Raw genomic sequence first — 89,171 nt, 5'->3', positions numbered from 1 at the left:
AACTAATGTAATAAGTTTTGAAAGTAAAAATAAACTTATATTAAAGCGATGACTCCGGCATTGAAGAAAAACAACCAATAATAAATCGATACTTCATTGTGCTTAACCCAAATAGCGCGCCGACAACCCATTCAGAATTTAAAACCTTAAAGTTTGGAGTAATTATTATGAGCACCAACGATCTGTTATTGAGCCCGTTCACCCTGCCCAATGGTACTGAGTTGAAAAACCGTATTCTGATGGCTCCCATGACCACCTGCACAGGTTTTTATGACGGCACCGTTACCAGCGAACTGGTTGAATACTACCGGGCCCGCGCCGGCAGTATTGGCACTGTGATTGTCGAATGCTGTTTTATCGATGATAAGGGCCTGGCATTCCCCGGTGCTATTGGTATAGACAATGACAGCAAGATTGACGGCCTGGCAAAAATTGCCGCAGCGGTGAAATCTCAGGGCTCGAAAGCGCTTTTGCAGATCTATCATGGTGGACGCATGAGCGAGCCCAAACTGATTGGTGGTCAGCAACCGGTCGCGCCAAGTGCGCTGGCGGCACCGCGTGACGGCGCTGCCACGCCGGTGGCACTGACGGCAGATGAAGTAGACGAGATGATCACTAAATTCGGTGAAGGTGTGCGTCGTGCGATAGAAGCCGGTTTTGATGGTGTGGAAATTCACGGGGCGAACACTTACCTGATCCAGCAATTCTTCTCGCCGAACTCCAACCAGCGTGACGACAAATGGGGTGGCAGCCGCGAAAACCGCGCCCGCTTCCCGCTGGCGGTGCTGGATATCACTCATGCGATGGCGAAGAAATACGCCAGTTCTTCATTTATCATCGGCTACCGTTTCTCACCAGAAGAGCTGGAAGAACCAGGGATCCGTTTTGCTGACACCCTGTATCTGCTGGAACAGCTGGCCGCGCGTGGGCTGGATTACCTGCATTTCTCACTCGGTTACTCGCTACGTCCTTCTATTGTGGATACCACTGATGCGACGCCATTGATCGATAAATATATCGCGATGCGATCAGACCGGCTTGCACAAATTCCGGTGATGGGTGTCGGCGGGATCGTCAACAAATCCGACGCTGATCTGGCGCTGGCACATGGCTATGACATGATCGCTATCGGTAAAGCGTGCATTGCGTATCCGGACTGGACCGACCGTATTACCGCCGATCAGAAAATGGACTTGTTCATCGACAGCACACAACGCGAAGCACTCACCATTCCGGAACCGTTATGGCGTTTCTCTCTGGTAGACGCGATGATCCGCGACATGAGCATGTCCTCTAAGAAATTCAAAGCCGGTGTGTTCCGTGAAAAGGTACAGGATCCGGCTCATGAACTGGCGGTCAGTGTCAGTCTGGAAACTGATCGTATTGCTGATATCTTGCTGGAAGCAGGCACCGACCCGGATGTGGAATTTACCACCAGCTTTGAAATCATCCGTACCCGTATTCTCGATGCCAACAGCCCGCATGTGGATGCCGTCACGGGGGCGACCGAGCAGAGCGAAGCGGTGAAAAAAGCGGTTTCCAAAGCGATCGCTAAATCCTGCAAAGCACAGCTGCTGGAAGAGGGCGGCGATGTGTCGGGGCCGCAAACTTATGATGTCGTGGTAGTCGGCAGCGGCGGTGCCGGTCTGGCCGCAGCGATCCAGGCGTGTGACGAAGGCGCGAAAGTGCTGATCGTTGAGAAAATGTCGACCATTGGCGGCAACACCATCAAAGCCTCGGTGGGCATGAACGCCGCCGAAACCCGCTATCAGCGTCTGAAAGGCATCGAAGACAGCAAAGAGCTGTTCTATCAGGAAACCCTGAAAGGCGGCCAGTTCAAAAACAATACCGTGCTGCTGAAAGAGTTCATCGAACATGCACCGCTGGCGGTGGAATGGCTGGCCGATCACCACATTGAGCTGAGCGATATCACGATTACCGGTGGTATGAGCATCGACCGTACGCACCGTCCGGCGGACCGCAGTGCCGTGGGTGGCTTCCTGATCAGCGGGCTGGTGAAAAATCTGAATAAACGCAATATCGACGTGATGCTTGATACCTCTGTTACCGAAATACAGTACAGCAACGGCACGGTGCAAGGTGTTGAATTGCTCAATGATGACAACGAAGCGCTGACGATTCATGCCAAAAGCGTGATCGTCGCGACCGGTGGTTTTAGTGCTAACCGCGAAATGGTGGTGAAATATCGTCCTGAGCTGGACGGTTTCGTGACCACCAATCATAAAGGGGCGACCGGCAGCGGTATTGCCATCCTGCAAAATATTGGCGCAGGAACGGTTGATATGGGCGAAATTCAGATCCACCCGACAGTGGAACAAACCACTTCTTATCTGATTTCAGAAGCCATTCGTGGTGGCGGTGCGATTCTGGTCAGCCAGGCGGGCAAACGCTTCTTTAATGAGATGGAAACCCGCGACAAAGTCTCAGCCAATATTATCGCCTTGCCGGAAAAATACGCGTACGTGGTGTTTGATGAGCAAATTCGTATGAATAACAAAGCGGCAGATGAATACATCGCGAAGGGTTTTGTTATCAGCGCCGGGTCACCACGCCAGCTGGCGGCGAAACTGGAAATGAACTCCGATGCCTTCCTGGCAACGCTGGAAAGCTACAACGTCGCCGTAGATAAACAGGACGACGCAGAGTTTGGCCGTAAAACCGCGCTGCGCCACCCGATCAATCAGGGGCCGTTCTACGCTATCCGTATCGCACCGGGGGTCCATCACACTATGGGGGGCGTGACCATCAACACTGACACTTGCGTGCTTGATGCGCAACAACAGCCGATCGGTGGTGCATTTGCGGCGGGCGAAGTGGTCGGCGGTATACACGGTGGCAACCGTATCGGCGGTAATGCCGTTGCAGATATCATTATCTTCGGTATTCTTGCAGGGCAAAATGCCGCGAAATTCGCAATGCGGTAACCGATTATCACCCAGGGATTTTCAATGACGCCAGACGATCGTATCTATGCTTATTCCGCTGTTTTGATGGGTTCGCCCGTTCTTCTCAAGCTGTTTGAACATGACGAAACTCTGGCGTCTGGCGTTTTCCGGCTGATTAAACAGCAGGAAAACATCTTCACGGTGAACCGTCCGCACTCCGATATTATGGCGATTAACCATGCCGCAGGACGTGACCCTGTCACGGTCAGCGCGCCTGTTTTTGAATTAATCCGTCGCGCTAAAGCCATCAGTTGCCTGCCGGACAGCAGTTTCAATTTCACCATCGGCCCGCTGGTTAAACGCTGGAAAATCGGTTTCAGCGGTCACAGTATCCCGGCCGCGCATGATTTACAGACCCTGCTGTCGCTGACCGATCCTGAAGACGTGATCCTTGATGAACAGACCCGTTCGGTCTTCCTGCAAAAAACCGGCATGGAGATCGACCTCGGCGCAATTGCTAAAGGTTATATCGCGGATGTCGTGCGGGATTACCTGCGGGAACAACAGGTTGATAATGCCTTAATCAATCTGGGGGGGAATGTGCAAACCTTGGGTGACGGTACGGAAGGCGCCTGGGCGATTGGGCTGAAAAAACCTTTTTCCGATCCGGATGCCCTGATTGGCGTGATCAATGTCATCGGTAAATCGGTGGTGACATCCGGTGTTTATGAGCGTTATTTCGAACTGGACGGCCACTGTTATCACCATATTCTTGATCCCAAAACCGGGTATCCGCTGGATAACGAACTGCTCAGCGTCACCATTATTTCTGAGGACTCAATCGACGGGGATATCTGGACGACATTGCTGTACGGAATGGGGGTGGAGAAAAGCCTGGCTTCTCTGACAAAAATCCCACACATCGAGGCGATTTTTGTGACCCGTGACGGTCAGATTATTTTGCCATCGCAGCGGCAGTTTACCTTCACGCCGCTGGATGACAGTTACCGTATCATCGCTTACTGACCGCTGATTATTACTGACAGTACTGTTTCAGCAACGAATAATGATCGGCCTGCAGACGGTAGCGATATACCGGCCTGCCGGTGACGCCGTAATGAATGCTGGTGAACAAAATGTTCATCTGGGCAAGCCAGATCAGGTATTTACGGCAAGACACGCGCGAAATATTCACTGACGTTGCCAGTTCATCCGTAGAGAATTCCATCGTCGGATGGGCGTCAATCCACTGGCATAACGTCCGTAATGTTTGCAGCGTTAAGCCTTTCGGCAGCTTTTTGGTGTCCGCCGCTGCAGGATTGCTGCCATGGATGAGCCGGTCAACGTCTGACTGTTCGTAATACTGCTGATTATCCATCAGCGTTTTCTTTTGCTGCCAGCCGGTCAGTGCTTCCTCAAAACGGGAAAACTGGAACGGCTTAATCAGATAATCGACCACGCCATAATTAAGCGATTTTTTGATGGTTTCTGCATCCGCAGCGGAAGAAATGACAATCACATCGACAGGCCGGCGGGCGTTACGCAGTTCAGGCAGTAAATCCAGCCCGTTATCCTGCTGCATATAGACGTCGAGCAAAATCAGGTCGATAGGCAGTGCTGAATTAAGCACCAGATCTTTCGCCTGTTGCAGGGTCGACGCAGTGCCGCAGCATGTGAAACCGTCAATCTGGCCGACATAACACCGGTTCAGCTCTGCCACCATGGCATCATCATCAACTATCAGTACATTGATCAAGTACTTGTCCTCTTGCCATCCCAGGGAAGTTGTACAAAAAATTGGGTATAAACATCGGGTTCCGATTCTACAGTCACCGTTCCGCCAAGGCTTTCCACTTGCTGTTTAGCGAGAAAAAGCCCCATGCCCCGCTGTTCGCCTTTCGACGACACACCCTTTTCGAATATTGCGTCAATATTTTCCGGCTGAATGCCCGGCCCGTCATCGCTGACGATGCAGGCCAGCGAGCCATTCTGATAGTGCAGCAAGACGCTGACTTCACCATCAGACTGATCGCCAAGCGCATCCAGCGCATTTTCAATCAGATTGCCCAGCACGGTAATCAGTGCCGCCACCTGATCTTCGTTATTATTGTCCGGCAGTAAACTGTCATCGCTGAGCGTTAACAAATGCCGTGTGTCCGATGCGCGGTTAATCTTGCTGAGCAGGAAACCGGCAATCACCGGAGACTTGATTTTCAGCAGCAGCGAACCGATTTCCGCCTGATAATTATTGGCGGTTTTGAGAATGTAATCTTCAAGCTGAGCATAGCTTTTCATATGCAGTAATCCGAGGATCACATGCAGCTTGTTCATGAATTCATGCGAACGCTCACGCAACGAATCTGCATAGTTTACCATGCCGCTCAGACGCTGCATCAACTGGCTGACTTCTGTTTTATCCCTGAACGTACAGATCGCGCCAATAATCACGCCGTTGTTGCGTACCGGTACGGTATTGCTCAGCAGCAGACGTCCCTTGAAATTGATTTCTTCGTCACGGCGCGGCACGCCGGTATTGAGAACACCGCGCAGGTTGGCGATAAGGGGCAGGGAATCCGCATCCGGTTCCACGTCGATGGCGGTTTCGCGGAAAGTTTGCCGGGCCGTCTGGTTAATCAGCGTGACATGCGCCTGATCGTCGACGGCGATCACGCCTTCTTTGATCGACTGCAACATCGCCTGACGCTGTTCAAACAATGTCGAAATTTCATAAGGTTCAAGCCCGAACAAAATGCGTTTAAGCAATTTCACCAGACAGTAAGTACCCAGTGCACCCACTATCAGGCCAAAAAGTACTGTCCACAGAATACTCCAGCGGCTTTTATTGATTTGCTCCGTGACTTTGACCAGTGAAATTCCAATGGCGACCACGCCGATTTGCTTATGGTGATCATCATAAACCGGCGTGAATACGCGCAATGCTTTGTCCAGCGTACCTTTGTTAATTGAGACATTTTCGTTGCCGAGCAGCGCCGGATTGATGTCATCGCCGATAAAATGATGACTGATCACATCCGCATTCGGATGCGAGTAACGGATGCCGTCCATGTCAGTGACCACGATAAACAGCAGGTCATTGCGTTTTTGCACCGCACTGGCGATAGGCTGAATAATATTACTGTCAGGGGGCAGCAGCAGGGCGCGTTTTGTTTCGGGCAAATCAGCCATGGTTCTGGCGACGGCCAGAGCTTTATCTTTCACGCCATCACGGGTGGTGTCGCTCACCTGAACAAAATAAAGCATATGGACAACCAGCAACACGGACGCAATCACGGCGCTTATCATCAGGCTGACTGACGTGCTGAGTTTCATGGGGTGCTTGCGCACGGAATGGCGTTGCTGCGAGTCGCTCATGGGAGCCCCGGAGAGAGTAGAGCCAAATGCTCATTGTTGATTTTGATAGTCCGCGTTGTTCATCCGGCAATATGGCATTGAACACTGCATGAACCCACCCTGTTCACGCATAATGATATGTTTATTTGACTGATATTTCCGCTATTTATTACTTTCGAAAGTGAGATTAGCGCAGCGGGCATCTGAATAAAAAAGGCCTGAATCTCTTCAGGCCTCATGTTCATTATCCGGCTTTCTTCTTACTGGAAATAAATATCGCCGTTTTCGGCTTTGAGGATCTTCCCGTCGGTGTCGGTGATCAACGCATAACTTCCGCCGATGTAAGTCCAGTGGCTGCCCGCATCCGGAGCAGGCAGGTGACGTTCCTGCCAGCCGACGATTTCATACGGTTTGGTGCGGTAGAGTGCAGGGACCTGATCGCCGATAGAATACAATTTGGAATCATCGTAGAACGATTTGATCTCATGGGAGTTTGACGCTGCAAATGCCGGATTAGCCAGGGGTAACAACGATGAAACAACCAGGGCTGATAACATAACAATTTTAGAATGACGCATAGATTATCCCGTTAAAACCATCAACTTAATGCCAGCCTCGATGATCTGCCGCCAGTCCGTTTTATGAGCGGTAAAGCCGAAGCCTGTGCTTTTTCTGTAGGACAGGATAATAACGAGAAAGTGAGCGCAGGCTGGGGAATTTTTTTGTGTCGAAATGCAAATCAGGTTGAGTATTTACTAAACCCGCTGATTTTGTACTGAATTATTTTCATCTCTGTAAACTTTTGAGACACATTATCTCTGTCGCTTTCCTCTTGAAAATAAAAGTATTAGCGGCCTCTTGCTGATTTATCCTTCCCCGGTTCCGCCACTTCAGTTTAATGCCAGATATCCTTTAATAACCTTTTCCTGCAAAAGAAATCACTATGCGCAATGAACGGATTATTACCTGGTCGTTCATGACCGGGCTTGTGGTGGGTGTCATCGGGCTGGCGTATCTGCTGCTGGGCGTCTGGCTGGCGGCTATCGGCGGCTCACCCTGGTATGTGGTTTTTGGCACCGGCTATCTGATCAGCGGCATTTTTATCGCGCGCCGTCATGGCAGCGGGATCTGGCTCTATTTGCTGACATTTCTGGTTTGTTGCATCTGGTCGGTATGGGAAGTCGGCCTGGATGGCTGGCAACTGATGCCGCGTTTGTTTGTGATGGCATTGTTAGGCATCTGGTGCAGCCTGCCCTTGATCACCCGTCAGGTGATGGCAACGCGGGGCAATCACCACGCCGGTACACTGGCCGGGCTGGTGTACGTAGTGGCGATTGCGGGCATTTTTTATACTGGCTGGCAGGTGACCGGGTCACGTTTTGTGCATTATCAGCCCGTTCCCGCACAGACAGGGGCAGCACAGACCACCTCACCGGAAAGTAACGACTGGCGCTTTTATGGCCGGACAGAAGCCGGGCAGCGTTATTCACCGCTGACGCAAATTACCCCCGCTAATGTCAGCCAGCTTAAACCTGCCTGGGAGTTTCACACCGGTGATGTGATGAGGAAGGGTGAGGATAAAGCCGGACGCGAATTTAATTTCGAAGTGACCCCCATCAAAGTCGGGAATACGCTGTTTATCTGTACGCCGCACCGCGAAGTGATTGCACTCAACGCCACGACGGGCACTCAGCGATGGAAATTCGATCCTAAAACTGACACCTCAGCCAATGAGTACCTGGCGTGTCGTGGCGTGGCATACAGCCAGTCAGCCGATGATAAAATATGTCCGGAAAAAATCATCGCGACCACCAGTGCCGCGCGGATGGTAGCACTGAATGCGCAAACCGGTCAGCCGTGTTCCTCCTTTGGCGATAACGGTTTTGTCAGCCTGACTGACCATATGGGCGATGTGCCACCGGGCTTCCATTTCATTACTTCGCAGCCGATGGTGATGGACGGACACATTGTGCTGGGCGGCTGGATTTATGACAACCAGTCTACCGGTGAACCTTCCGGCGTCGTCCGGGCTTACGATGCAAATACCGGCCAGCTTGCATGGGCATGGGATATGGGCCGGGATCCGCAGAATGCACCGCTCAAACCGGGTGAGGTTTATACCCGTGGTACGCCCAACGGCTGGGGAACCTATACCGGCGATCCGAAACTGGGTCTGGTTTATATTCCGCTCGGCAATGCGACGCCGGATTATTACGGTGCCGGACGCCGTCCGTTTGACGAAAAATATTCGAGTTCTGTTGTCGCGCTGGATATTCAGACCGGTGAGGAACGCTGGCATTTCCAGACGGTGCATCACGATGTCTGGGACTTTGATGTACCGATCGGACCGACGCTGGTGGACTTGCCCTCGCCGGACGGGACGACGGTGCCGGCGCTGGTGCAGACCACCAAAATGGGACAGCTGTTCCTGCTCGACCGGCGTACCGGAAAACCGCTGGCGCAGGTAAACGAAAAACCGGTGCACACCTCTCCCTCTTTGCCGGGCGAACATCTTTCGCCAACGCAGCCGGATTCTGCCGGCATGCCCAATCTTTCTCCGCCAGATTTGAAAGAAACTGACGCGTGGGGCGCAACACCCATTGATCAGTTGTATTGCCGGATCCAGTTCAAAAGTGCGCGCTATCAGGGACAGTTCACCCCGCCAGCGGAGGGTAAATCCATTGCTTATCCGGCCTTCGATGGTGTCATGGACTGGTACGGTGCTTCGGTAGATCCGATCCGCCATGTGCTGATTGCCAACACCAGTTACATCCCGTTCACAATGGAAGTGAAAAAATCAGCCGATGCGATCAAGGAAGGGCTGATGCACAAATGGGCCGGATGGAACAGTAATCAGCCTTATCCCAAACCCAAAGAGTTCTCCGTTGGCCCGCAATATGGCACGCCGTGGGCGGCCATCGTCAAACCGTGGCTGGGCTTTCTGCAGGCACCGTGTAATGCGCCACCGTGGGGAAAACTGGTTGCGGTTGATCTGACCACCCGAAAAATTGCCTGGGAAAGACCGGCGGGAACCACCAGAGACATGAACATTTTCGGCACACATACTAATGTGCCATTGCCAACAGGCATTTTCATGATGGGCGGTAATGTTATTACTCAAAGCGGGCTGATTTTCACCGGAGCCACGGCAGACAACTATTTCCGCGCATTCGACGAAACGACGGGTAACGAACTCTGGCGTGCGCGACTTCCGGCGGGGGGGCAGGCGACGCCGATGACATATACCGGCGATGATGGACGACAGTTTGTGGTGATTGCCGCCGGCGGACACGGCGGGCTGGGGACGACGTCCGGTGATGCGCTGGTGGCGTATGCATTACCTGCAAGATAGTTTTGACTCCGGAATGCGGGATATTCAGAACAGTCTGATGATGCCCACAGGCTGCCCAGGATGGTCTATTTTTAAGGTTCCTTCATTTCTAAAATAAGGAGTGTTTATGAACAATAAAACAATCCCAACATCCCTCAATGAACCTCATGTTGATGCGTATCCGACCCCCCCGTTTGAGCATCAGAAACAACCCTTCCCCGGGCTGGCCAGCAAAATGAATCCTGTCCCCGATCACGGCGAAAAAACCTACAAAGGCAGTGCCCGGCTGGAGGGTCGTAAGGCGCTAATCACCGGCGGTGATTCCGGAATTGGCCGTGCGGTGGCGATCGCGTTCGCCCGCGAAGGTGCGCAGGTCGCCATCAATTACCTGCCCGACGAAGAGGCCGATGCCAAAGAGGTGGTCGATCTGCTGTGGGCAGAAGGGCGGAAAGTGGTCGCCATTCCGGGGGATATCCGCGATGAAAAATTCTGTCAGCAACTGGTGAAGGAAGCGCAAGAAAAGCTCGGCGGGCTGGATCTGCTCGTCAATAATGCCGGTCGTCAGCAGTTCTGTGATTCGATTAAGGATCTGACCACCGAGGCATTTGACGCCACGTTCAAAACTAACGTGTACGCCATGTTCTGGATAACTAAAGCGGCGCTGGAATTCATACCGCGCGGCGGTGCGATCATTAACACGACTTCGGTTCAGGCGTTTTCACCGAGTGATAATTTGCTCGATTACTCCTCCACCAAAGCCTCGATCATGGCTTTCACCAAAGCGCTGGCCAAACAGCTGGCGAATGACGGAATTCGGGTGAACGGTGTTGCGCCGGGGCCGTACTGGACGCCGTTACAAATTTCCGGCGGACAGCCTCAGGAAAAAATCGAATCCTTTGGTCAACAGGCACCGCTGAAACGTCCGGGGCAGCCTGCGGAAATCGCCCCGTTGTACGTGACGCTGGCCTCAAATGAAAACAGTTATGCCTCAGGGCAGGTCTGGTGTTCTGATGGCGGTACCGGCACGGTCTGATTACCGGTCGGAAACGCCAAAGCCCGTCATATGACGGGCTTTTTTCATTCAGGCAAACATCTGCCAGTGCTGCTGGTATTGCCCCGTCATACATCATTACGCTGCTAATGAATTCGTCATAACTCTTCATCTTTACTAATCTTTTACAGGTACGCCTGAGGGGGGCCGCGCTTTTAACGCGGTCAGCTATGGATAAGTTAAGGAGAAGAACATGCAAACGCAGCCGATTTCAGCGCGCCGGGGTGTCGCAACGGCGCTGTACGAATTGTTAAATCCCATTCCTCTTGGTTTCTTTGTCGCGGCCTGGATCTTCGACATCCTCTATATGAAGACTTTCATCACGATGTGGACTGACGCTGCCAGCTGGCTGATTGTGCTCGGGCTGATCATTGCCATTATTCCCCGGCTGATCAACGTGGTGCAGGTATGGGCAGGGCGCCAAACGCCTGCCGGTTCGCCGTTAAAAACCCATTTCTGGCTGAATCTGGTGGCCGTGGTGCTGGCTATTTTCAATGCCTTTATTCACAGCCGTGATGCTTATGCGGTTGTACCAATGGGAGTCACGCTTTCTTCGCTGGTGGTGGTGTTGCTGCTGGTGGGAAATGTCCAGCTCGCGTTACGTGCACGCACAGTATAAGGAGATAAGACCATGAAAAATCACCAACGCGCGTTACTCGCACTGACGCTCGTCGCATTACTGAGCAGTTGTGATGACAGTTCACAAATCGACCCGAAGAAACAAACCGGTGCGGATCCTGAACTGCCGAAAGCGCAAAACTTCCTGCTGCCACCCATGAAAGTGCCACAAGGCATACCGTGGAAAAACGGTGAAATGCCGAAAGTGGCGGACGGGCTAAAGATCGAAAAAATCGCGGAAGGGCTTAAGCACCCGCGTCAGGTGTATGTGTTGCCGAATAACGATGTGCTGGTTGCGGAATCTAATGGTCCGGCGAAAAAACTCATCTTCAGGCCGAAAGAGTTAATTATGGGGATGGTGCAGAAATCCTCCGGTAAAGGCGGCGAAGGCGGTAACCGTATTACGTTGCTGCGCTATACCGGCGGTAAATGGGAGAAACATCCGTTTATTGCCCGTGTAAATTCACCGTTCGGTATTCAGCTGACCGGTAATACGTTATGGGTCGCCAGCGCGGACAGCCTGATTAAATACCCTTATCAGCAAGGTGAAACGCAGATCACCGCACCGGGTGAGGTGGTGACAGCATTGCCAGGCGGGCCTATCAACCATCACTGGACTAAATCCCTGCTGGCGAGTCCGGACGGCAGCAAATTGTACGTCGGGGTCGGTTCCAACAGCAATATCACTGAAAACGGTATCGGTGCAGAAGACCGGCGCGCGGCCATTCTGGAAGTGGATGCCGCAACCGGTGCCAGCCGTATTTACGCCAGCGGATTGCGCAATCCGACCGGTCTGCAATGGGAGCCACAAAGCGACAAGCTGTGGGCAGTGGTTAATGAACGCGACGAAATCGGCTCCGACCTGGTGCCCGATTACATGACCTCTGTGCAAGAGCACGGTTTCTATGGCTGGCCTTACAGCTACTACGGACAACATGTGGATGAGCGCGTCAAACCACCGCGTCCGGATCTGGTCGAAAAAGCCATCAAACCGGATTATGCCATTAGTTCACATGTTGCCCCGCTCGGGTTGCTGTTCTATACCGGCGACAATATGCCGCAATATCGCGGTGGCGCGTTTGTGAGTGAACACGGCAGCTGGAACCGCAAACCGCTGAACGGTTATCAGGTGATGTGGGTAAAATTTGAAAATGGTAAACCCGTCGGGCTGCCACAGCCGGTGGTGACCGGATTCCTCACCGATGATCAGAAACATGTTCGCGGTTTACCGGTCGGACTGGCAATGGATAAACAGGGCGGAGTGCTGATCGCCGACGATGCAGGTAACAGCATCTGGCGTGTCAGCAAGGCGGAGTAAATGCGGAGTATTCCTATTTTTAAAAGGCAAGGGCTGCAGGCTCGCGAAGAAGATAAAGCTGGCTATGATTAATGCATCTGTACCTCGCTACAGATAACCACTGCTTTTTATTATTCCTGTCTGTGTGATTGCCCGCTGTTTGCCTGCGGGCTTTTTTTTGCCTGCAATGTTTTGATAGGGAATGAGTTCAGAATTAGCAATAAGATTATTCCAATTATGCTATATTTGAAGGATTCACTTTCCTTTTGTGCAGAGCGCATCACATGCCGGATATTAATATTGTTTGCGAGCAATGCGGATCAGATCGTTTCGTCGCCGCAGTGAATACGCCCCTGGCAGAAACCGTACATTCTCTGGTTTGCGCCGCATGTCAGCATCCCGTGCCTGTAGATGAGGTCGTTATTTTCAGGGAAGGCATGTATATCAGCGGTTCCTATGACACCTTTCCTACTGAACCCGGTAAATTGTATGATTACGATATCTGCCGGTTCAAACCGCTTAACCGGCAGATACTTCTCTAGAAACGCCGCACGGACAGCGACAGTAAGCGGGGGGGGCCGTGTTATTCATCTCCCGCTTCTTCATGCTGATTGTTTATGTCCCCCCGTCCTGCAATTTTCTTATTTTATTGGCTGACTTCAGAGACTGATTGAGATCCTGGATGCGTTTCATGGTTTTCATGGTTCGCGATGCGGTGGCCGAGGCAACGGATAAAATCAGCATTTCCAGACACACCAGTACCGTACCATGGAGTGGCATTCTGCCATTCTCACCCCCGCGCGGAATAGTGATGACAATGTCAGCCTGTTTCGCAAAAAAAGAATCACTGGCGTTGGTCAGTAAAATGAGGGGGATACTCAGACGCTTTGCTTCCTGTATTGACGTTCTGCCCTCGCGATGAGCACTCTTCTGCGCCATCATGATCAGGACATCACCCCGCTGCAGATTGATCAGTTGTTCCGCCAGCGCAATGCCTGAGCGGTTAAGTGACACTGCGGGAATGCCGATTCGGGTAAAGAGCCTGGCGCTGTAGTCCGCTAAAATACCGGAAGCGTTCAGACCAAACACCGCCACCTGACGTGCATTAATCAGCAAGGCGATAGCCTCAGAAATAGCCTGACGGTTAGCTGGCTGCGCCAGCTTGTCACAGGCACGCTTATGCCCGTCAAGAACGAAGTCGATGCCCGAATTGATATCACTGGCCAGCTCACTGACCGTGGTAATCATTTTCTCTTCTGAATTAACCGCTGTGCCAAACCAGGCTTCCAGCGTTTTCTTCATATCGCGTAAACCCGCAAAACCGAGCGCCTGAACGGCGCGGACTACAGTGGCATCTGAAACCTCTGTCGCGGTTGCAATATCCATTGCTGTTGCTTCCAGCACCGATTCACGATGGTTGTATATATAAGACGCAACGGCTTGTAAGCCGGGGGAAAGTGAGGAGATACGTGCACGGTAACGTTCACCGAAGACATCAATACGTTTTTTTACCGGAGTCGCCGCCATTTGTTTTTACCGATCCTTGTCGTTTTTACCCTTTACCCGGTTTTATCATATTCACAATGTAGTGTTTTTATGAATAAAAATATTCACATTCTTATGCCCCTGAGCAATGTTTTGTGGGCGATATTAAATAATTTATATTTAAATTTTTTATTAAACAATGAGTTATAAAGTGTAATTCTGTTGCTGATGACAGGGTGTGGCGTTTTTTGATGTAGCAAAATTCTGAAACATATCATTTACTACTACATCTCCGCATGTTGGAATGATTATCAATTGCATTACGGCGGTTTTCCTTTGCCGGATCAGAATAACAACATTAACCGGACAGGTCAGGAGCGTTAACCGGACACACTGTGTGTCTGTCGTTACTGGTATGTCCGGAATTTCTTTACGGAAAAAGACGTCATTTTTAACACCGGGTTCATTGAAATGAAGAATAACACGCTGTTTGATTTTAAAAGAAAAGACCACCCAGCCATTTTAGCTGCGATTTATGGTGTCGTGATGCTGACACCTGTTACAGGATATTCAGCGGGGGAAAGCGATACGTTAACGATCACCGGGCCGGGAGTTGACGATCAATCATATAGCGCCGGAACCAGTTCTGTTGCCAGTAAAACGCCCACCTCGCGTCTTAACGAGGCACAGTCAGTCAGTGTGGTAACCCGGCAACAACTGGACGACTATCAGGCCACAAACCTGGCTGATGCGATGCATTTTGTCAGTGGTGTCAGTGAGGGGAATACTCTCGCAGGTACGGAAGATGGATTTGTCCGCCGTGGATTTGGTTCCAACTCTGATGGCTCCGTTTATCGCGACGGCGTGCGCAGCAGCCAGGGTCTCAATTTTGATGCCACTACCGAACGTGTTGAAGTGTTAAAAGGTTCAGCATCATTGCTCTACGGGATCCAAAATCCCGGCGGTGTCATTAACCTTGTCAGTAAAAAGCCGCAGTATGACTGGCACACAAAAGTCAGCGGACGTTACGCCAGTGAAGGCGGCGGGGCAGGGACAGTCGATGTCACCGGTCCGCTTGGCAATGGTTTTGCCGTGCGCATGATTGCGGAAAAACAAGATCAGGATTACTGGCGTAATTTTGGCAGCGATAAGCACACGCTGATTTCGCCGTCACTGCAATGGTATGGCGAAAAGGCCAGTTTTCTGATCAGCTATTCAGATTACCGCTACGATATACCTTATGATCGCGGAACCGCTTTTATTAACGGTAAGCCTATCGATATCGGCTATAAAAACCGGCTGGATGATAAATCAAACCGTGCCTGGGGCCATAATAAAACGCTCAACGCTCACTATGACTGGCAGTTCAGCGATGACTGGAGTACTCGTCTGACGCTTGGCTGGAACCAGCGCCGCTACAATAATGACGAGGTCAGGGTGACGGCGGTGAACACCACCACCGGCGCCGTGACGCGCAGGGCGGATGCCAACCGCGGTTTTAACCATAAGACCAAATACGTTTCCTGGGATCTGCTGGGTACGCAGGACATTCTGGGCATGAATCATGATCTTGTGCTGGGTACAGACTATGAGATGAACCAGACGTATCGTGCACATCAATACCAGGGAAAAGCCAACAGCAGCTTTAACTATTTTGATCCGCAATATGACATTCTCTCCCCGGTCGCCAACAGCACCACTGAGAATACGGCTAATGGCAATAACCTGAACCGGATCCACAGCCGGTCGGTTTATGCAAAAGACAGCATTTCACTGACATCAGACTGGATTGCGGTCGTGGGTGGCCGCTATCAGCACTATGAGCAACGTGCTTCAAAAGGCTTTGATCCGGTTGTTCAGACACTGGATTCCGAAGGGAATAAGTTTTTGCCACAGGCCGGTCTGATTTATAAAGTCACGCCCGATGTGTCTTTATACAGCAGCGTCAGTAAATCCTTTACCCCCTCAACGGATGTCGATGATGATGGCAATGTCGGAAAGCCTGAACAGGGCACCACCTGGGAAGTGGGCAGTAAATGGCAGATTACGCCACGCATGTTTGCCAGCGTGGCGCTTTACCGCATCGATGAACGTGACATGTCACTGAGCATTAACGGCGAAACACGCGCCATTGATAAAGCGCGTTCCAGCGGAGCAGAGTTTGAACTGAATGGTGAAATCTTTCCTGACTGGGAAGTCAGTGCCAGTTACAGCTATGACCAGGCCAAAATTGTGGATGATGGTGAAAATTCAGCGAATAACGGCAACCGCTTACAAAATGCGCCGCGTCATTCGGGTGCGCTCTATCTGAGCCATAATCTGGTGATTAACGGCCTGCCGGGAGATTTCCGTATCGGTGGCGGTGCGCGTTATGTGGGGAGCCGGGCGGGAGACCCGGAAAACAGTTTCACGCTGCCTGATTATATTGTGGCTGACAGCTTTGTTGCATGGAATAACCGTCTGTTCGGGGAGAAGACACAGCTTAAACTCAACCTGAATAATCTGTTTAACAAACATTATTACACGTCCAGCGGCGGTAACCTGCGCGTACGTGAAGGTGAAACCCGTAATCTTATGGTGCAGGCAAGTGTTGAATTCTGATCGGCGGTTTTTGCCGCGCGCGCATCTGATGCGCAAATACAGTGTCATGACGATGGTTTTTATGCTGCTGGCACTGACGGGCGTCGGTGTGCAGGCACGCACCGTCATCGATATCGACGGTAACCCGGTGAACATTCCCGATAATCCGCAACGTATCGTGCTTGGCGAAAGCCGGATGCTTTATACGCTGGCCCTGCTGGAAACCGGTGACCCTGTGAAACGGGTTGTCGGCTGGCCACTCGATTTGAAGAAATATGACCGCCAGACCTGGAATATTTTTGCCCGGCGTTTTCCGCAGATGTTGGCGATTCCGTCGCTGGGGTTGGGCGGAACAAATGATATGAACCCTGAAAAGGTGCTGGCGCTCAAACCGGATCTGGTGATCCTGCCCAGTCTTGCGCGCTATGACGATGCAGATTTGCGTCTTAAAGAGATGCTCAACGCGGCGCATATTCCGGTAGTGAAAATCGATCTTCGTGTCCATCTGCTGAAAAATACTCAGCGCAGTGTGAATATTCTGGGCGAAGTGCTTAACCAGACTGCACGGGCTCAGGCGTTTAATCATTTTTATGATGCGCATATGCAGGTCATTCATGATCGGCTGGCCACTTATTCCGGCCATAAACCGACGGTGTTGCTTCAGTTACATCTTGGACGACGCAATGAATGCTGTGTGACTGCTGTGAAAGGTAGCCTGGGTGAACTGCTCAATTTTGCCGGAGGGGATAATATCGCCGGAAAAACAGTGCAAGGGGTCTTTGGCCGGCTGAATGAGGAAACGGTCATCATGGCGCAACCTGAGGTTTATTTCGCCACAGGGGCCGGTTCCGCTGAAGATCAGAATGATTTGAAACTGGGGCCTGGAATCACACCGGAAATAGCCCAGCAAAGTCTGCGGGAACTCACCGCCAGACAGAACGGATTGCGGGAACTTAAAGCGCTGCATAACGGCCACACCGGGATGATATGGCAAAATTTCTACCTCAGCCCGTGGCATGTTGCCGCCACCGAGTTTATGGCAAAAGCCCTTTATCCTGAACTGTTTGCGGATATCGAACCTGAACAGACGTTAAAACAACTCTTTCACGATTACCTGCCCATACCTTATAGCGGCACCTATTTTGCTCACGGTAGCCTGTGAAAGAGAATGCATTTCTCTCATGCGGATTTTTTCGTAAATTGACCTGCCATGTCCGTTTTTTTGCCGCTATAAAATCTGTAAAAGTGGACATTAGTCGACTTTTCCTCTAAAACTTCTGCGGTTAATGCCAGACAATACCGGTATTCAGCAATCAAATAATAACCGCTGAATGCTTAAGAGCGGCTGCAAGACAGCCGCCGGGCAAGAGTATTCACAACGATTACGACAGACTTTCTCTGGAGAATTTATGCATTCCTCTGTTAATAAAAACGAAAGCCGGACTTTCTTCGGCCATCCTTATCCGCTCGGCTCATTGTTCTTCACTGAAATGTGGGAGCGGTTCTCGTTTTATGGCATCCGTCCCTTACTTATCCTGTTTATGGCGGCGACGGTTTACGACGGCGGCATGGGGCTTGCACGCGAAAACGCCTCGGCTATCGTCGGTATATTTGCTGGCTGTATGTATCTGGCGGCACTGCCGGGGGGCTGGCTGGCAGATAACTGGCTCGGGCAGCAGAGGGCGGTCTGGTACGGATCGATTCTGATTGCGCTCGGCCATCTGTCGATCGCGCTTTCCGCTTTCATGGGCGACAGCCTGTTTTTCATCGGCCTGATGTTCATTGTTCTCGGCTCAGGCCTGTTCAAAACATGCATCTCGGTTATGGTGGGCACACTGTATAAAAAAGGTGATGCGCGTCGTGACGGCGGTTTCTCATTGTTTTACATGGGTATCAATATGGGGTCGTTTATCGCGCCGCTGATCTCCGGCTGGCTGATAAAAACGCATGGCTGGCACTGGGGCTTTGGTATCGGGGGAATCGGTATGCTGGTGGCGCTGATTATCTTCCGCCTGTATGCCGTGCCTTCCATGAAACGTTACGACAGCGAAGTAGGTCTGGATTCGACCTGGAACAGTCCGGTTGCTAAGAAAAACGGCGTGGGTGCCTGGCTGCTGGTACTGGCTGCGGCTGTGGCAGCCATCGTTGCGCTGATCTCGCAGGGGGTGATCGTCATTAACCCGGTTGCCGTCGCCAGCGTGCTGGTGTACGTAATAGCGGCGTCAGTTGCCCTCTATTTTATCTATCTGTTCCTGTTTGCCGGACTTAACCGCAAAGAGCGCGCCAGACTGCTGGTGTGTTTCATTTTGTTAGTTTCGGCAGCCTTCTTCTGGTCTGCGTTTGAACAGAAACCGACTTCATTTAACCTGTTCGCTAACGACTATACCAACCGGATGATCGGCGATTTCGAAATTCCTGCCGTCTGGTTCCAGTCTATTAATGCACTGTTCATTATCCTGCTGGCGCCGGTATTCAGCTGGGCATGGCCGTTGCTGGCGCGTAAAAATGTGCGCCCGAGTAGCATCACCAAGTTTATCATTGGTATTTTGTGTGCGGCAGCGGGCTTCGGGATCATGATGATGGCTGCCCAGAACGTCCTGGACAGCGGCGGAGCAGGCGTATCACCCTTATGGCTGGTGGGAAGCATTTTGATGCTGACGCTCGGCGAGCTGTGCCTGAGCCCGATTGGACTGGCGACGATGACGCTGCTGGCACCGGAAAGAATGCGCGGTCAGATGATGGGCCTGTGGTTTTGCGCCAGCGCGCTGGGGAATCTGGCGGCCGGTTTGATTGGCGGGCATGTAAAAGCCGATCAACTGGATATGCTGCCTGATCTCTTCGCACGTTGTTCCATTGCGTTGCTGATCTGCGCTGCGGTACTGTTCATCCTCATTATTCCGGTGCGAAGAATGCTGGAAAATACCGGATCGAAGACAGAGCAAAAAAACGTAACGCATGCCTGATCGCGGATGATGTGATTTTCGAATACTGATAAGAACCAATAAGGCCGGGATGATGACCGGCCTTATTTTTAGATTTTCAGGATGCATTGATTTACAATGGGCTTACGATTTCAGTGCGCATAATCATGATTATGTTAAATTGCGGTGCATTCAGCGCAATGATTGCTTTGACCGCCCCCTTTTTCAATAAGTCTTCATGATCTTTAATGGCAAAAATGTTTTCAATTGTCTGATTTGTGATGAAGTACATCCCTCATTGGCTTTGATGATTTACACTTACGCTATGCTTAAGATATAACTTTTCTTTTAAATACTGCGACGCAAGCCATTTTATACAACAGGGTTTTTAAATAATGGAAGATGCTTTTGCCGGGAATATAAAAAAACCAGTGCTGAAATTTTAGCCATCATCATCCTTTATCTTATCTTTACCCTGTCCCCTTATATACTGACAAGTTTCTTTGTCATCGGATTTGATGCTTCAATCATCGTTATGCTGAATCATGGGCATAGCTACCCTGGCGTCATTATTACCTCAGGGTAGCTTAAAATAATTTTAACTAGTTATTACCAGTGGCATTGCCCGTTGACGCTGTTAGCATTTGAGTCGCCACCAAAAGCGCCGCCACGGCCGCCATTATCAGAAAGGCATTTTCCGGCATTTTTAGCCACACCGACCGCCATTTTCCCCGGGTTTGGAAAGCCTTTGGCGAGTGCACCAAAAACACCATTAGCGCAGTCAACAGTTCCCGGGCCTCCGTATATATGCGTAGGTGCATTCTGAGCCATATGACTCCAGGATGATTGGTTGTGCTGGGTATTTCTGCTGCTGCCGCCCTCATAATTAGAGTTAGCGTTTCCGCCTGCAACTAAAGCTAATTCAGATTGAGAAAGTTCCTTTATCATTTTTTACCCTCGTAACGGTTATTTTTTTCTGCTATTGATTTGGTCTCCACCAGAAAAACAATTAGCAGGGATACTGACACTTGCAGAAGCAGTGAAACTTTAGAATTCCCACTATCCCTATATATGACTACTCCACCCGGGAAATGAAATAGAAGCCAACCAACAATATGAGGACAAATATTTTCTTCAGCCGCACATCAACTTCGCAGTGAAAGGTACAAAACAGTTATACGCTCAAAGGTAAGCTTTTTGTCAGTTTTATTGCTTTTAGTTACATTTGATTTCACTTTGTTAACTATTTATCCATTTATCTTCATTTTTTCTCCTTCTTTTTATGATTTAAAAAAACATTTCATTTCATTCAATCCTTTGTTTTTAAAAGTTTTTTCTCCTTTACTAAGCGAAATGTAGATAATGCAAACCAGCGGTATGCTAAAACAAACGCTTGCCGGAGCAGGACCAGAGCGTGGCATAATAAAGGTGACTACTCACCTCCCCGCACGCTAACGAAGGACAGACCGTGTTTCGCCAGGAAGCGATTGATAATCAGAAAATGAAATGGCGTGGCCGGGCGCTGCTCCTCCCTGGAATTCCGTTCTGGGTCACTGCGTTATTATGTCTTTTGTTTATTACAATCTTCCTCACCTTTGTCATCGCCGCAAATTACACCCGCAGAGTCAACGTGACCGGCGAGATCAGCACCTACCCGCGCGTGGCTAACGTCTATTCCGCCGTTCAGGGCGTGGTAGTCAAAGAATTTGTCACGGAAGGACAGATAATCAAGGCTGGGACTCCTATCTATCAGATAGATGTGAGTAAAAGTACCCGCAGCGGCGTGGTCAGCGATAACCAACGCCGGGACATCAATAATCAGCTTGAACGCATTTCACAAATCATCAGCCGGCTGGACAGCAGTAAACAAGACACTGTCGGGATGCTGGAGAAACAAAAGGCCCAATATATCGCCGCTTTCCAGCGCTCCAACGACATACTCCGGCGTGCTGAGGAAGGACTCCGTATTATGAAAGAGAATATGGAGAACTACCGGCAATATCAGACAAAGGGGCTTATCAATAAGGATCAACTCACCAATCAGGTGGCGCTCTATTACCAGCAACAAAACAATCTGTTGGGCCTCACCGGGCAGAACGAGCAAAACGCCCTGCAGATCACTGCTCTTGAAAGCCAAATCCACACTCAGGCCGCTGAGTTTGATAACCAAATTTATCAGATGGAACTCCAGCGCTACGAACTGCAAAAAGAACTGCTCAATATCGATGCAGGCGGGGCAATCATCGTCCGCGCACTGGTTGACGGTCGCGTAGACTCTCTTAGCGTCACGGTAGGACAGATGGTCAACGTCGGCGACAGTTTGCTGCAAGTCATCCCACCCAATATTGATCATTACTCCCTGATACTTTGGGTACCTAATGATGCTATTCCCTATATTTCCACAGGCGACCGGGTCAACATTCGTTATGAAGCTTTTCCGGCGCAAAAGTTTGGGCAGTTTGCCGGCACGGTGTCAGTGATTTCGAAAGCACCGGCTTCATCTCAGGAAATGCTGACCTATCAGGGGGCCCCGAAAGCTGCTTTGACCTCGGCAGTCCCTTACTACAAAGTGATCGTCAGACCCGAAAAACAGACCATCATGTACAGTGGTAAACGTCTGAACCTGGAAAATGGTATGAAGGCGGAGAGCACACTATTTTTGGAAAAAAGGAAGATATATCAGTGGATGTTGTCACCGTTCTACGACATGAAACACAGCGCGTCGGGGCCGGTCAATGAATAGACTCTCTGTCAAGAAACTGCTCGGCCAGCTTGATATACGATTGCGGCAACGCGTGCCGCTAGTCCATCAAACGGAATCTTCTGAGTGCGGCCTCGCTTGCCTGGCGATGCTTTGCGGCCACTATGGTATGAATATTGATCTGATCGCACTGCGCCAGCAGTTCAACCTCTCGGCGCGTGGTACTACGTTGTCCGGTTTAACCGGTATGGCCGAACAACTGGGCTTGTCGTCACGCCCTTTGTCACTGGATATGGAAGATCTCGGTGCGCTAAAATTGCCATGCATACTGCACTGGGAGTTTAACCATTTTGTCGTTCTGGTGAGCGTCAGGCGTAATCACGTGGTCATACATGACCCCGCCCGGGGCCGCAGAATCATCAACATGGCAGAGGTGTCGCACAGTTTTACCGGCGTAGCACTTGAAGCCTGGCCAGGCGCTGCATTCAAAGCACATACCGTGCGGAAACGGCTCAGTCTGAGTACGCTGATGGGCAGCGTATATGGCCTTAAAGGTACGCTAGGCAAGATTTTTTGCCTGTCACTGGTGATTGAAACCATCAACCTTGTGATGCCGGTTGGTACACAACTGGTGATGGATCATGCGATCCCTGCAGGCGATCGCGGACTGCTGACGTTAATCTGCGCGGGGCTGTTATTCTTTATTCTGTTGCGGGCCGCAGTCAGCATGGTACGCGCCTGGTCTGCACTGGTCATGACGACGCTCATCAATGTTCAGTGGCAATCCGGGTTGTTTAACCACTTATTGAAGTTACCTCTGGGCTATTTTGAACGTCGCAAACTGGGGGATATCCAGTCACGTTTCGGATCGCTGGATGCATTGCGCAGCACCTTCACCGCCAGTATTGTCGGCGCCATCATGGACATGATTATGGTGGCCGGCGTGCTCGTGATGATGATTTTGTACGGAGGTTGGTTAACGTGGGTCGTCATGGCCTTCACCGCCGTGTATGTACTTCTCCGTCTGCTGACCTACGGTTATTACCGGCAGCTTTCAGAGGAGTCTTTGGTCAGAAATGCCCGTGCCGGTTCCTATTTCATGGAGACGCTGTACGGCATCGCCACAGTAAAAATGCAGGGGATAGCAGAAAGACGCAGTGCCCACTGGCTCAACCTCGAAATCGATACCATCAATACCGGGATCCGCGTTACGAAGATGGACATGCTGTTTGGCGGCATCAACACCTTTGTCTCAGCCTGTGATCAGGTGGTGATCCTGTGGCTGGGTACCAGTCTGGTAATAGACAACCAGATGACTATCGGTATGTTCGTTGCATTCGGCGCTTTTCGCGGGCAGTTTTCCGACAGAATTGGCTCACTGACCAATTTCCTGCTGCAATTGCGTATGATGAGCTTGCACAATGAACGCATTGCCGATATTGCCCTGCATCCGCAGGAAAATCGTAAGCCGGACATCCCTTATGAGGCTCGTTTACAACCCGTTTCGCTGGCAACACATGCATTGAGTTACCGTTATGACAGTCAGTCTCCACCCATTTTTAACGGGTTAGACATCACTATCGCGCCCGGAGAAAGTGTGGCTATTGTTGGGCCGTCCGGCTCAGGAAAAACCACCTTGATGAAGGTATTGTGCGGGCTGTTTTATCCTGATAACGGCAGGGTCGAGGTGAACGGTATCGATATTCAGCAGTTGGGTATCAATAACTATCATAAAATGATCGCCTGCGTAATGCAAGATGACAAGCTATTTTCCGGCTCCATCCGGGAAAATATCTGCGGCTTTGCGGACGAAGTGGATGAAGCCTGGATGCAGGAATGTGTCCGCGCCAGCTACCTGGATACCGTCATTAAGCAAATGCCCATGGGCTATGAAACCCTGATCGGTGAATTAGGAGAGGGACTATCGGGGGGGCAAAAACAACGACTGTTCCTTGCCCGCGCGATTTACAAGAAGCCTGCCGTCTTGTTCTTAGATGAAGCGACCAGCGCGCTGGACAAGGAAAGCGAGGCGATGGTGAATCTCGCGATCAAAGCACTGGACATCACAAGGGTTATCATTGCGCACCGCGAGACAACGATAGCATCGGCAGACAGGGTGATTTATCTGGAATAAAGGTCTGTGTTTGCCGTGTGCAGTGAGTTGCCTGCCTGGGCTATCCGGACGGATCGGGGTCTGGATTCACCTCTCAGGATGTACTGCGAAGCGTGCGGTGATGGTCTTCCCGTATGTGTTCATCCGGCGTTTCGGCAGTATCCGCAAAGCCATTATGACTGTTAAAACCACCCCGATGAACCGGGGCTGATTTTATAAGGGTCATATCTTTTGCCATTGCACCGAAGGTGATGAAGATAAAAAGTACGGCAAAACTTAACCTTGGTTTCATGCATTTCTCCTCTTACTTCACAGTATGTCCTTATCCTAAAGTCCTCTGAGTAAAACTCCGTCAATACGCGTGAATTTTAATAACTTATCTGTAACACCATCCCAATGGCTGGGATATCAGTTGTCAAAGAATAATGAGTCGCTGGTCAGGTCCGGATGCCGAACCTGAACCGCCCTAAAACTAAAAACCGTGCCCCGTGAGTTCCCGTTTGTTAATTTTCACGGGCCGGGTCACGCTGTTATCCAGAATGATATGCCAGCAGCTACTGTTGGCCGAAGGCTGTAGCGTCATATGCCACCTTGCATCGCCACCCTCACCCGGACCTGCCTTCCGGTGAGGCCCGGCAATGACTTTCAGGGTTCCTCTGCAGTAGGCATTGTTCAACTGACTGTCCAGCCTGCAGGCTTTCTCTATCAGAACTGATGTATAGTTTTTGCTGAACCGTCCGTCTTTCTGCCAGTTGGTCGTCCAGTTGGCTAATGAAAAAGACATAGCTATCTCCAGTAGTGGCATTGCGATACGGAAGTATATCGAAATGCAGGTTATACAGGCCTGATGCAGTGACTCAGGTGTTGCAAAAATCGCAATGAATGATGTTAAAAAGTATTTTCTGCCTTCCATTAATGAAATCAGCAGTAGTAACAGTGAAAATTCTCTCGGATATTACCCTTCAAAATTCCAGTTTGATATTTTCTTACACGAGACATATATTTCAGAAATGATTAACATGTATATGTTTATCTCCTGAATTAATTATTTTATTAACCGACTGCAGTCTCATTATAAAACATATGCTAATTTTAACTCTGTATTTTCCGCAGTACAAAGCAAATAAAAAATATTTATGCTAACAGGTGATAATTAAATGCAAGCGGAACTTCCTTTTCTGTCACAATAAATTTCGGTATTTTCATTTAATACATCCTGTAAGGTTTAACCCCAGGAAAATAGTGAGTTAATATTGCAACAGTTAGCCCTGTCACTCAATCGTGCTGAGGCGCTCCCTGTATACTAACTCGTCTGTAACGATAAGGTGGTTTGCGGCGTTCCTTGTTATCACGCAGGCATCAGCGCTAAGTGATTGACTTTAACTTCAATAATAAGAAAATGTTTCCTTTCGCGCGGCTACCAGATACCACCGGAGTTTATTATCGCCTCTTCCCGTCATTTTCCGTTTATTACTGCCTTGAAACACCCGGCTGCCGTTGTGACGCTTGCATTGTTACTGGCCAGTTGTTCTTCAACACCACCAAAATCCCTGGTGACGCCACTTCCGCCAGTTGCCCGGCACCCTCTTCCCGACAAACCGGTATCGGGCCATGAACCCGTGCGTGGCGTCTGGCTGGCGACGGTTTCCCGCCTCGACTGGCCACCGGTTAATTCGGTGAATGCCGGCAGTGCATCATTGCGCATCAGCCAGCAGCAACAGGCGCTGATTACCAAGCTCGACAAGCTCAAAAGTCTGGGCATCAATACGGTGTTCTTTCAGGTGAAGCCTGACGGCACGGCGTTCTGGCCATCAAAAATTTTGCCATGGTCAGATATGCTGACGGGCAAAATTGGTCAGGATCCTGGATATGATCCGCTGCAATTTATGCTCGATGAAGCGCACAAACGCGGGATGAAAGTCCATGCCTGGTTTAATCCTTATCGCGTGTCTGTAAATACTAAACCTTCGACTGTGGTGGAACTGAATCAGACATTGTCACTGCACCCTGCCAGCGTATTCGTGTTGCACCGCGACTGGATCCGAACTGCCGGCGATCGTTTTGTGGTTGACCCGGGTATTCCTGATGCACGCGACTGGATAACCAGCATCGTGGCGGAAGTGGTCGTGCGTTATCCCGTTGATGGCGTTCAGTTTGATGACTATTTTTATTCAGAATCACCGGGTTCTGCCCTGGATGATAGCCTGACGTTCCGGAAATACGGTCAGGGTTATGCTTCAAAAGCAGACTGGCGGCGTCACAATACACAGATGCTGATTGAGCAGGTTTCGCGCACCATAAAACAGCTGAAACCGGCTGTGGAATTTGGCGTCAGTCCGGCAGGTGTCTGGCGCAACGTGTCGCATGATCCGGCGGGTTCACAAACTTCCGGCGCAGCGGCTTACGATGAGGCTTATGCGGATACCCGCTTGTGGGTGCAGCAGGGTTTGCTCGATTACATTGCGCCGCAACTGTACTGGCCGTTTTCCCGCAAGGCGGCGCGTTATGACGTGCTGGCAAACTGGTGGGCTAATGTGGTAAAGCCCACTCATACGCGTCTCTATATTGGTGTGGCGCTGTATAAAGTGGGCGAACCGTCAAAAAATGAACCGGACTGGATGGTAAGTGGTGGCGTACCGGAACTGAAAAAACAACTCGATATGAATGAATCCGTACCACAAATTAGCGGCACGATTTTATTCCGTGAAAGCTACCTCAACCAGCCGCAGACGCAGGATGCGGTGCGTTACCTGAAAAGCCGCTGGGGAAGCTGAAATAACGATGCCTGTTGTGTGGTTGCCTTATAAAGATATGCCGTGGAGCTAATAAATTGACCATGGCATCCATTTATCGTGCTTACGTAACCTCGGTTACCCGACAATGGTCCAGTTAGTCATGATTCTATGCCGCAAATTTAAGTAAATATTGCGAATATTTCCTGACCAGTTGGGGCCGCGAAAATCCGGGTTCAGGAAGGAGGCATTGTAGAAATGGTCGCGCCATTTTGCATTTAATTTCCCATGACCCGAACTGAGCGGCACCCCGGTGACCACCATCCTGTTCACTGTATCCGTGATAATAGTCGGATGAAAACCCATTTTTAAATAAAATCCCTGGCTGTCATCTACCGGTAATAATGAGGCGTTTTCGATATTCTGCTCCATCCCGTATCTTATGGCTGAAAATAAGAGAAGCTGACCCAGCCCGACAAATCTGTTGGGGTGGGATTTCGTAGGTTTGTTGGTATTTCCTTCAACATATATTGCCGAGATATATAAATAATCACGACTTCCCGGTTCACTTAGTACTACGCAGCGACCTGCTGCAACATCTTCATTTTTGTCTGTGAGTAGGGAAAAATTCATGGCGTTATTGTCATATTCCGGTGTCGTTTCCCGGGTTTCAACCAGTCTAAGGGTTAGGGGTGCCCTGCCAGCCGCATTTTTTTCTATGAAGCGCATAGTAATTTTAATTCCTCTCTATATATGATGAGTCAATTAAATTCGTGCTGCGTCAAACGGATATCAGTATAAACAAAGCGTACTGGAGGAATACTTAATAATATATGTACCTTTTAGCCACCCATGGCCAGATACAAATTATAAAAGCAAAGCCCCGCCTGAAAATACAGACGGGGCTTTGCTGTGTTGTGCATTAAATCTTCACTTCAGAACGTGTAATTTGCGCTGACCGAAAGATTGCGCGGTTCACCGTAAACGGCGTAATCGCTGAGCCATGAATAATATGTGCGGTCAAACAGGTTGTTGATGTTGGCCTGTACGGACAGCTGTTTTGTTACCTGATAACGCGTGAACAAATCCACCCGTGCCATACTGCCCTGTGATACGCGACGGGTTTCGCCGTCCGGTCCGGTTGCATTCTGGAAAGTGCGGTTTTGCCAGTTTACACCACCGCCGACAGTCAGATCCGGCATCGCCGGCACCTGGTAGCGGCTGAATAATTTCAGCTGGGTCTGCGGCATATTGCTGTTGAGACGGCTGCCGGTTTCGTCTTTCGCCACATAACGCGTCGCACCGAAGGTCATTTGCAGGTTGTCGGTCACCGCGCCGTTTAGCTCAAATTCAGCACCTTTGCTGACGGTGCCATTGACCGCAACATAAGCCTGTTCGCTCGAACCGTTAACGTATCTGCTGCCGTCTTCCTGCGCCACGTTATCCTGTTCGATACGGAATACTGCCATCGTGGCGGTCAGACGACCGTCTATCCACGCAGATTTAAGCCCGGTTTCGTAGTTTTTCCCGGTCGTTGGTGACAGGTAATGACCGTTAATATCGCGGTCAGTCTGTGGCTGGAAGATGGACGTGTAACTGGCATACGCCGACCAGGTATCGTTAATGTCATACACCAGCCCGCCATACGGAGTGATGTTGTTTTTGTTCATACTGCCGCTGCTGCCGTTGGTGCTCCACCGGGTATAGCGCGCGCCGACGATCAACGAAAGCGGATCCACCAGTGAGAAGCGCGTTGCGAAGTAACCCGCTTTCTGGCGGATCACATCGTCCGCATTCAGATACCAGTCTCCCCACTCCGGTTCACTGACACGCCCGTCCCAGCTGTTGCCGAAACTGCCAATGGTGTCGCTATCGAGGGAACCGTCTGCGCTGTAAGTCTGGTTATGCTGCCGGCTGTAGCTTATACCCGCCACCATCTGATGCTGCCGGCCAAACCATTCAAACGGCCCGGTGGCATAAGTGTCGATGGAGTCCACTTTGCGGGTGCCACGGTCTTTGCTGCCAAAACCACTGAGGCCGGTGCCTGTAGTGTGATCCGGGAAATTCATGAGATAGAGCAATTTATCGTTAAACGTTTGCTCGCCGTGTGTGCCATTAACGCGCAATGTCCAGCCGTTATCAAAGTCATGCTTCACGTTAGCAAATACTTTGCGCGACTGGATGGCGTAATTCGTCCAGTCTGCGGAAGTATTCGTGCTGCGGTCATAATGGGTGCGCGAACCGTCGGTATACCAGGTTGGCAGGCCGCCCCACGTCGGGTTAGCGGTATTATTTTCCTGATAATCGTAACCGAGCGACACGGTGGTGTTATCGGTCACATCTGCATCCACCACGCCGTAGAAGAATTTTTTGCGCTTGTGATAGCGATCCAGCCAGCTGTCCTGGTCCTGATAACCGGCGACCACGCGTCCGCGCACCGAGCCTTCCTGATTCAGCGGACCGGAAGCGTCCAGGACGTAACGCTGTTTGTTCCAGCTGCCGTAACCGGCGCTAATCTCACCGGTGAATTCTTTGCTGTCGGCGTGTTTACGCACCATGTTGACAGAAGCGGACGGATTACCCGTTCCGGTCATCAGGCCGGTTGCACCCCGCACCACTTCGATGCGGTCATAAATCGCGGTGTCTTCGGCTGCATCACCAAAATTCCAGGTATCGCTGACGGAGGTCGGAATGTCGTCGTAGGTGTAACTGTTGATGTAAAAACCGCGGGAAAAATAAGACACGCGTTCGCTGTCAATAACCTCCGTTGAGATGCCGGTGGTATTATTCAGCACGTCGCCGACCGACTGGAGGTTCTGATCCTGCATACGCTGTTGAGTGATAAAGCTCACTGATTGCGGAATATCTCGCGGCGTCAGGTTCATTTTGGTGCCTGCGGTGGTGGTTCGGACGGCGTAATCCTGTGCGTCGCTGCCGGTTGGCGTCGCCGTGCCTTCGATCACCATATCTTGCTGCTGACCAAATGTATCCGTACTGGCAGTGCTTTTTATCCCGCTGAGGTTTTCAGCCGCCAGTACCGGATTTACCAGAATAAATATCGCCAGTGCCAGTGATGAAACCGCAAAAGTTCTCCCTGCGTCTGCGGCACACTGGTGTGCATAAATCACCCTGCCATTCAAAGACATAACACATTCCCGTGGAAAATTTTATAAGTGTAAGACTGTTTCTATTATTGTTTTACACGAACAGCCTAAATGAGAATGTAAATAGTAATTATTAACGTTAACCATGTCGCGATGTGGATGAGTTTTAATAAGTAACAAAATGTTAATCAGGTTTTATCCGTGAACGAATCAGTGGTTGGAAATGCATGTCTCTGAGGTTTCTTATGCATTTCAGACTATTCTGTCCCGCATGCGGCCCTTCCGGGTTGTGGAGTCTTCTACCCTTAAGGTGTTCAACATAAGGAGACGCTATGAGACGAATCGCATTGTTACTCACCCTGTTGATCGCGGGTTCTGCTGTCGCCGAAGACACGACTTCGCAACATACTCCCGCGACCTATATCAATATCCTCTGTAGCTCCGCGCTTAATAAACCTGATGGTACTGCGGATTATTTCCGTGAGCAGATCAAAGATATTTCGACGCAATCTCAGTCTCCGTCGTCGATCAATAAGCCAGAGTTTAATGAGGATGAAGCGGATAAGGTGATTGAAACATGGACATCGCTCAGCAAAACCGATCGCGAAAAAATCAGAACACAACAGCAATGTCAGGACACCTTGCTTCAGCGATATCAGGCAGGATAAAGATGGGGAGAGGATAAAAGAATGCGGGATGTGTTCCCGCATTATGTTGACGTTCTCTATCAGGCTGCTTTGACCGCACGTACTTTTTTGGTCGCGGCAGGTTCAGCGACAGCCCGGTCTTCAGCGGTGGTATCGGCTGGTGCGACGGGCTGCTGCGCTGTCCCCTCTTCGGGCAGTTTGCTGGTGCGCAAAATATGCTGGACGGTATCTTTGTGTTCAGCAAGGTGAAGCGCAATATTTTCCGCGAGTGTTTCATCCAGGTCGAGATTGCTTTGTGACAGCCATTCAGTAAAAGCATCTGCCATGTCCAGCATTTTGTCGTATGCATCTGCTTCTTTCTTATTGGCAAAAGTCATTTTCTCTTCACCTTTTCTGACAACAACAAATTTTGTTTCAACAGCCATAATTCGCTCCTTATACTGTAATTATATCCAGTATACCAATAATCAGTGAAGGATACATCATCCGGCCTGTTTTTTATAGTGCTGAGCCTGGATCGCTCTGCCCGGGTGTCTGATCAGCGCAGCCTGACTGAAAGCTCGACATCATCACTGAATGGTACAGAAAGATAACCGTTCTCCGCCGAACGCACATGGGTAAGATAGTTCTGGTTGTAGCTCGCATTGTCGGCGATGATCATCGTGCCCGGATGAAAACGGCTTTCCAGCAAATGCAGAATATCGTCATAAAGTACTTTTGCGCCATCGAGAATCAGTAAATCGATGGTCTCTGGCAGATCAACGGCCAGTGTGTTCAGCGCGTCACCGACACGAATTTCGACTAAATCGCTCACGCCAGCCTGCACAAAATGTTCCCGTGCCTTTGCCACTTTTGTCGGCTCAAACTCGCTGGTGATGACCTTACCGCCGCCGTTATCGCGCAACGCCGCCGCCAGATACAACGTGGAAAGCCCGAACGACATGCCAAATTCCACCACCGATGTTGCCTTAGTACTTCGCGCCAGCATATACAGCAGTTTGCCTGTCTCGCGTGATACCGGCAGCCACATGTGTTTCAGCAGACTATATAAATTCAGATATTCTGTTTTGCTGTGCATCATGCGCGTAGTTTCTTCTTCCGGTATCTGCGTGAAATCGAAACGGGCTGCAGCGCTGGCTTCATTGAAAAGACGGTCGAGTAATGGCGCCATCGGTGCGCAGGTCAGAGTGTTTTCTGTGGTCATAGGATTATCCTGTTTAACATTGAGCAACGTGTCATAACTGACTAGAATGCGAGTGATTCATCGCGTTTAAAATTATGCGATGTTTTCGTTGCCTCCACTATTCGCATTCTTTTTTGAGGACTCAGCCCGTCATGACCCACCGCCGCATCCCGCAGGTTTCCTCACGTAAAGAGCCAAAACAATCCCGCTCAGCCGGGCTGGTGGCGACCATTCTTGAAGCCGCTGCTCAGGTTTTAGCGAAGGAAGGCGCCGCCCGTTTTACTACCGGTCGCGTCGCTGAAAGAGCCGGAATCAGCATCGGTTCGCTGTATCAGTACTTTCCCAATAAAGCGGCGATTTTGTTTCGTCTGCAAAGCGACGAGTGGCGGCGAACCCGTGATATGCTGCGCAGCATTCTTCAGGACGCAGAAAAGACCCCTGCCGTGCGCTTACGTATTCTGGTGCATGAATTTATCCGTTCCGAATGTGAGGAAGCGCAGATGCGTGGCGCGCTCAGTGACGCCGCACCGTTTTATCGTGACGCCCCGGAGGCGCTGGAAGCGCGGGCGGCGGGAGAGGAAGTGTTTCATCGGTTTATGCATGAGGTAATGCCGGATGTCGCCGAAGAAAAGCGCCAGCTGGCGGGGGATCTGCTTTCAACCACACTCAGTGCTTTTGGCCGGGACTTTTCTGCCACCCCGCGTACCGCCGCTGAAATCAAAATTTATGCTGATGCGCTGGCGGACATGTTTACAGCCTATGTGCAGGGGGCGGTTTAGTCAGGCGTGAATTTCTGAGGGATAAGCGGGGCTATGAACGAGATGCCATGACGGCACGTTTCTCAGAGGAATTACCGGGGATCCCAAAACGCTAATTTCGTTTCAGGCCGACGGATGGCATAGTAAATGTCTGATTTTTACAACAGGACCGTTCCATGATCGTCGTTACTCCGTCAGTCGATCCGTCACTTGCGCGAATCGCCCCTGGTTTTCGGGTATTAAGCGTGTCTGCGCAGGCCGCGCCGATAACTAACCCTGCCATTGCGGAAGCCGCTTTACAAAGCGCCTGCCGTTTTATCGTTGAGAATGATTTTCCCTGGGCGGATGAACATCTGAACGCCTGGGCCGAGGTTTTCAAAGCCTTTGGGGCGAAACCTAAACGTACTGCCTGCTCAGCCGATGCCCTCAGAAAACGCGTGCTGAAAGACGGCACGATGCCAGCCATCGATCCGGTGGTCGATCTTTACAATGCGGTGAGCATTCAGTATGCCATTCCGGTCGGTGGCGAAAATATTTCTGCTTATTCCGGCCATCCGAGGCTGACATTTGCCGATGGCAGCGAGCCTTTTGACACCATGAAAGCGGGCGAACCGGTGATTGAATTCCCCGATGCCGGAGAAGTTATCTGGCGTGATGATACGGGGGTGACCTGCCGGCGCTGGAACTGGCGTCAGGGTATCAGAACCCGGCTCGACAGCGAGGCGCAAAACATGTGGTTCATCCTCGAAAGCCTGCCCGCCATGCCTTTGCAGGCACTCCAGGACGCAGGTGATATGCTGATTAACGGACTGGAACAGCTGATGCCAGGTGTTAAAACTGACGTGAAGCTGATAACACTGGGTTGATGATGCAAATAAGGCTCCTTGCGGAGCCTTATTTATGATCCAGCAGCGAGGTGCCGTAAGAATTATCGATGGTACATACCCAGCGCCCGTCCGGTTCATGGCGGAAAACATAAGTGGCACGACGGGTAGTGGTCACTGTGCCGCCCTGTCCGTCGGGGAAGTGCAGCACCGTTTCCATGATCACCAGCGCATCCTGCGCCCCTTCAATCACCTGCATCTCACCCTGTTCCACCACCAGTTGATCCTGGAAATAATCCGAGATGGCGATAAAGGCTTTGCGGATATCGTTTTTGCCGCGGGCAATCATGCCCGGTTTAATCACCAGTGCCGCATCCACGGCGTAATGCGCCATCAGCGAGTCGAAATCTCTGTCTGATATGGCTTTGTCACAAGCTTCGATAACCTGGCGGATCGGGTGTGTACTCATCCGTTAATGTCCTTTCGCTGAGTTCTAGAATAATGAGATCCCTGACTGAAATAACAGGATGTCGACCAGGCAGCTGAAGTCTGTCTCTGACATATTAATAACAAATTTTTTGCCAATAAACATCCCTGCCTTCAGCATGCCCTGATACCGGCAGGCGTGCTGAAGGCCCCGCTACACCAGGCGTTTGTTTGAACGTTGGCTGATGGAACAGGGTCAGAGTGGTGATAAGAAAACCGGATCAGTCGTAATTCTCACCATACAGACCAATGAGCCGCCGCACGACACCATTGGTCCAGCCGAAGCCATCCTGCAGCGGATATTCCCCGCCGCCACCTTCACGAGGGATGCCCCCTGAGATGTGGTATTTCTCGATCAGTTTATGATGTTGCTGGTAATACTGATTCACCGTTTTCAGCCAGTTACGGGCAATTTCATCACCCAGCGCATCATTGCCGTATTGCTTGAAACCCTGAATTGCCATCCATTGCAGAGGGGCCCAGCCGTTGGGTTTATCCCATTGTTCACCGGTTTCATATTCCGTCGCCATGATGCCGCCGGGCGTGAATAAACGTTTACGTACAGCCTCTGAAAGCCGTTCAGCCTGGTAATGACTGGCAAGCCCCACATACAACGGCACGACGCTGGCAGCGGAGAACAACGCCATTTGCTGACGGTGCCAGTCGTAATCGCGAAAACAACCTTCGTTGTCATCCCACAGATAACGGTTTATGGCGTCACGCCGGTTTTCTGCTTTACGGCGGAATAAAATTTCGGTGACTTTATCTCCCTTCAAACCGGAAATATTGGCGATAGCGCTTTCGAGTTTATGCATAAACGCATTCAGATCTACCGGGATAAATTGCGTGGTACGGATACTGGCGAGACGGTGGCCGTCACGCAACCAGCGCGATGAATAATCCCAGCCAGATTCCGCCCCCGCACGCAAATCGCGGTAAACCTCGTTGGCTGGCCGGCCTGAATGTTTAGCGGTTTCGACGTCTTCACGCCACGATTCATCGCGCGGGGTGTCCCTGTCATCCCAGTAACGGTTAAGCAGTGTACCGTCCGGCAGGCAAACTGCATGGCGGTACGCCTGATTCGGCGCGAGAGAGTCCGCACCATCCATCCAGAATTCATATTCCATTTTCAGATGATCGAGATACCGCCGTGCGCCACGTACACCGTCTTCCTCGAACAGTTCAACCATCAGCGCGAACACCGGTGGCTGTGAACGGCTCAGATAATACGTGCGGTTACCGTTAGGAATATGGCCGTATATCTCAATAATCCAGGCGAAATTGTCCGCCATGGTGCGCAGGAGATCATTACGGCCACTTTCCGCCAGACCTAACATCGAAAAGTAAGAATCCCAGTAATAGGTCTCACTGAAACGTCCGCCGGGAACCACATAGGCCTGAGGCAAAGGCATCAGTGAAGACCATGGCACATGATCTTCCGGCTGGCGCGTCAGCACTGGCCAAAGTTTATCGATGTGTTCTTTCAGCGAATCGCCGGGATCGGAGACGTATTCATCATCGCGGTGTTCCGGCAGCCAGAAATGTGCGTCAACAAAGCGTTTCAGGTTAAAGCCAGGATGATTCTTTACCCGGCGATAACGCAGCAAAATGTCCAGCGGATCCATCTTCGGCGGGCAGTCCGGGAAGGTTTTGCTGTCCTCGAAAAGCCCTGAAGATTGCACGCTGGTAAACAATTCCAGATAACGGTCAGCAGGCGTTAAGGCATCGGAAGGCGGCAAGCCTTCGATCATCTCTGGTTCCGGTTCTGCATCCATCATCCGGTCAAGGATCAGTTCAATCGGCTCGAGCTCGGTCAGACGAGTCTCTTCGCTCTCAGCATTTTCGCTGTCAAACATTGCGTTTTGGTTCGTCTGGTAATTTGCATTTTGCATATGCTGCAAGCCTCTTGCTTATAAAATTCACACGACGGCGCTGTGTTTTTCACTATGCGGTGTGATGGCGTATAAATCGCGTAAATAGCTTTCGCCCCAGTTCGCAATGTCATTCTTACGCAGCACCGCCATCATGTCGTTATAGCGTTCAAGCCGTTCTTCCAGCGGCATGGTCAGTGCTTTATCCAGCGCCGCTGCCACATCATCCCGGTCATAAGGGTTGACGATCAGTGCCGATGTAAGTTCATTTGCTGCACCGGCAAATTGTGACAAAACAAGAACGCCGGGGTCTTTTGGATCCTGCGCGGCGACATACTCTTTTGCCACCAGATTCATGCCATCTCGCAGCGGCGTCACCAGCCCGACATCCGTCAGGCGGAACAATTTCATGAGCAGGCTGCGCTGGAAATGCTGGTTGAGGTAAAACAGCGGCGTCTGGTTGATACCACCATATTTACCGTTGATGCGCCCCACTTCGGTTTCCAGCTGATGACGCAGTTCCTGATAGGCTTGCACGTCACCGCGCGAGGTCGGGGCAATTTGCGAATAGCGCACTTTACCGCGATGCTGCGGGAATTTTTCCAGCAATGCCTCAAAGGCGAGAAAGCGCTCCGGCAACCCTTTGGTGTAATCGAGACGCTCACAGGAAATAATATTTTTCGATTCGCGTAGTTCGCGTTCCATCGCCGCCATTTTGGGTGGCAGCGGGCCCTCGGCCATTTCCTTTATGCTTTCCGGTGCAATGCTGATCGGATATACGCCGGTAGCAAAGGTTTTGCCAAACGCCCGGTGCTGATGTGTATCGCAATCTTCAATATCAGCCAGCGATTTGAGATTATCCAGAAACGCCATACGGTCACCTTCGGTCTGGAAGCCCAGCAAATCATACTCGCACATCATTTCGAGCAATTCATCGTGTGTTGGCACGGCATTAAAGATTTCCGGGGTCGGGAACGGAATGTGCAGGAAGAAACCAATACGGTTTTTTACGCCGAGTTTACGCAGCGCGGCAGCGAACGGCAGTAAATGATAATCATGGATCCACAAGATATCATCCGCTTTGATGAGCGGCTGCAATCTTTTCGCCAGCATATTATTGACCCGGCAGTAACCGTCCCACGCCTCGCGCTGGAAATCCACCAGATCGATACGATAGTGAAGCGCCGGCCAAAGTACGGCATTTGAAAACTGACAGTAATACAGATCGTAATCGTTTTGATTAAGCGGAACCGAAGCGTAAGTAATGCCGTTATCTTCCATCAGATGCAGGTCATCCTCTTCTTCGCCCGATATTTCACTTATCTCACCATTCCAGCCAAACCAGAGACCTGAAGTATTTTTCAGCGCATCCAGAATGCCCACGGCCAGCCCGCCAGCGGATTTTGAACCGTCAGGAATGGCAATTCGGTTAGAGACAACAACCAGGCGACTCATAATTCGAACTCCTTCTTAAATGTTAATGTGTGACGTTGTAACGCCTCAATCCACCGGTAAACGTCGTGAACGGTTTTGACACGATACTGCGCGAGACTTGAACCTTCGCCAACTTTCACCGTGATCCCCCGCATGGCGTTAACCACTTCGAACCCTTTTTCATCGGTCAGATCATCGCCTACGAATACCGGAATACGTCCGGAAAAGGGTGTCTGTTGCATGAACGTATAAATCGCAGCGCCCTTATCTTTTCCGCGAGGTTTAATCTCAAGAACGCATTTACCGGGCTGAAGTACCAGCTCAGGGAATTTTGCTACGACGGATTCCGCCAGGGCTAATACCTGCTGCTGATGCAGCATTGCCTGACGATAATGCAATGCAAAAGCCATGCCTTTGATTTCGAGTAACGTACCCGGCAGCGCGTTCATTCCCGCTTCAAGAGTTTGTTGCACCTCTTCTGCCACGTGGCGGGGTAAGGTGACGCGGTGCATCCTGCCGCTGCCGTCGCGCATTTCTGCGCCGTGAACACCCGCTGCGGGAAGTTCCAGAGGACTGACCAGCTGATCAAGCTGCTCCACCGGACGTCCCGACACCAGTGCCAGCGCACCTGAAGATGCCGCAAACAGCGTTTGCAGGTGGGCACGAACATCAGCGGGGATCGTGACGGCATCAGGCTCGTCACATATCTCGGCGAGGGTGCCATCGACGTCGAAAAAGTAGGCGTATTGACGACTGTCCAATATCGGAAGAAGCGGTGTTTCGGTGTGATTTTCCTGAATTTCTGTGGTCAAAATAGCTCTCCTGTTTGCAAGTTACGACACAGCGCGTCAATGCACTGAACACCTCTGAAGTAATTTTCCAATAGATAAATATAACTCTTCGTCAGGTAAACGCAGGAAAAATCAGATTAATCTACACCCTGCTGGCGGGTTTTAACGATAAAAGAGAACAGTTTGAATATTGATTGCTTTCTAAACGGTTGCGGTTAGTTTTTATCCTGTCTGCCCGCGGCCAGTTTGCCGGCGTTATATCCTCAGCAGTGCCGTCATTGCCGTAATTAAGGTGAGTTAATGGCTGCCCAAAGCTGTGCAAATATAGGTGTGAAGAGCGTGGATTTTAAATAGTTTAAACCTGCGGAACCGCCTGTACCTTGCGACTGACCTATAGTGCGTTCAACGAGTTTCGCATGACGATAGCGCCATTCTTGTAGCAGCGAATCCAGGTCTAACAGCTGGTTTAGTAACAGGGCTTCGCAAGAATACTGCTCTAAAATATCCCGGAAGATATCCTTCTCTTCTTTGTTTAACTCGCCTGAGCCGAGGAGTTGTGTACGTACAACTTCCCATAATGAGGCTGGCAGAAGAATTGCCGCTAATCTTTCTTGTATCACATCGTCATGTTCATATTGTTGAAGTTTTTTGCTGTTTGCCTTTCCTAAAAGCGCTTCAATTGCATCAAACTGATATGACTGGAAACCGCTTGCGCCGCCCAGATAACCGCGAAATTGCTGAAACTCATGGAACTTCAGCGTGTCGATGACAGCTATTTGATTTACCATCGTTCGGGTGATGGTATTTATGCGAATCATGCTGCTGATTGACTCAGGTATTTCTCCTTTTTTGATTAAATTAATGACATGATGAATTTCATTAATTAATTGCTTAAACCATAATTCATAGGTTTGATGCGTAATAATGAAAAGGTTCTCATTGCGCTGTTCGCTGTGAGGTGATTTTGGTTGTTGCAGAGATAATAACTCATGTAATTTAAGATAACTTGAATAGTCCATAATAAATTATATGAATACTTCCCGCTTGCGATAACTTCAAACGGTCTGATTCTTGCAGATAAGTCGCAGGTTTATGTCCGGATTTTCTGCCGTCTGATGACTGCGGATTGAATGCCATTCACCGTCCACACCTTATTACCCGCGAGTTTTAAGCCCAAACCATGATTTAGGATTTATGAGCCACGCGCTTACCTGTTTTGGTCATCCCGCCAGTCGTCAAAGCAATCTTTCAGCATTCACCCATTGATTAAGGGTTAATATTTATCAGTATCATGGGTTAATATAGTCTGATACAGACATGGTTTTATTGCTAATCATGAAAAGGGAAAGAGCAGAGGTTTGCTGGGCAGCGCATCCCCGGTTAAATCCGGTAACTGTAGAGAAATAAAATAATGCCCCGGAAATATACCTTCAGGTAATTGAATTAACTCTGTCACAGAAGCCTGCCTGCGTTCAGTAATAGGGTTGCAGGGGTCTGCCATTCCCCAGAAACAGCGGTGGTTATCCATCAGTCCTCCGTCGTGCAGTTTATCAATAGAAGGTATATCCACAAATAAATGTTGTACGCCAAGCTGAAGTACCCTCTCCATTGCCTGATGGCTAAAATAGGGAGCACCATTGCCGTCAGGCAGCCAGGATTTATCATCCGTTGTAATAACCAGCGCCTGAAGATAATCTGAACCTAGCGGGGTCAGCGCATGGTTAATTGCCTCTTCAGTAATAATCCAGTCATTATCTTCAGCGTGGGTGTTGTAGCGGTCTTTCATTTTTGATACCCGTTCTAACGAAACGTGAATCAAAGTGGCAGCCATAAAAAGAGGCATGCTGAGATCAGCTACGTTATGTATTTCAGGCAAAATATGACCGATGCATTCAGTATGGGTGCCGTGACAATGTGGAACGAAACTAATAAGCGAAGCGTTACAGGCACCGCCGGAAGTTACTCTGGCCTGACTATTCTCATATTTTAAGGGAGCTTCATAAGCCGGTGCAATGCCATAAAGATTGACAGCGTTATCTGCAAAACAGAGCTGCGCAGAGAGTTTAATCGACTCCTGATGGTGAATTATATGGGTACGTCCACGATAAACTATTTCAATTCGGGTCATCGGAAATATTCCTCCAAATCTTTCTCAATACATTATGTCAGGGATCTTTACACCGCAAAGTGCAGAGCCGGATCGTGGATAGTGATTTCAGAACGCAGTCCGGGAAAGTTTTCTATAGGTATGCACAAGTGTATCCAGCAAACGGGCAAACGTCGGGGCATCTGTTGAAGGTGCCATGATAGTCGCGCGCCACCAACGGCGGTTATCAACAAATGAAGATGCCAGATGAAAGATTCCTTGCTGCATCAGCTCGTTGCGCACAGCGATGTGTAACCGGTCACTGTCCGGACCTGGTGTATCGGCATATCGGAAGCAGACAAGATTGCTTTCCGGCTCACAAAGTCCCTCAAACTCTTTTCGTGCCAGGATCATTTGCCAGAACCTGCGTGCTGCCCGATGGCGGCTATGGACATACTCTGCCAGGCCCGCTTCTCCTCTGTGCGCCAGATTAAGAAAGACCTTAAGACCAAGTTCTGCCTTAGACCCTTCGATGGTGTAGTGCATCAGATCCGGACCGGGACGGTGTTCGTCGAAAAACAGGTAATCGGCATTGTGCTGGAATGCCTGGCTTAAGTCTGCACGGGCGCGAACAAGCACGGCAGCGGCAAGTGTTGAGGTCCGCAGCATTTTATGCGCATCCCAGGTGATTGAATCTGCCTGAGCGATACCCTGCAGGTGGTGGCGTAACTCGGGAACGAGTAAGGCAGATCCTCCATGAGCCGCGTCGACATGCAGCCAGATACCTTCGTGATGGCAGGCGCTGGCGATTTCTTCCAGGGGGTCGAATAAGCCGGTTGGTGCTGCGCAGGCATTGGCGACAACGGCCATCACTGTGCGGCCAGCACGATGATGCGCCTTGATGCTCTCGCTAACCTGCGCACCGGCAACGCGTCCAAAGCGATCACAAGGCAGTGCGTGTACTGCGCGACTGCCAAGGCCAAGAATGGCAGCCGCCCGTGAGACGGAGACATGGGCGTTTGCCGGCGCGAGAATAATCACATTTTGCGGCATTCCATGCTGCCATACATCGGGAAAAATATGATGACGGGCCACCAGAAGGGCTGTGAGGTTCGCCAGCGAACCGCCATGAACAAGGATCGCGCCGGAGTCTTCGGGGGACCAGCCCACTTTTCCGAGCATCCACTCGGTGACCACCAGTTCGGCCGCTACCCCGGCGGCGCCCATCTCGAATAAAGACATGGCATTGTTGCTTACGCCATGCACCAGGTCGGCAATGGCGGAACCGATATCGGGAACCGCGCATTGGTGAGACATATAACCGGGATGGTGGAGCCGCGTTCCCTGATCCAGATACGCCTTAATGAATGCGGCTAATGTGCTGTCCGTCATTCCGCCAGCTTTAATGGACGTGCGCATGTTCAAGTCATTAATCAGCTTCTGCGGTGGAGTTTGTTTTAATACGGTTACTTCACCCTGCTGGGAGTCCTGGACATAGTCGTCCAGCACTTTGGCCACTGCGAGTACGGCATCAGCGAACTCACCTGCCCGCCAGCCGTGGTATCCCTCCTTGTGCATCATGCTACGCCCTCTTTCAACGTCGTCCGCGGGTTGCGCATCGTAATGCATCCCGGATGCACACCGAGTCCCATTGAGGCGTCAATAACGGCGCCATGCATGATGACAGCGGCGTCTGTCGTCAGCCACCACAGAATATCGGCGATTTCATCGGGGCGTATGAGCCGCCCCTTCGGGAGTTGAGCAATAAGTTCATCCGCTGATGCAGACGATAGAGGATCCAGCGTGCTTTGACGGAACATCGGCGTGTCAACAGCCCCGGGACAAACACAAAATACCTCGACGGGATCATGAACAAGTTCCGCCGCCCATTGCCTTGTCAGGAAGGCGATTGCCGCTTTGGTCATGCCGTCTGTATCCCTAAACCCCGGAAAGGCTGCTATTCCACCATCAACGCTTGAGAGCATGAGGATTTTCCCGTAGCCGCGTTTCAACATCCCTGGGAGAAACTGCCTGGTGAGCCAAAGTGGCCCCAGACAGTTGACTTGCGTGAATAATGCGTCCTGCTGATGCCGTTCTTCTATGCCAGCAAGCTCTACGGTTTTGGTTCCTAAAGCCGCGTTGTTTACAAGGATGTCGATTTCTGCGGGAATAGCGTCAACAAGCTGCAAAAGGCTTTCCCAACTGCCCTGATCGTAAGGTAAAGCTTGGGGGGGAATAGAAACAAGGGAAGACAAGGCGTTAATAAGTTCAAGCGCCCGATCCTCACCCCGATGATAGGTAAACCACACCTGATCACCTCTGCTGGCGAAGGCCCGGACTGTTGCAGCACCAATACCGCTGGAACCACCCGTAATTAAAATATTCCGGCTTTTTCCCGGCGTTGACGTTTCCGCATTCATCAGTTCAACTCCTCACAGCATAAAGTATCCGTTCTAATCAATGAAGCCTGATATTATTGTTTTGTATCTCTATCACCTGAGAAACTATTATGATTTATCGGGTTCAGCGTTTTTAACGCGGCATCAGACTCTAAAATAACCTGACTATCCCTTTAATATCAATTGAGTAGTTATGTTACAGTTTAATAAACTGGGTGGTTAATTATATTTTCTGTAAAAGAGTTACCGGTGTTAGACGACCTGAAAAAGAATTATTAAAGTGCGGGTTAATTAAATCTATATATAAGCGTAGAGTAATCACGAAAATACGCAAGAATTATGCTTATTTATGCAGATGTTCTGTGCATCGCTATGATTTAATATATAAATATCAGATATTGACCCGGGGATTTAACAGTACAGGTTGTTCTAAGACGGCAGGTACTGCGCAGAAAAAGTCTCTTTGTATAGAATAATTTCCGTCTTCCAGGTAGCCCGGCAACATCCCTGTTATCGGCTGCCGTTATTGTCTGTCACCCGCTGCGCGGGCTGTCACACCGGTCAGCATCTGCGGACCGGTGATAGTCAATCATATGCAGAACGGCGGTGATCAGAAATTATATTGCACACCAATGCGGAAACGGGTCTGACGTTCATCCGTCGTTTTACGCACGGAAACATCACCAACCTGTACGTAAGGTGTCCATTGTTTATTTATATTATAAGCCACTTTCAAATCCTGCTCATAATCCCACTTATCATTATCATACAGGATCTGATCACTGTGTTTATAAATATAGTTATATTCAAACCGCCAGTCGGCAATTTTATAACCCAGCCAGATTTCACCGCGGTTTGTTTTGCGATCTTCGGTGTTTTCTTTGGTATAACGGGTATACTCGTAGCGGTAACGCGCATTGAAATAAACGCCGCTGTCAAATGTATATCCGGCGGTTAAGAAGGGTTTATAAATACTGCTGTCAGAACTGGATTCCAGCGTAAATCCGGGTTGAATAAACACGGCCGGCGTGACTTTGTACTGATAGCTGATGGTGCTTTCCGTGCCGTTATCAACCAGATTATTAAAGGGTTTATTTTCATTATCCCCGCCTGATTTCCATTTGGCTTCCAGCGAGAACCCGAACCCGTTGGCGAAGCGGTGCGAAACCATCGCCCTGTCTTTATGTTGTTTACTGTCATCGAGCCATTCATGACGAAGGTCAATAGTGACGGCCTGGCTGCTGGCACTGGCCAGCAGTAAGCCGCAGATCATCAGTCTGCTATTTTTCATTTTTATAAATCCCAGAGATATTGAGTAGTGTTATTTTAAGTTAAAGGTTCACTCTTAATGACGCTGCTTTATTTGTTTTTCAAAAAGTCAGCGTAATTAAATCCACCGTCAGAAAGACGGGTTATCGGATCCGGTAGCCGCAGGGAAATATAATCTCCCGGTATAATTTCCTGATGTTTTATATTCACCGTTTTATGATCAGTGTAAAAATAACTACTGTCATCCACATTGCCGGTGACGGCATCGTCATACTTCCCTGCCGTGGTTCGCAGCGAAATGTTGTCCCTGAAGGTGCCCTGCTTGTCAGCCGTGGTGTACGGTGATGGCCGGAACAGGAAATTGAAGCGTTTGTTATCGACAGCGCGGTTATGTCCGATAACCAGCGCGCCCGGATTGAAGTTGTCGGTAAAACCGTCCATACCGTTGCCAACTGCAACGTTGTGGCGCACCACATGGCCGACCGGTAACCCTTCGCCACCCAGTTTGAAACCATTGCTGCCATTGTTCACCGACAAGCTGTTCTCAATCGTCACACTGCCGTTCGGGCCGTCTTCGATTTTGTTGAACAGGTCGAAACCGTCGTCGATGTTGTCGTGGGAATAACAATTGATCAGACGGTTGCCCTCGCCCACGCGCATTTTGACGGCAAATCCGTCGGCGTTTTTGCGCCCCGGATCCTGATTTCCCCAGGATTCAGAATTGCTGATGAGATTGTGGCTGGCCCACAGAGCCCGCCCGATGCCGTCCGGCGATGCCACCCAGATGCCGGTATCATCGGCATGATGCGCCTTAATGCGGTCGAGATGGTTATAGCTTCCGGCAACATGAAAACTTTTTTGCGTGACGGTAATCCCCTGAATATTCCAGTAGCTGGCATTCAGTTTCAGGCCATTAAACACCACGTTGTCGCCTTGCGTACGCAGCGTTTTCCGGTGGGTGTCGGTGCCGCTGGCGGTGGCCGGGATCACGCTTGCCGGGTAGTCACCCTCACTCAGCCAGAGCGTGCCGCCCGGTGCTAAAAGATTTACCGCACTGTCAAAATCCAGCGGATGTTCAGCCGAACCGTCATTATCTGCCGTACCAGCCGGAGAAACATACAACTCGTCAGGATTGCTGACCAGCGCCATACGCACCGGGAATTCCTGTGTCACTTGTTTACCGTCCGCCGGTATGTAGGTGATCTTGAGCATCGTTACCGGTTGTTCAGCATGTAGCGGAACCGTCACCACTTCACCACCGCGCACCGCTTTTTGCGGCAACAACGGTTTGTCATTCTGTTCAATCTTAACCCGTCCGTCGCCGTTAGTGCGTAACTGGAACACACTGTCGCGGCGGGCAATGAGCGGCGATGACATCACCTCAATACGCGCATTCAGTGACGGCGTCACATATGGCGCAGAGGGCTGTATATGCGCCTCGCTGAGCGTGAGTCGGGCATGATCTACCGTAATTTTCGCATTCCGCGAGGCGAAGAAACCGACGTAATATCCGGCTTTGTCCAGTTGTGTCACGCTGTCTGCATGCTGCACGGATTTGCTGACCCACTGATCGCTGCCCTGTGGCGCATAAGCGACAATGAAACCGTTGTCCGTGCGGGTCAGTCGCAGCGAGAAACGGGCAGGTGTACTCAGCGGATGATAACTTTCTCGCACAATGCCGATGCCGGTATTTCCCCAGGGTTGCTGTACACCCTGCCGGGCAATCAGTGCCAGTACCGGCGGTTTATCGCCAGTGGCCATTATGCTGTTCATCACCATATTTGACGCGGCCGGCAGCTCTTCAATACCCGGTTTAGTCACCGGTTCACGCGGATTGCCCAGAATATCGCGTACCAGTAATCCTGCCCCTTCCTGTCCGGCCGGTTTTGCGCCATTTTCCGGTCCGAACTGATTGAGCGTGATTTCCGCTTCAAGCTGAAAATTCACGTCCGCCGGCAATCGGGTATAGAAATAGGTTAAACCATCGTGGCTGTTACCGACTTTGCCGCCACGGCTTTCAAGGCTGAAAGGCGTACTGAGCAGAGTGCCTGTCGCTGGCACAGGTTTACCGTCTGCCAGTAAAGTTTCATTCATGCCGATTTTCTCCGGCAGAACGTTGGTAGCGAAATTGACGTCAGTTGACTGGCCAAAAGTCGTGCTGTGCCAGACCAGTTTACCGCTGTCTGGCAGTGCGGCAGCCAGACTTTGTGCGCTTATCCCGAGGGCGAGCGCGGTAACAACAAATTTTGATGCCCACATAATCGTTCTTATCCTCAAAACGAAAGGGGTCGCTGGCCGGTGACCCGGCCAGTCGGGAAAGAAAAAAGTAGATTTAAATCAGGAGCTAAGGTTGTTGCGTGGTGCTCACCATCGGTTTGGGTTCAGTGAGTTCAACGGCGGGTGTATCGAAAATTTTGCGGCAAACCACACTGTTGCCCCAGCACTGTTCATACGGATAACCGATCAGTTCTTCCATCACTGCCCGCACTTCCGGTTGTACCTCGCTGATCTGCCCGCCCGCTTTAATACGTGCCACTTCGCCCAGCACCACAAGATGGGTTTTGCGGTTCAGTTTCATCTGATTACTGAACACGATAGCCATCAGCGCCAGCGCAATAACACCGATACAGAACACCAGCGCAATTGCCATCACCGCACTTTCAGGCTGGGTGTGAGATTTAGACTGGAACCCGTAGAAGCTCAGAATGGCGCCCATCACGAAAACAATCACTGAGCGCATCAGCTTGCCGGAGAAAGTCATTGCACCGGCGTAAATCCCCTCGCGGCGACGGCCGGTAAAGGCTTCATCTATATCCGCCAGGAAGGTGTAAACCGTCCACGGAATGTAATATACGCCGCCGGTACCGATACCGAAGATCACGGTGATTGTCAGCATGGCGGCTGTCGCGTACTGCTGCGGCAAATGCAGGAAGTGAAGCAGGCTGTAGCAAGTTACTGAGAAAATTACGATGCCCAGCGCCAGGATGTAAGGCTTGCTGAACCCGTGTTTCACACAGATACCAATAAATATTGCCGTAGAGAACAGTTGCAGCAGTGAGTTCAGGCTGCTCAGACCGGCAACCATCGCCGGGTCATACTGCAGCACGAAAATGATGAAGTAGGTGAAGACGGAAGCGAACAGCCATTCTGCCCCGAAACCACACAGATACATGCCCAGATGCTTGCGGAACACGCGCAGGTGGAATGTTGACTTCATGTCGCGCACCAGCGTCAGCATGGTTTTGCCAAGGGTCATTTTCTTCTCATCGACGGGAGTGGTCTCTTCTGTCGGGCGTTCCCAGGAGGAGAGATACAACATGCCGATGGCGATAAACAGGATCACCCCATACGTCAGGGCGGTGAAGAAGAAGGGCTGCGCGGAGTCCTTACCGTAAATCAGGATGAACTGACCAGGGATGAAGGCCGCAAGGAAGTTAGCGACTTTACCGAAAATAGCTTTATAGCCAGTCAGTTTTGAGCGGGCAGAGAAATCGGTGGTCATTTCTGTCGCGAGCGTTTCATACGGCACCATCACCGAGGTGTAGATCAGCTCGAACATGACGTAAGTGGACAGGTAATACCAGAATCCGAAACCTTCTACCCACAGCAGCGGATAGAACATCATCAGCGGCACGCCCAGTAAAATGAAGAAGCGGCGGCGGCCAAAGCGTTTACCAAGCCGCGTTTTGCCAAAGTTATCCGAGAGATAGCCCATCAGCGGGTTACTGATGGCATCAATGATGCTGGCGACGGAGAAGATCGCCGAAGCCTGTAACAGCGTCAGGCCGCAAAACGTGGTGTAGAAATACAGCAGCCAGATCCCGGCGATGGCCAGTGCGCCGCTGCCCAACAGATTTCCACCGCCGTACGCCAGCTGATGTTTAAATAAAATAGGTTTTTCTGTGTTCATACGTTATCCGCCCAGAGAGGTTTTTATAAAATGAACCGTTGTTTCGTTTTTATAGAGATGACGTTTTATATAGGCGGGATGAATGAATAGATGTGAATAACATCACATTTAAATCAGCAGGGGGCAGTTGGCGATAAGATTTTGCGATACGTGTAACATTCCTCGCCATCAAAAATACACAATTGGCGAGATACTTCGAAGTGCATTAGTTTTAAACAAAATAATTAACTGACTATTACTTTATGAAACTGACACTTAACCTCTGCGGTAATGTGACATCAGGGGTGAAATTTTCAGTGAAGGTGATGCATAAACGCTGGAAATACGGAGGAAAAGGCCGGTCCCTGGCCCCGGAGCTTGCTACAGCGGGTAATTTACCGTGAAGTCTGAGGTCAGGCTTTCAGTAACGACGCTGTGCTCTCATGTAATTCATCGAGCAAGGTATAACGCTTGCGGTACTCAGAACGTTTCTTACTGGCAATCTCTTCCATGGGCTTGCGCGGCAGTTCCAGCGGTACCTGATATAAAGCTGAAGATGCGGGCGTGGCGCTGATGGAATCCCAGAATTCGTTATAACTGGCGACGAACACATTTTTCTTGCGGTGACGGTAGCGCAGACTGCGGAACACATGGCCGGTGTCGCTGACCGCAAGAATACGCTGTACACCGGTTTCGGCGGCGACACGTTGCAGGCTTTCCAGAAGCAGTCGCTTCGGGAACAATCCGTAACAGGATTTGGTCGCCTGTTTAATCACTTCATGCGCCGTAGAACGATGCGCCCCCTGAAATCCGCCGATAATCAATGTCGCCCCTTCCGGGCGTTGCACAATGCTGAACGTCAGGGCCGCAAGCAGGATGTCCTCCATATAAAGGAACATATTGGCTTCGCCTTCGCGCTCAGATTTGCCGATGGAACCGAGTACCACACGGAAAGCTTCGCCGTCTTTGCCCGTGAACCGGGTGATGGTATTGCCACCCGCACTCAGAAAGGTCTTGCGCAGGCGGGTGTTTTCCAGGTTTTTGACGAATTCGTAGTGATCAACCAGTGCGTCAGCACGCCCGGCAGAATGTAAACCGAGATGCAGGTACGGTTTGTGAATTTTACTCGGGAGTTTGGTCTGCACAGAAAAGGCTTCCTGCCAGACTGCTTCCGCCGCCATTTTGTTCAGCACTTTCAGGGTATCGAGCGGATGCAGCAAGGTGCGCACGGCGTACTTGACCCGGAACATCCGGTCGCGCCACAGGTTGTCCGGTACGCACGCCCCGCTCAGAAGATCGATAAACAAACTGAGTCCGCTGGTTTTTTTTAAGGATGGTTCAACGGGAAACGTTTCGCTGTGGGATTCGGTTTCATTGAGAGGAATGTGTTCCATGATCTATTTCCGATGCCTGAAATAATCACGGTATCACCGGGTTTTTAAACACCTTTACAACGCGGTTTTAAAGAGAAGCGAGGTAGTAGCAATAAGTGCAGGTTGTTTAGCTGTCGTTTACATTATCCTGACATTATCCCTTCTGCCTCTTCATCCGAAGATCATCCCCCCTCTTTGCAGCACATTTTCCGCTCAGAAAGACTTTGCGGCTGAGTTAAGCGTTGAATAATCATTCATTTGAATGATGAGTTTTCGGTTTTGAGACCTCGCGCAGGCATTGTGAGCCCGTTTTTGTTTTACTCAGAGATGTGGGTAAATGTTACGAAAATGAATTCGTAATAAACATTCAGCGGTTCGTGTAAGGAAACTTTGATGAAAATTATTACTACTTTTTGCCTCGCCAGCTTTTTTTCTGTCAGCTCGTTTGCCCTGACCGGCAATGATGCAACCACCAAACCAGACCTTTACTACTTAAAAAATGATCAGGCGATTAACAGCCTGGCGCTGCTGCCGCCGCCACCTGCGGTGGGCAGTATCGCTTTCCTAAACGATCAGGCCATGTATGAACAGGGACGTCTGCTGCGCTCAACTGAACGTGGCAAACTGGCTGCCGAAGATGCCAACCTGAGTGCCGGTGGCGTCGCGAACGCTTTCTCGGGCGCATTCGGTTCGCCGATCACCGCTAAAGACACACCGGAATTGCACAAACTGCTGACCAATATGATTGAAGATGCAGGTGACCTTGCGACACGTTCTGCTAAAGAAAAGTACATGCGCATCCGCCCGTTTGCCTTCTATGGTGTGCCGACCTGTAATACCACTGAGCAGGATAAGCTGTCTAAAAACGGTTCGTATCCTTCCGGGCACACTTCTATTGGCTGGGCTACGGCGCTGGTACTCACAGAAATTAACCCGCAGCGCCAGGATCAAATCCTGCAACGTGGTTTCGATTTAGGACAAAGCCGTGTGATTTGTGGCTACCACTGGCAAAGTGATGTCGATGCGGCCCGTATCGTGGGCTCCGCTGTGGTCGCTACCTTGCATACGAATTCGGCTTTCCAGCAACAGTTGCAAAAAGCCAAAGAAGAGTTTGCGAAACAGCATCCGTAAATATTGCTGGCCTCCCCGGCCTGGTCTTCGTAAAAGTCGGGGAGTCTGTAATGCCACATTTCTCATTGATACTAAATTTCTGAAAATTGCTTTTTTGCAACGGTCACTAATTGTTAACTCCCCTTCGCAGGCATAACGTCACTCCTCATTTTAAAAAGGAGTTTCATTATGGCTAACTCCGCATATCTCTGGCTATACGATGCAAATGGCGCACTACTTTATGGCGGTTCTGAGGTTTTAAGCCGTGAAGGCGCGATCGAGATCCAAAGCTTCACGCATGGTCTTTCCGTACCCTTCGATGGCAATACCGGTCGGCTGACATCTACCCGTATTCATCAAACCATGGGACTTGTAAAAGAGTTCGATAAATCACTCCCTACCTATACCGTGCCGTCGCCACCAGCGAAAAGCTGCAAAAGGCGGTGATTAAATGGTATCGCATTAATGCGGCTGGTATGGAGGAAGAGTTTTTGAATATGACAATGGAAGGCGTGCGTATACTTAACATCAATCCTCATATGCACAATTTCAAACACGCTGACGGACAGGCCAGTATGCCCACGGAGTCCATTGGCCTTGGGTATCAGAAAATTACATGGTTGTACCTAGACGGACATATCAGTTTTACCGATCAGTGGAACTCCAGCATTTACGCATAAACGGGGACAGGGATGATTTCATGCAAAGTGGATTTTAATCGTCTTTATGAGGGCGGAAAAATTGCAAAACTTTATTGTGCTGGTGTGGGGATCTTCCCTGTATTTTCAGGCTTATTCCCGCATACAAACAGAATAGGTTGTGGAGGTAATGAAAATGGGCCAATTCCGACGGGTAAATACTGGATTGTTGACCGCCCCAGAGGGGGAGTGAGGTCGAGATTAAAGGAGTACGAAAAGCATATTCGCACAGGTAATGATTACTCATCTTGGTTTGCTCTGTATCGCCAAGATGGTTTGATTGATGATTCAACTTATATCGGCGAGACCTTGCGCAAAAGTTTCCGTTTGCATCCATTGCGTCCGGATGGTACCGGCGTATCAGATGGGTGTTTAACATTCATGTATCATGCGGATTTTGACACGCTCAGAAGCGCGTTGTTGAATTCGCACACTAGAGACATCCCAATCATACATCTTAAGGCATATGGAGAAATCGAAGTTACGGGGGATATGAATGCGCCATGCCTTATTCTGTAAGATAGCAGTGCGGCTGGCGCTTTTTATTTTTATAGATTACTACCTGCTGTCGCCCTTCCCCGGCTGGCTGATTGATTATGAATACATCAAATCGATAGCCATCGCGGATTATTTTGATCAACTGATGAAACCAGATTACGGAGCCCCCCCATGGCCTGGACTGCAGGATGATATTTTTGTCGTGTTGCTCTCCGTCACAGGATTAATCCCAACCTTGTTGATAATGGTTATGATTGAGACAATTGTGAAGGCAGGCATTAAGGTCATTAAACGTAAAAATATAAAGTAAACCCGGCTGATGCCGGGTTTTTCTGTTCAGGGAATTAAAGACCCCGATGCCTTATTATTCTCAACAAACTCAAACGCCAGACGCAGTTGTTCGGCGTTGGGGTTTCCCGGCAGCAGATGAATGGATTCTCCGGGCTGGAGGGTGCGTTCAATCAGACGGGAAAGCTGTTTCTCATCATGAATATCCACCTGCAATTGCGCCAGACTGACCGGCAGATCTAATACCTTGTACAGCGCGGTTAACTGCTGCACCACTTCCGGCTGGTTGAGTAGCGCGCTTTGTACCAGGATGCCGTAAGCGACTTTAGTGCCGTGCAGAAACGCGTCAGTTTGTGGCAACGCAGTCAGGCCGTTATGTACCGAATGTGCTGCTGCGATGCGCGTATAGCGGTCGCCCAGGCCGCCCACCAATCCGCCACCCGCAATGATGGCATCGAGCACATTGAGGAACGGTGGCGTCAGTTGGCTATCGTCTTGTGCCTGTAAGGCCGCTTCGCTTTCATTAAGCAACACGTCGCGGATAGTCAGCGCGGTATTCAGACCAAGCTGTACGGTTAACGGCAGTTTTTCCAGCTGCGGACTGAGCACCACCGCTTCATACCATTTCGCCAGCGTATCGCCTATCCCAGCCAGCAGATATTCTTTCGGCGCCCGCAAAATGATACGCGGCTCGACCAGCACCAGATGGTTGGCATCATTGAAAATTTCGTAACGCAGCGCCTGACCTTCATCGTTATACCACACTGACAACGGCGTCCATGCCGCACAGGTCGCTGCAATCGTCGGGATCGCCACCACCGGCAAGCCGAGCCGGCGCGCCACAACTTTGGCGGTATCCAGTACTGCGCCGCCGCCGATGCCGATCACCACCTGACGGTCATTGCCGCCGGTATCCGCAATACGCTGTACTTCGGTTTCGCTGCAATGCGCCTTGAACAACACGTGTTTCGCCTGTGAGGCGGTAAAGGCTTCCGGCAGGAAATCCTGAGCGGCGGTTAAGGCGCGCTCACCGTAAATCCACAGTGCCTTGTCCAGTTGTTCCGGCGAATAAAACTGCGCCAGCCGGTCTATGGCGCCGGGGAAAGAAAAGTAGTTGGCGGGGCCGGGCACCACGCGAATATCAGTATCACTCATGGGAAATCCTTAATTTAGAGGCTGTTAACATCCTACGCCCGGCCATCCGGATGGCTAATACTCTTTGGCATTAACTTATGCCTTTTCGTTCGTTGCCATTCATTCCCGGGTCATTAAAACTCGGGTAATCAATTCATTAACTCACTATAAAAGCCTGAATAAGGGCTGTCATGAATTGTCCTCCCGTTTAAATGATGATTAACCACACAGGGTAATAACCATGAAACTGTTCTCCGCGTCGTTACTGGCGTTAAGTCTGTTCTCCGTTTTTCCTTCTTTTGCGGCAGAAACCGCGCCGGTACCGAAAGCTATCGCCGATCACCAGGGGCCGGTGCGCATTGCCGTGATCCGCAATTTAGGGTCTGACGATAACACTACGCAGTTTTTGTCCGGTGTTATTCAGGAAGGCCGCAAGCTGGGCTTCCAGGTCAGTACTTTCCTCAGTAATGGTGACGATGCGAAATTTCAGGACTTCGTGAATCAGGCCATCAGTCAGAAATACGACGGCATTATTTTGTCACAGGGGCGCGACCCGTATTCCACCGATTTGCTGAAACGCATTACGGCCAGCGGCATCGCGGTATCCGTGTTTGATACCGCCGTGAACGGTAATATTCCCGGTGTGACCGTGACCCAACAGGATGACGCCTCGCTCACCGATCTTTCTGTCGGGCAACTGGTGAAAGATTTCAACGGCAAAGCCAATATCGTCAAACTGTGGGTGGCCGGTTTCCCGCCGATGGAACGTCGTCAGGATGCCTATAAAAAAGTATTAGCCGCCCATCCTGGCATTCATGAGCTGGAATCTGTCGGTGCTGTGTCGTCGGATGTTCAGGGCGATACCGCCAATAAAATCGGCGCGCTGCTGGCGAAATACCCGAAAGGGAAAATCGACGCGATCTGGGGAACCTGGGATGCCTTTAGTCAGGGCGCATATAAAGCCTTACAGGAGAATGGCCGCACTGAAATCAAACTCTACAGTATCGATATTTCCAATCAGGATATCGGCCTGATGCGCGCGGCCAACAGCCCGTGGAAACTGAGCGTGGCGGTGGATCCGAAACTGATCGGCGCGATAAACCTGCGTCTGGTTGCCAACAAGATTGCCGGTGAGAAAACCCCTGAGACGTATGAATTCAAAGCGGCGGCTATCCCGCAGGCATTGCTGACAAGCAACCCTGATGCTGTGAACGTGGCATCGCTGGCGAAAGTGATCCCCGGCTGGGGCAAATCTGATGATTTCATCGCGCCGTGGTTCGCCACTCTTGAAGCGCAGCACAAAAAATAAGGCCGGATGATGACAATGCAATCTCTCCCGACGCCGGAATACAGTCGTAATATGCGGCTGATCGGCCACAGCGATCAGGGTGGAAAACCCGATGGCGTCCAGGTAATGGTTCATCGCGGTTACGCCTATATCGGCCACATGGTCTCGCAGGGTTTCTCCATTGTGGATGTGCGGGACCCGAAAAAACCGCGCTCCGCCGGTTTTGTCCCTGCGCCGCCGGGCACCTGGAATGTGCATTTACAGGCACATGACGATTTGCTGCTGGTGATCAATGCCCGCGATTTGTTCGCGGATGTCCGCTTTGCCGATGAAAAGGTTTATTACACACGTTCCGTCAGCGAAACGGTTCAGGGTACGCAACAGCGTGGCTGGAGTGCCGGTGTGCGTATCTTTGATATTTCGGTGCCCGATCAGCCAAAAGAAATCAGCTTTCTCGGTCTGGATGGCATCGGTGTACACCGCATCTGGTATGTCGGCGGGCGCTGGGCGTACGTTTCAGCCCTGATTGATGGCTACAGTGATTACATCTTCCTGACTATCGATCTGGCTGACCCGCGTAATCCGCAGGTCGCCGGGCGCTGGTGGTTGCCGGGCATGCATACCGCAGGCGGTGAAACGCCGGACTGGCCGGAAGGTAAACGTTATGCGCTGCACCATGCCATTATCAGCGGAGATATAGCCTACGCCAGCTGGCGTGACGGTGGCCTGACGTTGCTGGATATCAAAGACCGCAGCGCGCCGCAGCTGATTTCGCATCGCAACTGGAGCCCGCCCTTTGGCGGCGGCACGCATACCGCGCTGCCGTTGCCGGACCGGGATTTGCTGGTCGTACTCGACGAAGCGGTGCTGGATAATCAGGAAGATGGCGAAAAGCTGATCTGGCTGTTTGACGTGCGCGAGCCGTCGAATCCGGTGAGTATTTCGACCTTCCCGCAGCCCGGAGAACGGGATTATGTCAGCAAAGGCGCGCATTTCGGACCGCATAATCTGCATGAAAACCGGCCGGGCAGCTTTATCAGTTCAACGCTGATTTTCGCGACCTACCAGAATGCGGGTGTACGTGCGTACGACATCAGCAATCCGTACCAGCCGAAAGAAACCGGTGCGCTGGTGCCTGCTGCGCCCGCCACCATGATGGATAAACGGCCTGGCAGGCCGCAGGTGATTCAGTCCTGCGACGTGTTTGTCGATGCGCAGGGGATTATCTACAGCACCGACTATAACGGCGGATTATCCATTATCGAATACCTCGGTTGATCCCCTGCCCGCGCCGGAACTTATCGGGTTTCAGGCGCGGGCGTTTTTGTTTTTCCCGTCACTGACTTTCCGGGGCTGAGGACCAGCCACACCGCCACGCAAATCAGAATGCCGCCCGCGAAAAAACCTTCCGATAGCTTTTCATTAAGCAGCAGATAACCCCACAGAATACCGAACGGTGGGATCAGAAAAGTCACCGTCATGCTGCGCAGCGGGCCGATATCGGCTATCAGACGGAAATACAAGATGTACGCCCATGCCGTGCAGATAAAACCGACCGCCAGCACACAGAGCCAGACCAGTGGCTGCGCCCAGCTGACCGGCGCTTCGGTTGCTGAGGTATAGAGGAAAAAAGGTAACAGGAACAGCGTCGCGCCGAGCTGACTACCGGTCGCCACCAGTTTGGGATCCAGCCCGCCACGTTCGGTGATCCAGCGGCGTGTCAGGAAACCGGCCACCGCATAACAGCCGGTCGCCACCAGGCAGGCGATGACGCCCGCCAGTAATTGCGGCACCGATTCCGCGCTGCCGGTGGTGGTCAGCAAGGTAATGCCGAACAGGCCAGTCAGCACGCCGAACGCTTTTTTGAGCGTCACGGTTTCATGAAAGAATAAACCGCCAAGCACGACACCCATCAGCGGCGTGGTGGCGTTGAGAATGGCGGAATACCCTGCGGGTAACCAACGTGCTGCCAGACAATACATCAGAAAAGGCAGACCGGAGTTGATCACTCCGAGCAGCAGCGAGCGGCCAAATTTATGCTGATAATTACGCGGCGTTCTCATGACCGCCAGGATCACTACCAGCCCGACAAACCCGAACAGTACCCGCAGAAACGCCGTATTGATGGCGCCGAACGCCGGGGCCGCCACCCGCATAAACAGAAAACTGCCACCCCAGATCGCCGCCAGCAGTAGCAGTCGGCAATAATCCCCACTTTTCATTCACATCCCCTATTGAATATTGTCTGATGTCTTGTTTTATTGATGCAGGCGAACAACTAAAACGTGTTAATCAGTGTAGTGAATGTTCAGCCCGAAAAACCCTCTTTTTCTTGCTTTGTTATTCAGGAAACTTGCCAGTGAATGCCGTTAAAAAACTAACGTCACCCCAGGGAATGAAATGATAGTGATATCTGGAGGGGGAAAAGCACACCTGAGGATAATTCCTGATGACGGATTTCTTACAAGCTGATTTTGACGTGCGTCTGGAATGGGGGGCGCAGGCGGTGGAGCATCTGGCGGCTAAGGCCGATTGTATTGTGATTATTGATGTGATGTCGTTTTCTACCTGCGTGAGTGTAGCGAATGAACGCGGTGGTGTGATATTCCCCTATCCATGGAAGGACGCCAGCGCGCAGCAATATGCTGCTGAGCGAAATGCACAGTGTGCGCAGTTTGACCGGCGTTTTCAGGGGCCGGGTTTTACCCTTTCGCCCTGCTCCCTTCAGGAGATGGCTACCGGAACGCGGCTGGTATTACCCTCGCCGAACGGATCGGCGCTGACGTTTAAAGCCAAAATACACAATGCGGCGATTTTCACCGCCTGCCTGCGCAATCTCAACGCGACTGCGCATGCCTGCGAAAAATATCAGCGCATTCTGGTGATCCCCGCCGGTGAAAAATGGCCGGACAACAGTCTTCGTCCGGCGCTTGAAGATCTGGTCGCTGCAGGGGGATTGATTTCACGTTTACAAAATCATCGGTGGTCAGCAGAAGCCCGCGCGGCAAAGGCGGTTTATCAAAACCTCACGCTGGAAGAACTTGCTGATTGCGGCTCCGCACGTGAACTCATACGACGAGATTTTTCTGCCGATGTCACGCTGTGTCTGCAGGAAGATGTCAGTGATTTCGCCTGTCAGTTACAGGGGGAGTTTTTTACTGCGGTCAGCTAAGCGTAAAAATCGCTCTTTTTGATCCTCCGTTGATCTATAACCCGGCTAAAGGTGTGTGATAGGTTTAATACTTATCATCTATCTTTTGCTGTGCCTTGCAGCGAGTGGTTTTTTTCCGGGACAGAACATAATGAGCCACAGTAAACCGGATGTGTCAGAGCATCCGCAGGAAGCGTCCGGCGTTAATTCCGGGATCTCCGTTATTGCTTTATTGGTTGCCGCCGCCTTTTTCATGGAGTTTATCGACGGTACGGTGATTGCCACGGCACTGCCGCAAATGGCGATTTCCTTCGGGGTGTCTGCTGTTGATCTCAACGCCGGGATGAGTGCCTATATGCTCACGCTGGCAGTGCTGATCCCCGCCAGCGGCTGGGCGGCGGAACGTTTTGGCGCCCGCAATGTTTTCACGTTTGCCCTCGCCGTCTTTACGCTGGCCTCGCTGTTTTGTGCCATGGCAAGCAGCGTCAGTGAATTCATCATTCTGCGTATTATTCAGGGGATCGGCGGTGCGCTGATGGTGCCTGTCGGGCGTCTTACGGTGCTGAAAACGACGCCGAAACCGCAGCTTATTAAAGCTATCGCTACCCTGACCTGGCCTGCGCTGGTGGCACCGATCCTCGGGCCGCCGCTTGGCGGATTTATCACTCATTACGCCTCATGGCACTGGATTTTCTATATCAATGTGCCGCTTGGGATTATCGCGATGATGCTGGCGTGGCGTCTGTTCCCGCAGGCGCCTTCCGCTGAGCCGAAGCATTTCGACAAGTCGGGGTTTGTGCTGACCGGGCTGGCGATGCTTTCGCTGGTGACTGGTCTGGAGCTGATCAGTCAGGACCACATTTTATGGACTGTTGCCATACTGTTGCTGGCGGCAGGTGTGGTGCTTTCGGTGCTGGCTATCCGGCATCTTTACCGCGCCCCCGCGCCGATGGTACACCTCGGGGCGATAGTCATTCCGACGTTTCGTATCTGTATGGGCGGCGGTTCGCTGTTTCGTGTGACCATCAGCGCCGTGCCTTTCCTGCTGCCGCTGATGTTGCAGGTCGGGTTTGGCATGGACCCCTTCCATGCTGGTTTGCTGGTGCTGGCGGTATTTGCCGGTAATCTGGCGATGAAACCGGCCACTACGCCGCTGATCCGTCGTTTTGGCTTCCGGCCGGTGCTGGTGATTAATGGCCTGCTGAGCGTTTTCTCCCTGTTGTTCTGTGCGTTCCTGACGCGGGGTACGCCGGACTGGCTGGTGATGTTATTGTTATTTCTCGGCGGCCTGAGCCGTTCGATGCAGTTTACCGGCATCAGCACGCTGGCGTTTTCCGATGTGCCTGCGAAACAAATGGCTGATGCCAACACCCTGTTCAGCACGGTGCTGCAACTGTCTGTCGGGCTTGGCATCACCGCCGGGGCGCTGGGCACACGTCTTGGTGAGCAACTGACCGGTCTGATGCACTGGGACGATATTCCGGGCATGAGTTTTAAAATTTCCTTTGTGGTTATTGCCGTGCTGACGCTGATTGGCTGGCTGGATATGCTGCGGCTTAAACCTGACGCGGGTTCATCCGTTTCAGGCAAAAAATGAACCGTTGCTCTATGATAACGTGTGTTAATTACCCCCTTTGGGAGAAACCGATGTTCACAGGATTAAGTGCTTTTCCTATTACACCGCTGACTGAAAAAGGTATTGATGAGAAATCCTTTGTCAGGCTGATGGAGCGCCTGGTTGCCGCCGGTGTGGATTCGATCGGTGCGCTCGGCTCGACGGGCAGTTATGCCTATCTGAAGCACAGTGAGCGCGACCGTGTTGCGCGGCTGGCGGTGGAACACGCCGGGGGTATTCCTGTGATGGTCAGTATCGGTTCAGTGCGCACTTCTGATGTGCTGCATCTGGCAGAAGATGCCCAGCGGGCCGGCGTCAGCGCGGTGCTACTGGCGCCGGTGTCGTATCAGAAACTCACCAGCGATGAAGTATTTACCTTGTATGAGACTGTCACCCGCCATCTTTCGGTGCCATTGTGTGTTTATGATAATCCGGGAACGACGAATTTCGATTTCACCGACGAGCTGTATGCGCGCATCGCACAATTACCGCATGTTGCCAGCATCAAAATTCCCGGACTTTCAGCCGATCCGCTCACCACGCGCCAACGCCTCGAACAACTGCGTCCGCTTGTTCCTTCTCATGTGACGCTTGGTGCCGCAGGCGATCTGGCGGCAGCTACTGTACTGACGCAAGGCGGTGATGTCTGGTATTCCGTGATTGCCGGATTGTTCCCGGAAATTCCGCTGGCGATCACCCGTGCGGCGCAAAAAGGCGATGCCCGGACGGCACAGGCATTGTCGGCACAGCTGGAACCACTCTGGGCATTATTCCGCCAGCACGGCAGCCTGCGCGTTGTCGCTGCCGCAGCGGAAATTCTGGGTATTGTTGCCGCACCCTGCCTGCCGTTACCGCTGCAGTCTCTGGCCGGTGATGACCGGCAACATCTGGCCACTGTTCTTGAACAGCTGGATTTGCGCGCCTGATCCGGATGGCGGGGGCCCCTCCCGCCGTCATTTCCTTTTCCCGTCCCCACGCCATAAACAGCCACGCTTTTTGTCGCTTATTCCCCCGTTTGATTTCGCTTAAATCGCTTATGGTGTCAGCATCATGAACCTTTTCTGCCCGTGCGCTGATGCAGGGCAAAACCCATAAAGGCTATTCAGGCGTGGCAAAATCATTTTTACGCAGTGGCAGTCTCAATGACATCCTTGCGCTGGGCGAAAACGGACAACCGGTTTACGCATCAGCTCTGCAATTACGCGAAACCTTACGTCTGCGTAAACAACCTGTCATTGCTGACTGTCTGGCGATCCCGCAGCTTAACGAGGCCGGTGACCGCCTCGACTGGTACTCCCCCCGTGAAGGCAAAGTTGTTTCCTGGGCCGCAGCCACCGATGCCGCGCGTGCGTCGGCGTTGCGCCAGCTGGAAAACTGTCTCGACAGCGTGTCACAAATCAGCAAAGCAGCAAAATCTTCCGAAAAATCAGCCACACAGTTTTTTGGCGCGTTACTGGAAAAAGCCTTTCGTTTTCCGGATCAAAACCATGTGTACCTGGTCGGCGGCCAGCCGGTGCTGACATTCTGGGGCTTCGTTAGCCTCGAGAGCACCAGTAACCCTGATGCTTTCGCCGCATTGCGTAATACGCTGAAAGCTGATGAACCTCTGCCGACGCTGTCGCTGGCAGCAGAAAAAATCAAAGCGCCGGAACCGGTGGTTGAAAAGCCTGAACCCGTTCGTGTGATCAAAACTATTGAAGCCCGTGCGGCTGAGCAGGAAAGTACAACGCCGGAGCCGGTCGCCGCGCCGCGCCGTAAAAAATCGCCACTTATCTGGGCACTGCCGGTCGCTGCGCTGGTTGTTGCCGCTTCTGCCGCAGGCTGGTTATATTCCCGCGCGCCTGCACCAAAAGTTGAAACCGTGAAGAACGAAGTGCCGGAACCGGCGGCTGCGGAACCGGCGGTGATCGCCCCGCCGCCGGTGACTGAGTCAGTGAAAGCGCCTGAAGTGAAAGCGCCGGCACCGTCGTCGCTTCCGGTTGCTCCGGCTGCGGTGGTGGTGCCTTCCCCTGCGCCGGTTGCGGAAGTGGAAAAAACGCCGGTTGCCGCTGACCCCGCAGCGCCTGTGCCGGTCAGCAAAAATGCTCTGGTGATGCCGCCCGACGCGGTAAAAATCGGCTCGACCAAGTTCCTCAACGGTAACTGGAATGTGGTGGTCGATATCAAAGATCCGGTTACCGGTAAGCCGCCGGTGCTGCGTTATCAGTTCAAACAGGGTCAGGGTACAGTGAAAATTACTTACGGTGCAGGCGTGACCTGCCGCGCGGCGGTGAATGCCGGGCTGATGCAATCAGGGAATCTGGTGATTAACAGCCGTTACAGAGCGAAATGCAGCGACGGCTCCCGTTATCAGATGCCGGAAATCAGTTGTACTCAGGGCGCGACTGGCGCTGCCGTGTGTCAGGGCCGTTATACCGGCGACACGGTTTACCCAATGACCATCAAGCGCGAAGGTAAATAACAGCATGCTGGCAACCATTACAGATTTTAAGCAAAAGATTACCCTGATCCGGGACAGCGGCATTCAGTTTCTCGACTTCGCGCTGAAGCCGGTATGGGATGACGGCCTGCCTGCTAAATTTGTGCGCAAGAGCGCCAACGGCCCGTTATTGCGCCTGGATTATAATCCGCAAAACGGTCGTCACTTTTTACCGGGGCTGGAGGGCGGCGCGCCGGAAGTGGTGCGTCCTGAGTTCAGTTTTCCACTGGAACAGTCGCTCAAATTGCTCGACCAGATCTGGCTGCCATTGCCGTTTCTGCGCTTCAATCCGCCGCGCACTTTTATGGCTGGCCCGGATAACTGGGCGCGGGTGCAAATCCGTGAGCTTGATACACCGGAAGCTGATGGCAGCACACACCGCGTGGTGATTGCCTTTGATACCCGCGTGGCGGAAGGCGATAGCGAACAAACTCAGCTGGCACCGACGCCGGATGATGTGAAAAATGGCATCAGTTTTGCGCTGGCGTGGCATAACGAAGAACTGCCTGATTTCCTCGATCAGACCTGGGTGGACGGCTGGTTACGGGAAGTATTCACCGAGCAGTCGGCTGTGCGTGAAGAGCGGGAAGCGCGCAATATTAAAGTCGCCCTGCGTGAATTCGAATATCAGGCGCATTACCTGAATCTGCTGGAAATGCTCGGCACTCAGCTCAGCATTCCTGAGCTCAAGATCAACGGCGCGACCTTGCAGGAACCGGCGATCAACGTCGATCTGATTCTGGATGTCGGTAATTCGCATACCTGCGGCATTCTGGTGGAAGACCATGTGGGTGAAACCGATGGCCTGAAGCAGACCAGCGAACTGCAACTGCGCGACCTCTCAGAACCGCATTTTCTCTATAACGAGCTGTTCGAAAGCCGGGTCGAATTTGCCCATGCGCGCTTTGGTAAACCGAACTTCTCCGTCGAAAGCGGCCGTGATGATGCTTTTATCTGGCCGTCAATTTTACGCGCCGGACGGGAAGCCAGTCGTCTGGCACTGCTGCGCGAAGGCACGGAAGGATCGACCGGGATTTCCAGTCCGCGCCGCTATTTATGGGATGAAGACAGCTATACGCCGGGCTGGCGTTTCAGTCAGGGTGGCCACGGTGCGGTGACCGAGCCGGTCGCGGCGGCCATGCCACTGACATTCCTGATCAATGACGACGGTCAGCCGCTGTCTGATTTGCCTGCAGAAGATCGCCTGCCGGTATTTTCCGCGCATTACAGCCGAAGCTCGGTGATGACGCTGATGTTGTCTGAACTGCTGGCGCAGGCGCTGATGCAAATCAATAGCCCGGCTCAGCGCACCCGTATGTTGCGTTCTTCCGCGCCGCGTCAGTTGCGCAATATTATTCTGACATTGCCCTCAGCGATGCCGAAACCGGAGCGTGAAATTTTCCGCCGCCGTATGCAGGAAGCCATCGGGTTGGTGTGGAAATCTATGGGCTGGCACCCGTCTGACGACGCGTTTAAAAGCCAGACTGACAAAGCCAAAAGCAGCATGCCGGTGCCGGACGTCCAGATGGAATGGGACGAAGCGACCTGCGGGCAAATGGTGTATCTCTACAACGAAACACAGGTGAATTTCGGTGGTCATACCGGCGAGTTTTTTGCCAGCATGGCGCGCCCTGACCGCGAACTGGCCGACGATGAGCCCGAGGGCAAAACGCTGCGTATTGCTTCGATTGATATCGGCGGCGGGACGACCGATCTGGCCATCACGCAATACTGGCTCGACGACGGGATGGGCAATAACGTCAAAATTACCCCGCGTCTGCTGTTTCGCGAAGGTTTTAAAGTGGCAGGTGACGATATTCTGCTGGATATCATTCAGCTCTATATATTACCTGCCTTACATGCGGCGCTGAAAAAAGCCGGTCTGGCCAGTCCTGATGGTCTGATGACGCGCCTGTTTGGCAGCGAGGGTCGCATGGATGGCCATGCCACCTTGCGTCAGCAAAGTACGCTGCAAATCTTTATTCCGCTGGCGCGGTCAGTGCTGGAAGTTTATGAACGCTTTGATCCGCTGGATACACATGCAGAAATTGATGCGCCCTTCGGTGAACTGCTGGAGCAGGCACCGACGCTGAAAATGCTGGATTATCTGCATACCGAAATCCAGCGTGTTCTGCCTGCCGGTTCGGCGGTGTTCGACATTTTACAGGTGCCACTGGTACTGAAACTGAGCAGACTGCACAGCGAGTTTTTATCTAACCGCATGAGCATTACGCAGAATCTGCGGTCGCTGTGCGAAGTGGTGTCGTTGCATGATTGCGACGTGTTGTTGCTGACCGGCCGCCCTTCACGCTTCCCTGGCATTCAGGCGCTGTTCCGCCATCTGCAACCGTTGCCGATCAACCGCATGCTGTCGCTTGACGGTTATCACACCAGTGGCTGGTATCCGTTTAACAAGCTCGGGCGTATCGACAACCCGAAATCCACCGCAGCCGTTGGCGCCATGCTGTGCCTGCTGGCGCTGGATTTGCGCCTGCCTGGCTTCTATTTCAAAGCCGGTGATTTCCAGCCGTATTCGACTGTACGCTATCTCGGTATGCTCGACGGCAACCAGGTGCTGACCGAAGATAACGTTTGTTACAGCGATATTGATCTGGATGCCCACGATTACAAGCTCGACAGCGCGGCCAGTTTCCGTATTCGCGGTGCCATTTGTCTGGGCTTCCGTCAGTTGGAAAATGACCGCTGGCCCGCCTCGCCGCTGTATACCCTGTCAGTCGCCGAGCCTGAACTGGCGCGGAAAGTAGCCGGAGACAGTGTGCTGCGGGTAAAACTGGCGGTAAAAAAAGGGGAAGACCACCCGACGCCGGAATTTTTTGATATTGCCAGCGCGGTGCTGGATAACGGCACCAAAGTGCCTGCCCATCACCTGCGCCTGCGGCTAAATACACTGGGCGAGAGCCATTATTGGATCGACAGTGGGAGCGTATTCGTCTCATGACAACAAGCACGACAGAAACATATGCCGGTCTGACCACCAACGTGTTGCAACGTCAGTTTGCGGCGGTCTCTGACACCATCGGCGAGGCACTGGATTGGGTCGATGCCACCCGCGCCCAGGCCCCGCGTCTGGATCTGGAAGCCGACCGGCTGAATTTGCAGCTGATACGCTGCCGCGAGAAAGCCCAACGTCTGGCGCTGGCCTGTGAGTTACCGCCGGCGCTGGGTTTTTACGGTCACTCTCAGGCCGGGAAATCGTATCTGATTTGTTCGCTGGCCGCCGGTAACTACGGGCGGCTGGAAACCCGTCTCGGAGGCGTCACGCTCGATTATCTGACGCAGATTAATCCCGGGAACCGCGTGGCACGTTTCGCCACCCGGTTTACCCGCCAGGCCGACGTCCGGGATCGCGCATTTCCGGTACGTGTGCTGCTGATTAATGAAGCCGATCTTGCCCGCATCGTGATCCGTGCTTTCCGGCCTGACAGCCATTATCACGTGGCGGACACGCAACAAATCACTGAACATCTTAGTAAACTGATGATGCATCGCCAGCCGGAGCCGGTAGACGGTTTTACCAGCGAACAGATGATGGGATTATGGGATTCTATGATTCGCCTTGATCCGCGCCGCTTCCGCCATCTGAATGCGCATTACTGGCCGGTGGCAGTCAAGCTCGCGCCTTATCTGAACATCGATGATCGTGCCCGTCTGTTCTCCCTGTTGTGGGGTAATCAACCGGCGCTGACGGCGGCCTACCGCCATTACGCCCACACGCTGCAACATCTGAGCGGTGCGGAAAGCCTGCTGGCGCCGCTGAGTATTCTGGTTGATGAGGCCATGCAACCGGCGGAAGGCATATTCAGCCAGTCGCCGGGTTGGGATATTCAGATCCCGGTTTGCCCGCAGTTCGGTGATGACAGCGCGCCTTCTGTGACGTTGTCACTGGGTGAACTGACCATGCTCGCCTCTGAAGTGCAAATTCCCCTGCTTTCACCTCCGCGCGAAGTGCTGTTCGAACAGATCGATTTACTGGATCTGCCCGGTCATGGCGCTCTGACGGATGAAAGCGGTGATGATGAAAATTCCGCCCTGTTCCGCGCAAAAATTTCTTACCTGCCGGAGCGCTATACCGATCGTCACGAAATGAACATGCTGATGGTCTGCACGGCTGCTGACGTACGTGATGATGTGGCAGCCGTGGGCCGCACACTGGAACACTGGGTTAAGGAAATGCACGGTGAAAACACGCAGGTGCGTGGCCGACGTAAACCGGGGCTGGTGTGGGTATTAACCCCCTTCGATCGCCGCGTGAGCGGATCAGCGCATTTCGACGAGGCCGTTCAGCGCCATGTGGGCAATCCGGGTGATGCCTGGGGCGCACTGCTGGCCATGGATGATCGTGGTCTGCAACGTATGGCCGACTATCTTGTGGCAGAAATTCGCCCGGAAATCCGGCTGAACCGCCTGAACGAAATGCGTGATGAGCTGCGCCGTGAACTGGCGGATAATCTGCTTGGACGCTGGTACCAGGCGGGTGATGCGGCTGATCCGGCGCAAAAACAACGTACAGTTCAGACCGTGATTAAGGCGCTGCAAACCCGCACGGGCGTTCACGGTGAGTTGCTGGAAAAACTGCTGCCCGGCCGCGATGAACTGCACCGTATTTATCATGAGCATGCCGGTCTGCCAACTGAAACGGGTGAGCAGGATGAGTCTGGCGCGGAAAGTTTTGGTATCGGTATTGATATCGATTTATTTGCCGAGCCGCAGGATGTGCAGATCTGGCAGGAAAAACCGGACGACGGCACGGCGTTTGCGCGCCTTGTACAGCGTTACTGGATTAACCATCTGCGTAGCTTACCGGAAAACGAACCGCTGATCGCCCTGCTTGGCGTGGCTAAACCGACCGTCGAGTTGCTGATGGAGGAGCTGATTACCGCCAGTTTCCGTCTGAACATGGGCGAGGCGCTGGTGCGTTCACTCGGCGGTGCGTTATCAGCGGGGGCACGGGAACATGAACATCATGCAGATCGTCAGGTTTCACGTGCCCTGACGGTATTGGGTGATTTTGTGGCCTGGCTGGGCTTTGAGAAACAAGCGGAAGCCGAACGCCCGGAAAGCCGTATCAATAAAGGCAATAAGATTTTTGCCAAGCCAAAGAAAAGTGTTGCCAGCTGGAAGTCATCCCGGCGTCTGACAAAACTTTCGGCCACGCCGACCAATACCACAGCATTTTACATCTACGACTGGCTGGTGGGCCTGCAGGAAAGCATCATGCGAAACGCCGGTTATGCCGCAGGCGGGGAGATCCCGGCGCAGCAGCGTAAAGGTCTGGAGCGATTGCTCAGAACCCTGGCAGCCAACTGCTGAGAGAAATAACCGGAACGGCAAAAATGCTGTTCCGGTTTTTTTTACGGGTATCGCATGGACTAAAACAGAGGCATAACCGCAGCGTGAGTCACACAAATTGGTCATAATCCGTCTATACATAGTGGGGTAAAGAAATATCATTCACCGCTTTGTGTCCCGCACAGAGCAGAAACGGAGTCCATTATGACTGATATCACTGCGTTGTTAGGCAAAGAAGCCGATTCACTTCTTCAGCATCAATGTTCCACCATCACTTCAGACCAGCTGTACCTGCCGGGTGCCGATTTTGTTGACCGTGTGATGATCGACAATAACCGTTCTCCGCGCGTACTGGCTGCGATGCAAAATTTGTATAACACCGGGCGGTTAGCCGGTACCGGTTATCTGTCGATTCTCCCGGTTGATCAGGGTGTAGAACACTCCGCCGGTGCCTCGTTTGCTGCGAATCCGCTGTATTTCGATCCTAAAAATATTGTTGAGTTGGCGATCGAAGCAGGATGTAACTGTGTGGCGTCGACTTACGGTGTGCTGGCCTCCGTTTCGCGCCGCTACGCGCATAAAATCCCGTTCCTGGTCAAACTCAATCACAATGAAACCCTGAGTTATCCAACGCAATATGACCAGACGCTGTATGCCAGTGTGGAACAGGCGTTTAATCTTGGTGCGCAGGCTGTGGGGGCGACCATTTATTTTGGCTCAGAAGCATCTCGTCGCCAGATAGAAGAAATTTCAGCAGCCTTTGAGCGCGCGCATGAACTGGGTATGGTGACAGTTTTATGGGCGTATCTGCGCAATCCCGCATTTGTGAAGGACGGCATGGATTATCACTCCAGCGCCGACTTAACCGGCCAGGCGAACCATCTCGCTGCGACCATTGGCGCAGATATCGTGAAACAGAAAATGGCGGAAAATAACGGCGGTTACAAAGCGGTTAAATTCGGCTATACCGATGAGCGGGTTTACTCCAAACTGACGACGGCTCACCCGATTGATCTGGTGCGTTATCAGTTAGCGAACTGCTATATGGGACGCGCCGGATTGATTAACTCCGGTGGTGCGGCAGGCGAAAATGATATTCAGGAATCTGTGCGCACGGCGGTTATCAATAAACGTGCTGGCGGGATGGGGTTGATTCTGGGGCGTAAAGCTTTTAAGAAATCAATGAAAGACGGTGTGAGTTTGATTAACGCCGTTCAGGATGTGTACTTAGACAAGAAAGTCACTATCGCCTGAGGCTTACAATAATAAATGGCCGGAAGATTGGGCTTCCGGCCATTTTTATGGCATCTGTTTATTTGTTCAGTTGCTCAACCAGCAGTACTGCAGCTTCTTCGGAAGAACCCGGATTCTGGCCGGTGATCAGCAGACCGTCCTGCACCACATAAGATCCCCAGTCAGCACCTTTCGAATACACACCTCCCAGAGATTTCAGCTCATCTTCCACCAGGAATGGCACCACGTCGGTCAGGCCAACCGCCGCTTCTTCGCTATTGGTGAAACCGGTGACTTTTTTGCCCTGTACCAGCGGATTACCCTGCGCATCTTTCACATGACGTAAGACACCCGGCGCATGACACACCAGCGCAACGAGTTTACCCGCTGCCTGGAATGACTGGATCAGCTCAATGGAGGTGGTATCTTCGGCCAGATCCCACAACGGGCCATGGCCGCCCGGATAAAAGACAGCGTCGAAATCAGCCTGAGAAATACTGTCCAGACGAACGGTAGAGGCCAGTTGAGCAGTTGCCTGCTCATCAGCTTCGAAGCGGCGGGTTTGCTCCGTGCGGAAATCTGGCTCGTTACTTTTTGGATCCAGCGGTGGCTGCCCCCCGGCCGGCGAAGCCAGCACGATTTCTGCGCCTGCATCTTGAAACGCATAATAAGGTGCCGCCAGCTCTTCCAGCCAGAAACCTGTTTTACGGCCGGTGTTGCCCAGTGTGTCGTGCGAAGTCAGAACCATCAGAATTTTCATGTTGTTTATCCCGGTTGTTAACGTTGTTTAACTGTCTTGATAGTAGACCAGTCGTCTTGTAATAACTTTCAAAAAAACACCTCAGCGCGAGGTGTCGTTTGTTACGTATCAGATTAATCCGTCTGACGAATAATCTGTTTTGCCTGCGTCAGGTGCTTTTGTCGTGTTCATGAGTTAACAATACATTTAATTAGACCGGTCGTCTAGTGATTATAGAATAAATTACCTCCTCCGACCTTCATCCGCGATAAATGTAAGTTTTCTGACAAGATTTATATCGCGCAACCTACAAACTCTCCTCAACTTTCTGTAAATTCGGCCGATATAAATTCTTTCGGTTGTTTTCGGTTTATGCTTCTGGAGTGATACGGATGTTGATAGGAATAGATTTAGGCACTTCAAACTGCGCTGTTGCCATCTGGCAAGACGGACATTCCGTTCTGATTCCTAATGTCTATGGAAAAAATCTGACGCCCTCGGTGATCGGCCTCGATGATAACGGTCACGTTCTGGTCGGTGCGCCTGCTCAGGCGCGTTTGTTTACCCACCCTGACCTCACCCTTTCCAGTTTTAAACGCTTCATGGGGACCGATCATCAGTTCCGGCTCGGTCACCAGCACTTTCGCGCGGAGGAACTCTCCGCTCTTTTATTGCGCAGCCTGAAAGCCGATGTTGAACAATATTGTGGCTGTGAGGTGAAGCGCGCCATTATTACCGTCCCTGCTTATTTTAATGATATTCAGCGCAAGGCGGTGAAAGCCGCCGGTGAAATGGCCGGCCTGCAGGTAGAACGTTTGCTCAATGAACCGACGGCAGCGTCGCTGGCCTACGGGCTGGTGAATCAGCAGGAACAGAAATTCCTGGTGTTCGATCTGGGGGGCGGCACGTTTGACGTTTCAATCATTGATATGTTTGAAGGCGTAATTGAAGTCCGCGCCAGCAGCGGCGATGTATTCCTCGGCGGTGATGACTTCACCCGCAGCCTTGCGAGCTGGATGCTGGCGCAGTATCCGCAACTGGACAAAGAGGATAATGCCCTTTTCGGTCAGCTGATTACGCTGGCGGAAAAAGCTAAGTGCCAGCTGACCACACAAGACAGTACGACGCTCCGGTACCAGTGGAAAGAAAGTTCACTGAGCTGGACGCTGACCAGTGAGACTCTGGCGCAATGCTGTCAGAGTACGCTGGAGCGGATGAAAAAACCGGTGATACAGGCGCTGCGCGATGCCAAATTCTCCGCCGATGAAGTGGATCATGTGGTGCTGGTAGGCGGCGCAACGCGAATGCCATTGGTACGTCAGGCGGTGGCTCGTCTGTTCGGCCGTTTTCCGCGCAGTGATTTGCAACCGGACGAAGCCGTGGCGCTGGGTGCCGGTATTCAGGCCGGACTGGCCTTGCAGGATCAGGCGCTCGATGACATCGTGCTGACCGATGTCATGCCGTTTACGCTGGGTATCGGGATCTCCCGCCCTAAAGGCGACGGCTATGAAGACGGTCATTTTCTGCCTCTGATCGAGCGCAACAGCTTTGTGCCGGTGAGTCGCGTGGAAACGATTGTCACCATTTCAGATCAGCAAAAGTACCTGAATTTGTCCATTTATCAGGGCGAAGCGCGGCGGGTAGCCGATAATATTCTGCTCGGTTCGCTGAACGTTGACGTGCCTCCGCGCCCGGCAGGTGAAATGACCGCCGATGTGCGTTTTACTTACACACTCGACGGTATTCTGGAAGTGGAATGTAAAATCACCAGCACCGGACAGGTGGAAAAACTGGTGATCGAGAAAGCGCCAGGCAGCCTGACGCCGGCACAAATTACCGAAAGCTTGCTCAAACTTGAAAACATTAAGCAGCATCCGCGCGAACAATTGGTAAACCGCCAACTGGTAGCAGAAGCCAACGCTTATTATGAACAAAGCCTTGGCGACCAGCGGCAGTTCATTGCCGACCAGTTGTATCGCTTTGAACATGTGCTCGACACGCAAGATGCGCGTCAGATTGCGGCAGCACGCAAGGAATTTGAGGCACTGCTGGTGCATCTGCGCAGCGGGTGGGAATAGTCCGATGGGGATCTGGTCAGTTCTCGGGATAGAACCTACGCAGGACATCGCTGCCATCAAACGGGCCTATGCGCATCAGCTAAAAAGCACGCGGCCTGATCAGGATCCGCAAGCGTATCAGCGCCTGCGGGAGGCGTTTGAATCAGCCAGGCGCGGCGAATATTTTTGGACTACAGGTGACAACGTCACTTACCCTTCTCATCCTGCGTCGCTTACTGACGATTCGTTAATCAATCAGACGCAGGTTCACCATCGGGTATCAGAAATCGTCAGCCTGCTGCTGGAAAATGAGCAGGCAGGCCTGGAAAAGCTGCAGGTCTGTCTGTCAGAAACTTTACTGCAAAACCTTCAGTTGCGTGAAATGTTCAGTCAGCAGCTGGCGTGGGATCTGGCGGAGCATGAAGGGCTGACCTTCTCATTGCTGGCGAACGTTGCCGCGCTGATGGAATGGGAAATTGACCATTATCAGCCCGTCGGCATTTCAGTTTATCAGCTGGATGCGCTGCATCAGCAAATTGAGAGTACTGCCGGGCGTCACTACTGGGATGCCCTGCGGACGCAACTTCAGGCTTCGGTTTTTGGCCGTAAGGTATTTGATTATCTCAGTGTCGAAGGCAAAAACCTGACATTCGGTATGAAATGCGTTCCCGGCTTTGTGGGCCGTCTCAGGGCACATTTGCACGAGATAGCCATGTATCATCCGGTGCTGCTGCCGCGGGTCAATTCCCGGCTGAGGAATGACCTTAAGCGTTGCCGTTTTGCTCTCAGCGGTGAAGCCACTTTTCTGACCGTCTTTTGGTGTGTGCTGGCGATTTACGGAGCCCGCCATTCTCCGCACTGGCTGCGCGATACACTGCTGAGCGCGCTTACCGTGCTGGGATGCATCTTCGGTTATAAAGGCATGGGGATATTATTACATCCGTATCCCCGCCTGCATGCCGTAGCGGAAACCCTGATGTCGGTGCTGGTCATTGCACTGTCGGGGCTGGTTTTCAGTGGATTTTATGCGACCTTCCTTTATCTTCAGGATGACCCCGGACGCGGGCCGGCGTTGTTCTTTATGTTGCTGATAACCGTGCTGTTCTGCACCTGGGCCATCTGCCCGAAATCCTGGCGCTGGTATAATCTGGTCTGTAACAGTGTAGTTTCTTTACTCACGTTGCCGTGGGAACAAGCCAGAAAGCCCGGCCGGGTCAGACGGGTTGTGGCGTGCGCACTGATGTTATTTGTATATTCATGGTTAATTACGTGGGCGGTGGAATGAGCGGACAGGGAATTTGGTCAGTTTTAGGCATTGAGCCGACTCAGGATCTGGGCGTGATTAAACGGGCTTATGCCCGAAAGCTGAAAAACACCCGTCCTGACAGTGATCCGCAAGGGTATCAGCGACTGCGCGAAGCCTTTGAAGCGGCAAAGCGTCAGGGTTATGATGACATTTTAAGTGACGTTGTCACTACTGCTAAGCCCCCTGTGAACCTTTCTGCCGCGCCCGTCTCGCCTTTGTCTGTCCGGTATGAGACGGTGAAAGCTCCCGTACAGGAATCTGACGACGTCTCTCTGTTACGCGGTCAGATTTTTGCAGAAATCCCCTCTGTTATTGACGCTATGATGGATGACGAAACGGTGGGGATAAAACGGCTGGCAGATTATTTGCAGAGTGATTCTCTGCAAAATCTCGAATTGCGGGAGATGTTTAGCCAGGAAATGGCCGCACAATTGAGTGAACGCGAAGGATTATATTCCGCATTACTGCTCAAAGTCTCTGCCATTATGGGGTGGGAAATAGACCATTACCAACCGGTGGGGATTTCCCCGCAACGGCTGCAGGCGCTTCAGGCACAGATAGAACATACCGGCGCGAACTACTACGCGTCTGTTATGGCGCGCGAATATCAGGGGTCCGCGCTGAATCGACTACGTTTGCGTTTGCTGACGGAGGAAGGTGCGGTTGTGCCCTGGTGGGCGAAACTGGTACCCGACTTTATGCTATCCCTGCACGATAAACTCAGGGAAATCAGGGCGTATTATCCTGCTTTGTTGCCGGGTATTAATTCAGTACTGCTGAAAACCCTGGCAGAGAACCGGCTGGCACTGCGTTGGGGAACGGTGTTCCTGACCGGTTTCTGGCTTTTGCTGATCATGCTGGCGACGCGTGAACATGCTGAACCGTGGCGCTCACGCATTTTACTCATAGCATTCATTGCATTATATATGCATGGTTACAGTTATCTGGAGCGGAAATTACGTTACCGCCCGCGCATGTTGTGCGCAACAGAATGCGTGTTGTCGATACTGGCAACCGGCATTATGGTAAAAATAATGCTGGGTTTCTTCACCATGTTTAAGCCTGAAACCGGAAATATGGTGATGGCTTTCACCAATTACGGGGTACTGAGCGCCAGTAGTTTTTGCGTCCTCTGGATGATGGCGCCAAAACAATGGAAATGGTACAGCGTGCCATTGAACGCGATGATTATTATGGTGATTTTCCCGTGGGAGTTGATGAAAAAAGCCTCGGGTGTGGCCGGCATCGTGGCCTTTGTGGTATTACTGGTGATGTATTCACTGTTGATTGCTTTCGGATTCCGTTGACGTTGCGGGCGGTTAATCCCGCCCGCACCTGTTTCACTCCGTCATAATCCAGACGCTGACGCTCCCTGCTGCGCAAAAGAATTGTGCGCTGCCTTTTTCGTCGGTTGTAATGACTTCCCCGCGGTTTTCCAGCATGTCCCGCCATTGCTTACCGGCAAAGTTGTCGCCCAGCTCAATCGTTTTCTCGCCGGCTTCTCCGTTAGACATCACTACCACGCATCCCGGTTGCTCTGCGGTGCCGCTGCGGGAAAAGGCAATGCAGTTCGGGTGATCGAAATAATCGGTTTGTGCACCCCATGCGTACCCCTGACGGGCTCTGATCAGCGCTTCCAGATGGGTGATCACTGGCAGATTTACGGTGTAATTATTTCCGTCCTCTCCTTCATCTTCGTAACTTGCACCGAATAAATCCGGATAAAAGACGATGGGCACGCCATGCTCGCGCAACAACGTTAACGCATAGGCCAGCGGTTTAAACCACGGCTCAACCGGTGCCTCAAGAGACTGCAACGGCTGTGTGTCGTGGTTGGCAACCAGCGTCACCGCATGCGCAGCATCAGCAGCGACCAGTGTGTTATCAAAAATGGTGGTCAGATCGTAATCCGCACCCTGTTTCGAGGCATGGTGGAAATTCAGCTGTAGCGGCGCATCGAACAGCATGGTTTTGCCTTCCACCTGACGGATGTAATTTTGCAGCGTCGGGACGTCGAATGACCAGTATTCTGCGACCAGGTACATCGGTTGTTCCGATTGTGCCTGAATATGGTCAATCCACTCTTTATAGAACCAGGCCGGAATATGTTTCACCGCATCAAGACGAAACCCTGTACAGTGCGTTTGTTCCATGATCCAGCGGCCCCAGTATTTGAGCTCTTCGCTGACTGCGTTATTGCGGAAATCGACATTGGCACCCATCAGGTAATCGTAATTACCGAATTCGTCATCGACCTGATCGTTCCAGCCGCCGCCGGTATAATCGTTAATGATTTTGAAAATGCCTTGCTCGTCCGGGTTTTCAATGTGGTCAACACCGCTGAAGCAGTGAAAATCCCAGATGAACTTTGAATACTGGCCGTTACGGGCGGCAAAAATGAAACGCGTCCAGGCCTCTGCTTCAATAACGTCATCGCTGATTTCTTCACGGTTATCCATGTTAACGCGGTTAACCTGAACGCGTTCTTTCTCATCCGCTCCCATTTTATGATTGAGCACCACGTCAAGAATGACGCCCAGCTTATGCTGTTTCAGCGCGCTGATGGCTGCGAGCAGCCCCTCTTTGTCGCCATATTTGGTCGCACGGGAACCTTTCTGCTCAAACTCACCCAGATCAAACAAATCATAAGTGTCATAGCCAACCGAATACCCACCCGATTCGCCTTTACAGGCAGGCGGAAGCCAGGCGGCGGTAATGCCAATCTCAGCCAGCCAGGCGGCTTTTTCGGCCACTTCCGGCCAGAGCTTCCCACCATCCGGGTAATACCAGTGAAAGAACTGAAACAACGTAGGATTCTGCATACAGACTTTCCATTCAGATGACCAGGAAGTGAAGTATGGAGCAGGAACGCAAAAAATGTGACTAAAGGCAAAAAAAAGCCGGTCAGCAAAGTGACCGGCGTTGAGACTGCCTGAGAACGGAATCAGTTGATATCCGGGTGCTGGGCAATCAGATTTTTTCTTTTTGCTTCAAGCTCAACAATCTGCGCATCAATATCTTCAATTTTCTGTTCGATATTGTCGTGATGTTCCTGGAGGATTTCACGCGCTTCTGCACGGTCTGAAGCCGCCGGTGTCGCGCCCTTGAGCGGACGGTTAGCGGTTTCTTTCATGAAAATGCCGGTCACCAGACCAATCATCGCCACAACCATCAGGTAATAGGCTGGCATATAGAGATTATTAGTGGCTTCCACCAGCCACGCGGCGATCGTCGGGGTAAGCCCCGCAATCAGTACCGAAACATTGAAAGCAATTGCCAGCGCGCTGTAACGGATATGCGTCGGGAACATTGCCGGTAACGTTGACGCCATCACACCGATAAAGCAGTTCAGCAACACCGCAAGGATCAGCAGACCTAAGAAAATCAGGCCTATCACATCACTGTTAATCAGAATGAAGCACGGAATAGCCAGTATAAACAGGCCGATACTGCCGATGATCACAAAAGGTTTACGGCCGAAGCGGTCACTCAGCATCCCCATGAACGGCTGTACGAACAACATGCCGACCATGATGGCAATGATGATCAGCACACCGTGGTCTTCAGAATAATGCAGGCTGTGGGACAAATAGCTCGGCATGTATGTCAGCAGCATGTAGTAGGTGACGTTTGTTGCTATCACCATGCCCACACAGATAATCAGCGGACGCCATTGTTTGGTCAGGATTTCACGGAACGAGACTCTTGGCGGTTCAGCAATATCTTTACGCGAATCGCTGTCGATTTTATCGACGTGTTGCTGGAAGGTCGGGGTTTCTTCCAGTGCATGACGCAGATAGATCCCGATCAGGCCCAGCGGAGCGGCAATGAAAAACGGAATACGCCAGCCCCATTCGAGGAAGTTCGTTTCACCCACGATACTGGAAATCAGCACCACCACACCTGCACCGAGAATAAAACCAGCGATGGAACCAAAATCCAGCCAGCTGCCGAGGAAGCCGCGTTTTCTGTCAGGAGAATATTCTGCAACGAAAATCGCTGCACCGGTATACTCGCCACCAACCGAGAATCCCTGTGCCAGTTTTGCCAGTAACAGCAAAATCGGTGCCCAGATACCGATGGAGTCATAACCGGGTATCAGCCCGATACAGAAGGTGCTGACGGACATGATTATGATGGTGACGGAAAGGACTTTCTGGCGCCCAAATTTGTCGCCAAGTGCGCCGAAAAACAGTCCGCCCAGAGGCCTGACGAGGAACGGTACGGAGAAGGTTGCCAGCGCGGCAATCATCTGAATACCCGGGTCTGCCCCCGGGAAAAACACCTGCCCTAATGCAAATGCCACAAAACCATACACACCGAAATCAAACCATTCCATCGCATTACCCAGGGCTGCGGCGGTAATAGCTTTTTTCAGTTTAGTGTCATCAATGATCGTAATGTCGTTGATATGCATGGGTTGAACACGTTTCTTTCGTAATCTCATCTTTCACATCCCTTTTCTAAAATACTCCACCGTGTAAGCGTGAGATATTTTGTTCGTACTCTTTAATCATCAAGAGTATCAATAATATTTGAGCAAGCTATATCATTATAGGATGGTTTTACGCTGTAGCAAAAGCCAACCGTTTTGTGATCACCATTGCACTTTTGTTTTCACCCGCCGTTGTTTTGACTCACAAAGTGGTAATGTGTTTTCAAATTAATGAAACTGCATTTTGATTAATGAAAGGGACGCCGGAACAACGGCTAATTTCATGCTACTTATGGGGTGAATCATGGCAAAAGGTTCTCAGATTCAATTTAGTTTCCACACCGTTCAGGATCCTCAGACCGGTGCCCGGGTGACGCGTTTAACACCGCCTGATGTGTTGTGTCATCGCAACTATTTCTATCAGAAATGCTTTACCCGCGAGGGTAATAAACTGTTGTTTGCCGGTGAGTTTGATGGCAACCGCAACTATTATCTGCTGGACTTGCAAACGCAGAAAGCGGCTCAGCTGACTGAAGGCAAAGGCGATAACACCTTTGGCGGTTTCCTCTCCCCGGATGATCAGTATCTTTACTACGTCAAAAACGAACGCAGTCTGCAGCGCGTAAAACTGGTTGATTTTAGTGAACATACGGTATATCAGGTGCCGGAAGAATGGGTTGGCTATGGCACCTGGGTGGCCAACAGCGAATGCACCCGTCTGGTGGGTATCGAAATCAGTCGTGAGGACTGGACGCCACTGTCAGACTGGAAAATCTTCCAGGATTTCTATCACAGTAATCCGCACTGCAGACTGTTATGTGTCGATTTACTCAACGGAAAATCCCGCGTGATCCACGAGAAAAATGAATGGCTCGGACACCCGATTTATCGCCCGTTTGATGACCACACCGTCGCTTTCTGTCACGAAGGCCCGCATGACCTGGTTGATGCACGTATGTGGCTGGTGAATGAAGACGGCAGTGATGTCCGCAAGGTAAAAGAACATGCACCGGGAGAAAGCTGTACGCACGAATTCTGGGTACCGGACGGCTCTGCACTTATTTATGTGTCTTATCTGAAAGGCCAACATGACCGCCATATCCGCCGTTTCGACCCGCAAACCGGCGAAGATATCTGTCTGATGACTATGCCAGCCTGCTCGCATCTGATGAGTAATGACAACGGTACACTGCTGGTCGGTGATGGCTCCGGTACGCCGGTTGATGTGAAAGACACCGCAAGTCATACGATTGAAAACGATCCGTGGTTGTATATTTTCGACACCCGGACCCGCCGGTATGCACCGCTGGCCGCGCATAACAGCTCCTGGCAGGTGCTGGACGGCGACCGTCAGGTGACGCATCCGCACCCTTCTTTCTCACCCGACGATCGTCATGTGCTTTTCACCACCGATTATGAAGGCTTACCGGCGCTGTATCTGGCGGAAATTCCGGATGCCCTGCTCAGTTCATTACGCAAGGATTAACCAATGTTTACCTTTAAAAAAGATATTCCTTTACAGGATCTGGGGGACGGTGTGAGCCGTCGTGTTCTGGCGCATGACGGCACCATGATGGCCGTTGAAGTATACTTTGAAGAAGGCGCCGTCGGCCCGATGCATAACCATGTTCACGAACAACTGACCTATGTGTTATCCGGCCGTTTCAAATTCACTATCGGTGAAGAAACCCGCGAAGTGAGTGCAGGCGATACGCTGTATAAAAAACCGTACATCATGCACGGCTGCGTGTGTCTGGAGAAAGGTGTGTTGCTCGACACGTTTACGCCGCAACGACAAGATTTTTTATAATTCTTTCAGACCATAAAAAACCGGTGCCATGAGCACCGGTTTTTTTGACACCACAAAACACGTAATCTTACGCGAGGATTTCACGCACGAAGGTTTCGATCTCTTTGTTCTGGCAGTTTTCGAAGAAACATTTCTGGAAACGTTCGCCTGTCACGGCGGTTTTCACCAGTTCCGGATCGATGGCACGCAGGGTATCCAGATAGTTTTCTTTTACCACTGCGGCTTTCACCTGATTCAGAATACCGGCGTTGCGTACCTGAGGTTCTTTGCGGTCAGCCGGATAGCCTTCGCCTTTCACGCCGGTAAAGGCCTTTTCGAAGATGAAGCGTACGTTCAGCTCTGCACCCCAGCCGAAGCCTTTAGCAAATGGCAGCGATAATGCGTTGCCGTTGTTGATTTGCGCAAACAGGAAGGCATCAGCCGGATCAATGCAATAACCGCAGTTAACGCCCGGATGAATATTCAGAGACATCAGTGCGCCCTGGCCGGTACCGCAGCCTGCAACCACAAAATCCACCGCTTTTGAATTAAGCAGGATACTGGCCATGATGCCCAGATGGATGTAAGTCAGATGGTGATCCTGTTCATCAGACATGCCCACGTTGAAGACCGGATACTCTTTTTCCGAAGCTACGGCGTTAAGTTCTTTCAGGATGATCGCGTTTTTAGCGGCCTGACTGTTTTCCATCATCAATGCAATTTTCATGAGATTTCCTCTTTGGGCAGCGGTTTGAGCCGCTGCTGTCGGTGAATGTTTATCAATAACTGGCGTGATTAACGGGCCAGCCAGCCCCCGTCAACCGCAATGGTGTAACCGTTGATATAATCTGAAGCCGGTGAAGACAGGAATACGACCGGCCCCATCAGATCAGACGGCAAACCCCAGCGGCCGGCAGGAATACGCCCCAGAATCTCTTCGCTGCGTGCTTCATCAGCGCGAAGTTGCTGGGTGTTGTTGGTCGCCATATAGCCCGGCGCAATCGCGTTCACATTGATATTGTGCTTCGCCCATTCGTTGGCCAGCAGGCGGGTCACTCCCATGACGGCGCTTTTTGATGCGGTATAAGAAGGTACGCGGATACCGCCCTGATAGGAAAGCATCGACGCGATATTAATGATTTTGCCGCCGGTACCCTGAGCGATGAATTGTTTCGCCACAGCCTGCGACATGAAGAAGACGGATTTGATGTTCAGATTCATCACATCATCCCAGTTCTTTTCGCTGAACTCGATGGCGTCTTCACGGCGGATGATTCCGGCGTTATTGACCAGAATATCCAGATGTCCCATTTCAGCGACAGCACGTTCCAGCAGCGCCGGAATAACTTTCGTGTCGCTCAGATCAGCGGTCAGGCTCAGGAAACGGCGGCCTGTCGCGCCGATGCGCTCGATGGTTTCTGCGGGTTCGACAATGTTGATCCCTACAATATCACAGCCGGCCTCAGCGAGGCCGATTGCCATACCCTGACCCAAACCGGTATCGCATCCGGTCACTACCGCGACTTTTCCCTGAAGCGAGAAATTATCCAGAATCATGATGGTTCCTTTATGCATAAACGGAAGCAAATCTGCTTTTCCGTAGGACGATGGGTTGTCGGGCTGTGCCCGGCGCCGAAATAATAAAGAGGAGTTTAGCGAGAAAATTCGTCCGACTCAAGAAATTGAAACATCATTTCAATTTATGTGAACTTTGGTGTCGTTTTTTGTTGGGTTGATCACGTCCTGATGAGTAGTGTCAGGTAAATGTCAAAAACAGGGCGCAGACAAGAAGAAAGGATGCAGGGCAAAGCCCCTGAATAAATAATCCGGAGGACAGAGAGGAATAAAATGGGTTTTTGTTCGGATGGACCATTCACTGCCCGGCGGGGATGCCGGGCCAGCGGTACGCGAGATCCATTTGCAAAACGTAATCTCTTCTATGAAAAGGCTTTTTTAAACAAAATTCTTACCCCAGAAATTTGGTCGTAAAAAAGGATCTCAAGAAGATCCTTTTAATTTTGCAGATCGTTAAACCCTACCAATCACCGTATGGATAGGTTTTCCCTTTGATAAAGTCCCGGATAAACGGGTCGTAGCCGTTACGTTCGGTGTAATTAAAATCAATCCTGCTGGGAACGTTCTTACATATCAACATATTATCTCCCGTCAATGTGAACTCTCTGGCCGGGTGTTGGGGGACAACATGATTACCGTTGTCCTCAAGCCAGATCCGCACCGTACCTCCGGGAGCCAGACCAATAATCATATTATCCCGGTAATAAACCTGTCCCGGTTTGTAATTATCAGGATAAGCCGTTGTCATTTGCCGCCACGTTCCCCGATCAAACCAGATCTCCGTCTCATACGATTTTTTATCAATCACCGAGTCCCAGCACACTGACATCCTTACCGGCAGCGCCTTACTGATATTAAAGTTGGCAGAAAAACTGCCAACAACACGACTCCATGTGTCCACGCTGCTCTGGCTGGGTTCTGTCGGGTCAAGCCGCCTGAAGATGCTTTCCTGGATATCCCCGTCCTCCAGATACACCTGCGTCACCAGGGCGGGCAGATTTTTAGGGTGAAAAAAATTAAACTGCCAGTGATCGTAAGGCAGCTTTTTGCCCCACTGCTCTACGCCGTCCCCTAGCGGGGTGGTCACGTCGGCTCGCCTGTCGCGGCACCCCGTCAGTAACAGCAGTACCCCGATCGCAATATGTAATGTCCTCATCCGAACACCCTATCCAGTGCGTCCACATGGGCTTTTTGCTGTTCTTCATACTTCGCACACGCCTTTGTCCGCGCCTCATCCACCAGGTTTGCGCAGTGCGCGTAGGCCAGTCGCAGGTCGCTTGAATTATTTCGGTTGTTGCCCGTACCGTCAAAGAACACCCCCACTGTCAGCGTAATCCCCCTGACCGGCACCCTCCTGTACTGGATAACTTTTTCACTGCACAGAACATCGGTACGGTGCGTGTTGTCCCCGATAATTTCATACCGGTGATAGCCGGTGTCGCCCGGCGCTGTTTTCTCGTCTCTTGCCATAAGAAAGTCCCTTTAATCTGAAAGGTTAAATCCAGTCCATCATACCTTAACCTAAATCAGACTCTGTCAGCAGCAAATGGTCCCAAAGTTCTCCGGTGATTACAGAAAGTGATATGGGTGTCCGGTGACTTCAGTCTTTTCCTGCGTCGATGTGTACAGGCCGGATTGAATAACGACGAGGACTGAAATGCTCTTGTACGACAGGTCTTCATGCCCCGGTTGAGAGAAATTAGAGATTGCGGACTGGAGAAGCGGCGCTATTGTGTCAGTCGGCTGATGGTGCCGATTGAGGCGATCTTGTTATGGAATGCGGTATATAAGAAAAAGCGATTGATTCACTGAAGAGAAAGCTATTTATTTAATAAATAATGGGTTTCTCATGTCTCCCCGTTGGGGTGTGAACATATCAACCTGAGCGGAGATTACGTATGGCGTACCCGTTTTAAGCAGAGGGGCTGGGAAATACTGTTCGTTACGCTCAGTGGATAAAAGTCTGTATAAAACCAGGCTAAACGTAGGATATTTCAGTTTTCCCAGTGGGCCCCCTACACGCTTACGAGATAAACGCAGCGTAAGCAGAGATAAGAGTTAGTGCAGGCAGCCCTGGCATTCAGTTGCCAGATTAAGCCCGCGACGCCAGTCGCCCGGAGTCTGACCAAACTGTCGTTTGAAACTGCGGGTGAAGGACTGTTGTGAGTCGAAGCCCAGCGAAATCGCAACGCTGACGATAGGCTCGCCGCTGCTGGCCAGCATATCGGCAGATTTCTTCAGTTTTTTCTCACGAATGTATTCCCCCATCGGCAGGCCGGTGTGCTCTTTAAACATCCGCTGCAGGTACCAGCGGGAATAACCAGCCCGCTTGGCGACCGTTTTAATATCCAGTCGTTCTTCCAGATTGTGATCGATCCACTCGATCAGGTCGTGAATGAAATCCTCGGTTCTCATGGCCAGTCTCCTGCTTTTTTTTTGTTTGCGCCCCCCGAGGGCGACTCGTCTTTTTATACGTTGACCCAGTTTTTGGTTAAATGCAAGTTTTACTATTGCATTTAATTGACGGTTACAGGATAGTCTCATTTCCCCAGGTAAACGTTCTGTAAAATAGCACATAAAGTGTAACAGTAATTCTTGCAGTTTAGTAAGCGCATCTCTACAATCCTCACGAATCAATTGTATCAGTATTTGATACATTATTGTGCTGATGAACGGCACAAGTCCCAAAAAAGTCGGTTCAGGCAAAGGACGTTACCCGGCGGACAGGCCGGTGTATTGCCTGGCAGCACTTACACACTGGAAATAAAAAATAATGATGAACCTGCAAAAATCACAGGTTGTTGTACGCGACCACGTCATTGGTACGCCTTTAATGTTGCGCCTTTCAGGGGTTGCGCTGATGGTTGCCCTGCTCGCCGGGTGTGACAACAGCGTGGCGCAAAATGCCGCACCGCCTGCTCCGCAGGTCAGCGTGGCAGATGTGTTAATTAAGCCAATCAGTCAGTGGGATGCCTTTAACGGGCGTGTGGAAGCGGTACAAAGTGTACAACTGCGGCCACGCGTGTCCGGTTACATCGATAAAGTGAATTATCAGGAAGGCCAGGAAGTGAAAAAGGGTCAGGTACTGTTCACCATTGATGATCGTACTTACCGGGCTGCACAGGAACAGGCGCAGGCTGAACTGGTGCGCGCGCGCAATCAGGCCAGTCTGGCACGAAGTGAATCTGCACGAACAGAAGCGCTGATCGGGACGCTGGCCGTGTCGAAAGAAGTCGCGGAGCAACGTCGTTCGGCAGCGTCGCAGGCACAGTCTGATGTACTGGCTGCACAGGCACAGCTGGACATGGCCCAACTTAATCTTGATTTCACCCGTGTTACTTCCCCGATTGATGGCCGCGCCAGCCGTGCGATGATCACGACCGGTAATTTGGTGACTGCAGGTGACAGCGCGAGCGTACTGACCACGCTGGTGTCACTCGACACAGTCTATGTATATTTCGACGTTGATGAAGGGACTTTCCTGCGTTACCAGGCGCTGGCCCGCGAAGGGAAATTGAACGACAGCCCGCAAAATCGCTTGCCGGTGCATGTCGGATTGGTCGGTGAAAACGGTTACCCGCATCAGGGTGTGGTTGATTTTACTGACAACCAGCTCAACTCCGGCACCGGCACCATCCGCATGCGTGCCCTGTTGGATAACCGTGACCGTACCTTTACGCCGGGATTGTTTGCCCGGGTTCAAATGCCGGGCAGCGCACAGTTCAATGCCATGCTGGTGGACGATAAAGCCATTCTTACCGACCAGGATCGTAAATTCGTTTATGTGGTTGATAAAGATGGCAAGGCACAGCGCCGTGATGTGGAAATTGGCCGCACATACGCAGGCTTACGTATCATACAGAAAGGCCTGGAAGCCGGTGACCGTGTGATCATCGACGGCGTACAGAAAGTGTTTATGCCGGGCATGCCGGTCAACGCCAAAACCGTCAGCATGGTGGCTAACACTGTCACGCCGGCCGCCCCTGCCGTTCAATAAAAGAGAATCCTGACTCATGGACTTTTCCCGCTTTTTCATCGACAGGCCGATTTTTGCGGCCGTTTTGTCGATTCTGATTTTAGTTACCGGGGCAATTGCTATCCCCTTGCTGCCTGTCAGTGAATACCCTAACGTGGTACCGCCAAGCGTTCAGGTTCGTGCTGAATATCCGGGCGCCAACCCGAAAGTGATTGCAGAAACCGTTGCGACGCCGCTGGAAGAAGCGATTAACGGCGTCGAAAATATGGTGTACATGAAATCCGTCGCCGGTTCTGACGGCGTTCTGGTGACAACGGTCACTTTCCGTCCGGGTACCGATCCGGATCAGGCTCAGGTTCAGGTGCAAAACCGGGTCGCGCAGGCTGAAGCACGTCTGCCGGAAGATGTCCGCCGTCAGGGTGTGACCACACAGAAGCAGTCGCCAACGTTAACGCTGGTGGTGCATCTGGTATCACCTTCCGGCAAGTATGATTCGCTGTATCTGAGTAACTACGCCACGCTGAAGGTGAAAGATGAACTGGCGCGTTTGCCGGGTGTCGGGCAGATTCAGATTTTCGGTGCAGGCGAATATGCCATGCGCGTGTGGCTGGATCCGAACAAAGTTGCGGCCCGAGGTCTGACGGCTTCTGACATTGTGAAAGCCATGCAGGAACAGAATGTGCAGGTCTCTGCCGGTCAGTTGGGCGCTGAACCGATGCCGAAGGACAGTGACTATCTGCTTTCCATCAATGCACAGGGGCGTCTGAAAGATGAAGATGAGTTCGGCAAAATTATCCTGAAAAGCGGTGATAATGGCGAAATTGTCCGTCTGCGTGATGTGGCGCGTATTGAAATGGGGTCCGGTAGCTATGCCCTGCGATCGCAGCTTAATAATAAAGACGCAGTCGGGATTGGTATCTTCCAGTCTCCCGGAGCGAATGCGATTGATTTGTCAGATGCGGTACGAGCCAAAATGACTGAACTGGCAACCCGTTTCCCGGAAGGCATGACCTGGCGTGCGCCGTATGACCCGACGGTGTTTGTCCGGGATTCCATCAGTGCGGTGGTTCACACATTGCTGGAAGCCGTCGTGCTGGTCGTGCTGGTTGTTATCCTGTTCCTCCAAACCTGGCGTGCGTCGATCATTCCTCTGCTGGCGGTACCGATCTCAGTGATAGGGACATTCAGCATCCTGTATTTGCTCGGATTTTCACTCAATACGCTCAGCCTGTTCGGACTGGTGCTGGCGATAGGGATAGTCGTCGATGACGCCATTGTTGTGGTGGAAAACGTCGAGCGAAACATTGAGGAAGGACTTGCGCCAAGGGATGCTGCGCATCAGGCGATGCGGGAGGTGTCCGGGCCGATCGTGGCTATCGCACTGGTGCTGTGCGCGGTATTTGTGCCGATGGCGTTTCTGTCGGGGGTAACCGGTCAGTTCTACAAGCAGTTTGCGGTGACTATCGCTATTTCAACTGTGATTTCGGCCATCAACTCGCTGACATTGTCCCCTGCTCTTGCGGCATTGTTGCTGAAATCGCACGGTACGCCGAAAGACATGCCCTCGCGGCTCATCGACCGACTTTTTGGCTGGATTTTCCGACCGTTCAACCGGTTCTTTAATGCCAGTTCACATCGTTATCAGAATGCTGTGTCTAAAACGTTGGGACGTCGTGGCGCGGTATTTGTGGTCTACGTTCTGTTGTTATGCGCGGCTGCATTTATGTTCAAAGCTGTGCCGGGGGGCTTTATTCCGACGCAGGATAAACTGTACCTGATTGCAGGTGTGAAAATGCCGGAAGGTGCGTCATTATCCCGCACTGATGCGGTGATCCGCAAAATCAGCGCAATGGGTTTAAGTACCGATGGCGTCATTGATGCGGTGGCATTCCCCGGGTTGAACGCGCTGCAGTTCACCAATACGCCGAATACCGGCACGGTGTTCTTTGCGTTGAAACCGCTGAGTGAACGTACCCGTACGGCGGCGGAAATTAATGCGGAAATAAACGCCAAAATTTCGCAGATTCAGGAAGGGTTCGCGTTTTCCATTATGCCGCCGCCGATCCTCGGGTTAGGTCAGGGTTCAGGTTATTCCCTGTATGTGCAGGATCGCGCGGGGCTGGGTTATGGTGCATTGCAAACCGCGATTAACACCATGTCGGGCGCTATTATGCAGACGCCGGGAATGGGGTATCCGATTTCCTCCTATCAGGCTAACGTGCCGCAGCTCGACGCACATATTGACCGTGACAAAGCTAAGGCTCAGGGCGTATCACTTGATGAACTGTTCAGCACGTTGCAGGTCTATCTCGGCTCGTCTTATATCAATGATTTCAACCGATTCGGTCGTACATGGAAAGTAATGGCGCAGGCGGATGGACAGTTCCGTGACACCGTGGAAGACATTGCCAATCTGCGTACCCGTAACGATAAAGGTGAAATGGTACCCATCGGCAGTATGCTGAACATTACCACCACTTACGGCCCTGACCCGGTAATCCGCTATAACGGTTATCCGGCAGCAGATTTAATCGGTGATGCCGATCCGCGTGTGCTTTCTTCGACGCAGGCAATGACGGAGCTGACCGCAATGTCGAAAAACCTGTTACCGAATGGTATGAATATCGAATGGACTGATCTGAGCTATCAGCAGTCAACACAAGGTAATGCGGCGTTGATTGTATTCCCGATGTCCGTATTGCTGGCGTTCCTGGTACTTGCTGCACTGTATGAAAGCTGGACGCTGCCGCTGGCGGTGATCCTGATTGTGCCAATGACCATGCTATCGGCCTTGTTCGGTGTGTGGCTGACGGGGGGCGATAACAATGTGTTTGTTCAGGTCGGCCTGGTAGTGCTGATGGGGCTGGCATGTAAGAATGCGATTCTGATTGTTGAGTTCGCCCGTGAGCTTGAATTGCAAGGTAAAGGGATTATCGAATCCGCGCTTGAGGCATGTCGTCTGCGTCTGCGCCCTATCGTGATGACCTCGATTGCGTTTATCGCCGGGACTGTCCCGTTGATCCTCGGTCACGGTGCGGGTGCTGAAGTGCGAGGCGTTACCGGAATCACCGTATTTTCCGGCATGTTGGGAGTGACGTTGTTCGGTCTGTTCCTGACGCCTGTATTTTATGTCGCGCTGCGTAAGCTGGTGACGCGTAAGAAAGCGGTGCTGGAAACGCAAGTAGCATAACGCTCTTCAGATAACCACAATGCAAAAAGCCGGGAGAATATCCCGGCTTTTTTACAGGTTTTTTTTAAGCACGATGTGCGCGGACTGGCTTATAGCACTCTATTTTGAGCAGAGAGAATCTTCGGCGTATTGCGAAGCCAGGTCTTTGGTACATTTGTACTTGCCACCGCGTTCGAACTCAGCCAGCGCATCAGCGACCGTATGACGGGCCAATACCTGAAATGATGCTTCTTCAGCTTCGCTGACGATATTTTTGAAATACGTGCACGCGTTGGCACTGACAACGCAGCGGGCGGGTACGTCCGGGCGGGCTGCCCACAGACGTTTATCTTCAATCACTGCGCAATAAATGTCGCGAAGCGTGATTTCTTCCGCCGGGCGGCCAAGCGTGATCGAACCGGTACGGCCGAGAGTGGAAACGATGATGCCATGCTGCGTCAGCGGCACCATCAGTTTGCGGATAAAACTGGAGTTGGCTTCCAGACCCGTTGCTAAAATCGCACTGGTGCAGCGCTGGCCAGCCTTTTGGGACTGAGCGATACAAAACACCATCTGCATAGCTGTCGGAAAGCGATAATCTAACATGTCATTGTCCTGAGAAACCAAGTCTTAGGTAAAGCACCGTATCACAGAGGAATTGCCCCGTACGTGATCTGGTCAATAATATAACAAACACTGTTGCATTATTGAAGGCAGACACCTCCCAAAGGCACAGATAATCACGTTTTTGGGCACAAAAAAACCCATCCTAAGACGGGTTTTGTACTCAGAACATTCAATAAGAAGTTTCAGAAATTAGAACTGATAAACCAGACCAACCGCTACGATATCATCGGTAGAAATATTGTTGGTTTTATAGAAGTCATCATCATTGTCCAGCAGGTTGATTTTGTAATCAACGTAGGTAGACATGTTTTTGTTGAAGTAATAGCTGGTACCCACAGAAACATATTTAACTAAGTCATGATCGTTATCGGTACGGCTGGTATCTTCATTCAGATTCTTACCTTTGGATTGCAGGTAAGAAACTTCAGGACGCAGACCAAAATCGAATTGGTATTGTGCGGTAATTTCAAAGTTCTGAGTTTTATTTGCCACGCCGTCACTGCCATAAAGGGTCATGTTGCGGGTTTCAGAATACATGGTAGCCAGATAGACATTGTTTGCATCGTATTTCGCGCCCACTGTCCACACATCAGCTTTATCGCCATCAGCGTTTGTATAGGCAATTTGATCATTCGTACGATCAGAAGATGCATAGGCAGCCCCGGCCGTAATACCCATGCCGAAATCATAAGTGGTAGAAATACCGAAACCATCACCGTTCTGATGACGCACGTCACGACCATTGTTAGTGCCTTCACCAAACTGGAAATCTTCGCTATTATTATCGCCATCATTTGCACCCTGGTATTGCAGTGCGAAATTCCAGCCTTTTACTTCGCCGAAGAAGTCAGTGTTGCGGTAAGTGGCAACCCCGTTGGTACGGCCAACCATAAAGTTATCAGGCGTGGTGTAAGTATCACCACCGAACTCTGGCAACATATCGGTCCATGCTTCAATATCATACACAACACCGTAGTTACGGCCGTAGTCGAATGAGCCGAAATCACCGAATTTCAGACCTGCAAAGCCCAGACGGGTTGCGTTGCCAGATGTACCGCTGCTCTCTGTATTGTTAGCCTGAATATTGTATTCCCACTGACCATATCCGGTCAGTTGGTCAGCAATCTGAGTTTCGCCTTTAAAGCCCACACGCGCATAGGTCTGATCGCCATCTTTGCCTGCATCATCAGAGAAATAATGCAAACCATCCACTTTGCCGTACAGATCCAATTTATTGCCGTCTTTATTATAGACCTCAGCAGAATGCGCTGCGCCTGCAACCAGTAATGCCGGGATAATAAGTGCCAATGCTTTTAATTTCATGATGTCATTCCTTTATCATTTGATTGGATGTTTTAAATTATTATATATGTATTATCAATGAGTCAGACTCGTATTAATATTACCTACAGAGTTCCGCGGGTCAGTAGGTAAATTATCATTTTTAATTTTATTATTTATTGCTAGTTATTTCTGGAGGGGTAATTAATATAT

Annotated in this window: 70 protein-coding genes and 2 pseudogenes; 37 read left to right on the top strand and 35 right to left on the bottom strand. The window is 51.4% G+C overall.

Going from position 1 to position 89,171, the window contains the following annotated elements; all coding sequences use genetic code 11:
• Window positions 1–167: 167 nt before the first annotated feature.
• Window positions 168–2,945 (top strand): NADH-dependent fumarate reductase, encoded by a 2,778-nt coding sequence (locus J1781_RS08775; protein WP_217158550.1) that lies wholly within the window; start codon window positions 168–170, stop codon window positions 2,943–2,945.
• Between the two features lie 24 nt (window positions 2,946–2,969).
• Window positions 2,970–3,932, top strand: coding sequence for an FAD:protein FMN transferase (locus J1781_RS08770; RefSeq protein WP_217233451.1), 963 nt, complete (start codon window positions 2,970–2,972; stop codon window positions 3,930–3,932).
• Window positions 3,933–3,942: 10 nt separating this feature from the next.
• Here the strand turns inward: J1781_RS08770 and dcuR are convergent, their stop codons facing one another.
• From dcuR to J1781_RS08755, 3 genes are all read right to left on the bottom strand, one after another.
• Window positions 3,943–4,662: a two-component system response regulator DcuR gene (dcuR, locus tag J1781_RS08765; RefSeq protein ID WP_129953599.1), complete on the bottom strand. Its 720-nt coding sequence runs from the start codon at window positions 4,660–4,662 to the stop codon at window positions 3,943–3,945.
• Window positions 4,659–6,278 carry a sensor histidine kinase gene (locus J1781_RS08760; RefSeq protein ID WP_129953598.1) on the bottom strand — a complete coding sequence of 540 codons (1,620 nt, stop codon included), beginning with the start codon at window positions 6,276–6,278 and terminating at the stop codon, window positions 4,659–4,661. The genes dcuR and J1781_RS08760 overlap by 4 nt, the downstream gene beginning before the upstream one ends.
• 239 nt (window positions 6,279–6,517) lie before the next feature.
• Window positions 6,518–6,835, bottom strand: a complete 318-nt coding sequence (locus J1781_RS08755; RefSeq protein WP_129953597.1) for an RcnB family protein — start codon at window positions 6,833–6,835, stop codon at window positions 6,518–6,520.
• Window positions 6,836–7,200: 365 nt separating this feature from the next.
• Here J1781_RS08755 and J1781_RS08750 point away from each other — a divergent pair, with 365 nt between their 5' ends.
• The 5 genes from J1781_RS08750 (at window position 7,201) to J1781_RS08730 (ending at window position 13,096) form a co-directional block, all read left to right on the top strand.
• The gene (locus J1781_RS08750) at window positions 7,201–9,609 is read left to right on the top strand and encodes a membrane-bound PQQ-dependent dehydrogenase, glucose/quinate/shikimate family (RefSeq protein ID WP_129953596.1); all 2,409 of its coding nucleotides are present in this window, start codon (window positions 7,201–7,203) and stop codon (window positions 9,607–9,609) included.
• A gap of 106 nt (window positions 9,610–9,715) precedes the next feature.
• Window positions 9,716–10,621, top strand: a complete 906-nt coding sequence (locus J1781_RS08745) for an SDR family oxidoreductase (protein WP_129953595.1) — start codon at window positions 9,716–9,718, stop codon at window positions 10,619–10,621.
• Window positions 10,622–10,832: 211 nt separating this feature from the next.
• The gene (locus tag J1781_RS08740) at window positions 10,833–11,258 is read left to right on the top strand and encodes a DUF2231 domain-containing protein (RefSeq protein ID WP_129990993.1); all 426 of its coding nucleotides are present in this window, start codon (window positions 10,833–10,835) and stop codon (window positions 11,256–11,258) included.
• A gap of 12 nt (window positions 11,259–11,270) precedes the next feature.
• A complete protein-coding gene (locus J1781_RS08735) occupies window positions 11,271–12,575 on the top strand; it encodes a PQQ-dependent sugar dehydrogenase (protein ID WP_217233450.1) in 1,305 nt (434 codons plus the stop codon).
• Window positions 12,576–12,838: 263 nt separating this feature from the next.
• The gene (locus J1781_RS08730) at window positions 12,839–13,096 is read left to right on the top strand and encodes a hypothetical protein (protein ID WP_129953592.1); all 258 of its coding nucleotides are present in this window, start codon (window positions 12,839–12,841) and stop codon (window positions 13,094–13,096) included.
• Between the two features lie 73 nt (window positions 13,097–13,169).
• Here J1781_RS08730 and J1781_RS08725 read toward each other — a convergent pair whose 3' ends face one another.
• Window positions 13,170–14,081 carry a MurR/RpiR family transcriptional regulator gene (locus J1781_RS08725; protein ID WP_217233449.1) on the bottom strand — a complete coding sequence of 304 codons (912 nt, stop codon included), beginning with the start codon at window positions 14,079–14,081 and terminating at the stop codon, window positions 13,170–13,172.
• A gap of 429 nt (window positions 14,082–14,510) precedes the next feature.
• Between J1781_RS08725 and J1781_RS08720 the strand changes: the two genes are divergently transcribed.
• From J1781_RS08720 to J1781_RS08710, 3 genes are all read left to right on the top strand, one after another.
• Window positions 14,511–16,640, top strand: coding sequence for a TonB-dependent siderophore receptor (locus J1781_RS08720; protein ID WP_129953590.1), 2,130 nt, complete (start codon window positions 14,511–14,513; stop codon window positions 16,638–16,640).
• Between the two features lie 46 nt (window positions 16,641–16,686).
• Window positions 16,687–17,781: an ABC transporter substrate-binding protein gene (locus J1781_RS08715; RefSeq protein ID WP_217233454.1), complete on the top strand. Its 1,095-nt coding sequence runs from the start codon at window positions 16,687–16,689 to the stop codon at window positions 17,779–17,781.
• A 247-nt stretch (window positions 17,782–18,028) separates the two neighbouring features.
• Window positions 18,029–19,582: a peptide MFS transporter gene (locus J1781_RS08710; protein WP_217233448.1), complete on the top strand. Its 1,554-nt coding sequence runs from the start codon at window positions 18,029–18,031 to the stop codon at window positions 19,580–19,582.
• 567 nt (window positions 19,583–20,149) lie between these two features.
• On the opposite strand, the gene J1781_RS08705 is transcribed toward J1781_RS08710, so the two are convergent.
• The gene (locus tag J1781_RS08705) at window positions 20,150–20,488 is read right to left on the bottom strand and encodes a hypothetical protein (RefSeq protein WP_129953588.1); all 339 of its coding nucleotides are present in this window, start codon (window positions 20,486–20,488) and stop codon (window positions 20,150–20,152) included.
• Window positions 20,489–21,008: 520 nt separating this feature from the next.
• Here J1781_RS08705 and J1781_RS08700 point away from each other — a divergent pair.
• Both J1781_RS08700 and J1781_RS08695 read left to right on the top strand, forming a co-directional pair.
• Complete coding sequence (locus J1781_RS08700; RefSeq protein ID WP_129990997.1) at window positions 21,009–22,283, top strand: HlyD family secretion protein; 1,275 nt, start codon at window positions 21,009–21,011, stop codon at window positions 22,281–22,283.
• Window positions 22,276–24,375 carry a peptidase domain-containing ABC transporter gene (locus tag J1781_RS08695; RefSeq protein ID WP_217233447.1) on the top strand — a complete coding sequence of 700 codons (2,100 nt, stop codon included), beginning with the start codon at window positions 22,276–22,278 and terminating at the stop codon, window positions 24,373–24,375. The genes J1781_RS08700 and J1781_RS08695 overlap by 8 nt, the downstream gene beginning before the upstream one ends.
• Window positions 24,376–24,448: 73 nt before the next feature.
• On the opposite strand, the gene J1781_RS08690 is transcribed toward J1781_RS08695, so the two are convergent.
• Window positions 24,449–24,646 carry a hypothetical protein gene (locus tag J1781_RS08690; RefSeq protein WP_129953585.1) on the bottom strand — a complete coding sequence of 66 codons (198 nt, stop codon included), beginning with the start codon at window positions 24,644–24,646 and terminating at the stop codon, window positions 24,449–24,451.
• A 180-nt stretch (window positions 24,647–24,826) separates the two neighbouring features.
• Window positions 24,827–25,138, bottom strand: coding sequence for a hypothetical protein (locus tag J1781_RS08685; RefSeq protein ID WP_129953584.1), 312 nt, complete (start codon window positions 25,136–25,138; stop codon window positions 24,827–24,829).
• A gap of 655 nt (window positions 25,139–25,793) precedes the next feature.
• Here J1781_RS08685 and J1781_RS08680 point away from each other — a divergent pair.
• A complete protein-coding gene (locus J1781_RS08680) occupies window positions 25,794–27,128 on the top strand; it encodes a glycoside hydrolase family 10-like protein (protein WP_408004153.1) in 1,335 nt (444 codons plus the stop codon).
• A 96-nt stretch (window positions 27,129–27,224) separates the two neighbouring features.
• On the opposite strand, the gene J1781_RS08675 is transcribed toward J1781_RS08680, so the two are convergent.
• Window positions 27,225–27,815, bottom strand: a complete 591-nt coding sequence (locus J1781_RS08675; RefSeq protein ID WP_217233446.1) for an N-acetyltransferase — start codon at window positions 27,813–27,815, stop codon at window positions 27,225–27,227.
• 206 nt (window positions 27,816–28,021) lie between these two features.
• The gene (gene fhuE, locus J1781_RS08670) at window positions 28,022–30,232 is read right to left on the bottom strand and encodes a ferric-rhodotorulic acid/ferric-coprogen receptor FhuE (RefSeq protein WP_217233445.1); all 2,211 of its coding nucleotides are present in this window, start codon (window positions 30,230–30,232) and stop codon (window positions 28,022–28,024) included.
• Between the two features lie 290 nt (window positions 30,233–30,522).
• On the opposite strand from fhuE, the gene J1781_RS08665 reads away from it, so the two are divergent.
• On the top strand, window positions 30,523–30,858 hold the full coding sequence (locus J1781_RS08665) for a hypothetical protein (protein WP_129953582.1): 336 nt from the start codon (window positions 30,523–30,525) through the stop codon (window positions 30,856–30,858).
• A 59-nt stretch (window positions 30,859–30,917) separates the two neighbouring features.
• Here the strand turns inward: J1781_RS08665 and J1781_RS08660 are convergent, their stop codons facing one another.
• Window positions 30,918–31,262: a YebG family protein gene (locus J1781_RS08660; protein ID WP_129953581.1), complete on the bottom strand. Its 345-nt coding sequence runs from the start codon at window positions 31,260–31,262 to the stop codon at window positions 30,918–30,920.
• Between the two features lie 113 nt (window positions 31,263–31,375).
• Complete coding sequence (locus J1781_RS08655) at window positions 31,376–32,041, bottom strand: O-methyltransferase (protein ID WP_129953580.1); 666 nt, start codon at window positions 32,039–32,041, stop codon at window positions 31,376–31,378.
• Window positions 32,042–32,172: 131 nt separating this feature from the next.
• Here J1781_RS08655 and J1781_RS08650 point away from each other — a divergent pair, with 131 nt between their 5' ends.
• Window positions 32,173–32,799 (top strand): TetR/AcrR family transcriptional regulator, encoded by a 627-nt coding sequence (locus J1781_RS08650; protein ID WP_217219472.1) that lies wholly within the window; start codon window positions 32,173–32,175, stop codon window positions 32,797–32,799.
• Between the two features lie 155 nt (window positions 32,800–32,954).
• Window positions 32,955–33,644: a B3/B4 domain-containing protein gene (locus tag J1781_RS08645; protein ID WP_217138900.1), complete on the top strand. Its 690-nt coding sequence runs from the start codon at window positions 32,955–32,957 to the stop codon at window positions 33,642–33,644.
• A gap of 28 nt (window positions 33,645–33,672) precedes the next feature.
• On the opposite strand, the gene J1781_RS08640 is transcribed toward J1781_RS08645, so the two are convergent.
• The 12 genes from J1781_RS08640 to J1781_RS08585 form a co-directional block, all read right to left on the bottom strand.
• Window positions 33,673–34,071, bottom strand: coding sequence for a YybH family protein (locus J1781_RS08640; protein ID WP_129991003.1), 399 nt, complete (start codon window positions 34,069–34,071; stop codon window positions 33,673–33,675).
• Between the two features lie 238 nt (window positions 34,072–34,309).
• Window positions 34,310–35,944: an alpha,alpha-trehalase TreF gene (treF, locus tag J1781_RS08635; RefSeq protein WP_129953746.1), complete on the bottom strand. Its 1,635-nt coding sequence runs from the start codon at window positions 35,942–35,944 to the stop codon at window positions 34,310–34,312.
• 63 nt (window positions 35,945–36,007) lie between these two features.
• Window positions 36,008–37,414 (bottom strand): alpha,alpha-trehalose-phosphate synthase, encoded by a 1,407-nt coding sequence (gene otsA / locus J1781_RS08630; protein ID WP_129953576.1) that lies wholly within the window; start codon window positions 37,412–37,414, stop codon window positions 36,008–36,010.
• On the bottom strand, window positions 37,411–38,205 hold the full coding sequence (gene otsB, locus J1781_RS08625) for a trehalose-phosphatase (RefSeq protein WP_238483499.1): 795 nt from the start codon (window positions 38,203–38,205) through the stop codon (window positions 37,411–37,413). Before otsB ends, otsA begins: the two co-directional genes overlap by 4 nt.
• Before the next feature lie 266 nt (window positions 38,206–38,471).
• Window positions 38,472–39,203, bottom strand: coding sequence for a tryptophan 2,3-dioxygenase family protein (locus J1781_RS08620; RefSeq protein WP_129953575.1), 732 nt, complete (start codon window positions 39,201–39,203; stop codon window positions 38,472–38,474).
• A 314-nt stretch (window positions 39,204–39,517) separates the two neighbouring features.
• The gene (locus J1781_RS08615) at window positions 39,518–40,312 is read right to left on the bottom strand and encodes a cyclase family protein (RefSeq protein ID WP_129953574.1); all 795 of its coding nucleotides are present in this window, start codon (window positions 40,310–40,312) and stop codon (window positions 39,518–39,520) included.
• A gap of 87 nt (window positions 40,313–40,399) precedes the next feature.
• Window positions 40,400–41,689 carry a pyridoxal phosphate-dependent decarboxylase family protein gene (locus tag J1781_RS08610; RefSeq protein ID WP_205952647.1) on the bottom strand — a complete coding sequence of 430 codons (1,290 nt, stop codon included), beginning with the start codon at window positions 41,687–41,689 and terminating at the stop codon, window positions 40,400–40,402.
• A 158-nt stretch (window positions 41,690–41,847) separates the two neighbouring features.
• Window positions 41,848–42,690, bottom strand: a complete 843-nt coding sequence (locus J1781_RS08605) for an SDR family NAD(P)-dependent oxidoreductase (protein ID WP_129953573.1) — start codon at window positions 42,688–42,690, stop codon at window positions 41,848–41,850.
• A gap of 589 nt (window positions 42,691–43,279) precedes the next feature.
• Complete coding sequence (locus J1781_RS08600) at window positions 43,280–43,960, bottom strand: oligogalacturonate-specific porin KdgM family protein (RefSeq protein ID WP_129953572.1); 681 nt, start codon at window positions 43,958–43,960, stop codon at window positions 43,280–43,282.
• A gap of 68 nt (window positions 43,961–44,028) precedes the next feature.
• A complete protein-coding gene (locus J1781_RS08595; protein WP_217233444.1) occupies window positions 44,029–46,197 on the bottom strand; it encodes a right-handed parallel beta-helix repeat-containing protein in 2,169 nt (722 codons plus the stop codon).
• 85 nt (window positions 46,198–46,282) lie between these two features.
• Complete coding sequence (locus J1781_RS08590) at window positions 46,283–47,848, bottom strand: MFS transporter (RefSeq protein ID WP_129991006.1); 1,566 nt, start codon at window positions 47,846–47,848, stop codon at window positions 46,283–46,285.
• Between the two features lie 392 nt (window positions 47,849–48,240).
• A complete protein-coding gene (locus J1781_RS08585) occupies window positions 48,241–49,221 on the bottom strand; it encodes a VirK/YbjX family protein (protein ID WP_217233443.1) in 981 nt (326 codons plus the stop codon).
• A gap of 372 nt (window positions 49,222–49,593) precedes the next feature.
• Here J1781_RS08585 and phoC point away from each other — a divergent pair, with 372 nt between their 5' ends.
• The 4 genes and pseudogenes from phoC to J1781_RS08565 all read left to right on the top strand — a co-directional run bounded on the left by phoC (window position 49,594) and on the right by J1781_RS08565 (window position 51,816).
• Complete coding sequence (gene phoC, locus J1781_RS08580) at window positions 49,594–50,331, top strand: acid phosphatase PhoC (protein ID WP_129953568.1); 738 nt, start codon at window positions 49,594–49,596, stop codon at window positions 50,329–50,331.
• A gap of 168 nt (window positions 50,332–50,499) precedes the next feature.
• Window positions 50,500–50,990: pseudogene (locus tag J1781_RS08575) on the top strand (Hcp family type VI secretion system effector).
• Window positions 50,991–51,002: 12 nt separating this feature from the next.
• On the top strand, window positions 51,003–51,527 hold the full coding sequence (locus J1781_RS08570; protein WP_129953567.1) for a DUF2778 domain-containing protein: 525 nt from the start codon (window positions 51,003–51,005) through the stop codon (window positions 51,525–51,527).
• Window positions 51,505–51,816: a hypothetical protein gene (locus tag J1781_RS08565; RefSeq protein ID WP_217233442.1), complete on the top strand. Its 312-nt coding sequence runs from the start codon at window positions 51,505–51,507 to the stop codon at window positions 51,814–51,816. The genes J1781_RS08570 and J1781_RS08565 overlap by 23 nt, the downstream gene beginning before the upstream one ends.
• A 26-nt stretch (window positions 51,817–51,842) precedes the next feature.
• Here J1781_RS08565 and J1781_RS08560 read toward each other — a convergent pair whose 3' ends face one another.
• The gene (locus J1781_RS08560; protein WP_217233441.1) at window positions 51,843–52,949 is read right to left on the bottom strand and encodes an oxidoreductase; all 1,107 of its coding nucleotides are present in this window, start codon (window positions 52,947–52,949) and stop codon (window positions 51,843–51,845) included.
• 220 nt (window positions 52,950–53,169) lie between these two features.
• On the opposite strand from J1781_RS08560, the gene J1781_RS08555 reads away from it, so the two are divergent.
• Complete coding sequence (locus tag J1781_RS08555; RefSeq protein WP_129991010.1) at window positions 53,170–54,237, top strand: sugar ABC transporter substrate-binding protein; 1,068 nt, start codon at window positions 53,170–53,172, stop codon at window positions 54,235–54,237.
• Window positions 54,238–54,246: 9 nt separating this feature from the next.
• Window positions 54,247–55,494 carry an LVIVD repeat-containing protein gene (locus J1781_RS08550; protein WP_217219509.1) on the top strand — a complete coding sequence of 416 codons (1,248 nt, stop codon included), beginning with the start codon at window positions 54,247–54,249 and terminating at the stop codon, window positions 55,492–55,494.
• Between the two features lie 20 nt (window positions 55,495–55,514).
• On the opposite strand, the gene J1781_RS08545 is transcribed toward J1781_RS08550, so the two are convergent.
• The gene (locus J1781_RS08545; protein ID WP_129953563.1) at window positions 55,515–56,438 is read right to left on the bottom strand and encodes a DMT family transporter; all 924 of its coding nucleotides are present in this window, start codon (window positions 56,436–56,438) and stop codon (window positions 55,515–55,517) included.
• Between the two features lie 227 nt (window positions 56,439–56,665).
• Between J1781_RS08545 and J1781_RS08540 the strand changes: the two genes are divergently transcribed.
• From J1781_RS08540 to fbaB, 7 genes are all read left to right on the top strand, one after another.
• Entirely contained in the window at window positions 56,666–57,388 is a 723-nt protein-coding gene (locus tag J1781_RS08540; RefSeq protein ID WP_217233440.1) for a 2-phosphosulfolactate phosphatase, read from the top strand.
• Window positions 57,389–57,518: 130 nt separating this feature from the next.
• Entirely contained in the window at window positions 57,519–58,964 is a 1,446-nt protein-coding gene (locus tag J1781_RS08535) for an MFS transporter (RefSeq protein WP_217233439.1), read from the top strand.
• Between the two features lie 50 nt (window positions 58,965–59,014).
• Window positions 59,015–59,908 (top strand): dihydrodipicolinate synthase family protein, encoded by an 894-nt coding sequence (locus tag J1781_RS08530; protein ID WP_217233438.1) that lies wholly within the window; start codon window positions 59,015–59,017, stop codon window positions 59,906–59,908.
• A gap of 182 nt (window positions 59,909–60,090) precedes the next feature.
• Window positions 60,091–61,443: an SrfA family protein gene (locus J1781_RS08525; protein ID WP_217233437.1), complete on the top strand. Its 1,353-nt coding sequence runs from the start codon at window positions 60,091–60,093 to the stop codon at window positions 61,441–61,443.
• A 4-nt stretch (window positions 61,444–61,447) separates the two neighbouring features.
• On the top strand, window positions 61,448–64,420 hold the full coding sequence (locus J1781_RS08520) for a virulence factor SrfB (RefSeq protein ID WP_217233436.1): 2,973 nt from the start codon (window positions 61,448–61,450) through the stop codon (window positions 64,418–64,420).
• Window positions 64,417–66,792 carry a virulence factor SrfC family protein gene (locus J1781_RS08515; protein ID WP_217138907.1) on the top strand — a complete coding sequence of 792 codons (2,376 nt, stop codon included), beginning with the start codon at window positions 64,417–64,419 and terminating at the stop codon, window positions 66,790–66,792. Before J1781_RS08520 ends, J1781_RS08515 begins: the two co-directional genes overlap by 4 nt.
• A gap of 183 nt (window positions 66,793–66,975) precedes the next feature.
• Window positions 66,976–68,025: a class I fructose-bisphosphate aldolase gene (gene fbaB / locus J1781_RS08510; protein ID WP_129991015.1), complete on the top strand. Its 1,050-nt coding sequence runs from the start codon at window positions 66,976–66,978 to the stop codon at window positions 68,023–68,025.
• Between the two features lie 58 nt (window positions 68,026–68,083).
• On the opposite strand, the gene J1781_RS08505 is transcribed toward fbaB, so the two are convergent.
• Complete coding sequence (locus tag J1781_RS08505) at window positions 68,084–68,764, bottom strand: type 1 glutamine amidotransferase domain-containing protein (protein ID WP_217219408.1); 681 nt, start codon at window positions 68,762–68,764, stop codon at window positions 68,084–68,086.
• 371 nt (window positions 68,765–69,135) lie between these two features.
• Between J1781_RS08505 and J1781_RS08500 the strand changes: the two genes are divergently transcribed.
• From J1781_RS08500 to J1781_RS08490, 3 genes are read left to right on the top strand one after another with little or no spacing between them, the layout of a single operon-like run.
• A complete protein-coding gene (locus J1781_RS08500) occupies window positions 69,136–70,821 on the top strand; it encodes an Hsp70 family protein (protein WP_217219409.1) in 1,686 nt (561 codons plus the stop codon).
• Between the two features lie 4 nt (window positions 70,822–70,825).
• Window positions 70,826–72,085 carry a hypothetical protein gene (locus tag J1781_RS26145; protein WP_238483183.1) on the top strand — a complete coding sequence of 420 codons (1,260 nt, stop codon included), beginning with the start codon at window positions 70,826–70,828 and terminating at the stop codon, window positions 72,083–72,085.
• Window positions 72,082–73,413: a J domain-containing protein gene (locus J1781_RS08490; RefSeq protein WP_238483498.1), complete on the top strand. Its 1,332-nt coding sequence runs from the start codon at window positions 72,082–72,084 to the stop codon at window positions 73,411–73,413. The genes J1781_RS26145 and J1781_RS08490 overlap by 4 nt, the downstream gene beginning before the upstream one ends.
• 33 nt (window positions 73,414–73,446) lie before the next feature.
• Here the strand turns inward: J1781_RS08490 and amyA are convergent, their stop codons facing one another.
• Both amyA and proP read right to left on the bottom strand, forming a co-directional pair.
• On the bottom strand, window positions 73,447–74,928 hold the full coding sequence (gene amyA, locus J1781_RS08485) for an alpha-amylase (RefSeq protein ID WP_217219411.1): 1,482 nt from the start codon (window positions 74,926–74,928) through the stop codon (window positions 73,447–73,449).
• Window positions 74,929–75,050: 122 nt separating this feature from the next.
• Entirely contained in the window at window positions 75,051–76,553 is a 1,503-nt protein-coding gene (gene proP / locus J1781_RS08480; RefSeq protein WP_129953552.1) for a glycine betaine/L-proline transporter ProP, read from the bottom strand.
• A 292-nt stretch (window positions 76,554–76,845) separates the two neighbouring features.
• Here proP and J1781_RS08475 point away from each other — a divergent pair, with 292 nt between their 5' ends.
• Both J1781_RS08475 and J1781_RS08470 read left to right on the top strand, forming a co-directional pair.
• Complete coding sequence (locus J1781_RS08475; protein ID WP_217233434.1) at window positions 76,846–78,027, top strand: oligogalacturonate lyase family protein; 1,182 nt, start codon at window positions 76,846–76,848, stop codon at window positions 78,025–78,027.
• 3 nt (window positions 78,028–78,030) lie between these two features.
• Window positions 78,031–78,351, top strand: a complete 321-nt coding sequence (locus tag J1781_RS08470; protein WP_129953550.1) for a cupin domain-containing protein — start codon at window positions 78,031–78,033, stop codon at window positions 78,349–78,351.
• Window positions 78,352–78,418: 67 nt separating this feature from the next.
• Here J1781_RS08470 and J1781_RS08465 read toward each other — a convergent pair whose 3' ends face one another.
• The 4 genes from J1781_RS08465 to J1781_RS08450 all read right to left on the bottom strand — a co-directional run bounded on the left by J1781_RS08465 (window position 78,419) and on the right by J1781_RS08450 (window position 81,375).
• Window positions 78,419–79,057, bottom strand: coding sequence for an RpiB/LacA/LacB family sugar-phosphate isomerase (locus J1781_RS08465; RefSeq protein ID WP_129953549.1), 639 nt, complete (start codon window positions 79,055–79,057; stop codon window positions 78,419–78,421).
• Window positions 79,058–79,125: 68 nt separating this feature from the next.
• The gene (gene kduD / locus J1781_RS08460; protein ID WP_129953548.1) at window positions 79,126–79,887 is read right to left on the bottom strand and encodes a 2-dehydro-3-deoxy-D-gluconate 5-dehydrogenase KduD; all 762 of its coding nucleotides are present in this window, start codon (window positions 79,885–79,887) and stop codon (window positions 79,126–79,128) included.
• 478 nt (window positions 79,888–80,365) lie between these two features.
• On the bottom strand, window positions 80,366–81,061 hold the full coding sequence (locus tag J1781_RS08455) for a DUF2931 family protein (RefSeq protein ID WP_217233433.1): 696 nt from the start codon (window positions 81,059–81,061) through the stop codon (window positions 80,366–80,368).
• Window positions 81,058–81,375, bottom strand: a complete 318-nt coding sequence (locus J1781_RS08450; protein ID WP_238483497.1) for a hypothetical protein — start codon at window positions 81,373–81,375, stop codon at window positions 81,058–81,060. The genes J1781_RS08455 and J1781_RS08450 overlap by 4 nt, the downstream gene beginning before the upstream one ends.
• Before the next feature lie 141 nt (window positions 81,376–81,516).
• Here J1781_RS08450 and J1781_RS26480 point away from each other — a divergent pair.
• Window positions 81,517–81,877: pseudogene (locus J1781_RS26480) on the top strand (Tn3 family transposase); the annotation flags it as partial.
• Between the two features lie 86 nt (window positions 81,878–81,963).
• Here J1781_RS26480 and J1781_RS08445 read toward each other — a convergent pair.
• Window positions 81,964–82,320, bottom strand: a complete 357-nt coding sequence (locus J1781_RS08445) for a helix-turn-helix domain-containing protein (RefSeq protein ID WP_013577757.1) — start codon at window positions 82,318–82,320, stop codon at window positions 81,964–81,966.
• 418 nt (window positions 82,321–82,738) lie between these two features.
• On the opposite strand from J1781_RS08445, the gene J1781_RS08440 reads away from it, so the two are divergent.
• Both J1781_RS08440 and J1781_RS08435 read left to right on the top strand, forming a co-directional pair.
• Window positions 82,739–83,902 (top strand): efflux RND transporter periplasmic adaptor subunit, encoded by a 1,164-nt coding sequence (locus J1781_RS08440; protein WP_129953741.1) that lies wholly within the window; start codon window positions 82,739–82,741, stop codon window positions 83,900–83,902.
• A 16-nt stretch (window positions 83,903–83,918) separates the two neighbouring features.
• Complete coding sequence (locus J1781_RS08435) at window positions 83,919–87,071, top strand: efflux RND transporter permease subunit (protein ID WP_129953545.1); 3,153 nt, start codon at window positions 83,919–83,921, stop codon at window positions 87,069–87,071.
• Window positions 87,072–87,170: 99 nt separating this feature from the next.
• Here J1781_RS08435 and J1781_RS08430 read toward each other — a convergent pair whose 3' ends face one another.
• On the bottom strand, window positions 87,171–87,656 hold the full coding sequence (locus J1781_RS08430; protein WP_129953544.1) for an RrF2 family transcriptional regulator: 486 nt from the start codon (window positions 87,654–87,656) through the stop codon (window positions 87,171–87,173).
• 210 nt (window positions 87,657–87,866) lie between these two features.
• Window positions 87,867–89,000, bottom strand: coding sequence for a porin OmpC (gene ompC / locus J1781_RS08425; protein ID WP_129953543.1), 1,134 nt, complete (start codon window positions 88,998–89,000; stop codon window positions 87,867–87,869).
• Between the last annotated feature and the right edge of the window lie 171 nt (window positions 89,001–89,171).

Source organism: Rahnella perminowiae (genome assembly GCF_019049695.1).
GTDB lineage: Bacteria > Pseudomonadota > Gammaproteobacteria > Enterobacterales > Enterobacteriaceae > Rahnella > Rahnella perminowiae.
Note: the sequence above shows the minus strand (reverse complement) of the source record. Positions and strands in the feature narration are given on the sequence as shown.

What these genes read in the sequence shown, in the direction of transcription:
- J1781_RS08775 (WP_217158550.1), top strand. Translation starts at nt 168, where the DNA reads ATGAGCACCAACGATCTGTTATTGAGCCCGTTCACCCTGCCCAATGGT.
- J1781_RS08770 (WP_217233451.1), top strand. Translation starts at nt 2,970, where the DNA reads ATGACGCCAGACGATCGTATCTATGCTTATTCCGCTGTTTTGATGGGT.
- J1781_RS08760 (WP_129953598.1), bottom strand. Translation starts at nt 6,278, where the DNA reads ATGAGCGACTCGCAGCAACGCCATTCCGTGCGCAAGCACCCCATGAAA.
- J1781_RS08755 (WP_129953597.1), bottom strand. Translation starts at nt 6,835, where the DNA reads ATGCGTCATTCTAAAATTGTTATGTTATCAGCCCTGGTTGTTTCATCG.
- J1781_RS08750 (WP_129953596.1), top strand. Translation starts at nt 7,201, where the DNA reads ATGCGCAATGAACGGATTATTACCTGGTCGTTCATGACCGGGCTTGTG.
- J1781_RS08745 (WP_129953595.1), top strand. Translation starts at nt 9,716, where the DNA reads ATGAACAATAAAACAATCCCAACATCCCTCAATGAACCTCATGTTGAT.
- J1781_RS08740 (WP_129990993.1), top strand. Translation starts at nt 10,833, where the DNA reads ATGCAAACGCAGCCGATTTCAGCGCGCCGGGGTGTCGCAACGGCGCTG.
- J1781_RS08735 (WP_217233450.1), top strand. Translation starts at nt 11,271, where the DNA reads ATGAAAAATCACCAACGCGCGTTACTCGCACTGACGCTCGTCGCATTA.
- J1781_RS08730 (WP_129953592.1), top strand. Translation starts at nt 12,839, where the DNA reads ATGCCGGATATTAATATTGTTTGCGAGCAATGCGGATCAGATCGTTTC.
- J1781_RS08725 (WP_217233449.1), bottom strand. Translation starts at nt 14,081, where the DNA reads ATGGCGGCGACTCCGGTAAAAAAACGTATTGATGTCTTCGGTGAACGT.
- J1781_RS08720 (WP_129953590.1), top strand. Translation starts at nt 14,511, where the DNA reads ATGAAGAATAACACGCTGTTTGATTTTAAAAGAAAAGACCACCCAGCC.
- J1781_RS08715 (WP_217233454.1), top strand. Translation starts at nt 16,687, where the DNA reads ATGACGATGGTTTTTATGCTGCTGGCACTGACGGGCGTCGGTGTGCAG.
- J1781_RS08710 (WP_217233448.1), top strand. Translation starts at nt 18,029, where the DNA reads ATGCATTCCTCTGTTAATAAAAACGAAAGCCGGACTTTCTTCGGCCAT.
- J1781_RS08705 (WP_129953588.1), bottom strand. Translation starts at nt 20,488, where the DNA reads ATGATAAAGGAACTTTCTCAATCTGAATTAGCTTTAGTTGCAGGCGGA.
- J1781_RS08695 (WP_217233447.1), top strand. Translation starts at nt 22,276, where the DNA reads ATGAATAGACTCTCTGTCAAGAAACTGCTCGGCCAGCTTGATATACGA.
- J1781_RS08690 (WP_129953585.1), bottom strand. Translation starts at nt 24,646, where the DNA reads ATGAAACCAAGGTTAAGTTTTGCCGTACTTTTTATCTTCATCACCTTC.
- J1781_RS08685 (WP_129953584.1), bottom strand. Translation starts at nt 25,138, where the DNA reads ATGTCTTTTTCATTAGCCAACTGGACGACCAACTGGCAGAAAGACGGA.
- J1781_RS08675 (WP_217233446.1), bottom strand. Translation starts at nt 27,815, where the DNA reads ATGCGCTTCATAGAAAAAAATGCGGCTGGCAGGGCACCCCTAACCCTT.
- fhuE (WP_217233445.1), bottom strand. Translation starts at nt 30,232, where the DNA reads ATGTCTTTGAATGGCAGGGTGATTTATGCACACCAGTGTGCCGCAGAC.
- J1781_RS08665 (WP_129953582.1), top strand. Translation starts at nt 30,523, where the DNA reads ATGAGACGAATCGCATTGTTACTCACCCTGTTGATCGCGGGTTCTGCT.
- J1781_RS08660 (WP_129953581.1), bottom strand. Translation starts at nt 31,262, where the DNA reads ATGGCTGTTGAAACAAAATTTGTTGTTGTCAGAAAAGGTGAAGAGAAA.
- J1781_RS08655 (WP_129953580.1), bottom strand. Translation starts at nt 32,041, where the DNA reads ATGACCACAGAAAACACTCTGACCTGCGCACCGATGGCGCCATTACTC.
- J1781_RS08650 (WP_217219472.1), top strand. Translation starts at nt 32,173, where the DNA reads ATGACCCACCGCCGCATCCCGCAGGTTTCCTCACGTAAAGAGCCAAAA.
- J1781_RS08645 (WP_217138900.1), top strand. Translation starts at nt 32,955, where the DNA reads ATGATCGTCGTTACTCCGTCAGTCGATCCGTCACTTGCGCGAATCGCC.
- J1781_RS08640 (WP_129991003.1), bottom strand. Translation starts at nt 34,071, where the DNA reads ATGAGTACACACCCGATCCGCCAGGTTATCGAAGCTTGTGACAAAGCC.
- treF (WP_129953746.1), bottom strand. Translation starts at nt 35,944, where the DNA reads ATGTTTGACAGCGAAAATGCTGAGAGCGAAGAGACTCGTCTGACCGAG.
- otsA (WP_129953576.1), bottom strand. Translation starts at nt 37,414, where the DNA reads ATGAGTCGCCTGGTTGTTGTCTCTAACCGAATTGCCATTCCTGACGGT.
- J1781_RS08620 (WP_129953575.1), bottom strand. Translation starts at nt 39,203, where the DNA reads ATGGACTATTCAAGTTATCTTAAATTACATGAGTTATTATCTCTGCAA.
- J1781_RS08615 (WP_129953574.1), bottom strand. Translation starts at nt 40,312, where the DNA reads ATGACCCGAATTGAAATAGTTTATCGTGGACGTACCCATATAATTCAC.
- J1781_RS08610 (WP_205952647.1), bottom strand. Translation starts at nt 41,689, where the DNA reads ATGCGCACGTCCATTAAAGCTGGCGGAATGACGGACAGCACATTAGCC.
- J1781_RS08605 (WP_129953573.1), bottom strand. Translation starts at nt 42,690, where the DNA reads ATGAATGCGGAAACGTCAACGCCGGGAAAAAGCCGGAATATTTTAATT.
- J1781_RS08600 (WP_129953572.1), bottom strand. Translation starts at nt 43,960, where the DNA reads ATGAAAAATAGCAGACTGATGATCTGCGGCTTACTGCTGGCCAGTGCC.
- J1781_RS08595 (WP_217233444.1), bottom strand. Translation starts at nt 46,197, where the DNA reads ATGTGGGCATCAAAATTTGTTGTTACCGCGCTCGCCCTCGGGATAAGC.
- J1781_RS08590 (WP_129991006.1), bottom strand. Translation starts at nt 47,848, where the DNA reads ATGAACACAGAAAAACCTATTTTATTTAAACATCAGCTGGCGTACGGC.
- J1781_RS08585 (WP_217233443.1), bottom strand. Translation starts at nt 49,221, where the DNA reads ATGGAACACATTCCTCTCAATGAAACCGAATCCCACAGCGAAACGTTT.
- phoC (WP_129953568.1), top strand. Translation starts at nt 49,594, where the DNA reads ATGAAAATTATTACTACTTTTTGCCTCGCCAGCTTTTTTTCTGTCAGC.
- J1781_RS08570 (WP_129953567.1), top strand. Translation starts at nt 51,003, where the DNA reads ATGATTTCATGCAAAGTGGATTTTAATCGTCTTTATGAGGGCGGAAAA.
- J1781_RS08565 (WP_217233442.1), top strand. Translation starts at nt 51,505, where the DNA reads ATGCGCCATGCCTTATTCTGTAAGATAGCAGTGCGGCTGGCGCTTTTT.
- J1781_RS08560 (WP_217233441.1), bottom strand. Translation starts at nt 52,949, where the DNA reads ATGAGTGATACTGATATTCGCGTGGTGCCCGGCCCCGCCAACTACTTT.
- J1781_RS08555 (WP_129991010.1), top strand. Translation starts at nt 53,170, where the DNA reads ATGAAACTGTTCTCCGCGTCGTTACTGGCGTTAAGTCTGTTCTCCGTT.
- J1781_RS08550 (WP_217219509.1), top strand. Translation starts at nt 54,247, where the DNA reads ATGACAATGCAATCTCTCCCGACGCCGGAATACAGTCGTAATATGCGG.
- J1781_RS08545 (WP_129953563.1), bottom strand. Translation starts at nt 56,438, where the DNA reads ATGAAAAGTGGGGATTATTGCCGACTGCTACTGCTGGCGGCGATCTGG.
- J1781_RS08540 (WP_217233440.1), top strand. Translation starts at nt 56,666, where the DNA reads ATGACGGATTTCTTACAAGCTGATTTTGACGTGCGTCTGGAATGGGGG.
- J1781_RS08535 (WP_217233439.1), top strand. Translation starts at nt 57,519, where the DNA reads ATGAGCCACAGTAAACCGGATGTGTCAGAGCATCCGCAGGAAGCGTCC.
- J1781_RS08530 (WP_217233438.1), top strand. Translation starts at nt 59,015, where the DNA reads ATGTTCACAGGATTAAGTGCTTTTCCTATTACACCGCTGACTGAAAAA.
- J1781_RS08520 (WP_217233436.1), top strand. Translation starts at nt 61,448, where the DNA reads ATGCTGGCAACCATTACAGATTTTAAGCAAAAGATTACCCTGATCCGG.
- J1781_RS08515 (WP_217138907.1), top strand. Translation starts at nt 64,417, where the DNA reads ATGACAACAAGCACGACAGAAACATATGCCGGTCTGACCACCAACGTG.
- fbaB (WP_129991015.1), top strand. Translation starts at nt 66,976, where the DNA reads ATGACTGATATCACTGCGTTGTTAGGCAAAGAAGCCGATTCACTTCTT.
- J1781_RS08505 (WP_217219408.1), bottom strand. Translation starts at nt 68,764, where the DNA reads ATGAAAATTCTGATGGTTCTGACTTCGCACGACACACTGGGCAACACC.
- J1781_RS08500 (WP_217219409.1), top strand. Translation starts at nt 69,136, where the DNA reads ATGTTGATAGGAATAGATTTAGGCACTTCAAACTGCGCTGTTGCCATC.
- J1781_RS26145 (WP_238483183.1), top strand. Translation starts at nt 70,826, where the DNA reads ATGGGGATCTGGTCAGTTCTCGGGATAGAACCTACGCAGGACATCGCT.
- J1781_RS08490 (WP_238483498.1), top strand. Translation starts at nt 72,082, where the DNA reads ATGAGCGGACAGGGAATTTGGTCAGTTTTAGGCATTGAGCCGACTCAG.
- amyA (WP_217219411.1), bottom strand. Translation starts at nt 74,928, where the DNA reads ATGCAGAATCCTACGTTGTTTCAGTTCTTTCACTGGTATTACCCGGAT.
- proP (WP_129953552.1), bottom strand. Translation starts at nt 76,553, where the DNA reads ATGAGATTACGAAAGAAACGTGTTCAACCCATGCATATCAACGACATT.
- J1781_RS08475 (WP_217233434.1), top strand. Translation starts at nt 76,846, where the DNA reads ATGGCAAAAGGTTCTCAGATTCAATTTAGTTTCCACACCGTTCAGGAT.
- J1781_RS08470 (WP_129953550.1), top strand. Translation starts at nt 78,031, where the DNA reads ATGTTTACCTTTAAAAAAGATATTCCTTTACAGGATCTGGGGGACGGT.
- J1781_RS08465 (WP_129953549.1), bottom strand. Translation starts at nt 79,057, where the DNA reads ATGAAAATTGCATTGATGATGGAAAACAGTCAGGCCGCTAAAAACGCG.
- kduD (WP_129953548.1), bottom strand. Translation starts at nt 79,887, where the DNA reads ATGATTCTGGATAATTTCTCGCTTCAGGGAAAAGTCGCGGTAGTGACC.
- J1781_RS08455 (WP_217233433.1), bottom strand. Translation starts at nt 81,061, where the DNA reads ATGAGGACATTACATATTGCGATCGGGGTACTGCTGTTACTGACGGGG.
- J1781_RS08450 (WP_238483497.1), bottom strand. Translation starts at nt 81,375, where the DNA reads ATGGCAAGAGACGAGAAAACAGCGCCGGGCGACACCGGCTATCACCGG.
- J1781_RS08445 (WP_013577757.1), bottom strand. Translation starts at nt 82,320, where the DNA reads ATGAGAACCGAGGATTTCATTCACGACCTGATCGAGTGGATCGATCAC.
- J1781_RS08440 (WP_129953741.1), top strand. Translation starts at nt 82,739, where the DNA reads ATGTTGCGCCTTTCAGGGGTTGCGCTGATGGTTGCCCTGCTCGCCGGG.
- J1781_RS08435 (WP_129953545.1), top strand. Translation starts at nt 83,919, where the DNA reads ATGGACTTTTCCCGCTTTTTCATCGACAGGCCGATTTTTGCGGCCGTT.
- J1781_RS08430 (WP_129953544.1), bottom strand. Translation starts at nt 87,656, where the DNA reads ATGTTAGATTATCGCTTTCCGACAGCTATGCAGATGGTGTTTTGTATC.
- ompC (WP_129953543.1), bottom strand. Translation starts at nt 89,000, where the DNA reads ATGAAATTAAAAGCATTGGCACTTATTATCCCGGCATTACTGGTTGCA.